Raw genomic sequence first — 115,027 nt, 5'->3', positions numbered from 1 at the left:
GACCAGCGGGAAGCGCACGGCGAGGGCAAAGCTCTCGCGCAGCTCGTCCTCCGGGGCGTCCAGACCCAGCACCACGATACCACGGGTGCGTTTGTCGTTGCGCTCGATCGCATCGCAGCTTGCGGCCCATGCGGCCTCGGAGCGGAAGGGTTCGAGCTTCCACCAATCGGGGTAGATGCCCGCATCGTACACGCGCTGGATGACATCTGGCGTGGTTTTATCGTCAAAGGGGCCGACCTTGGAGGGGATCACCTCCAGCAGGAATTCAAGCCCGTTGCGGCGGCAGGACTGGAACACGCGGGTGATGGTGGCGATCTGGTCGGCCCACATCGCGTCATCATCGTCGGGATGCGGGAAGCACAGGCATTTGACCACATGTTCGCCGGGCCATTCCTTCAGCCCGCCCGCATCCTCGCCCACCTGAGGTTCCAGCCGCAAGGGGCGAGAGCCGGGCCATTCCACCGGGCGGCCGATCCACAGACCCTGACCCGCTGCGGCATAGAGCGCGCGCGCGCCAAGGCGGCCATCGCAGAGGATGCCGTGACCGGGGCGGCCAGCGGCCTGCATGAGCGCCGCCCTGAGGCAAAGCTCCTTGAACGCGCCGATGCGCTCGGGCGTGGCGCCGTCCATCTCTTCCATCTGCATGCGGTGATCAAAGGCAAAGACCCTCAGATCGTCCCAGTCACGCTTGCGGGTGGTGGACCAGTGTATCTGCTCCAGCGCGGTGTCGTTGCGCAGGGCTTTCTCCACCACGCCGCGCTGGAGGAAGAATTGCAGCTCTTCCCAGCTGGGATAGGCCGGGGTGCAGCCATGACGGCTGACGGCAAAGGCCCCGCAGGCATTGGCGTATTTGAGCGAGGTGGGCCAGTCTTCGCCATCAAGCCAACCCTTCAGAAGACCGGACATGAAGCCATCGCCCGCGCCGAGCACATTAAAGACCTCGATGGGAAAACCAGGGCCGCTTTGGCCGTCGTCCAACCTGTCCGGGATCGCGCCGGTGAAGGCCACCGCGCCATCGGCGCCGCGTTTACATACCAGCGTCGCGCCCGAAACCGCGCGCACGGCGCGCAGTGCCGCGACGGTGTCGGTGGTGCCGCCTGCGATGTGGAATTCCTCTTCGGTGCCGACGATCAGGTCAAACAGATGCAGGGTGGATTGCAGTTTTTCCGTCACCGCTGCTGAGGCAATAAAGCGGTTTTCGCCGTCGCCATGGCCGGATAGCCCCCAGAGGTTGGGGCGGAAATCAATGTCCAGCGCGGTCTGCGCGCCGTGTTTGCGCGCGAAGTCCAGCGCTTTCAACACTGCCGCCTCGGTCTGCGGGTTCGACAGATGGGTGCCGGTGGCGACCACGGCGCGGGCACGGGCAATGAAGCCTTCGTCCACGTCCTGTGCGCTTAGCGCCATATCGGCGCAGTTTTCGCGGTAGAAGATCAGCGGGAACTGGTCCTCATCGCGAATGCCCAGCAGCACCAGCGCGGTCAACCGCTCCGGGTCGGTGAGGACGCCGGTGACGTCGACGCCCTCCTTCTCCAGTTCCTCGCGCAGGAAACGGCCCATATGCTCGTCGCCAACCTTGGTCAGCAGCGCCGAACGCAAGCCCAGACGCGCGGTGCCCGTCGCCATATTGGTGGGGGAGCCACCGACGTATTTCTCGAAACTGCGCATGTCCTCCAGACGGCCACCGACCTGCGCGCCGTAAAGGTCAACGGACGCGCGCCCGATGGTGATGAGGTCCAGATCTTTGGTCATTACACAGTGCCCCCGAGCGAGCCTTCGAGCTGGGCCATTTCCTGACCACCCGCCATCAGATCCTGCAGCTCCTCCGGTGTGATCTGGCCGCGCTGTGCGGTGCCCAGCGTCTTGCCGCGATTGAGCACGGTGAACCGGTCGCCCACGGCCAGCGCATGGCGCACGTTGTGACTGATGAACACCACGCCGACGCCTTGTTTGCGCACCCGGTCAATGGTCGCCAGCACATTCGAGGTCTGCCGCACGCCAAGCGCCGAGGTGGGTTCGTCCAGGATCAGCACCCGCGCGCCGAAATAGACCGCGCGCGCAATCGCCACCGTCTGGCGTTCGCCGCCCGAGAGCGTGCCGACCGCCTGATCGGGGCCGCGCAGGTTGATGCCCATCTTGCGCATCTCCTCCACGGTGGTCTGGTTCATCATCTCGATGTCCATGCGGCGGAAGGGTTTGGAACCTTTGAGCGGCTCTCGTCCCATGAAGAAATTGCGCGTCACACTCATCAGCGGGATCATCGCAAGATCCTGAAACACCGTGGCAATCCCGGCTTCCATCGCATCGCGGGGGCTGTCGAAATTCATCGGTTGCCCGTCGATGGTGATCGCGCCCTTGGTGGGTTTGTGCACGCCCGACATGGTCTTGATAAAGGTGGATTTACCCGCGCCATTGTCGCCAAGCAGACAGTGGCATTCGCCCGGTTTCACATCAAAGCTGACACCGGCAAGCGCGATGATATTGCCGAAGTGCTTCTCGATGTTCTGCATTTCGATGATCGGCTTGGCCGCATCCTGCGGGCTGCCGTGGTGGAAACTCGTGTCTTCGGTCATCTGCTGGGTCATCTCAGCGTTCCCCCGTCACGCGCTTGCGGATGTAGTTGTTGAACAGAACCGCGATCAGCAGCATGCCGCCGAGGAAGATCTGGAACCAGTCCTGATCGAAGTCCGTATAAGTGAGGCCGATGGTGACCATGCCAAAGATGATCGCGCCAAAGAATGCGCCGATGGCGGAGCCGTAGCCGCCGGTCAGCAGGCAGCCGCCGATCACTGCGGCGATGATGGCCTCGAACTCTTTCATGAAACCGCGGCGGGCGTCGGTTGAGCCTGCATCCATTACGGTGATGATCGCAACCAGCGCGCCGCAGAGCGCCGTCACCATAAAGAGCGAGATCTTCACCTTGCGCACCGGCACACCGGAGTTGGAGGCCGCGTTGCGATCGCCGCCAGAGGCAAAGATCCAGTTGCCCTGCGGGGTGCGCAGCAGCACATAGGTCGCCACCAGCGCCAGCGCGATGAACCAGAGGATTTCAACCGGGATGCCGGGCACTTTGGGGGTGCCGTTCTTGAAGGTGTCGATCAGGCCGATCTGGGCAAGCCAGGCAAAGATCGGGCCGAATGCATCGCCAGAGAACATGGGCGCAAGCCAGTCGCCCTCAACTGCATCGCGCACGCCACGCAGCTGGGTGGAGCCGCCAGAGGCCAGTTTCAGCCCCACCAGCGACGCGCCGCGCAGGATGAACAGGAAGGCCAGTGTGACGATAAAGGACGGCAGTCCGGTTTTTAGAACGATCACGCCATTCACCGCGCCAAGCCCAGCCGCCACCGCCAATGTCAGCGGGATCGCGAGGATCAGGGGCAGGCCAAGGGTCACGACGCAGGCGCCAAAGATCAGACCCGCAAAGGCCACCATGGAGCCGATGGAGAGGTCAAATTCACCGCCAATCATCAGCATCGCCGCGCCGATGGCGAGGATGCCGAGCTGCGCCGCGGGGGTCATGAAGTTCATGATGCCCGAGAGCGTGAACATGGTGCTGTCGGCAGTGATCAAAAAGAATGTGGTGACAAGAATGACACCGGCGATGGCCCCAAGCTCCGGGCGCTTCATCAGCCGCGCGCCAAAGCCTTCTTGTTTCAGGCGTTCGTCGGTGACGGTTTGGGCCGTGTCGGCCATGGCGTGATCCTCCCTTGGGGACAAAGAAGGGCCGTGGCGCGGCGTTTGCACCACGGCCCCAAATGCGATTTAGCTTTTTAAGTGCGTGGCTTAGCGGATGCCTTCAGCACTCAGCTCGACCACCTGGGCAGCTTTGTCCTGAGTGATCAGGTTGGGGCCGGAGGGCACGTTGCCGCCGGGGATCAGGCCGAATTTTGCGTTCAGCGCCAGGAAGGACACCGGCAGGTAGCCTTGCAGGAATTGCTGCTGGTCGATGGCAAAGGCGGCCTCCCCCTCGGCAACGCTTTCAAGGAAGCTGGCCGACAGGTCGAAGGTGGCGACGTTGACTTCGCCGGTGCGGCCAACGGCAGCGACAGCGCGGATCGCCGGCTCACCCACCAGTGAGGCGCCAAGGCCCATCACGGTGTCGATGTCGGGGTTGGATTCCAGCGCCGCCTTGACCTTGGCTTCGACTTCGGCCGGGTCGTTCTGGGTCGGGATCACCTCGACAGAGCCGCCGAACCCGTCAGAAAAGCCCTGACAGCGCAGGTCGAGCGCCACGTTGCCGACTTCCTGGTTGACGCAGATGCCGGTCGTGCCGCCCATGGAGGCGAGCTTTTCACCGGCGGCCTTGCCTGCGGTGTATTCGTCCTGACCTACGTGCAGCAGCGCGCCGAGATCCTTGGAGACGTCAGAGCCGGAGTTCATCGAGATCACCGGGATGCCAGCCTCGACCGCGCGGCGGATCGAGGGCGACAGCGCGTCGGCATCGGGGATGGAAACCACCAGCCCGTCGGGTTCCTGATTGACGGCGGCGTCGATCAGCTGGCTCATCTGCACCATGTCAAAGGTCTCGGGCGAGCGGAAATCGACATTGGCACCGGAGTCCGCTGCGGCCTTTTCCACGCCGTTCTTCACCACGGACCAGAACGGATCATTGGCCTGACCGTGGGCGACGACGATGATGTCCTGCGCCATGGCGGGGGCTGCGACGGCCATCCCGGCGACAACAGCTGCGGTTTTCAAGATTTTTTTCAATTTGTCCTCCCTTAGACAAAGCCCGGTTTCCCGGATTGCAGGCCCCTCGATGCGCGGTTGCGCCGGAGGGGCTTCGGTGCGACCGGCCTCCCACCGGTCAACGCAAAACGATGTCGAATCGCGTTTATGGAACATTTATTCCGTTTTGAGGCAGACCTGTCAAGTTTCGTGTCGCTGCGATCCGACCAGAACCGCAAGCGTCGTGGTCAGCGAGATGGAGGCATTGAGCGCCCGGAACCCCGCCACCTCGTGTTCGTGCACGATGAGCACCTCGCGGGCGAATTCGAACAGCGGGCATTTCTCGGAGTCGCTCAGCCCGTAGACCGGTACGCCACGCTCGGCGGCCTCTCTGGCCTGTTGGATCACATCCTCGGAGAAGGGCGCAAAGGTCACCGCAAACAGCGCATCATCGGGCGTCATCAGAGGGGTATTGTCGAGCTGACCAACATCGGAATGCAACAAGGCAGGCACATCCATCTTGCCCAGCAGATAGGACATATTGCTGACCACGGCAAAGGCGCGCCGCATGCCCAGAAGATGCAAAATTCGCCCCTTGGCCAACCCACCCGCAACACTGTTAAGCCCCTCATTGGCAACGGAATTGCCGAGAGACAGCAATGACTTATGCCCCGCCTCAGCAAATTCGCCCAACAGCTGCCCACTGCCCTGCGCCACGTCGGGGCGCACCTGAGCGAGACGCTGTTCATAGTCGGGACGAAAGGACGTGTACTGCACCCGAAACAGCCCCTGCATCTCGGAATAGCCGCTAAAGCCGATGGCCTGGCAGAACCGGATATAGGCAGAGGGCGCGACGCCCGATGCCTCCGCCATGTCAGAGACGGTGGAGACCGCCACAAGATGCAGATGTCGACGGGTGAACGACGCGCATTGCTTCAACCGTTTCGGCAGCTCATCCATCATCCGGTCCAGCCGCTCGATGGTTTCGCTGATATTGGCGGGCGGCGTGGCGACAGCTTCGTTCTCGCGCATTCAATGTCCTCTCTCTTGACAGGGTCACTGTAATCGCTCATCACCGAAATTGGAATGAAAATTCCATAAGGGAGGTTTTTGTGACTCTAGGTCTTGGTTTGATCGGAACCGGCTTCATGGGCAAGGCGCATGCGCTGGCCTATGGCTCTGCCGCGGCGGTATTTGGGGATCTGGCGCCGGTGCGTCTGGCGCAATTGTGCGACACGCCTGCGCAGAAGGCGCGCGACCTGGCGGCTCAGTTCGGGTTTGCCGCCGCCACCGATGATTGGCGCGCCCTGATCGCCAGTCCGGAGGTCGATATTGTCTCCATCACCACACCCAATGCGCTGCATAAGGAGATGGCGCTGGCGGCGATTGCAGCCGGAAAACATGTGCATTGCGAAAAGCCACTGGCGCTGACGCTGGAGGATGCACAGGAGATGGAAGCCGCGGCGCGCGCCGCTGGGGTGCGCACAAAGGTGGGGTATAACTACATCCACAATCCCGCCGTCACCCATGCCCGCGCATTGATCGCCGAAGGGGTGATCGGAAAGCCCGTGCATTTCCGCGGCTGGGTGGACGAGGATTATCAGGCCGACCCGGACCTGCCGTGGACCTGGCGCGCCACCCGCGCGGATGCGGGGCTTGGTACGCTGGGCGATCTGGGCTGTCATCTTGTGTCCATGTCGCATGTGCTGATGGGCGAGATCGAGAGCCTGATTGCCGATACACAGATCATCCATGAAACCCGCCCCCTGCCCGATGGAAGCGGCCGCGCGGCGGTGGAGAACGAGGACACCGCCTCGGCCATCATCCGCTATCGCAACGGGGCGCAGGGCACGCTGTGCACCTCGCGTTCGGCCTGGGGACGCAAGAACAAGCTCGACTGGGAGGTACATGGCACCAAGGGTATGATTACCTTCAGTCAAGAGCGGCTGAATGAACTGAATCTCTACGTCAACGAAGGCCCGCGCGCGCAGCAAGGGTTCCGCACCATTCTGACGGGGCCGGAGCATGCACCCTATGGGGCGTTCTGCCCGGCACCGGGGCATCAGCTGGGCTTTGGCGATTTGAAAACCATCGAGGTCGCGGGGTTCCTGCGTGCCATTGCGGCGGGCGAGGAGAGCTTTCCCAATTTCACCGACGCGCTGGAGTTTGAGCGCGTCATTCACGCTATCGACACTTCGGCTCGTGAGGGCCGCCGCGTCACCCTGTGACGCCAGCACAAAAGGAATACGCCTATGAAAGTCGCATTGTTTGGCGCGGGCCGCATCGGCAAGGTCCATGCCGCCTCGATCAAGATGGATCCGCGCTCAGAACTGGTTGCGGTCACTGACGTCATGACCGAGGCCGCCGAGGCGCTTGCACAGGAGCATGGCATTGCGGTGCGCACACCGGAAGAGATCTTTGCCGATACAAGCATTGACGCGATCCTGATTGCCTCCTCGACCAACACGCATTCCGACCTGATCGAGGCGGGCGTGAAGGCGGGCAAAGCGATCTTTTGCGAAAAGCCCATTGATCTGTCGCTGGAGCGCGCGCTTCAGGTCCGCCAGATTGCCGCCAGCCACGACAAGCCGATGATGATGGGCTTCAACCGCCGCTTTGACCCGAACTTTGCCGCCGTCAAGGCGGCGCTGGACGCGGGCGAGGTCGGCAAGGGCGAGATGCTGGCGGTGACCTCCTATGACCCCGCGCCGCCGCCGGTGAGCTATATCAAGGTCTCTGGCGGCCTGTACCGGGACATGATGATCCATGATTTCGACATGTGTTCATTCCTGTTTGGGATGCCGGTGAGCGTGATGGCGCATGGGTCGTGCCTTGTCGATCCGGAGATCGGCGCGGCAGGCGATGTCGACACCGCCGTTGTGGTGCTGACCTATGCGGACGGGCGCATCGCCACCATCCGCAACTCGCGCCGCGCGCCCTATGGCTATGACCAGCGGGTGGAGGTCCTGGGCTCCGAGGGCACGCTGGCGGCCGAGAATGAGGTTGAAAACACCGTGGTGAAATCGACCACCGCCGGGGTGCAGTCGGCCAAGCCCGTCTATTTCTTTCTTGAACGCTACATGCGCGCCTATGCGATCGAGTGGTCGGCCTTTGTCGATGCGGTGGTTGCGGGCGCGCCGGTGCCCGCATCGATACAGGACGGCGTCAATGCGCTGGCTCTGGCTGAAGCTGCGAACCGTTCGCTGGCCGAGGGGCGTCCGGTGGCGATCACCTCGGATCTGATCGGGGGCTGATCCATGGCGTTTACTCTTGCCGCCTGCGCCGAGATGCTCTGGCAGGACAAACCGATCGATTGGCGCTGCGCGCAGCTGCACGAGATGGGGTTTCAGGTTGGGCTGTGGAACTGGCCTGACCATGATCTGAACAAGCTCGAGGCCTCTGGCGCGGTGTTCTCGATCATGAATGGCTACCTTGAGGGGCGGCTGTCGGATGATGCGGGCGCGGATATGCTGCTGGCCTCGGCGCGGGAAACGGCGCTGGTGGGCAAGCGGCTGGGCGTGGCGCGGCTGAACCTGCATGGCACCGGGCTGGGTGAGGGCGGACGGCCAAAGCTGGCCGAAGTGGCCACGCCGCTGAAATGGGTCAAGGCCATCGACACGCTGCACCGGATCTGTGATCTGGCCGAAGAGCTGGACGTGCAGTTCACGCTGGAGAACCTGAACCTGCCGGTGGACCACGCGGGCGTGCCCTTTGCACGGGCCGAAGAGACGCTGGCCTTGGTCTCGGCGGTGAACCGGCCTCAGTTGCGGCTGAACCTCGACCTTTATCATGCGCAGATTGGCGAGGGGAACCTGATCGAGTTGTGTCAGGCCTGCCTGCCGTGGATCGGAGAGATTCAGGTCGCCGATGTGCCGGGGCGGTGCGAGCCGGGCACGGGTGAGATCAACTACGCCGGGGTTGCGCGCGCCTTGCAGCGCATGGGCTATGACGGTCCGGTGGCAATGGAGGCCTTTGCCGCGGGCGATGAGCTTGCGGCGCTGGATGCGTTTCGCGCGGCCTTTACCGTCGCCGCCTGACCCCATCACATTGCGCCGCCCGCCGTCACCTCGGCGGGCGGCGCTGTGCTATTTATTGCAGCTTGGCCCAGAACAGCTCCAGGTGGCGGCTCATGATCTCGTCAAAGCGGCCGCTCTCGCGCAGTTTGCGCAGCCCCGCGTTGACCCGATAGAGATGCGACGTGCCGCGCCAGTGGGTCTTTGAGATCACCACATGCATGCCGGTTTCCGACAGCTGCTTCTCAAGCGGCTCCACCGTGCCGCGCAGCCCCTCGGCCACCACCGCCTCTGCGCCGACAAAGAGGTTCATCGCCGCCGCATCCACGCGGCCCTCGGCCACCATGCGCATGCAGTCTCCGGGCGTGTCCGGCTGCAACAGGGTGATCTTTTCCTCGCTGAGCCAGCGGCGATCCGCGCGGTCGAGGTCAAAGGTGTAGAACCCTTTGGGCCGGCAGAGCGTCTTGCCCAGCACATCGGCATCACTGGCATAGACCATATCGCCGCCGGTGCGCGCAAACAGCATGATCGGCACCACCACAAGCGGATCGGAGAAGTGGAACCTGGCACAGCGCTCGTTGTCGGGCGTGGCCTCGCAATCCGGCTTCACCCAGGGGAAGCCCATGTCGAATTCCTTGCCGTCCAGCATCGGAAACAGATGCTGGCTCCAGTCGTTCTCCCAGGTCACCGCATAGGGCACCGGCGAGGGCGCCAGTTCCAGCGCGGCATTGACCAGTTCGGTGATCATCCCCTGCCCCGGCAGGCTCTGATCGGTGAAGGGCGCGTAGTTGCCCCCGGTCAGCAGGTTCAGCTCTGCGGTGGGTTTGCGCAGCGGCGTGGCGTCCGCCTCCACCGCATCCGGCGGACAGGGGATATGGAGCGTGCGCCCGGGCACCGTCGACGGCCCCACCAATTCGCCCTGGTTGCGGTAGTAGATCAGCGTCCAGCGGTTGCGATCACCGTAATGCGCCTCGGCGATGGTAAAGAGGTTGTCGCCCGGCTGGACCACATATTCGACATCGCAGATCGCCAGCGCGGCAGAGGGGGCCAGGCCGCACAGCAGCGCCAGCCGCCAAAGCAGCGGTATCAGAATGCGTTGCATCACCATCCCCCGATCAGAACCCGGCCCAGACGCGGGCCAGGTGATCTTCGACGATCTTCTGATAGGAGCCATCCTCGCGGATGCCGCGCAGACCGTCGTTGACGATGGCCAGCAGCTCCTGCGCCTCGGGGTGGGATTTATGCACGACCACATGGTGAGACTGGATCGAGATCGGCTCCGGCACCACCTGGATGCGGTCGGCGATCCCCATTTCCTTCATCTTGTCCCGGCCGGTGAATTCATTCAGCACAACACCGTCGGCGCCGCCTTCGAGCACCAGATCAAAGCAATCTCCGGGCGTTGCCGCCACAACCAGGGTGATCTTCTCCTCGCGCAACCAGTTGCGCCCGTTCTCGTTGAAGATCGAGGTGTCATATCCCTTGGGGCGGCAGATCGACTTGCCGAACAGATCCTCATCGGATGCAAAGCTCACCGGACGGCTGGCATCGGCAAACATCAGCGTCAGGGTCTCAAACAGCGGGTCGGAGAACAGCAGGTTCTTGCAGCGGTAGTTGTCGGGCAGCTCGGTGCAGTTGGGCTTGTACCAGGGAAAGCCCACATCCAGCAGCGCATTGGACAGCAGCGGATCAAAATGCGCCGCCCAGTGATCCACCCAGTGGATGGCAAAGCCACGCTCCGGGTTGGCCTCGGTCATCGCCGCATTGACCAGATCGGTGAGCAGACCGCCGTTGTGCAGTTCCTTGCCGGTGAAGGGTTCGAAATCATCCCCGGTGAGCAGGTTGATCTTGTGGCGCACCGCGGCATTGCCCGCCTCGATCCGGATCGGCTGTGCGGCCACCGGCGTCGCATCCTGCAACGCGCGCCCCCCGGCCAGCCCCAGCGGCAGACCATTGACGCAGGCCAGATCCAGCTTCATCCCGACGCGGATCGCGCTGGGTTTCGGGCCGATGGCGTCGATGTTGCGATTGTGGATGATGCTCCACATGCCGGCGTTCTTGTAGAGCTTGTCGGCGATCACCGAGAGGCTGTCGCCCGGCTGTACGGTGTAGACGCCACCACAGGTTTCGGCTGCGGCCCCATGCCCAAGAACAGAGGCCAGCCCCAGCGCGGCGGCTGCGATCAGTGCTTTCATGTATCCCCCCGAAGGATCATTTGTTTTTGTGTTGAAGGTAGGTGTCGTTCGTCCGCGCGCCCGGTCGGGGCGCGCGCGTTGTCAGGACCGTGCCGTTATCGGCATCTATTTCTGGATCAGCAGGCTGAGGATGGTCGACGTGTCGACGCGCCCGTCGGCCCCGATCAGCCCCTCTGGGACGGTGATCTGCTGGCGTGCATGCGCATCGTTCAGCAATTGGTCGATATAGGCCTCTGATTGCCCCTGCGCATGGGCGGTCATCACCATCTGATAGAGGGCCGAAACAGAGGCGGTTTCCGCGGCCGTCGCCGGGGCAGCCGGCGCGGTGGCGGGGCTGGCTGCACCACTGCGCAGCGCGGCCAATGTGCCTTGGGTCATCTTGGCGATCAGGTCCTCACCGGCGGCGGTGCTGCCTGCGGCGGCCAGGGCGGAAGATGCCCCTGGGTCCGCAGCACTTTGCGCCCCGCCGTGCCCTGCCGCGGCCGCAGGCCGGGGCTGGCCGTCGGGCGCGTCCGTGGCAGCCGCCACATCGGCATGCGCCTGATCGTTGCCCGTAAAGAGCGTGAACGAGACCAGTCCCAGCGCCAGCAGGCTTGCCGCGCCCAGCGCCATCAGGAGCGGCATCCTGCTGCGCCCCGTTGCATAGGCCTCCGGATCCGAAAAGACCGGGGCGACGGGCTCGGACGCGGACTGCGGGCCTGCGGGTGCCCCCTGCCCTGCGTTGGCCGGCGATGCTGCTGTGGTGGGGGCCGTGGCGCCGCCGGCTGGCTTGCGCTTGAGTGCAACCTTGACGTTGCCCGACGATGACACCGTTTCAATTCTGGTTTGCGCCGGCTTCAGCGGTGTCGCCGACGTGGACGCCATGGCCTGTGAAGGGGTGAAACCGGTGGCGTGCGCCACGTCAGAGACCTGCTGTTTCCGCTTCAACTGCTGCATGAACACCCCCGATAAAAATATATCGGCGCGCGGAAAGCCACCGATCCAAGACTTGTGAATTGACGTTTACCTTTTGTTAACCATCGACCCGAATCATGTCAACGAATTGTGGATAACCTGAGTCGGCTTCGCCGTTCCCACCGCAAAAACGGGCAACGGCCTGCCCTGAAACCCTGGCTTTTCGGCGCCGCACGGGGCGCCGCCATGTCCCTCAGCTCATCCTGTCGCGCTGCAACATCGGGGTCACGCCAAAGGCGGATCGGTAGACACGTGAAAAATGCCCCGGGCTGTCGAAACCACAGGCCATGGCGACCTCGGTGATCGACGCCTCGCTTTGCAGCAGCAGATGGCGGGCGCGTTCGAGACGCATTTCCATGAAATACTTCTTGGGCGAGGCATTGAGGTATTTGCCGAACAACCGCTCAAGCTGACGCGTGGAAATACCCAGATCGCGGGCAATGACCGTCGGTGAGATCGGCGTTTCGAGGTTGTCGTGCATCACCTGGATGGCCTTGGCCAGATGCTTGTTCCGCATGCCGTTGCGCGATTGCAGCGACACCCGCTGGGCGGCGGTGGCGTTGCGCACGGCGTTATAGACCATCTGATCCGCCACCGCGACGGAGAGGTCATAGCCATGGTCCCGTTCGATCAGGTGCAGCATCAGGTCGGCGGTGGCGGTTCCGCCCGAGGCGGTCACATGTTTTTCATCGGCGACAAAGACGTTGCGGACCAGGTTCACCTCCGGGAAGGTTTCCATGAAACTGTCGTGGTAATCCCAATGGATCGCCGTTTGCATGCCTTCCAGAAACCCTGCCTTTGCAAGGATGTAGGCCCCCGAACACAGGGCGCCGATCAGCGTGCCCCGGGCGCGTTCGCGGCGCAGGGTGGCAATGAGCCGACTGGTGTCCTTGTCCTTCATATGGATGCCGGAGAGCACAAACAGCCGGTCACAATCGGGCACCGTCTCAAAGCTGTGGTGCACCAATGTGTGCGAGTCGTTGGAGGCGCGCGCGGTTTCGCCATCCTCCGAGGCGAAGGACCAGCGATAGAGCGGCTTGCCCGCGATCAGGTTGGCAATGCGCAAGGGATCCACCGCGCAGGACAGCGCCATGTGGGTAAAATCCTCGACGAGGGCAAAAACAAAGTGCTGCGGGGTTGCCATGGTACGACCTCCGGGGCGAGGGATGCCGCGCCCCTCGCAAGGAGCACGGCAAGAGAATTATTGCGCGGCGGCGCGGGCGGCCTCAAGCCAGCTGTCATAGTCGGCCTGATGGGCGGCGATCCACGCCTCCACATGACGGTCGATGTCGTCGGAGCTGTCCTCGCCATCCGCCATCAGCTTGTTCTGGGCGGAGATGTCATTCACGTCGAGCCGGGCCACCTCGAACAGTTTTGCCGCGGCCGGGTTCTCGGCGAGGAAATCATCGGTGGTCAGCACATACATGCTGTCGACCGCAAAGCCGAGGTTCTTGCCGTTGAAGGTGGTTTCCGTCTCAACCCCATCCGGCAGCGAGGTATGCGGCACGTCGAGCCACTCCACATCCTGCCCCGGCACCAGCGCGCCGGAGACCCAATAGGGCGTCCAGGTGTAATAGAGGATCGCATCGCCATTGCCCTTGCGCGCCATGGTGTCGGCGATGATCGCGTTATAAGCGCCCTGATTGTGAGAGACCGTGTCGCGCAGGCCATATTCCGTCAGCTGATGCTCGATGATGCGCTCGCAGCCCCAGCCGGGCACGCAGCCCGCGAGATCCGCCTTGCCGTCACCATCGGCATCGAACCGCGCCGCAACGTCCGGGTCCTGAAGGTCGCCGAGGTTGGTGACGCCCGCATCATAGCTGGCCTTGTCCACCAGATAGCCCTGCAACATGCCCTCGACGAAGGGGCCGACCTTTTCCAGCACGTCGTCACCGCCGGACTCGTTGAAGAATGCCTGATGGAGATTGCCCCAGTGGATCGGGTAGAAATCGCCATCGCCAGTACCGACCGCGAGGTGAGCGGTCTGGATCTCGGTTTCTAGCGGCTCAGCTACCTCATAGCCGAGGTCCTCCAGCGCGCGGAACAGGATGCGGGACTGGAAGTATTCCTCGGCGATCAGGCCGACGACGGGGCGCACGGTGGTGCCGTCGCCGGGCATGTCCTGCGCCAGGGCGGCGGTGCCGAGGAATGTGCTGGCCGCAAGGGCCGCGGTGAGTGTGGATCTGAACATGGTTGTTATCTCCCTGTGTGTTGTTCAGGTTTCGGTTTTCAGATCGCCGGTGGCGGTCTGTTTGGGTTTGGACAGCAGGCGCAGAACCGCGCCGATGGGACCGCCCTGCCACCAGTGACGGTGGCCGCGCTCGCGTCCCGACTGGCCCATGCCCTGGGTGATGCGGTCGAGCACGATGGCCAGGATCACGATGCCGAGGCCACCGACGATGGCCTTGCCCGCATCAAGCCGCCCCATGGCGCGCAACACCTCGTTGCCGAGGCCCTTGACGGCGATCATCGAGGCAATCACCACCATCGACAGCGACAGCATGATGGTCTGGTTCACACCGGCGAGGATGGTGGGGGTGGCAAGTGGCAGTTCGACCTTGAACAGCACTTGCGATGGGCTGGCGCCAAAGGCACGCGCCGCCTCCACCACCGAGGGGTTGACGCCACGAATGCCAAGCGAGGTCAGGCGGATCAGCGGCGGCAGCGAAAAGATGATCGTCACGATGACACCAGACACATTGCCGATCCCGATCAGCATCACCACCGGCACCAGATACACAAAGGCGGGGATGGTCTGCATGGTGTCGAGGATGGGGCGCATCAGCGCTTCGAACCGGTCGTTCTTGCCCGCAAAAATGCCGAGCGGCAGCCCAATGAGAAAGCACAGGATCACCGCCGAGACCACGATCGCCAGCGTCGTCATCGCCAGCTCCCAGGCATTGGGGGCGAGGAACCCGAGGAAGGTGAGGCTGGCCGCCACCAGAATGCCGACACGCGGCCCGGCCGCCTGCCAGGCAATCAGCGCCAGGATCACCAGCATCACCAGCGGCGGCACCGCATTGAGCGCGCTGTCGATGCCCACGATCATCTCGTTGAAAAAGCCCTTGATCGGCTGGATCAGGTCGCGGTTGGCAATCGCCCACTGCTTGATGCCATCGGTCTTGTCGGCGATGCCGAGGTCGACCGAGGAAAACGGATCGAGGATGTTGAAAGTCTGTTCTTCGGCCATGGGTCTACCCTCCCGTTACTGCGCCGCGCGGGCAGCGTCCGCGCCCGGGGTTTCGCCCTTGATGCCGCGCAAGAGCGCGTTCTTGGTGACAATCCCAAGGGGTTTGCCGTCGATCTTCACCACCACCGGATGCTGGGTCGCGATGGACAGGTTGACGAGATCGTCGAGCGGCTGGTCCGGATGCGCCTCTGGCCAGTCCGCCAGGTCCACCGGACCGCGGCGCTGTTCGTAGGCGGCCACCGGCTCCATGATCTTGCCGGCGGAGATCAGTTCCAGCTTGGAAATGCCGGCGACAAAATCGGCCACATAGTCGTCGGCCGGGTTGGTCACGATGTCCTCGGGTGTGCCGACCTGAACCAGCTGGCCGTCCTTCATGATGGCGATGCGGTCACCGATGCGGATTGCCTCGTCGAGGTCATGGGTGATGAAGAGCGTGGTCTTCTTCATGTTTGCCGACAGCGCCATGAACTTGTCCTGCAACTGGCGGCGGATCAGCGGATCAAGGGCAGAGAAAGGTTCGTCCATCAACAGGATGGACGGATCGGCGGCGATGGCGCGCGCCAGGCCCACACGCTGCTGCATGCCGCCCGACAGCTCGTCGGGGTATTTCTGATCCCAACCGTTGAGATCCACCGCATCAATGGCGCGCAGGGCGGTTTCGCGACGGGCGCGAGCATCATGGCCCCGCACCTCCTGGCTGAAGGAGACGTTTTCCAGCACCGTGCGATGCGGCATCAGCGCCATGTTCTGGAACACCATGCCGATTTTTTCGGCCCGCAGGCCCCGCAGATCGCGCGCCGACAGGGCGTTGACGTCCTGCCCTTCGATGAACAATTGCCCCGATGTGGGCTCGATCAGCCGGTTGATATGGCGAATCAAGGTCGATTTGCCGGAGCCCGAAAGCCCCATGATGCAGAAGATCTCGCCCCGGGCGACGGTGAAGCTGGCATCCTGAACGCCCACCACGCAGCCGAATGCATCGCGAACTTCGAGTTTCCCAAGCCCCTGTTCGCGCACAGCTTTCATCGCCTCATCGGCGCGCTTGCCAAAGATCTTCCATAGATTGCGGCAGTCGATCACCGCGCTTTCCCCGCTTGGGACCCTGTCTGTCATCACGTTTCTCCGCGTTCGTTATGGCGCACAACACAGCAGATTTTTTTCTTGTACACAAATTGTATTTTGAATTAGGACAAAGCGTAGGTTCTGATTGAACTCAGACTCGCTTCGATGAATTCTGATGCGATACGAGACCTTCGGATGGAGAAGCCCGGTGAAAGACGCAGCCAAACAGCGCAAATCGACCCTCTATGACAGCCTGAAGCAGCAGGTCCTGACCCTGGAGCTGCGGCCCGGGGCGGATCTGGATGAGAGCGACCTGTCGGAACGCTTCGGCCTGTCGCGCACACCGCTGCGCGAGGTGCTGCGGCAATTGGCGGGCGAAGGCTACGTTGATCTGCGCGAGAACCGGGGCGCCCGCGTGACGGAGATGTCCTATACGACCTTGCGCGATTTCTTTCTGGCGGCACCGATGATCTATGGCGCCATCCTGCGGCTGGCGGCGCAGCATGCAAAACCGGCCCAGATCGCAGATTTGAAGGCCACCCAAGAGGACTTCCGCGCTGCACTGCGCAGCGGTTCAAGCGCAGAGCGGGCGCTGGCCAACAACCGGTTCCACGAGATCACCGGCGACATGGCGGCGAATGTCTACCTGTTGCCGTCGTTCAAGCGGTTGCTGATCGACCACGCCCGTATCGGCATGACCTTCTACCGGCCGCAGACCAATGAAATGGCGGAAAACCTCACCGAGGCCGCCGACCAGCACGACGCCATCATCGCCGCCATCGAGGCGGGCGACGAGGCAACCGCCGCCAAACTGGCCGAGGACCACTGGAACCTGTCGCGCGGCCAGATCGAATTGTTCGTCATGCCAACGGCGCTGGATGTGCCGATGGGGACGTTTAGCCGAAACACATCAGCCTAGAGGACTTCGATGCCCCCCATCTTTCAGTTTCAAGGGATCTATACCCCTGTTGTCACGCCCTATACGGGCGCGGGCGACGTCATGTGGGACGCTTTGGCGGACCAGGTCGAATTCCTCGTCGAACAGGGCGTGCATGGACTGATCAGTGGGGGCTCGACCGGTGAAAACTATGCCCAGACCGTCGAGGAGCGGCTGGAGCTGGCGCGCTTTACCAAGGAACGCCTGAACGGGCGGCTGCCGCTGGTGGTGGGCACCGGTGCGATGATGACACCGGATTCCATTGCGCTGGCCACGGGGGCCAAGGAGATCGGCGCTGACTCGATCCTGCTGGCGAGCCCGCCCTACTCGGTGCCGACCGACCGTGAAAACGCATTGAATGCGCTGGCGATCGACAAGGCGGCGGATCTGCCGATCATGCTCTACAACTACCCCCACCGCACCGGTACCATGATGGGCGAAGAGTTCCTCGACCGCGTGGGCCGCAGCCGCAATTTCTGCGGCATCAAGGAAAGCTCTGGCGACATCAACCGGGTGCACCTCCTGGCGCGCGACTATCCGCATATTCAGCTGGGCTGCGGCATGGACGATCAGGCGCTGGAGTTCTTTGCCTGGGGCGCGCCCTTCTGGGTCTGCGGCGGGTCGAACTTCCTGCCAGCGGAACACGTGGCGCTGTATAATGCCTGCGTGATCGAAGGCAATTACACCAAGGGCCGTCGGATCATGTCGGCGATGATGCCCCTGATGCGAGTGCTGGAACAGGGGGGCAAGTTCATCCAGACGATCAAGCACGGCGTCACCCTCAACGGGATCGAGGCGGGCGCGATGCGGGCGCCTCTGACCGGGCTCAACAAGGACGACAAGCGCGCGCTGGAACAGGTTGTGCGCGTGCTGAAAACCACAATTGCCGACATCGTGGCCGAGGGTTAAGAACATGGATCTGCTGACACAAGACGAATACCGCGCCATTGCCGCGACCCTGAACCTGCCGACCGGTGCTTTCATCGACGGCACCTCGCGCCCGGCGGCCTCGGGCAAGACCTTCACCACCGTGAACCCGGCCACTGGCGCGCCCCTTGCCGAGATCGCCGCCTGCGCGGCGGAGGATGTGAATTTTGCCGTCGAGAAGGCGCGCGAGGCCTTTGAGGATGGCCGCTGGTCGCGTCTGCATCCGTCCGAGCGCAAGGACGTGCTGATCCGGTTCTGCAAGCTCCTGACCCGCAACGCCCGCGAACTGGCGGTGATGGAGAGCCTTGATAGCGGCAAGACCATCTTTGACTGCGAAACGGTGGATGTGCCGGAAACCATCCATTGCCTCAAATGGCACGCCGAGGCGATCGACAAGATCTACGATCAGGTCGCACCCGCCTCGGACGATCATATCGCCATGGTGGTGCGCGAACCTATTGGCGTGGTCGGGCTGGTTCTGCCCTGGAACTTCCCCCTGCTGATGCTGGCGTGGAAAATCGGCCCGGCGCTGGCAGCGGGATGCTCGCTGGTGGTGAAACCGGCCAAGGAAACCACGCTGACCGCCCTGCGCGTTGCGGAACTGGCGCATGAGGCCGGCGTGCCGCGCGGCGTTTTCAACGTGGTCCCCGGCGGCGGCGCCGATGTGGGCGAGGTGATCGGCCGCCATATGGACATCGACATGGTGTCCTTCACCGGCTCCACCGTGACCGGCAAGCGGTTCCTCAGCTATTCCGCAGAGAGCAACGCCAAGGAGGTGGTTCTGGAGATGGGCGGCAAGAACCCCGCCATTGTCATGGACGACGCCGAGAACCTCGACCGGGTGGCGCAGCATCTGGTGCAGGGCGCGTTCTGGAACATGGGCGAGAATTGCTCGGCCTCGTCGCGGCTGATCGTGCATAAATCGGTCAAGGCAGACCTGCTGGACCGCATTGCCCACCACGCCAAGGCCTGGAACGTCGGCGATCCGCTGGACCCCGAAACCCGCATGGGCGCGCTGGTCTCGAAGGCGCATTTCGACAAGGTGTGCAGCTATCTGGAACAGGCCGATGACGTGGTGATCGGCGGCAAATCCCATGATGGCGCTTTTGTCGAGGCGACCGTGGTCAATGTCTCCGGCAATGACGCGGTGCTGGCGCAGGAAGAGATCTTTGGCCCGGTGTTGAGCGTGATCGAGGTTACCGGCTTTGACGAGGCCATCCGCATCGCCAATGACACCGAATACGGGCTCTGCGCGTCGATCTTCACCGCCAATGCCAAACGCGCCATTCGCGGCGCGCGCAGCTTGCGGGCGGGCACTGTGACAGTGAACAGCTTTGGCGAGGGGGACATCTCCACGCCCTTTGGCGGCTACAAGCAGTCGGGGTTTGGCGGGCGGGATAATTCCGTGCATGCACATGACCAATACACCCAGCTGAAAACCATCTGGATCGACCTTGCCGACGACGCGGATGAGGCCGTGTCTTGACGGCCCACGCGGCCAAGCGACTGCCGGTCCATGAGGGGCCGGCAGCCTGGAACAGCATCCTCGGCCCGCAAGCGGCCCCTCAGCCGCTGAGCGAAGACACCACAGCGGACTTCGTCGTGGTGGGCGCGGGGTTTGCAGGGTTTTCCGCCGCGCGACGGCTGATGCAACTACACCCCACTGCCCGTGTGGTGGTGCTGGAGGCAGGGCGGCTGGCCGAAGGGTCGGCCGGGCGCAACTCCGGCTTTATGATCGACCTGCCGCATGACCTCGCGTCGGATGACTACGCAGGCGCTGGCGATGATCGCAGGATGATCGACCTCAACCGGCAGGCCATCGCCTTTGCCGGGGGCGCGGTGGATGAATATCAAATCAACCCGGACTATTTTGACCGCGCGGGCAAGGTGAATGGTGCGGCGAGCCCGGAAGCCGCGCGCCACAACCAGAGCTATGCGGCACATCTTGCGTCGCTCGGCGAGGCCAGCGAGATGCTGGATGCGCAGGCAATGCAGGAGTTGACCGGCTCTGCGCACTACATCAGCGGGCTTTATACGGCGGGCACGGTGATGTTGCAGCCCGCAGGCTATATTCGCGGCTTGGCGGCGGGTTTGCAGCGGGCAGGCGTGCGGGTTTGCGAAAACTCCCCCGTAACCGGATTTGTCCGCACTGGGTCCGACTGGGTGGTCAAGACCAGGGGCGCGCAGGTGACCACGCCGCGTGTGATTCTGACGGTGAATGGCCATCTGGAGAGTTTTGGCTTTGAGAAGGGGCGGCTGATGCAGCTCTTCCTCTATGCGGTGATGACACCGGAGCTGGACGCCGATGCGCTTGCGCGACTGGGGGGAGCATCGCGCTGGGGCATCACGCCGTCGGACCCGATGGGCACCACCATGCGCCGGATCGACAGCGGACAGGGCGGCAACCGCATCGTGACCCGCACCTGCGCCACCCTGTTGCCCAATACGCGTCCCTCTGCGCGAGAGATGGCCCGTGCCGCGCGGGTGATGCAGCGCAAATTCGATCAGCGTTTTCCTCAGCTTGCGGGCATGAAGATGCAGCATGCCTGGGCCGGGCACCTGTGCCTGAGCCTCAATGGAGTGAGTGTGACACGGCAGCTGGAGGAGGGCGTGTTTTCCGGCTGTGTACAGAATGGGCTTGGCACGGCGCGCGGCACCCTCACCGGTATTGCAGCGGCGGAACTGGCGGCGGGTGAGAGCAGCGAAATCTCACGCCACTTCAGCGCCGAGGCCCGCCCCAAACTGCTGCCACCGCAGCCCTTCCAGCAGATCGGCGCCAATGCGGTGCTGCGGTGGAAGGAATGGCGCGCCCGCGCGGAGTGACCCCTTCGTCTTGATACCTCGCCCCGAGCGGTCGCACTGCGGCCGCTCATTTTTTGCTGACAGACGCAAAAAAGCCCGCCCCTTGTGTCAAAGGGCGGGCAAGGTGCTCCGGAGAGAGGAATTAATACGTCTGGTTCAGCTCGTCCGCCGCCGGGATCTCGCGCTCGCGGCGCGCGATATAGGCGAGGAGTTCCTCGTTCTTGGCCTCGTCGAGTTTGGGTTCCTGATATTCCGACAGCAGTTTCTTGGCGCGGGTGAGCGCCCGTTCGGTGATCTCGACACCGCCCTCGGCCTGCCATTGCTCGATCGAGTTGTTGTCGAACATCTCCGGCATGAAGAACGCGGACTGGAAATTCTCCTGCGTGTGCGGGTGGCCGAGGTAGTGACCACCGGGGCCGACATCCGGCACCGCTGCAACCGCCTGATCGAAGTCGTCCCAGCGCGGCCCCGACGCCATGCGGTGCCCCATGGCGCATTGCTCCGCATCGACGATGAATTTCGCCACCGAGCAATGCATCCCCGCCTCGTTCCAGCCGGCAGAGTGCCAGATGTAGTTGGCGCCCGCGTGCAGCACCGCCGAAAGGGTCGTGGCGCTCTCATACCCCGCCTGCGCGTCAAAGGTCTTGGCGCCGCCGAGCGTGTTCGAGGTTCGCCACGGCACCCCGTAGTAGCGTGCCATCTGGCCGATCATGAAGTTCATCAGCGAAATCTCAGGCGTCCCCGCCATCGGCGCGCCGGACTTCATGCTGACGGTCGACAGGTAGTGACCATAGATCGCGGGCGCGCCCTTGCGGATCACCTGCGTATAAGCCAGCGCCGAAAGCGCTTCGGCATTGAGCTGCGCCACCGCCGCCGGGACCGAGGCGGGCGTATTGGCGCCGCCCAGCACGAAGGGCGAGCACAGCACCGGCTGCTTGCGCTTGCAGAAGGCCCGCATGGCGCCCAGCATGGTTTCATCCCACACCAATGGCGAGTTGCCGTTGCAATTGCCGGTGGTGACCGGGTGTTCCTCCAGGAAGTCCTCGCCAAAGAGGATCGCGCACATCTCCATCACGTCTTCGGCGTTCTTCGGGCTGGTGGTCATGCCCATGAACATCTTGTCGGAATGTTTCATCGACGAATAGGTGATGCGCAGGTGGCGTTGGCTGATCGGGTGATCATAGGGTTCCACGATGTGGTGCGCCGAGGAATGCAGGCCGGGCAGCATGTGGCTGAGTTTGTGGAACATCGCCAAATCGTCGAGCGTCGGGTTGCGGCGCACATCGTCGAGGTCGCGCAGGAAGGGCGCGCCGGTCATCGGCACAAAGACCGAGTGCTTGCCGCCAAGACGCAGGTTATTGGCCGGGTTGCGGGCGTGGTAGGTGAACTCCGACGGGATCGAGGCGATCAGCTCGCGCACAAGCCCCCGATCCAGGTAAACCATCTCGCCTTCGACCTTGGCACCGACCCGTTTCCAATCTGCCAGCGCGATGTCGTCGCGAAACTGCACGCCAACGTTTTCGAGGATGTCCATCGACGCCGCGTCGATCTTTTCGACCTGCGCGCCGTCCATCACCTCGCACCACGGAATGGCGCGGGTCAGGCCCGGCAGCATGGTGAAATTGCTGGCGGTGCGCAGGCTGCGGCGGGCGGAACGGCCACCGGAGCGGCTACGGGAGCGGGGCAGGGTTTCGGTCATCGCGGGATCTCCTTTGATGACAGTTTTGCGACTCCGGCCGCCAGGCGCCTGTAGGATTCCGAAACATGCTTGCAGGAAACGACCCCCGCCGACACGGCACCGCATTGCCGATCTCATCGATCAGCCCCCGGCGCCCCCCAACAAAAAAGAGGGGCCCGCCCTCAAAGGCAGGCCCCCGCACACCAGCGTCCCCGAAGGTTAAAGCCTATTCCGCAGCGATCAGGATGCGGCCCGTCAGCCCGCGCATCAGGTGGTCGGCGTACCAGTCGGTGAATTGGATCACGCCGCCCTCGTGGGTCTTTGAATAGGGGCCGGGGCGGTAGGCGGGTGTGTTGATACCCCGCTGATTGTCCTCGACCACCTGCCGGTCCTCGTCATTGGTATGCACCCAGACCTCTGTCAGCCGTCGCAGGTCGTAATCCTGCCCTTCGACCGCATCCTTGTGCACCAGCCATTTGGTTGTCACCTCGGTCTCGGTCGGGCTGATCGGAGTCACCCGGAACACGATGCTGTGGTCCGACAGGTAGTGGTTCCAGGTCGTGGGGTAGTGAAACTGCAGCAGCGACCCGGCGTCCTTGAACGGGAGGGTCGAATTTGGCCGGCTCACCGCGACCTTGCCGTCCATTGTGTAGCTTTCCGCCGTTCCCAGCAGTGCAGTGCGCACAAACCGCCACTCCCCGGCCTCGGAAATCTTGAACGCGGAGGGCGCCCCCACCGCTTCGCAGCGGGCCACGTGCTTGTCCTGCAGGGCCGGATCCTCACCATCGAGGTCGTTGCCGATGGCATTGGGGTCTTCGGGAAAGGTGCGGCACAACGCGGGGTGATTGCCCGCACAGTGATAGCATTCGCGATTGTTCTCCCAGACCAGCTTCCAGTTGCCTTTCTCGATGATCGTGCTTTCAAAGGCGACTTTGGAATTCTCGATGTCATGCGGCGCGAGGTAGCGGTCCATCTCGGCGGCAAAGACGGAAATGTCGGGGGCGTCATCCGCCAGGCAGATATAGATCAACCCCTTGATATTGCGGCAGTGCACCGGCCGCAGCCCGTGTTCGGACGCGTCGAAATCCGCCCCCATGTCCCGCGCCCACAAGAGCGCGCCGTTCAGCTCGTAGGTCCATTGGTGATAGGGGCACACCAGCTTGGGCGCGCTGCCCTTCTTGGCCTTGCACACAACCGAGCCCCGGTGGCGGCAGGCGTTGTGGAAGGCGCGCACTTCGCCATCGGCACCGCGCACGATGATGACATCATAGGCACCGACCTGATGGGTCACGAAATTGCCCGTCTTCGGAATTTCACAGGCGGGAATGGCAAACAGCCACTCGCGGTAGAAAATCTGGCGCAGATCAAGATCCAGCACTCCCGGATCGGTATAGAAGGCCTGTTCCAGGGAGTAGTTTTTCTGGCGGGCTGCCAGTTTGACCAGGATGTCGCTGTCGTGAAGCATGAGCTTCTCTCCTTTGCCGCACCCGCGCAGCGGATTGGCGTGAAGGCGAGGCGCGCGACCGCGGCGGCAGCGGCCTGCCTGCGATCACAGTCCCCCGCCTGCGGTTGACGTTTTCACGGCAAGGCCGGAACGGCGCGCGTAACGCCGCTGTGGCGACGGGACGGGTTCCGGGCTGTCGCCAGCGCCCCGGTCCACCGCCTTGGCACACGCGGCCTTGCTCTGATCGCAATAATCCGCGGCCGGGGTGGCGCGCGGAGAGGATTCCGACGCGGAGGCAACAAAAACAGACCTCTTGCCGATTGCCCTGCGATCAGGCTGGGTCTGGTGGATGCAGCGGCGTTTGCCGGTCTGGCTAGGAGTGCCCTGTTGGCGGCTCCTCTGCGCCCGGTTTTGCAAGCGCCCTTGGCGAATAGGCGCAGCGGTCGGGCTTGATATCCAGCAGCGGCGTGCCGTCCAGACAATCAAGGCCGCGTACAACCACCTCGCAGCCGTCGATCCGTACCAGCTGGACAAGCGCTGTGCCGATCGGATTCGGACGCACCGGAGACCGCAGGGAGAACGTGCCCGTGGTCACCCCGTCCAACCGTGGGGATTGTGTCACCAGATCCCGGCGGCTCTGATCGAGCCAATAGAGCACCTCGATGCGCGCATAGGCCTCCAGCCCCGCCAGCGCAGGCGCCCAGACCGGATCGAGGCAGAGACGGCACTCGGGCCCCTCCACGCTGCCCTGACGCGGGCACTGGCTGCGATCCCGCCACGGCGTGCGAACCCGGCCGATGAATCGCAACTGCGCGTCATCGGGAGGCGTCAGCTGCACCACGATCTCGTTTGGCCGGATATCGGGAGGGGTCATTTTGTCCGCCTTTCGTAAATTATGCAGTCTTTTGCAATCCAAATTGTCCCAAATGTCGCCTCAAAGGCCCCGGATGCCGATGGCAGGCTTGCATATGCGTGAAATCCGCCCCTAGGCTCGACACCGAAAGAAACGCAAAGGCCGGAAATTTTGCAAGGTATCGGAGAAGCGGTCTCGCTGGCGATCCAGCTGGTGATAACAGGAAACGCCGATCTGTTCGAGATCGTCGCCCTGTCCCTGCGCGTCAGCCTCAGCGCCACCTTCTTTGCCTGCCTCATCGGTCTGCCTCTCGGGGCCCTGGTGGCGATCAGCCGCTTTCCCGGGCGTGGCGCCGTGCTGGTGCTGATGAACGCGCTGATGGGGTTGCCGCCGGTGGTGGTCGGGCTCTTGGTTTATCTGCACCTCTCCCGCTCCGGTCCGCTTGGGTTTCTGGGCCTTCTGTACACGCCCAGCGCCATGATCATTGCCCAGACCATCCTGATTGCGCCGATCGTGGCGGCGCTGTCGCGGCAGGTTCTGGAAGATCTGCATGGCGAATACGCCGAGCAGTTCCGCTCGCTGTGCCTGACCCGGGGGCAGACGGTGTCGGCGCTGCTTTGGGATGCGCGGTATTCGCTGCTGACGGTGAGCCTTGCAGGGTTCGGACGCGCGGTGGCCGAGGTTGGTGCGGTGATCATCGTCGGAGGCAACATCGACCACCTGACCCGGGTGATGACCACGGCGATCGCCCTTGAAACCTCCAAAGGCGATCTGGCGCTGGCCCTGGCCCTTGGCCTCGTGCTGCTGGTGATTGCCCTTGGCGTCAACGCCGCCGTGCAAAGCCTGCGCATGAGCGCCCGGAGACACGCCTATGTCTAGTATCGACACCGCCGCCCTGCTCCGCCCCCAGGCGTTGCCCGAAGCGCGCTATGCAAATCTGCTGCCGCTGCGGGTGCGCGGGCTGGAGCTGTCCTGCGGCGGCACCCCCATCCTGACCGGGCTGAATCTGGACCTGTCCCCACATGGATGCACCGCGATCATGGGACCAAACGGAGCCGGTAAAAGCCTGCTTCTGAAGGTGCTGCACGGGCTTCTGACCCCAACGGCGGGAGAGGTCTGCTGGGGCAGCCAGCCGCCCGCCGCGGTCACCGCGCGACAGGCGCTGGTGTTCCAGAAGCCGGTGCTGCTGCGCCGGTCCGTGGCGGCCAATATCGACTTTGTCCTGAAGGCCCGGGGCAAGCCGCGGCAGGCCCGTGATGCGCTTCTGGATCGGGTCGGCCTGCTGCACAAGGCCCGCGCGCCCGCCCGCCGCCTGTCCGGCGGCGAGGCGCAGCGGCTGGCGCTGGCCCGCGCCCTGGCAACCGACCCCGAGGTGCTGTTCCTTGACGAGGCCACGGCCAGCCTCGACCCCAGCTCGGTTCAGGTGATCGAAACAATCGTGCAGGACGCCTGCGCCCGGGGCATCCGGGTGATCTGCGTCACCCATGACAGCGGCCAGGCCCGCCGTATCGCGGATGACGTCGTGTTCCTGCACGGCGGGCGGGTGGCAGAGCACAGCCCGGCGGATCGCTTTTTCTCGGCGCCGCAGTCGCCTGCTGCGCGCGCCTACCTCGATGGACGTCTTGTCCTTTAATACCCCTCGATTGGAGATTTAAACATGAAGCTAAGCCACACATTTGGTGCGAGCCTCGCTGCGCTCACGATTGCCACCAGCGCTCTGGCCTCGGAGCAATCCATTATCGTGCAATCGACCACCTCGACCGCGAATTCGGGGCTCTACGATTATCTGCTGCCGCTGTTTCAGGACAAGACCGGCATCCAGGTCAACGTCGTTGCGGTCGGCACCGGACAGGCGATCCGGAATGCCCAGAACTGTGACGGTGACGTGCTGCTGGTCCACGCCAAACCCGCCGAGGAGAAATTCGTCGAGGCAGGCTTTGGCGTGACGCGTACCGACCTGATGTACAATGACTTTGTCGTCGTGGGGCCGACCGGCGACCCGGCGCAGGTCGCAGGCCTGACCGATGTGCAGGAGGCGCTCGGCAAGATTGCGCAAGCCGGTGCGCTCTTTGCCTCGCGCGGGGATGATTCCGGCACCCACAAGAAAGAGGTGGCGCTCTGGGCAGAGACCGGTGTCGATCCCACCGCGGCCTCGGGCGACTGGTATCGCGAGACCGGATCCGGCATGGGCGCGACCCTCAACGCGGGCATCGGCATGGGCGCCTATGTCATGACCGACCGGGCCACCTGGATCAGCTTTGCCAACAAGCAGGACTATGAAATCAAGGTTCAGGGCGACGAAGATCTGTTCAACCAATACGGCGTGATCCCCGTAGATCCGGGCAAATGCCCCTCGGTCCAGATCGAGGCGGCGCAGACCTTTGCCGATTGGCTGACCTCGCAAGAGGGCCAATCCGCCATCGCGGCCTATAAGGTCGACGATCAGCAACTGTTCTTCCCCAACGCACCGAAGAACTGATAGAGTCTGCGGGGCGCGCCATTCAGGGCCGCCCCATCAGACTGTGACATGACCGACTTCGATTTTCCCGACCACGCCTACCTGACCGTCCCGGAACTGGCGGACCTTCTGCGCCTGAAGGAACGCAAGATCTATGACCTCGCCGCTTCCGGTGAAGTGCCCTGTTCCCGCGCGACCGGCAAATTGCTGTTTCCGGCCGAGGAGATCCGCGCCTGGCTTGATCGGGCCAAATCCGGCGGCACCGCGCCGCCAGCAGAGCGCCCGCAGATCCTGCTGGGCAGCCATGATCCGCTCCTGGATTGGGCGGTGCGCCAGTCCCGCTCCGGCCTTGCCAGCTATTTCGACGGCTCGATGGACGGGCTGGAGCGCTTTGCCGGCGGTGATGGCATCGCCACCGGTCTGCATCTGCGCGACAGCAAGACCGGACAGTGGAACATCCCGGCCGTTCAGCGCAGCGTGGCCAGCCAGAACGCCACCCTCGTGCATTTTGCCAGCCGACAGCGCGGCCTCGTCTACCGGGACGGTGTCGGAGATCTGAGCAGCCTGCGCGACATTCAGAAGCTGCGCCTTGCGCCACGGCAACCCGGCTCCGGGACCGATCAGCTGTTTCGCGACCTGGCAGAACAGGCCGACCTCGACCCGAGCACAATCCCCACGGCGGACATCGCGCGGTCCGAAGACGAAGCGGTGGAGGCCGTGCGCCGGGGAGACGCGGATGTGACCTTTGGCCTCGAAGCGGTGGCGCAGAGCTACGGTCTGCGGTTCGCGCCTATCGTGCAGGAAGAATTTGCCCTTCTGGTGGATCGCAAGGCCTGGTTCGAACCGGCCTTCCAGAGCTTTCTCGCCTTCTGCCGCACAGATGCCTTTGCCCAGCGGGCGGACACCACGAAGGGCTATGACGTCAGCCGGTTTGGCATCGTGCTCTGGAACGCCTGAGACCATCCCGATCCGCAAAACGCCGTCCCTGTTCCCTGCCTGAAGATTGATCGGCAGCCGCTTTTGCGTGGCCCAGCGCACCGCCGTGCGCTCCCGGATACTTGACTCTTTTATAAGGTTTTAATAGCGGCAGTCCTACCGAGCATATCCGCCAGGCACAAAAAATAACAAAACCAGCGGAATCGGGACAATGCACCTGCGGACAACACCTGTATCCATCCTGGCCTTGATGGCGGCCCTGCCCGCCGCGGCTCAGGTGATCGAACTTCAACCCATCCACGTCACCGACGGCGACACCCAGGCCTTTTTCGGCGACAGCGTTGCCACGGAAACCGGCACCGTCGCCAAGACCGGTGACGCGATCATCGAAACGCCGCGCGCGGTTCATATCGTGACGGCACAACAGATCGCGGAACGGGGCGCCACCAACGTGGAGCAGGCGCTTCAGTATGCCTCGGGCATCACCGCCGGGCAGTGGGGGCTGGACAATCGCTCCGACTGGTCGCTGGTGCGGGGCTTTGCGCCCACCACCCTGCATGACGGCCTGAACGCGCGCTACGGCTATTACAATGACACCAAGCCCGAACCCTTCCTGCTGAACAGTGTCGAAGTCCTCAAGGGGCCGGTGTCCGGCCTCTATGGCAGCGGGTCGGTCGGCGGCGTGGTCAATACCACCTCGAAAACCGCCGCGCAGGACAGCGACAACCTCTGGCAGCTCTCTGTCGGTTCCAACCAGCGGGCGCAGATCGCCGGTGACGTCAGCGGCACGCTGAACCCATCCGGCACCCTGCGGTATCGCCTTGTCGGTCTGCTGCGCAATGCGGAGACCCCGGTCGATTTCTCCCAGGATGACTCGTTCGCCTTTGCCCCCTCGATCACCTGGCGCCCGAATGACGACACCGAACTGACCGTCCTGGCCAACTATCAGAAAACCGATGGCAGCCCGCTGATCCAGTTCGCCTCGCTCTATGGCACGCTGGAACCAGCAACCGGCTTTGGCAATGGCACGTTCTTTGATGACAGCCTGTTTGTCGGCGAGCCGGGGTTTGACACCTTCGAGAGCGAACAGCGCGGCATCACCGCCATGTTCCGGCACCGTTTCAACGATGTCTGGAGCATGAATGCAAACGCCCGCTATCTGGAAGGCGAGGCGCTCTATCAGCACGCCTGGTGGGCCTTCGACAATGTCACCACTGGCCGCTACAACCCCGACGGCACCGTCAACCGCACCTTCTATCGCGCCGAAAACGAGATGAAGACCGCGGCACTCGACGCCTATGCCACCGCCCGGTACACGCTGGGGCGCGTGAACATGCGCAGCATCATCGGCGCGAGCTATTCGCGCGGCTACTATGACAGCGATACCGGATACGGTGCCCAGGTCGCGCCCATCGATCCGTTCAACCCAACCTATGCGGGGTATCCCAACATCACCGTCACCGACAGCGACGGCACCGCGATCACGGAATGGGGGGTCTACCTGCAAAACCGGGCCGTCGTGGATGACCGTCTGTTCGTCGACTTCGGGCTGCGCTACGGCCACATCGAGACCGGCGCCAGCACCGGCAGCTTTGGCGCCACATCGGTGGCCGCAGACGACAGCGCCTGGACCGGCAACATCGCCATGCTCTACCGGTTCGACAACGGCATCGCGCCCTATATCAGCTATTCTGAAAGCTTCCGTCAGGACGAGGTCGGCACCGATGTCAACGGCACGCCGTTCGAGCCGACCGAGGGCACCCAGTATGAAATCGGTGTGAAATACCAGCCCGCCGGGAGTGATACCCTCTTTGTCGCGTCGGTGTTCGATCTGACCAAATCCAACATGACCGTCTCCGATCCGGCCAACCCCGGGTTCTCGATCCAAACCGGCGAGGCGACGTCGCGGGGGCTGGAGCTGGAGCTGTTCCACCGGCTTGGCGATGTCAGCTTTGATGCGGCCTATACCTATCTCGATACCGAGAACTCCAGCGGTGCGCAGATCGCGCAGGTGCCGGAGAACGCGGCCTCGCTCTGGGTCAACTACGAACCGACCGCCGGTCAGCTGCAAGGCTGGAAATTCGGCGCGGGCGTGCGCTACACCGGTGCGTCCTGGGGCGGCAGCGATACCTACGAAACCCCGTCCTACACGCTCTATGATGCGGCGGTCACCTATTCCCGCGACAACTGGCAGGTGGCATTGAACGTGCAGAACCTGCTGGACGAGAACTACGTGACCACCTGCCAGTCCGGCGCGTGCTACCTCGGCGAGGGCCGCAACGTCGCGCTGACGCTCACATCAAAGTTCTGATCCGAACCTTCCCCGGACCCTCCGCCAGGGTCCGGGGGCTTGCTTTACCCTCCCAGTACGGAAAGGCGTCTCATGCGCCAGATATTGCTCCTGGTTGCCCTCTGCACCGCCGCCCTGCTGCCGAAACAGGGCGCAGCGCAGAGCTTTCCGGTGGAGATCGACCATATCTACGGCAGCGCCCGGATCGAGGCACGGCCAGAGCGCGTGGTGTCGCTGAGCTTCATCGGGCATGATTTCCTCCTGTCGCTCGGCGTGGTGCCGGTGGCATTGCGCAAATGGTACGGCCCGCACGCCTTCGGCGTCTGGCCCTGGGCGCAAGAGGCGCTTGGCAGCGGCACGCCCGTGGTCATGCAGGGGGAAATCGACATCGAGGCCATCGCCGCCCTGGAGCCCGATCTGATCGTCGGTCAATGGTCCGGCATGACCCGTCGCGAGTATGCGCTGCTGTCGCAGATCGCCCCCACCGTCGCCCCGGCCCCCGGTGCCGGGGATTACAGCATATCCTGGCAGCAGATGCTGCTGCGCCTTGGTGAGGCCACCGGCCATGCGACAACGGCGCAGTCGATCATCGCCCGCCTCGATCAGCGGTTGGCGGACCTGCGCGCGGCCCATCCCGAGTGGCAGGGCGCGACCGGCATCATGGTCTGGGCCGGCACCACCGGCGCCTATACCGGCCATGACATCCGCGGCAAATTCCTCGGCGATCTCGGGTTTGTCATCCCGCCGGCGATCCAGCAGCGCAGCAGCCTCGACCTGGCCTACTTCAAGGTCCCGGACGAGGATCTCTCGCCCATCGACGCCGATGTTCTGATCTGGCTCGACAGCGGCGCATCGGTGGATCGGTTGAACCGCCTGCCGCTGCGCCGCTTCATGCGGGCCAATCTCGAAGGCCGCGAGATCTACTCGGACCTGATGCTTTCGGCGGCGCTGTCGCATTCCAGCCCGCTGAGCATTTCCTATGCGCTCGACCGGCTGGTTCCGCTGCTCGAACAGGCCATGGATGGCGATCCCGCCACCGAAGTCACCTCCTCGCGCACGGCGGGTATCCTGACCGGAGGGCCGGCAGATGACAGCTGAGACCACCCTGCCCCGCCTGTCCGGACGCCCCGCGCACCGGCTGATCTGGCTGGCGGTCGGCCTTGGCGCCCTGGGCCTGACGGCGCTGCTGGCGCTGCGGCTGGGGGTGCGCCCGCTGGGCTGGTCGGATCTGTGGCAGGCCCTCACCGCTTTTGATCCCGATCAGCCGGATCATATCGTGATCTGGCAGCTGCGCATGCCCCGGATGGTGGCCGCGCTGCTGTGCGGAGCCAGCCTTGGCGTTGCGGGCGCATTGATGCAGGCGCTGACCCGCAACCCGCTGGCCGATCCGGGGCTGCTCGGCGTCAATGCAGGGGCTGCGCTCGCCGTGGTGCTGAGCACCTTCGTGCTGCGCATCACCGACCCGGCGCAGTTTGTCTGGGCCGCACTGGCCGGGGCGGCGCTGGCCTCGGTGCTGGTGTTCCTGCTGGGCGGCAATGCACCGTCGCGCACCGGGCGCCTGATCCTTGCGGGGGCGGCCGTCAGCGCCCTGTTCTATGCCCTGACCCGCGGCGTGCTGCTGATCAGCCGCGCGTCACTGGAGGTCTACCGGGTCTGGATTCTGGGTGGGTTCGACAATGCCACCCTCGACATGGTCTCGGCGCTCCTGCCCTTCATCATCGTGGGGCTGCTGCTGGCCTTTGTCGCGGGCTTCAGCCTCAACGCGCTGCAACTGGGCGAGAGCACCGCGCAGGGGCTTGGCGTGCGTGTCGGCCTGTTGCAACTGCTGACCGGGAGCGCGATCGTCGTCCTGTGCGGCGCAACCGTGGCCATGGCCGGGCCGATCGCCTTTGTCGGGTTGATCGTGCCGCATCTGGCCCGTGCAACCGCCCCCGCCGACATGCGCTGGCTGTCGCTCTATAGCGCGGTCTATGGCGCGACACTGATGGGACTTGCGGATCTGATCGCGCGCGCACCGCTGTTCGGCGGCGTGATGCAGGCGGGCGTGATGTCCGCCATTCTCGGCGGTCCGGTGCTGATCTGGCTGGTCCGCAGCAGAGGAGCACGGAAGCTATGAGCTACACGTTTCGACTCCATCGTCTGTCCCTGCAGATCCACCGGCGCAACCTGCTGGTGGGGCTGGGGCTGACGCTGGCGGTTGTCACCTTTGCGCTGGCGGCCCTTCAGATCGGCAGCTTTCCGGTCGCTGCGCAGGATCTGTGGCCCGCCCTCCGGGGCGAGATCGGCGAGATCCCGACCATGATACTGCTCGACCATCGCCTGCCGCGCATCCTGGTTGCGATTGGCGCTGGGGCGGCCTTTGGCCTGTCCGGCGCGATCTTCCAATCGATGTTGCGCAACCCCATGGCCTCGCCCGATGTGATCGGGTTCAACGCGGGCGCCAGCTGCGGCGCGGTGCTGGCGATCCTGGTCTTCGGCACCGTGCGCTTTGTACTGCCCTGGGCGCTGGTCGGCGGCCTGCTGACGGCGGCCCTGGTGCTGATACTGGCCTGGGACGGGCGGCGGGGAACGGGGCTCGATCCCTATCGGCTGATCCTTGTCGGCATCGGCGCCAGCCTGACGCTGGGGGCCACAAGCGATCTGCTGCTGAGCATGACGGACGAACAGCGCGCCGCCGACATGGCGCAATGGCTGACCGGAACCCTGAATGCCCGCAGCCTCGGCAACGCGGCGCTGATCTGGGGCGGTCTGGCGCTGCTGATGCCTGCGCTCGCCTGGCTGCACTTCCCCCTCGCGCGGCTGACCATGGACGATGACATTGCCCAGGGATTTGGTCTGGGGCTGGCGCGCCATCGGCTGCTCCTGACCGCCACCGGCGTTCTGCTGGCCGCGCTGGCCGTCAGTGTTGCCGGTCCGCTGCCCTTTGTCGCCTTTGTCGCCGGTCCGGTGGCCCGTCGCCTGATCGGAACCGGCGCGCCCGCATTGATGGCGGCCGCCCTCGTCGGCGCGCTGGTCACCCTTGGCGCCGACATCGCCGCACGGATGGTGCCAATGGTGCAATTGCCCGCCGGGGTCTTTACCGCCGTGATCGGCGCCCCTGTCCTCATGTGGCTGCTTGTCGCCCAGTTTCGCAAAGGAGCCCTCTAGATCATGACCGCTGACTATCGCCTCGCGGCCCGGGACCTCAGCGTCCGTTTCCAGCGCACCACCGTGCTTGACCGCCTCTCGATCGGGCTGCCCGATGGGGTGGTGACCGCAATCGTCGGCCCCAATGCCTGCGGCAAATCCACCCTGTTGCGCAGCCTCGCGCGGTTGCAGAAAGCCAGCGCAGGACAGGTGATCCTCGACGGGCAGAGCATCGCCGCCCAGAACAGCCGCTCCGTGGCGCGCAGACTGGCGATCCTGTCCCAGTCTCCGGTGGCGCCGGAGGGTCTGACCATACGCGATCTGGTCCTGCGCGGGCGCACGCCGCATCAATCCGCCTGGCGCCAATTCTCCGTCGAGGATGCCGCAGCGGTTTCCGCCGCGCTCACGGCAACCGGGCTGGACGGGCTTGAGGATCGCGTGCTTGACACCTTGTCGGGCGGTCAGCGCCAGCGGGCCTGGATCGCCATGGCGCTGGCCCAGGACACGCAGCTGCTGTTGCTGGACGAGCCGACCACTTTCCTCGACCTGCCGCATCAGATCGAGCTGCTCGAACTGGTGCGCAACCTGAACCGGCAAACCGGGCGCACCGTGGCCATGGTGCTGCACGACATCAATCTCGCGGCGCGGTATTGCGATCACGTGATCGCGCTGCGCAATGGCGCGGTCCACAGCGAGGGCCCGGCGCGCGAGGTCGTCACCGAAGCCATGATGCAGGAGGTGTTCGACCTGCCCTGCACGATCATCGCCGACCCCAATCACGGCACTCCTCACGTCATCCCAACCTGAAAGGGTAGAACATGTCCCTGTTAGACCACTTTGACTTTCACGCCCAGACAGCCTTGCCCGGGCTGCCCTTTGACGCCCTGCACGCCGACATCCGCAACCGCGCCCGAGAGCACGACCTGCCGGTCGTTGTCGATACCGCGGAGGAGATCCAGATCGAAACCGTCTATGGCAACTACAGTTTTCAGCGGCAGGCCACGGAGACGATCGCGGTGATCGGCGCCTCCCGTGCCGACTGGCTCTTCACCCTGAAAGACAGCCTGAGCGATACGATCGCGCAGCTGGTGCCGGATGTTGCCGCCGCCATCCGCTGGTCCGATGCGCAGGAGCAAGCGGGCAAACTGCCGCCGAATTTCCAGTTCATCACCATTCGCGCGGTCACCCGCGTGCCCGGCCATTTCCTGCGTGTGGAGGCGGAGGCCGAAGACCTGTCGCATTTCACCACCGACGCAATACACTTTCGGCTGGCGCTGCCCGATCCCAATCTGGCGCATCCGGAATGGCCCTATCTGTCCGAAAGCGGTCAGACCATCTGGCCAAAGGGCGACGCCAGCCTGCATCGCCCGGTCTATACCGTGCGCGAGATGGACGCCGCCAGCGGGCGTCTGGTGTTCGACATCTTCGAGCACGAGGGCGGCCGTGCCACGGAATGGGCCCGCACTGTGACCCCGGGCACCCGGGTTGGCCTGACCGGCCCCGGCGGCGGCGGCATTCCAGAGGCCAAGGCGCTGCGGATCTATGCGGACGAAACCGGATTTCCCGCCGTGGCGCGGATCCTCGAAACCCTCGATACCGACGCCCGGGGGCAGGTCATTCTGGAGCTGACCGATCCGGTCTCCGGCGACTATCCCTTGCCCGAACACACCGGCCTGACGGTGGAGCGACGCGCGGCCGGGGGCGACGACCTGGGCGATCTGGCCATTGCCGGGCTTGCGGCGGCGCCGGACCACATGGTCTGGCTGGCTGCGGAGAAAACCGCCGCGCAAAAACTGCGCGCCCATTTCAAATCTGCCGGTCTCAATGCCAGGGATCACTATGTCTCGGCCTACTGGTCCCGGCCGGCGCCTGCCGAAGACCATGCTTAACTTGACAAAAACGCTATACTAAATTAGGCGCCAGTCGTGGGGGATGTAGGCCTCCGTTAGCCAATCACGTGCATTCGACATTGCGCCATGTAGCCAAGCCCAACCGCCAGTGACCTGCCCTTATCGGGGCAGAGCACGGGGCGGACCTGAGCCCAAAGCTGCGACACGGAGCCAATATGAAACACATTCTTCTTCTGACGACTTTTTTCCTGCTGCCTGCATTGGCTTCGGCACAATCAACCGCACCGGACGGCGCCGCCCCCGCCACGCCGGTTCCCGAGGTCGCCTCCGATCTCGTCGCGCCAACGGCACCTGCGGCTCCGACAGCGCCCGAAGCGCCGATTGCCGCGCCGTCGAACGGCTCTGAGGCGCCGGACCCGGCGTCCCTCGCGCCCACCCCGGCAGGATCCGCAGAGACCGGGAGCGCGTCGCCCGACATGTCCACGGCAGTGTCCGACCAAGGCGCCGATGCTGCGCCCGCGCCCGTCGCGGCGCCCGCCGCAGCACCGCTGACGCTGCAAGAAAAGGCGCTGTCGGCAGCGGTCGCGGCCCGAACATTCCTGCGCGATGGTGGCCCGTCGATCTGGGCGATTGCCGCCCTCTCCGTCATCACGCTGGCCTTGATCCTGTGGAAGATCTGGCGTCTGGCCCTGATCGGCGCCTGGTCCCGGGGCAAGGCGCGCCAGGCCATCGCCGCCTATCAGGCCGGCGACAGCGATCGGGCCATTGCGATCGTCGAAGGCCGGCGCGGGGTGCGGTCCAAGGTTATTTCGGCGGCCCTGAATGCCCTGAAAACGATGCCCGATGCCCATGCCCGCGAGGAAACCGCGCGCGTCGCCAAACGCGAACTGGCCTCGGCGCGCAGCGGGCTGGGCGCGCTGGAACTGATTTCCACCATCGCGCCGCTTCTGGGTCTGCTGGGCACGGTTCTGGGCATGATCGCGGCGTTCCAGGCCTTGCAGGCGGCGGGCTCCAAGGCCGATCCCTCGATGCTGGCCGGGGGGATCTGGGAAGCGCTGCTGACCACCGCAGCCGGCATGGCGGTGGCGATCCCCGCCTCTGCGGCGCTGACCTGGTTCGAGGCGGTCATCGACCGCATCCGCCGCGATGTGGAAGACGGTGCAACACGTCTGTTCGTCAGCGACAAACCGCAACAGCTGCGTCTGGCGGCGGAATAATCCGCGATGCTGCTGGATCCCCCTCCCCGCGCGCGGCGCAAGCCCAGCCTCACGCCGATGATCGACGTGGTGTTCCTGCTGCTGGTCTTCTTCATGCTGGCGTCCCGGTTTGGCATCGACGCCGCACTGTCGCTGCCGCTGGCGGCGGGCGGCGGGGACTACACCGGCCCGCCGCGCCTGATCGACATCGCGCCAGAGCAGGTCTTTGTGAACGGGCAGCCGGTCCCGCTTGCCGAGCTTGCGGCGGTGCTGGACCCGCTGGTCGAGACGCGCACGGACACGCTGATCCTGCGCGGGCGGGATGGGGCCAGCCTGCAACGGATCGTGACCCTGACCGAGACCCTGCGATCCGCCGGGTTCACCTCGGTCGTGCTGGTGGAGTGAGCGCCGATGGACCTGTCTGACGCCCCCCGCCGCCCGCGCGCGGAATCGATCGTGCCGATGATCAACGTGGTGTTCCTGCTGTTGATCTTCTTTCTGATGACCTCGCGTCTGGCCCAGCCCGACCCGTTTGAGGTCACCCCGCCGGAGGCGGATCTTGACGCGCCGCTGGAGGCGGAAGCCACGCTCTATGTCGACAAGACCGGCACGCTGTCGTTCGACGGCCAGACCGGCGACGCCGCGATGACGCGGCTGGCCGAGGTGTCCGCCAAAGACGCCATCCTGCAACTGCGGGCGGATGCAGAGCTGGAGGCGACGGTGGCCGCCGGGTTGCTCGGCGATCTGTCGGCGGCCGGCTTTGCCCGTGTGGAACTGGTGGTGAGCCCGAAATGAAACGCTGGATCGAAGGCTCTCTGTTTGCGGCGCTGGCCGTCGCCGTCCACGTTGCCCTGTTTGCAAGCGTTCCGGAGCAGGGCAGCCAGGCCGGCGGATCAGGCGGCGAATATGTCGTCTCCATCGCCGGAGCCGCGCCCACCGTGCGCGAGATGGTGGACCGCTGGGAGCAACCGCCGGACGCCCCGCCGGTCGAGCTGGAACCGCTCGATACGCCGGTTGCCGAGACATCCGCACCAACGCTGCCGCAGCTCGACAGCGCGCCCGCGCCACGCGCCGAGGTACGCCTCGCCATGACACCCCCGGAAGAGGCCGCGCAGCCGGAGATCGACACTACACCCGCACCGCCACCGCCGGAACCGGAGCCTGAACCGGAGCCAGAGCCCGAACCTGAGCCGGAACCGGAGCCGGAGCCGGAGCCGGAAGATGTGCCCGATACCGCGCAGCAAGCCCAGACCACCACCGCCGGGCGGGCCGAACAACGCGCCGCCGGATCAGGCGGCAGCGCGCAGGCGGGCACCACCCGCACGGCCCGCACCACGACCAGCACAAAGGGTCAACAGGCGAAGCTGCAACAGGTCTGGGGCGCCAAGATCCGCGCCCGCATCGAGCGGCGCAAACGCTATCCTTCCGGCGCGCGCGGTGATGGGGCTGTTGTGGTCGGGCTGACTGTCAGCCGGGGTGGGCAGTTGCTGAACTATCGCGTTGTGCGCTCGTCCGGCGTCGCGGCCTTCGATCAGGCCGCCTTGCGCGCCATTGCCAGCGCACGGCGGTTCCCCAAGGCCCCGAACGGGCTGCCGGGGGCGCAGTTCCCGTTTGCACTGAAGATCACCTTCAGCCGCTGAGCCTCGTCAACACGCCCCACGGGTCTGGCCGACGCGGCGCGGGCGTGCGCCGCTAGCCCTTGCGCCGCCCCAGCAGCCAGATGAAGAACAGCCCGCCAATCAGCCCGGTCACGACGCCGATCGGAATATCCTCGGGCGCCAGGACCGTGCGTGCCAGAATATCCGCCCAGAGCAGGAAGACGCCGCCAAACAGGGCGCTTGCCGGCAGCACAAGCCGGTAGTCCCCGCCGCAGATCAGCCGCACGATATGCGGCACCATGAGGCCGACAAAGCCGATGATGCCGGAAAACGCCACCATCACCCCGGTGATGAGCGCGCCGATGACAAAGGTCATCAGCCGGAACCGCGCCACGGCGATGCCCAGTGTGGCGGCGGTTTCATCGCCCACCGTCATCGCGTTGAAATCCGCCCGCCGCCACCAGAGCCAGGTGCCGCAGCCCAGCAGGATCAGCAACGGATAGATCAGATGCGACCACTGCGCGATGCCAAGCCCCCCGAGCATCCAGAACACGACGGTGTGAGAGGCCCGCGGATCGCCCAGAAAGATGAGCACATTGGCCCCGGCCATCACGATGAAGGACACCGCCACCCCCGCCAGCACCAGCCGATCCGCCGTCGTCGATTGGGTCAGGCGCGTGACGCCAAGCACCACCGCCGTTGTCGCCAGAGCGCCGGCAAAGGCCAGCAGGGGAACCGTCAACAGGCCAAGGAACAACCCGGTGTGCAGCAAGGCGAGGATCGCGCCGAAGGCCCCGCCAGAGGAAATCCCCAGCAAATGCGGATCTGCCAGCGGATTGCGGGTCACCGATTGCAGGCTGGCCCCGACCAGCGCCAGCCCGGCGCCGACCATGATCGCCAGCAGCGCACGCGGAAAGCGGATATCCCAGACGATCGCGGCCCGCCCCTTGGACCAAACCGGCTCTACAAGGCCGGGCCAGATCTTGTCGACCAGCACCCCCCAGACGGTGCCGGTCGACACCGGCACCGCCCCGAGGCTGATGGCAAAGGACAGCGACACCAGAAGCGCAGCAAGACCGCCAACAAGCAGCATCGGTGCAGTGCGCGTGCGCCGCAGCGGGCCAATATGCGCTTCGCTGTCCTGCATCGGTTATTCGCCCCAGAACCCGGCGGCGAGTTTTTTCACGGCCTTGATATTGCGCGGTCCGGGGGTCGCTTCGACATACTCCAGCACGACGAACCTGTCGTTCTTGACCGCATCCATCTCGGCAAAGGCCGGGTTCTGCATCATGAAGTCCCGTTTCTGCGCGGCGGTGACGTCGCCGTAGTTCACGATCACCACGATCTCCGGGTTGCGGTCCACCACCTCTTCCCAGGTCACGGTGGCCCAGCTCTTTTCGAAATCATCCATGATGTTCTTGCCGCCGGCGGCCTCGATCAGGGCGGTGGGCATGGCATAGCGCCCCGCCGTGAAAGGCGTATCCTCGCCGCTGTCGTAGACAAACACCCGCGGGGGTTCGCCATCCGCTTCCAGCTCCGCGGTAAAGGCGGCGAGATCGGCGCGATAGCCGGCGACCAGGGTCTCGGCCTTGTCCTCCACATCAAAGATCCGGCCGAGGTTCAGCAGGTCATTGTACATGTCATCCATGCTGACCTTGGGCTTGTCGCCGATGTGGATGCAGCTTTCGGTGAGTTCGTAGACCTTGATGCCAAAGGGCGCGAGGGTCTCGGGGGTCACCTCGCCACCGACTTTCATGCCATAGTTCCATCCGGCAAAGAAGAAATCCGCATCGGCGCCGACCAGCACCTCCTTGGAGGGATAGCGGGCAGAGAGCTCCGGCAGCGCTGCAACGCCATCGCGCATTTCCGCGTCCAGGGTTTTCCAGCCCGATACGCCGGTGTAGCCGACCATATGATCGGACAGCCCCAGCGCCAGCATCATTTCGGTCAGGTTGACGTCATTGGAGATCGCGGCTTGCGGGACGCTGTCAAAGGTCACGTCGCGATCACAGCTCTGAACCGTGGTTTCAGCCCAGGCGGAGGTGCCTGCCAGTGCCAGCGCGACGGGAAAGAGGATATTTTTCATGAGGTGTGTTCCTGCGAAATATTGGACAAGTGAAAGGTCAGGTGATCCCGGCCCGCACGGGCCAGGTGGTCGCGGCGGGCCTGCACGCCAAAGGCCTGGGAGACGCGCGTTTCGGACAGCACCACGCCGGGTGTGCCAAAACCCATGACGCGGCCGTCGGACATCAAGAGCATGTCATCACAGACCTCGGCGGCGAGATTGAGATCGTGCAGCGAGGTCACGATGGTCAGATCGAGGTTCCGGATCAGCGCCAGCAGTTCGAGTTGATGGCGCACATCCATGTGGTTTGTCGGTTCATCGAGGATCAGCACCTGCGGTTCCTGCGCCAGGGCGCGGGCCACCATGACCCTCTGCCGTTCGCCCCCGGACAGGGTGGCAAGCGTGCGGTGGGAAAAACCGGTCAGGTCGAGCCTGCGCAGCGCGGAGTCAATGATCGCCGCATCCCGCTGACCCGATGTGGCCAGACCGTCGCGATGGGGCAGACGTCCCAGCGCCACGATGTCCTTCACCGTCAGGCCGAAATCGGTCGGTTGCTCTTGCAGCACCGCCGCCACCCTGCGCGCGGCCTGCCGCGGCGGCATGGCCCACAGGTCGGCCCCATCGACGAGCACCTGTCCGCTGCGCGGCGACTGATAGCGATAGAGGAGCCGCAGCAGGCTGGACTTGCCGGCGCCATTGGCGCCGACCACCCCAAGCACGCGCCCGGCGGGCAGGTGGAAACTGGTTTCATGCAGGATCAGGGGGCCACGGCGTCGCGGCGCCCAGGTCAGGCCACGCGCCTCCAGGGTCGCAGCCATCACCGCCCCCTCCGGGCAAGCGCGGCACGCGGCGCGTCACCGGCTCTGCACATGTCTCGATCACACAGCGCCATCCGCGGCTCCGCTCTTGCGTGCGGGGGATAGGCAGAACACAGGTCGGCGTCGCTCCCGGGTCGGGAGGTCAGACAGCTACCACCGTTCACCGGGACACCCCGCCCAGGTTACACATCGGGTCAGATGGCAGGTCTCCTGACTTGCGGTTCGTCATTCCCCTGCACCTTCCCGGATGGACATCCAGTGGTATCAGGCAGGGTCATTCGCCGCTCACAGTTGCGGGGGCAGTCACGGGTTTGGCGCCTTTTGGCTACACCTCACCGTATTCCCTTTTCATCCCCGCGCATCTGAGGCGACGGAGAACCATCTGGCCCAGACATGGGCCAAACAGAGTGAATATGTCAACTGTTTTGCAACCGGCGACAGGCCCGACAGCACGCGGTCCCGGTCCGGGCCACGGCGCCACGATGCGTTTCTCCGGGAACAATTCGCGCCGCGCGCCGTTGTGTCTGCGAGGCCCGCACAGGGTGGGCACTGTAACACGGCAAAGGAGGCACCCCATGCTTGGTTGGGCCCTGACATTCCTGGTGATCGCACTGATCGCGGCCGTCTTTGGCTTTGGCGGTATCGCCAGCGCCTCGGCCGGGATCGCGCAGATCCTCTTTTTCATCTTCCTGGTGATGTTCGTCGCCGCGTTGATCTTTCGGGCAGTTCGCCGCTGACCCGAAGGCACGCATCGGATCGACCGACACTCCACGCAGAAAGGACATGACATGAGCACCGCATTGAACGTCAAACCGCAAATCGCACCTGTCGAGACCGGCGTCCGGGACACCACCGCCATCGCCGAAGGGCTGAGCGATGTGCTGGCGGATACCTACCGCCTGACGCTGAAAACCCACATCTACCACTGGAACGTCGAGGGACCGCTGTTCTTCTCGCTGCACAATCTGACCGAAGAGCAGTATCAGAACATGTTTGCCGCGGCAGATGAGCTGGCAGAGCGCATCCGCGCCATCGGCCACCTGACCTCCGGCAAGATCACCGGCGTCTTGTCCGACAGCATTGTCGACGACCTCGGCCAGATGCCGAGCGCCGGGGAGATGTGCAAAGATCTTGAAAAGGACCATATGCGTTTGGCCCACCGCCTGCACGCGCTGATCGAGTTGGCCGAACAGCGCAAGGACATGGTGACGGGCGACCTGGCCACCGAACGCGCGGCCTTCCACGAAAAAGCGGCTTGGATGCTGCGTGCTTTGTCTGCCTCGTAGGCACGCATGCATTCCGCAGGGGGCCCTTCACCCAGTCGGGTGTGGGGCCCCTTTAGTTTGCGCATGCGCCGTTTTGGCCGCCGCGCCGCTGCTGCACCGACACACCCGCGCGAACACAAACGGCCCGGACAGTGCCGGGCCGTCGAAATCGCCAAGGTGAGGCTGCCGTGGATCAGCTGGTCAGCGTATCGGTCGAGGCAAAGAACATGGCCTGGCTGATCGCGGAAATGACCTGGTCGGGAACATAGGGTTTGGCGATCATGAACGCCGGTTCATGCCGCTCACCCGTCAGCAGACGCTCGGGGAAGGCCGTGATGAAAATCACCGGCACGTCACCCAGATCTTCGAGCAGGTCCGCAACCGCATCGATGCCGCTGGAGTTATCGGCAAGCTGAATATCCGCCAGGATCAGATCGGGCCGTTGCTCATGCCCCAGTTTCACCGCCGCCTTGTGGGTGCGGGCAATCCCGGTGACCTCGTGACCCATCATCGTACAGATCCCTTCAAGATCCATCGCGATGATCGCCTCATCCTCGATAATCATGATCTTGCCCGAGACGGATTGCTGCATTTCATCATGCGCCAGCTGGATCAGGCGGCCGGCCTCTTCGCTGTCGATGTCCATGATTTCCGCGATTTCGCTGATGGAGAAGGCCTCCACCGTATTCAGAAGCAGCGCTTCGCGGGTGTTCGGGGTCAGCGCCGAAAGATGTTGCAGCGCCCGGGCCCGGGGACCGTCATCCGTGTCCGGCACCGGCTGTCCGGAACTGCTCCAGAGCGTGTGGAAAACCTTGAAAAGTGCCACTTTTCCGCCATGTGCCTGGGCATCAAAGCAGCTTGGATCCGCCAGGATCGCCTCCAGCGTGGAGGCCGCATAGGTATCACCGGATTGCTGCGCCCCGGTGAGCGCTCTGGCGTAACGCCGCAGGTACGGCAGGTGGGGTCCGATCAGGTCCGACAGAGTCAGGGCTTGTCCAGTGGTGGGGGTCGACAATTTTTTTCTCCTGTCACCAATATTTCTCGGAACAAACGCATGCTTTGGGCGTTTGTTCCATGGAAATGAAAATTTTATCGCGCCTGAAGGTATAGGTGTTGCGGGAGAGACGAATGGCAAACAGGCCTCAGAAACAGCCATGGGACACTCTGATCGACGAGAACCTGAAGCGGGTTTTCGACGAGGATGCGAATGCGGAATTGCCGCCGCATCTGATGGAGCTACTTGATCGTCTGGACAAGATCCCCGTCGCGGATGCGTCGGGCACCACCGGCGCGACCTCCCAGTCGCAGGAGGAGGCCGAATAATGGACCGACAGAATGCCAAGGCTGAACTGACCAGCCATATGAAGGTGCTTCGCGCCTTCGCCATGAGCCTTACGCGCAATGATGCGGCAGCAGATGATCTGGTGCAGGATACGGTGCTGAAAGCCTGGAGCAACTTCGACAAGTTCCAGGAAGGCACCAACATGCGGGCCTGGCTCTTTACCATTCTGCGCAACACCTTTTACTCCAACCGCCGCAAGGCCGCCCGCGAGGTCGAGGATTCCACCGGCACCATCACCGAAAGCATCTCGGTCAAACCGGCCCATGATGGCCGGCTGCAACTGGCCGAATTCCGCGTCGCCCTGGCGGAACTGCCGGCCGAGCAGCGCGAGGTGCTGACCCTGATCGGCGTTCTGCAATATTCCTATGAGGAGGCGGCCGAGGTCTGTGGCGTCAAGGTCGGCACGATCAAGAGCCGGCTGAACCGGGGACGCGAAGCCCTGGCCTCCAGCATGCAGATCAATATCGACGATCAGATGGAACTGACGGACGCCGCCACCCATGCCGTGGTCGCCGCAAGTGGTGGAACCGCCGCGTGAACCGAATGAACTTTCCCTCCCTGGCCCTGTTTCGGGGCCAGGGTCAGGACGCCTCCGCTGACGTTTCGGATGACGGGACACATGTCTCGCCGGGCGCATCGCGCCCCTTTGGCTGGACGCGAAGCCTGTCCGTCCGGCTGGCCATACTGCTGTCCGGGGCGCTTGTGCCGCTGGGGCTGATCGCGGTCGATCAGACCGTCCGCCTGCAGGCTGAAGTCCGCGAATCCAACAATCTCAGCCTGCAAGCCCTGACCGCCGAATTCGCCCAGGAAGAGCGCGAGATCATCAAATCCGCCTTTTCAGCGGCAGAGACCCTGGCGCTGAGCGTGCCGGATCTGACCGCGGACCGGGCCCGTTGCAAATCGCTGATGACCCGTTTCATCGACGCCACCGCAGAGCGCTACAGCTTCGCGGGGTTTCTGCCGACGGACGGGGTCATGGAGTGCGCCTCCGCCGATCTGACGATCGACTATTCCGACAATCCCAGGTTCTCCGACTGGATGCTCACCGCAAAGCGTGACGTCCGCGTGAATTCCTTCGGCCCCGTTTCCGGCACTGCCGTTCTCATCATTTCCGAGCCGGTCTTTAATGAACAGGGCAGGTTCATCGGCAACCAGATCATCCACGTCCCCCATGACAAGATCGATCAGGGGTTTCAGGTCAAACTGGGGGATCGCCCCATCGATATCGTGACCATCAGCGTGGATGGCGACATCCTCAGCGCGTCCGGCGCTCGCGAAACCGCACGCGAACGCCTGCCCGCCGGGATTCCGCTCAAGGAGCTGATCAAACTCAACCCACGGCGCATTGAAACCGAAAACGCCGCCGGCGAGACCCGGCTGTTCTCGATCGTTCCGGTGCTGAGCAACGGGTTCTATGTCGTCGGCAGCTGGGACCCGGATGGGCGCCACGCTGCGGCGGACAGCGGCCCGTTCAGGCAGCTTGTGCTGACCCCTGCCCTGTTTCCGATCCTGATGTGGCTGGTCAGTCTGGTGCTGATCTACATCACGCTGGATCGCCAGGTGGTGCGCTACCTGCGCCTGATCACCACCCAGATGCAGCAGTTCGCCCGATCCCGCACCCTGCCCAAAACGCCGCCCCGGTCTTTCATGCCGCATGAAATGGAGGTCATCGAAAACGAGTTCATGCAGGTGGCCGAGAAACTGCTGCATGACGAGGCCGATCTGTTTGATGCGATGCATGACAAGGATGTGCTGCTCAAGGAGCTTCATCATCGGGTGAAGAACAATCTGCAACTGATCTCGTCGATCATTTCCATGCAGATCCGGCGCACGCGAAATGCCACCACCGCTGACGCGCTGCAGACCGTCAACCGGCGGGTGACCAGCATGGCAACCGTGCACCAGACCCTGTACCAGGCGTCAGAACTGGGGCGGGTTCAGGCAAACGACCTGCTGCGGGACGTGATCCGCCCGCTGACAGAGCTCGCGCCCACCACCGCCCCGGTGCCGCATATCGAGATTTCCCTGGAGCCGGTCGTGCTCTATCCCGATCAGGCCGTGCCCCTGGCCTTGCTCACCGTCGAAGCCGCCACCAACGCCCTGAAATACCTTGGCGTCGACAGTGCCGGCAAACGCTGGGTGTCGTTCAAGCTGAACGTGGAGGACGACACCCGGGTGACCCTGACGATCGCCAATTCCACGGCTCAGGACCCCAGCTTCGATGAAGAGGGCACCGGGCTTGGCAGCCAGTTGATCCGCGGCTTTGCCCGCCAGCTGGAATGCAGCCCGACCGTCCAGGAGGAGGCCGACAGCTATGCCATCAGCCTGACCTTCGACGCGATGCAGTTCGAGCCCGATGCCCCGGCGCCTGCCGGGGTGGATGCCGAGGACAGCTGATCCGCCTCCGGCACCGCTCCCCTGCGGGCGGTGCCGGAATTTATGTACGGCCCGGGGATCGCCCTGCCCTGTTGGCCTCGTCGGTCCGGAACCGTGCCGGGCGTCGCGGTCCGGCCCCCCCGCGCTCTCCGCCCCCCCTTGCACCCTTCGAAAAAACACCTCCTGCACCGGAACACCTGTGGCCGTGCGACGTTGTCTCACCGAAGCTCACCCGCGCATGCGAGTGAAACGGAATAGGAGACAACACCATGAAAAATCTTTTGATTTCCACGTCCCTCATCCTGACCATGGGGCTGCCCGTGGCAGCCGCCGAGACCAGTGACATGTTCCGCAGCGAGGCGGGACCGGCCGAGTTCCATGCCTCCTCCTTTGTGGGCAAGCGGATCTATCAAACCGAGAACGACGCCCTCAAGGACGTCATGGATGGCGTCCAGGATGGCTGGAGCGACATCGGCGAGGTCAATGACGTGATCCTGAGCCGGGACGGCAAGGCCGAGGCGGTGCTGGTCGACATTGGCGGTTTTCTCGGCATTGGCGAAAACCAGATCGCCGTCGACATGGACGCGCTGAAATTCGTGCGCGACGGCAATTCCGAGGCGGGCGCTGATGGCTATTTCCTGGTGCTGAACGCACCGACCGAAGCGTTGGAAACCGCGCCGTCCTATAAAATGTCCGGCACCATCAACGCCCATTCTGAACTGTCTGCAGAAGGCGCCATCCAGACCGAAACCGATGCGGACACCGCCTCGGATCAGGTGGTCGATCAGGTCACCGGCCTGTTCGAGGACAGCGGTGACACACCGCCCGCCGTCGCCTCGGACGAGCTGACAGCGGATGAGCTGACCGGCGCCAGTGCCTTTGACGCCAATGACGAGATGATCGGCGAAGTGGCCGACATCGTCATGGACAACTCCGGTGATGTGGATGCGGTGATCGTCGACGTCGGTGGCTTTCTCGGGATCGGCGCCAAGCCGGTCGAGCTGCAGCTTGGCGATGTGAATATCGAGGAACGGGACGGTCATCTGCGCATCTATACCATGATGACGAAGCAGCAGATGGAAGAGATGCCCAGCTATCAGGGCTAACCTCTCCCGCCCGCAGAACAAAAGGCCGGCCCCCTCGGGCCGGCCTTTTTGCTGTCAGGTTTGGTGTCAGGTTTGGTGTCAGGTTTGATGTCGGGGCGGCGATGGCGTCGCGCCGCCCGCATCCACGTGCCTACGTAAGCTGGAATGCCACCCCGCCGAGACCCAGCGCCAGCAGCGTGACCGTCACCAATGCGATCAGACCGTCACCGGTGAGCATGGACACCGCCAAAAGTGCCACAACCGCCCCCAGGATCGAAGACGTAAACGGCAGCAGTTCCAGAAAGGGCATCATCAGGCCGCACAACAGGCAGATCACCTGTATCACCCGCAGGAAGGGAGGTGTCAGCAGGGATTGGAACCGTTTCTTGAACTTGCGGTCCATCCAGGCCGCGACACGGCGCAAACCACGCGTTGCTTTCTGTGTGGCCTTGGCCGACAGCGCCCTGCGCGACAGGAAGTCCGGCAACCAGAGATGCTTGCGCCCCATCAACATCTGACCGGAAATCAGGGCAATGGTGATGCCGCAGGCGGAGGAAAACAGGGGAATGCCGCTGAGGGGTGACACCAGCGCCAGCGACGGCGCAACCAGGACCGCAGCAATCGACTTGACGCCCAACTCGTCCATGAGTTCGGCCACTTCAAGATAATCCTTGCGCCCTTCGAGCAGCGCATCCGTTTTATCCAGCACATCTTCGACGGGGTGGGAGGTCTCTGTCATGGGGTCCATTTTCTCGAATAGGTCTCGTTCCTAATCGAAACGCCGTGCGGCCTGCATTGTTCCCGCCCGGCGTGGCCAAGGAGACAAGGCCCGCCCGGCCCGGAACAGGGAACAGCGAATTTTTCTCGTGAAATCAGGAACATTCGACACTCTCCCGTGTTGTAAGGTCAGATCCCCACCGGGAATGACATGAGTTCGAAAGGAGACCGAGATGACCCATCTGATCCGCACCACCGCCCTTGTCGCCACCATGGCAACTGCCGCCGGTGCCTCCACCATGGTGCAGGACATCGACGTCGATGCCGATGCCAGCGCCCTGAAGAACAGCGGTGCCGTGGCCGTCTGGAGCGAGCTGGAGACCGATCTTGAAACCGCCCTGGCGGCGCAGCTGGTCCATCAGCTTGCGGAAGAGGGTCAAACGGCTGAAGACGCCGCCGAGATCGACATCGAGATCGACACCGTGGCGCTGGCCTCGAGCCTGCAGGCGGAAATGGGCATCGCCGATTCCGTTCTCGAAGGGGACGTCTCTGTTGACCTGCCGGGGAGCCAGTACGACCAGCGCTACACCCTGACCGTGAGTGCCGAGCAGGCGAATGTCTACTACCCCGAGGGCACCGATGTGACCACGCTCAACGTGGGCAGCGAGGTCTTCTACACCGCGATGGTGGATGCCTTTGCCACCCATGTTGCCGAGAAACTGAAATAACGGAGCCTCACCATGCGTATGATCTATCTGTCACTGGTGGCCGTGCTGGGCCTGACCGCCTGCGAGGCCACCGAGGGACTGGGCCGCGATGTGTCCAACCTTGGCAATGAAATCGAACAAGAGGCGCAGGAGGCGCAATAACCTCTCTGTGCACAGCCCCGGCGTCAGTCGCGCCGGGGCTTTTTCAGGTGGGTCTGGCCCTGCTGAGCGCCAGCGGCATCAGCACCGTCAGGATCATCAGCCGCATCACGTGATGCGCCGCGACAAAGGCGGGATCGAGCCCGAGTGTGACGGCAATGGCGGCCATGGCCTCCACCCCGCCGGGCGCAAAGGCCACGATCAGCAGCGCGGGCGACAGGCCCATGATCTGCATGCTGACCCCGATGGCAATCAAGGTGATCACGACATTGACGCCCGTGACCCACAGCCCTGCCAGAAAGTCGAGTTTCAGATCCGCGAGCTTTTGCCCGACAAAACGCGAGCCGATCAGGGTGCCCATCACCAGAAACGCCACAAAGGTCGCCTCTTCCGGTGGGCGTCCGGGGGTGAGCGCAAAGATATGTCCGGCGGCGCTGCAAAAAATACCAGCCAGCAAATAGGCGGCGGGCACGTTCAGGCGATCAAACACCGCACCGACCGCAAGCGTGACCCCCACCAAAAGCGCCAGTTGCCACAGGGCCAGCGGATGCTCCGGCATCAGCGCTACACCCGTCGCCCCAAAGACCGTCGAGACCAACACCGGCACACAGAGCGTGAGAAACAGCACGCGGATGCTTTGTACGATGGCGATGCGAGAGGTCTGCCCATTGCCGCTGAGCGACAGCGCCAGCACATAGCTCAGATGGCCGGGCGCGGCGGCGAGAACCGAATCCCGCGCGCTGAACCGCATCCAGCGCTGAAGCCCGATACGGCAGATCTGCAGCGAGACACAGAGGCTCACCGCGAGGATTGCGATGGTCACCGGCCACGCCAGCGCCGAGGCGAGCATGTCGCGGGTGACGCTGCTGCCAATGTTGATCCCCAAGAGCACAAAGGCCGTGGTCCTGAGCCACACCGGCATCTTGATCGGCACCCCAAAGAGCGCCGCCAGCGACACCGCCGCCGCCGATCCGGTCAGGGGGGCGGAGGGAAATCCGATTGCTTCAAAAATCAAGGTGCCCAATACGGCGACGACAAGCGCACCAATCAGGCCAAATGTATCACGTAGGGTCATACGTCCATCTGTATTTTGGCGGGGTCGGCCCCTTGTTGCGCCCCCCCTGTTGTTGCTGCTCCCAGGCGTGGGAGAGGATGCCCACCGAGCGTGACAGGCAGAATAGCCCGCGCGCCAGCGGCGGGGCAAAGCCCAGCTCGGCATAGATCACGGCTGTTGCACCGTCGATGTTCATCGGCAGGGCCGTGCCCTTTTCAGCCGAGATCTGCGCCTCGATCGCTTGACCGATGTGTTGGAACCGTCCTGAAACCGCGCCCGCCTCTGCCGCCTCGGACACCAGCGCCATCAGGCGCGGCGCGCGCGGGTCAGTCGGTTTGTGGAACCGATGACCAAAACCGGGGATGATCTTGCCATGTTCTGCGCGCCAGTCCGCCAGCGCCGCGGCCAGATCCCCCGCGTGGGCATCGACGTGGTGATAGAGCTCCACCGCTTGCTGCCCGGCCCCGCCATGCACATCGCCCAGCATGTTGACCGCCGTCGCCATCGCATTGTTGAGTGGCAACCCACAGGTGACCGCCATCCGCGCCGCTGCAATCGAGGGCGCCTGTGGGCCGTGATCCACAGCCGAGACCAAGGCGGCCTCAAACAGTCGAGCCTGCGCAGGTGTCGGCCGGTCACCCCGCACCATCAGCCAGATCATCTCGGCAAAGCTGACGTTGCCGATCAGATCCTGCACGGGGGTGCCGCGCAGGTCGATGCGGCCCGGTTCCATGTCGATGATAGACGTGCGCCACCAATCACTCACATCGCTCATATCACGCGTTCCCGTCTCAGGGTTTCGATCTCATCGGCGCTCAGGCCAATGTCCTGCCAGATACTGTCATTATCTGCACCCAAGGCAGGGGGTGCTTGATCCGGAACCGGGCGGTGCGTGCCAAACCTTACCGGCGCGCCTGCCAGCGACAGGGAGGCATCTTCGGTTTCGACCTCGGCAATCAGGCCACGATCCTTGATTTGCGGCTCATTCAGAATTTGCGGCACCGTCAGCACCGGCCCCGAGGGCACGCCAAGCGCGTTGAGTTCGGCCACCCATTCCGCAGCGGGCCGGGTCCGAAGGACGCTTTCCAGCTCTGCCCGCAGCATGTGACGGTTGCGTTTACGGTCCTCTCGGGTGGCATAGTCCGGATGCGCCAGAAGATCGTCGCGTCCGAGATGGCGCGCCATGGATTGCCATTGCTCATCCCGGTTTGCGGCCACATTGATCGGCCCATCCGCGCAGGCAAAGGTGCCCGAGGGCGCGGAGGTGGTGTTCTCATTGCCATGTGCGCCGGGGGTTTGCCCTGCGATCAGATGGTTGGACACCACCCATCCCATGGTGGAAATCACCGCCTCGGTCATGGAGATATCCAGAAACGCGCCGCGCTCCGGGTCGTTGAGCGCTGCCGCGATCGCAAAGGCTGCGGTCATGCCGCCCACGGTATCGGCCAGCGGGTAGCCCACCCGCAACGGCGCGCTATCGCCATCTCCGGTGATCGACATCACGCCGCTGATCCCCTGCACGATCTGGTCATAGGCGGGGTTGTCCTTCCACGCACCGTCCTGTCCAAAGCCGCTGATGGCGCAGTAGATGAGGTTTGGATTTTCCGCCTTCAGCACTTCATATCCAAGGCCAAGACGCGCCATGACGCCGGGACGGAAGTTCTCAACCAATACCTCAGATGTGCGAACAAGGCGCTTGAGAAGCGCCTTGCCCTGGTCGTGTTTCATGTCGAGGGTTACGGATTTCTTCTGCGCGTTCTGCGCCAGAAAACTCACCCCCATCAGGGATTTATTCCGCTCCGGATCGGCCCCCAGTTGCCGGGCCAGATCGCCGGTGCCGGGGCGCTCGACCTTGATGACTTCTGCACCGAGCAGGGCCAGCTGATAACAGCAATACGGCCCCGCAAGCACATTGGTCAGGTCAAGAACCCGAACCCCGGAGAGCGGTTTAATCCCCATCGGCCACCCCGGCCGCACGGGCGCGGGCACGGCGCGCACGGTAGCTCGGCACGATCACCAGCAGAATGGCCAACACCAACAGCCCCAGCGTCATCGGACGGTCAAGGATGAAGGAAATGCCGTCATAGATCTGCATTGAGCGCGCAAAGTTATCCTCCAGCATCCGCCCCAGAATGAAACCGATGAGCAGAGGCGCCAGCGGATAATCCGCAAACCGCAGCACCGTCGCACAGATGCCAAAGCCCACGAGGATCAACAGCTCTGTCGCGTTGTTCTGTCCGATATAGGACCCCATTAGGGTGAAGAACAAAATGAACGGGATCAGATAGTTGCGCGGGATCGACAGGACCTTGGCGATATAGGGGATGAGCGGCAGGTTCAGCACCAGGAGCACAAGGTTGCCGATATACATCGAGATGATGACCGCCCAGAAGATATGCGGGCTATCCACCATCAGCCGCGGCCCCGGCGTCACGTTGAGCGCAATCAACGCCCCCAACAGGATCGCCGTGGTGCCCGACCCCGGAATACCCAGCGTCAGGAGCGGCACAAACGATCCGGTACAGGCCGCGTTATTTGCGGTCTCCGGTGCGGCGAGCCCCTTGATGGCGCCTTTGCCGAACTCTTTCTGCTCTTCCTCAGAGGCGATATTACGCTCCACCGCGTAGCCGAGGAAGGAGGCGATCGTCGCCCCCGCGCCCGGCAACACGCCAATAAAGAAACCCTGGATGGACTGGCGACCGATCACGGGCGCGATCTTGCGCGCCTCCTGGCCGGAGATCCGCAGGCCAGTGATCTTGCCACCGTCCTCGCCCCCCTGGGCGGAGCGTTTCGGGTTCATCACCAGAAAGATCGCCTCGGGCAGGGCAAACATCGCCATCGCCAGCGTGATAAAGCTGAAGCCGGATTGCAGATCCATCAGCCCCATGGTGAAGCGCGGCATGTTGAACAATGCGCCCTCGCCGACCGTGGCCATCATCAGCCCCAGAAGCGTCATCATCAGCGCCTTGGCCACATTGCCGGTGCCGGCAAAGGCCGCGATCGCGGAAAGACCCACGACCATCAGCGCGAAATACTCGGCCGAGTGGAACAGGAGGGCAACCGTCGACAGCATCGGCGCAAAGACCATCAACAGGATCGCGCCGATGGTGCCCCCCATGAAGGACGAGATCGCCGCAATGGTCAGCGCCTTGCCGGCCATGCCGGCGCGCGCCATCGGGTAGCCATCGAAACTGGAGGCCACGGTGCCCGCGACCCCCGGCGCGTTGAGCAGGATCGACGAGGTCGAGCCCCCGAAGATCGCGCCATAATAGACCCCGGCCAGCAGGATGAGCGCCGCCGACGGATCGCCCAGCGTGATCGCAACCGGGATCATGATCGCAATGATGGACATGGGGCCAAGCCCCGGCAGCATCCCGATGAATGTCCCGATCAGACAGCCGCCGATTACCATCAGGATATTTGTAACGGAAAAGGCCGTAGAGAGGCCGATCATCAAACCTTCGAGCATCTGAGCCTCCGATTATCCGAGAAAGAACGGCAAGGGCCGCAAGAAGATGCCCAGCACGCCCTCGACGAGGTACCAGACGATGCCCGTCGCCACGGCCGCAACCGGGATCAGAATCCACAGCTTGCGCTCGCCAAGGATCATCGCGCCGACGATGAGGAACCCGGAGGTGGACAACAGGAACCCCGCCGGACGCAGCAAGAGCGCATAGGCGACCATCAGCCCCAGCAGAAGCGCGGCTTGACCGATGTTGTAGTCGCCAAGGCGGCGGTAATCGATGTCCGGGGTCTTGACCTCGCCACTGGGTTTTTCCAGCCCCAGAACGATGATCGCAGCGGTCAAGATCGACAGTACGGCCAGAACCTTGGGAAAGGTGCTCGGCCAGATCGGGTTTCGCTGCATGAACGGCGGCAGTAGCTGATCCATGGTGAAAAAGGCCGCATAGCCATAGGCCAGAGCGATGCCGAGAATGATCAGCGCGATCCAACGGTCGAGCGCCATGATCTCCTCCTGTTGCTGTTTGGGGATACGGGAAAGGGTCCGGCACCCGCGATTGGTGCCGGACCTGACGTCACTGCTCGAAAATTAGAGGAAGCCCAGCTGCTTCATCAGGTCGCCGATGACCTTTTCCTGACCTTCGAGGAAGGCTTTGAACTCGTCACCGGAATTGTGGATGTTGACCCAGCCGTTACGGGCGCGCACGTCTTCCCACTCGGGGGTGTCATACATCTTGGCCAGCACGTCCTGATAGGCGGCAACCTTGTCTTCCGACAGGCCCGGCGCGCCAAAGAACCCGCGCCAGTTCACGAACGTGGTCTCCAGACCCTGCTCTTTCATGGTGGCGGCACTGTCATAGGCCGGGACGCGCTCGTCCGCGGTCACGCCGAGGATTTTGACTTCGCCCGCTTCGGCCAGTGCGATCGCCTCGGAGAACCCGGTGGAAAGCGCCTTGATCTCACCCGACAGGAGAGCTGCCATCGCCTTGCCGCCTGCGTCATAGGGGATGTATTTCAGCGCGGTCGGATCTTCGCCCGCGGACTGCATCACCATGGCCGCAACGAGGTGATCCATGCCACCCGGAACCGAGCCGCCGCCCACGGCGGTGCCGCGCGGATCTTCACGATAGGCCGCGAGGAATTCTTCCATATTGCCGATCGGGCTGTCCTTGGCCACGACCAGGGCGGCGTAGTCCCCGATGGTGCCTGCAACCAGCGTCAGGTCACGGAAGTTGTGCGGGAACACACCGGTCAGCGAGCGGATCACGATGGGGGTGGAGTTCACCATTAGCGTGTCATCCAGGCTCTCGGCGTTCTCGATCAGATACCCGATGGCCTTGCCACCGCCACCGCCGGACATGTTTTCATAGGATGCGGTGCCCACGAGGCCCGATTTGGTCAGCGCCTCACCGGTGCCGCGCGCGGTTCCGTCCCAGCCACCACCGGCGCCGCCGGGGATCAGGAAGTGAACCTTGTCGAGAACCTGCTCGGCCATAGCCGGGGAGCCGAAGGTCAGGGCGGCTGCAGCAGCAGCCATCAGGGTCCGACGACCCAGCGCAAAAGATGTCATAATGTTCCTCCCATTTGACAAACGCGCAATTGCACGCTCATGAATCGGGATATCCCGGTTCAAGCTGACACAAACCTGACACGAGGCAAAAGTTTCCCCGCCATGCGCTATTTACTCGTTGAAGATAACGACCAGCTTGCCAACGCGGTGGTGGGACGTCTGACCCTGGACGGGCATGTGGTGGATCGCGCCGGCGATCTTGGCACGGCGGAGGATTTCATCGCGACCACCGAATACGACCTGATCCTGCTGGACATCATGCTGCCCGACGGCGACGGGCGGCACTTTCTGCAATCTCATCGCGCCGCGCGCCGCGACACGCCCGTGATTGTCCTCACGGCACGATCCGAAGTGTCTGATCGGGTCGGGGTGCTGGATCTTGGCGCCGACGACTATATCGTCAAACCCTTTGATTTCTCCGAGCTGGAAGCGCGCTGCCGGGCGGTGCTGCGGCGTCAGAGCGGCGGGGCCAGCAATGTGCACCGGCTCGGCGACATCAGCTTTGATCCGCTGGCCTGCACGCTGACCGTCGGCAACCGCGAGATCCACCTGCGCAACCGGGAACTGCGCCTGCTGGAGATCTTCATCTGCGCCCCCGATCAGGTGTTTTCGAAATCAAAGCTTGTGGACCGGCTGTTTTCCTATGACGTCGATGCCTCGGAGAATGCGATCGAGGTCTATGTCGGGCGCCTGCGCAAACATCTGGAAGGCGCGCAGGCACAGATCGTCACCGTGCGCGGTCTCGGCTACCGGCTGAGCCTGACATGAGCACGCCGATCCAGCTGCGCGGCTCCATCCGGCGACGCCTGATCATTCAGCTGCTGACCGGAGCGGCGCTTCTGGCGACGTTGGTGTTTTTCGTGGTGCGGAACTACACCCGTGATCTGGCGGGCCAAAGCCAGGATGAAATCCTCTCCGCCTCGGTCACCGCCATCCTCGACTCCGCCTCCGTGCGCAACGGCGAGCTGACGGTGGATATTCCCTATTTCGCCTTTTCCATGCTCGGCAATATCAGCGATGATCGGGTGTTTTATGCCATCACCCGCAACGGGGAGTTCCTCACCGGCTACCCGGATCTGCCAAAACCTGTGGCAGCCATCGATCTGGCCCCGCGGTTCCAGACCGCGCGCTACGATGGCGAGGAAATCCGCATGGCCACCGCCACCCGGCGTCTGTCGGTCAGCGGCACGCCCGATTTTGTCGAGGTGACCGTCGCGCAGACCCGCTATGGCCTGCGTCAGCAATTGGCGGGGATTTCACGGACCGTGGCCGGGTTTGGCATCGGCTTCTTTGTGATCGCGGCGATCTTTGGCATCCTTGCGGCCCAATCCGCGATCCAGCCGCTGCGGCAATTGGCAGGCTCGGTGTCGCGGCGCGGCCTTTCGGATCTGCGGCCCGTCTCGGCCCCGGTGCCGGCGGAGATGGAATCCCTTGTGGGCGCGCTCAATGGATTTATGAGCCGCCTCAAGACCTCGCTGTCGCGGTCGGAGGATCTGATCGCCGAGGCCGCGCACCGGGTCCGCACGCCGCTCACCACCGTGCGCACGCAGGCGGAAATCACCCTGCGCCGGGTCGACAAGCCCGAGAACCGGCAGGCCGTGCGCGAGATGATCCGCGCCATCGACGAAAGCAGCCGCGCAGCCGGGCAATTGCTGGATCACGCCATGGTGTCCTTTCGCTCCGATCATCTGGAGATGGAAGATGTGGAGCTGACCCGCCTGGCCCGGGATGCGGTGTCGCGCCTGCGCCCGCTGGCGGAACTGCGCGATATCGACCTTGAGATCACCCTGCCCGACGCCGCAATGGTGGTGAAGGGGGATCCGATCCTGATGCAAAGCGCGCTGCTCAATCTGCTCGACAATGCGATCAAGTATTCGCCCGCCGACAGCATCGTCCACGTCAGCGCCCGCCGCAGCGGCACCACCGCCGAGATCACCGTGCGGGACGAGGGCGCAGGTTTTCCAAAGGCCGATATGGGCCACCTCACGCGCAGGTTTGTGCGCGGCGGCAATACGGATGCCGTGGTCGGGTCCGGTCTTGGTCTGACCATCGCACATGAAGTTGCCCGCGCCCATGGCGGGCGGCTCTTCCTCACCAATCACAGCGATACAGGTGGTGCATGCGCAAGCTTGTCGTTTCCCTTGGCCTGATCCTCGGCCTCTTTGCGGCGCCGCTGCCTGCGTTCGAGGTCGAAAACCACATCAGCGTCGGCCCCCCTGACGCGCGCCGGGTCCTGCGTGTCCTGTCTACCGGCGATGCGGAATTCTTCGAGCCGACATTGCGGGATTTCCTGCGCAACCTGCCGGATGTGCGGGTTGAGTATACGGTGGCCAGTTCCGGTGAATTGATGCAGGCGCTCGACCGGGACACGGTCGACATGGATCTGGCGATCTCGATCGCAACCGATCTGCAAACCAAGCTGGTGAACGACGGCAAGGCGCAGCCCTACAGCTCTCTGGCGACGCAGCGGCTGCCGGCCTGGGCCCGCTGGCGCGAACACCTGTTTGCATTTACCCAGGAACCCGCGGCGGTGGTGCTGTCGCGCAAGGCGCTGGATGGCTTGCCTTTGCCGGACAACCGGCAGGATCTGATTGCCTTGATCCGCGACCATCCCGACCGGTTCGAAGGCAAGGTCGGCACCTATGACATCCGCACCTCGGGGCTTGGGTATCTCTATGCCACGCAGGATGCGCGGACCTCGGACACCTACTGGAGGCTGAGCGAGGTGATGGGGTCGGTCGGCGTGCGGCTCTATTGCTGTTCGAGCCAGATGATCGACGATGTGGCCTCCGGCGAATTGACCATGGCCTACAACGTGCTGGGCAGCTATGCGCGCGAGAAGAGCAACACGGATGACGTGCTTGTTCTGCTGCCGCAGGATTACACCGTGGTGGCCCTGCGCACCGCCTTCATTCCGCGCGACAGCAAGGCGCCCGAACTGGCGGGCCTGATGATCGACCACCTGATTTCGCAGGGGTGGCAGGCGGCCCCCGGGGCGTTTTCCGTGCTGGAGGAAGACGCCTGGAGCGACGACACCCACGCCCTGCGTCGTATCCGCATGGGGCCCGGGCTGCTGGTCTATCTCGACGCCTTCAAAAAGGCCGCGTTCCTGCGCGAGTGGAGCAGCGCCGTCTTGCAGTAGCCCGCGTCTCAGCCCGCCTGACCACCGGGAATGCGGCGCGCGCCCGCCGTCAACTCACCTACCGAGCGCGCCAGATTGTGGCGGTCGAGGCCAAAATGACGGTAAAGATCGCCGATGGTGCCCGTTTGGCCAAAGTGTTCAACGCCATGCGACACCACCCGATGCCCCGCAACCGACCCCAACCACGAGAGCGTCGCCGGATGGCCATCAATCGCGGTAATCAGGGTGCAATGGGCCGGCAGTTCGCCCAAGAGACGCTCCACATGCGACAGGGCCTGCGGGTTGCCACGGGCCCGTTCCCGCTGCGCCGCCGTCCAGCCCGCATTGAGGCGATCCGCCGATGTAACCGCCAGCACTGCAACATCGCGGCGATGCTCACCGACCAGACCCGCCGCCGCAATCGCCTCATCCGCGACCGCGCCCTGATAGGCGATCACCACCGAACAATTCGGCCCCGGCTTGCGCAACCAATAAGCCCCATCAATCGCCCCCTGCCGGAAGGCGTCATCTACGCGCTGCCCCGGCTGTTCGAGCGGCTTGGTGGTCAGCCGCAGATAGACCGATCCCCCGGTTTCATCGCGCAGCCAGGTGCGTTCGTCCGGGTCGCCTTCGCCATCGCGCTGCATGTAATCAAAGGCCCATTCCATGATGACCGCGAGTTCATCGGCAAAGGCCGGTTCAAAGCTCGCCAGCCCATCCTGTGCCATGCCCGTAAGAGGCGTGCCGACAGATTGGTGCGCGCCGCCTTCGGGTGCCAGCGTCACCCCGGACGGCGTGCCGACAATCATGAACCGCGCATCCTGATAGCAAGCGTAGTTCAGCGCGTCCAAACCCCGGTGCACGAAGGGATCATAGACCGTGCCAATCGGGATCACTCGCTTGCCCCAGAGGCTATGCGACAGGCCCGCCGCGCCCAGCAACAGGAACAGGTTCATCTCGGCAATGCCAAGTTCGACATGCTGGCCTTGCGGGTCAAAGTTCCACTTGGCGGTCGACGGGATGCGATGCTCGATAAACGCATCCTTCTGTGCCTTGCGGGCAAAGAGCTTGCGCCGATTGACCCATGGCCCAAGCCCCGTGGTGCCGGTCACATCCGGCGAGGTGGTCATGATCCGCGCCGCCAGATCGCTGTCGCCCCGCGCCAGATCGTCGAGGATCTTGCCAAAGGCCATTTGCGTTGAAATCTCGCGGCTTGTGTCCACGGCAACCGCCGGCACCGAAAGCCGCGCGTCCGAGTAGCGCCGCGCCCCCTTTGCAAAAAACGGCACCTGATCGAGGTAGGCCTGAAAGCTCTTGGTGTCAGAAACGGTCGCGAGCGGCTCCCACTCCTGCCCCTCGGCCACGCCCATATGGGTCTGCCACTCTGCCATTTGCGCCTTGGTCATCAGGCCGCCGTGGTTGTCCTTATGGCCCGCAATCGGCGTGCCCCAACCCTTGATCGTATATGCAAGGAAACAGGTCGGGCGGTCATGGTCGATGGCGGCGAATGTGTCGGCCATGGTCTCCACGCAATTGCCGCCGAGGTTCTCCATCAGCGCCGCCAGTTCCGCGTCGCTGCGTTTGTCGATCAGCGCCGAGACCGCCCCCTGATCGCCCAGATCCTCCATCAGCCGTTTGCGCCAATTGGCCCCGCCCATATAGGTCAGCGCGGAGTATTCGACGTTCGGACAGGCATCAATCCAGTCGCGCAGGGCCGCGCCGCCGGGTTCTTCAAATGCGGCCCGTTGCAGCGCGCCGTATTTCACCCGCACCACATCCCAGCCGAAGGCCTCGAATATTTTCTCAACCCGGCCAAACAGCCCCTCGCGCACGATGCCATCAAGGCTCTGGCGGTTGTAGTCGATGATCCACCAGGTGTTGCGCAGGTCGTTCTTCCAGCCTTCCTGCAACACCTCGTAGATATTGCCCTCATCAAGCTCGGCATCGCCCACCAACGCCACCATCCGGCCCGGATCGACATCGCCGCCCCAGTCCTTGGCCGTGATGAAATCCTGCACCATGGACGCAAGCGCGGTGATCCCCACGCCAAGGCCCACAGACCCGGTGGAGAAATCCACATCGTCGATGTCCTTGGTGCGGCTGGGGTAGCTCTGCACGCCGCCATAGCCCCGGAAATTCTCCATCTTCTCGCGGGTTTGATTGCCCATCAGGTATTGCATGGCGTGGAAAATGGGCGAGGCATGCGGTTTTACCGCCACCCGATCCTCGGGTCTGAGGGCCGAGAAATAGAGCGCGGTCATGATCGACACCATCGACGCCGAGGACGCCTGATGGCCGCCGATCTTGATGCCGTCTTCCTTGGCGCGCAGATGGTTGGCGTTGTGGATCATCCAGTGGGACAGCCACAACAGCCGCTGCTCCACCGTTTTCAGGTGCTGGATCTGGTCGGACATCTCGCCCCCTTACTCTGCCGCCTGCCGCATCTCGGGCGACAGCGCCTGATGCAGATCATCCAGAATGTCAGAGACTTCTTCCAGCCCCACTGACAAGCGCACAAGCCCGTCGCTGATGCCATGTTCGGCACGTTCTTCGGGCGTGTAGGTGGAATGGGTCATCGAGGCCGGGTGCTGGATCAGCGTCTCTGCATCGCCCAGCGACACCGCGCGCTGGATCATTTGCAGGCGGTTCATCAGGCTGATGCCAGCCTCCATACCGCCTTCGAGTTCAAAGGCGATCATGCCACCGGGCTGCGCCATCTGCGCCTTGGCGATCTCGTGCTGTTCAAAGCTTTGCAAGCCGGGGAAATAGACCTTGGCGACGCCGGGCTGGGCCTCAAGCCACTCGGCAACGGTCTGCGCCGAGGCACAGTGACGGTCCATCCGAAGCGCCAGCGTCTTCAGCCCGCGCATGATCAGCATCGCGTTAAAGGGCGCCATCACCGCGCCGGTCATGTCCTTCATGCCGACAAGGCGGATTTCGGTCAAAAGCTCGGCGCTGCCCGCAACCAGCCCCGCGACCACATCGCCGTGACCACCAAGGTATTTGGTCGCCGAATGCAGCACCAGATCCGCGCCGAGCTCGATCGGGCGGGTCAGGTAAGGTGTCGCGTAGGTGTTATCCACCACCACCCGCGCACCCACGGAATGGGCAATCTCAGAGGCCAGCTTAATGTCCACCAGCCGCATATTAGGGTTGGCGGGGGTCTCGAAATAGACCACACGGGTCTTGTCACTGATGGCGGCACGCAGGGCGTCCGCATCGGTCATGTCCACATGGGTGATGGTGACCCCCCATTTCGACAACCCGTGACGCATATAGGCAAAGGTGCAGCCATAGAGCGTCTTGTCGACGATGACCTCGTCACCGGGGCTGAGGAGCGTCCACAGGATCGCCGTCACCGCGCCCATACCGCTTGCCAGTGCCAGACCGGCCTCGGCCCCTTCGAGCGTGGCGATGCGCTGTTCCAGCAGGGCGCAGGTCGGGTTCGAGATCCGGCTGTAGATATGGCCCTCACGCTCGCCCGCGAACATTTCGCCCCCGGCTTCGGCGTTCTCGAACACAAAGGTCGAGGTCAGATGCACCGGCGGCGTCAGCGCGCCCTCGTTCTGCATCGGGTCATAGGCGTGGTGGATGGCACGGGTGGCAAAGCCTTTGGCGTCGGACATGTGGGTGGTCTCCTTCCTCATTTGTCCGCCATGATGCGCCCCCGTGCGAGGCGTTAGATTGCAAAAGATACCAACATCACAGATCATGTTGGCAGATTCTGCCAATAGGTAGCAAAATGGACAGCAAAGATCGCCAGATTATTCGCGTGCTTCAGGCCAATGGTCGGATGACCAATCAGGACCTTGCGGACGCGGTGAACCTCTCGCCCTCGCCCTGCCTGCGCCGGGTCAGGAACCTTGAGGCCGCCGGTGTGATCCGGGGGTATAGCGCCGATGTGGATGCGCGGGCCTATGGGCTGCCGATCACGGTGTTTGTGCGCATCAAACTGGAGCGCCACAACGAGGAGGACGTGAAGAATTTTGAGCGCCGCGTCCATATGATCGACGAGGTGCTGGAGTGTCACATCCTGACCGGGGCCACGGATTATCAGCTGCGTGTGGTGGTTGCCGATCTGGACGCCTACGAGGATTTCATCCGCAACCGCATCCACCCCATCGGGGGCATTGCCTCGATTGACACCAGCTTTGTCTACAGCACGGTCAAGAACACCTCGGTCTTTCCACGGCTGGGTTAAGACGGCCCCGGAGTATCCCCGAGGCCGCTGCTCCGTTTGGTGGCTTAGAGACGCGGCATCAGATCCGCGAGCGCTGTGAACCTGTCGTAGTCCTTGTTTTCCGCCGTGCTCCACCCGGCCTCGGCAATAGCGCTGAGGCGAGGGAAGATCATGTGGTTTCGGCGCGCCATCGTGGTCAGATGCTCGCTCCAGACGCAGGCCTGAACCCCCTTCAAACGCCCAATTAGAGCCGCATCTCCATTGTCGGCCTCAAACGCATAGGTCTTGTCGAGCGGGGTGAAGCCCGCCCAGCTGGCCCCCGGCGCATACCACGCATCCGACAGCGCCATATCGAGGTAATAGGCCTGCCCCGGCGTGCTGACCACGTCATAGCCCTCTTGCGCCAGCTCAGCGGTTTTCTCGATGGTGGTCCATGCAAACAGCAGGCTATGCGCGGGGTCCAGACCGCCGCCATGGGCGACCTCCTCCCAGCCGCCAAGCTTGCGACCCAGACCGATGAGGAAGTTCTGAATGTGGCGCAGGAAATAGGCCTGCAGTTCCGGCGTGTCCTTCAGGCCGGTTTCGCGCATCATCGCCTTTGCCTTGGGCGATTGCATCCATGCGCCCTCGGCCACTTCGTCACCGCCCACATGCACGACCTCAAACGGGAAGATCTCGCAGACCTCAGCCAGCACGGTCTCGGCGAAAACATACGATCCCTCGATGGCCGGGTTCAGCGCGTTATTGCCAAAGCCCTGCACCGACCAGTAGCTCTCGGGTTCCTCTGGATCGACGAGGTCTGGCAAGGCCCCCAACACACAGGCGCAGTGCCCCGGAACATCGATCTCCGGCATCACCTCGACACCCAATCGGGCCGCATGTTTCACCACCTGTCGCGCCTCGTCTTGCGTATAATAGCCGCCCTGCCCCGTCATATCGGGGCCAAGCTGCGGCAACACTGGCAGGTCCATCCCGGTATGTGCGGCAGTCTCGGTGAGCTGCGGATAGGCCTTGATCTCCAGCCGCCAGCCTTCGTCATCGGTCAGATGCCAATGAAAGCGGTTCATTTTGTGCCACGCCAGAATGTCCACATAGCGCAGCACCTGATCGAGCGGGTAGAACTGGCGCGAGACATCCAGATGCGCGCCGCGCCAGCCGTGGCGGGGGGCATCCTCGATCTGACCACTGCGGGGAACGCCATAACGCGCAGGCGCCGCATGGGCATTGCTCAGCACCTGCGCCAGCGTAATCAGGCCGTAAAGCAGCCCCTGCCCTGCGCCATGGCAGAGCGTGGCTTTACCCTCCGTCCAGGTGATCCGATAGGTGTCCTCGCCCAGCGTCTGATCCGCCTCAACGGTCAGCTGCGGGACGTCGTCCTTGGCGATCAGCACAAAGGGGGTCGGTGCCAGCGGATGCAGGCGGCGGGTCAGGTCTGCCACCTGTGACACGCTCTGCATGACCGCGACGTCATCGGTCCGAAGTGCCAGATGGACAGGGGCCGTGGCGCACCACTCCGTAATGGCGGTTTGCTGAGGCTCGGGTAAAACACCGCATGTTAGAACCGCATTTTGCGATGCATTTGTATCTGCAACAGCCGCTGAGGCCTGCAAGTCCCCCGCAAAGGCCGGGACAAGAGTTCCGTCGTCCAGCAAGACTCCGGCAGATTTTGGCCCCTCATTGGAATGCAGCGCCGGACGGGTGAGGTTGAACTCGGTGAACCGCCACGTCTCGCCCGGTTGCAGAACAAAGCCCGCGTCAGAGGCATACTCGTGAAAATTCGCCTGCCGCCGTATCAGCCGCGCCCCCGTGCAGCGCGAGGGACGCAGGCAACGCGTCAGGGTGGCGTAGACAAGGCGCGGATTTGCAACCGGAGTGTCGCCGCAATTGGTCAGCGCGAACTCCATCGCGCCCTCTTCGGCGTGCCACAGGCTGTCGAGGTGGAAATGCATTTGAGATGATCCTGTTGGTTGTATGTGTCAGAGGGTGTCAGACAAGGGCGCGCGCAAAGACGCCCTCATCAGAGTCCGGGATCGCCACCGCGCCGCAGACCTGCTGATAAAACTCCACCGGCCCCGCCTGACCGATGATGCCATAGGCGAACCCTTCGTCATGGAGGCGATGCAGTGCAGCGAGCAGGAGCGCCTTGCCAAGCCCCTTGCCCCGGGCCTGCGGGTCGACGCCGGTGGGACCAAAAAAGCCGCGACAGGTGACGTCATAGCAGGCAAACCCCAAGAGGCGCTTGCCTTCGGTCGCGATCAGAACCCGCGCCGGGCGCGCAGCCAGCGCCACCGTGCACTCATCCACCCATTTGGGACTGAAATGCCGACCCACGAACTCCAGCAGGACATGCGATTCAAACGGCAGTGCAGGCCGGATCGTGAGGCCGTCCGCGAGATCAGGCACCGGCGGCAGACGATAGAGCGGCACCAGCATATCAGGCATGGGCGGCCTCCGCGTGTTGCGCGATGAGGTGGCCGGGGCTGACCTCCTGCAAGGCACGGACGGGATGCGCGCTGAGGTCCCGCACCCGGCGTGCCTCGGCGGCAAAGCCCGCATCGCTGCCGGTGAGGCGCAGCTCTGGGTCGGGAACCGCCGCGCGCAGCAGTTTCGTATAGCCATGTTGCGGCGCGCCCACGACCTCTGCGGTGGGGCCTTTCTCGACCACCTGACCGCGAAACATCACCGCCGTGTCTTCGGCCAGATACTCCGCCGTGGCGATGTCGTGGGTGATATACAGGAGCGACAGCCCGTGTTCGTCTTTCAGGCGCTGCATCAGACCAAGGATGGACTTGCGGATCGACACATCCAGCATCGAGGTCGGCTCATCCGCCACGATCAGACGCGCCTTGACCGCCAATGCGCGGGCGAAATTCACCCGCTGGCGCTGCCCGCCCGACAGTTCATGCGGGAACTTTGCGGGGGTCGAGATCGGGTCCAGCTCCACATCCTCAAGGATCATGCGCAGGGCCGTTTCGGGATCAGCCTCTGGCTGGTGCAGTGACAGGGCGCGCAGCAGGTGGTGGCGGATCGTGTGCGCGGGGTTGAGCGCCGAAAACGGGTCCTGAAACACCATCTGCACGGCTTGCCGATAGCGCATCTGATCGGCGCGTGTGGTCAGCTCTGCGATGTCCTGGCCCTCAAACAGGATGCGGCCCGAGGTCGGCGTATGGTGGCCAACAATCATCCGGCCCACGGTGCTTTTGCCAGAGCCGCTCTCTCCCACCAGCGCCAGCGCACGGCCCGGCATCAGATCAAGCGAGACATTGCGCAGCGCATGCACCTCGGTTGCGCGCCCGAAGGCGGGGCGCAAGGTGAAGGTCTTGCTGAGACTATCAAGGCTGAGGATCGGGGTTTCAGACAGCATGACGCGCTCCTTCCGGGCGTTTGGCAAGGATCGGCATCGCCTCCCACAGGCTGCGGGTGTAGTCGTGGCTCGGGTTGGTCACGATCTGCGCGGCCGTGCCGAACTCGACAATCTCGCCCGCGCGCATGATGCCGATGCGGTCCGAGATCTGCGCCATCAGGGCAATGTCGTGGGTGATGAACAGAACCGAAAACCCCAGTTCATCCTTCAGCCGCAGCACCTCTTGCAGGATCTCGCGCTGCACCACCACATCGAGTGCGGTTGTCGGCTCATCCATGATGATGAGTTTGGGCTGCAAGGTGAGCGCAAGCGCAAGCGCCACCCGCTGCCGCATCCCTCCCGACAGCTGATGCGGGTGTGACTGCATGCGATCCGCCGGGATGCCGACCATCTCCAGCATATGGGCGGTGCGATCCTGTGCGTCCGCCTTAGTGATCGGACCGTGCGCGCGCAGCATGTCGTAGAACTGGCGAAAGATCGTCATCACCGGGCTGAGCGAGTTCATCGCACTTTGGAACACCATGGAGACCTCGGACCAGCGCCATGCGCGCAAATCCCTGTCGGAGAACGACAAGACATCGCGCCCCTCAAACAGGATGCGTCCACGGCGCACCAATGCCGGAGGTTTGTGCAGGCGCATCAGGGCATAGGCCACCGTGCTCTTGCCACAACCGGACTCGCCAGCAAGACCAAGGATCTCGTTGGGTTGGATCTCAAACGAAAGGTCCCGAACGGCGGTGAAAGGCTCGCCTGCGGTCAGGTAGTCGACCCGCAAACCGTCGACAGAGAGAAGCGCGCTCATTGGCTGGCCTCCTGCATCCGTTGGCGCAACAGGCGCTTTTCGATCCGGAGTGCCTTGGCGACATTGCCAAGGGTGCGCATGCGCGGGTTTGCGATCTCGTCCACGCCGAAGTTCATCAGCGACAGGCCCACGCCGATCAGGACGATGGCGGCACAGGGGGCCAGCACCTCCCACCATGCGCCCACCATAATCGCCGATGCGGTCTGCGCATTGTAAAGCATGGTGCCCCACGACAGGGCCAAGGGGCTGCCAAGGCCGAGGAATTCCAGCGTCGCCTCGGTGATGATGGTGAAAATGACAGAGCCGATGAAATTGAAGCCGATGATCGACAGAAGGTTCGGCAGCATCTCCACAAGGATCATCCGCCATGTGGGCTCGCCAATCATCGCGGAGGCCTGAATAAAATCGCGGGTTTTCAGCGACATCGCCTGCGCACGGGTGACGCGCGCACCCCAGGCCCAAGAGGTCAGGCCAATAATCAGCGCAATCGCCCAGGGTCCGACCTGACCGAGGAAAGCGGCCAGAACCAGCAGAAGCGGCAGTTGCGGCAGCACCAGCACCACATTGGTGAGGAAGTTCAGCACATCATCCACGATACCGCCGAAATAGGCGGCGGTGATGCCGATGAAGGTGCCGATGGCGGTCACGATCAGCCCTGCAACAATACCCACCATCAAGGAGGTGCGGGTGCCCCAGATCAACTGGCTGAACACATCGCGCCCCATGCGGGTGGTGCCCAGCCAATGCTCCGCCGAGGGGGCCTGATGCGGACGACCTACGCGGGCGATGGGATCAAAAGGGGCAAGCAGAGGCGCGGCCAATGCAATTGCGATATAGGCCAGCACGATAGCAAGCCCGATGGCCGCCTTGCGGTTGCGCAGGAAAGTACGGAGGAGATCTGACATCAGGCCCTCTTCAGTCTGGGGTCAAGGAAGACATAGGCCAGATCCACCGCGAGGTTCGCGAGCAGCATGGCGAGTGTCATGATGAGGAGCTGGCCCTGGATCAGCGGGAAGTCCCGCCCGACGATGCCAAGGTACAAAAGGTTGCCCACACCGGGATAGTTGAACACCACCTCCGTGATCAGCGAGCCGCCAAACAGCGCTCCGAAACTGAGCGCCAGCGCGGTGACGGATGGCAGCAGCGCGTTGCGGGCGGCATAGGCATAGCGCACGCGGGCATCGCTGAGGCCCTTGGCTTCGGCCATGGCGAGGTAGTCCTCTCCCAGCTGCCCAATCATATTGTTGCGCATGGTGATGAGGTAGCCGCCAATCAGCACCACGCTCAGCGTCACCACCGGCAAAAAGCCGTGATAGGCCACGGAAGAGATGAACTCCCAGCTCCACGCCGGGTCCAGCTTGGGATCAAAGGCATAGGAGGTCGGGAAGAAACGGTTGCGCACCGCAAGGAAATACAGCCCGCAAAGCGCCACCACGACAGCGGGCACCGATTGCAGCGCCAACGCGATGGGCGAGGCGATCACATCCGTAAGCTGCCCGCGCCGCCATGCCGCAAGCACACCAAGAAGCGTGCCGATGGAAAAGGAAATCAACAGGGCCGAGCCGGTCAGGAACAAGGTCCACGGCAACGCCTGTGTCAGCACATCGGCAACCGGCATCGGGTAGAACTTGATCGACAGGCCAAAGTCCCAGGTGAAGATCGAGCCGAGATAGGCGAAATACTGTTCGTGCAGCGGCGCGTCGATGAACCCAAAGGTGGCCATCAGCGCCTCGCGCGCTTCGGGTGCGATCATGCCACCGGAGTTCGCCAGCATGATATCCGCCGGGTTGCCGGGCAACAGGCGCGGGATCATGAAGTTGAAGGTCGCGGCCACCAAAAAGGCAACGGCATAAAAGCCGAGCCGCTTCAAAAGAAAACGCATCAGGTCAAACCATCTGTCGGGAGGGGGAGTGTGGCGCCAAAAGCGGGACCACTCATCAGATGAGCGGTCCCGAAGGTCGGGGAGGACTTAGTCGACCGGGCGCAGGTTCAGGAGGTGGATCAGACGGGCCGGATTGGTCTTGTGAACCACCGGGTTGGCCACCGGGTTGTCGGCATTAAAGAAGCCTTCAAAACGCTTGGTGTTGTACTGATACCAACGCGGATTGTTGAACACATAGGCCAGCGGCATGTCTTCACCGACGATTTTTTGCACATCGGCGATGATCGCCATTTGCTTGTCGGTATCGCTGGTCTGGGTGAAGGCATCCAGCAGGCCGCTCAGCTCTTTATTGTAATAGCGCGAGGCGGCAAAGCGCGATTTGGCCTGATTGATCTCATGCAGCGAGTCCAGATACTGGTTGAAGGGGGTCGCACCGACACGAACGGAATTGATCGCCATGTCGTAGTCGCCCTTGATCAGCTTTTCGGTCCAGATCGCAGATTCGGGGGTTGAGACATTGGCCTTGATGCCGGCTGCATTCAGACCTTCAACCGCGATCTGGCTGCTGTTGACCCAGTCGGTCCAGCCATTGGGCACGATAACTTCGATGTCGATCTGCTCACCGCTTGGGGTCTCGACAAAACCGTCGCCATCGACATCCTTGAACCCGGCTTCGGCCAGCTGCGCCTTGGCCCCCTCGATATCGTAGCGGGTGAACGCACCGAATTTGTCTTCCACCTCGGGATTGTTCCACGCGTGATAGGCGCGGCCCAGTCCGGACGGATACTGGTTGATCGTCGGATAGCCGTAGCCTGCGATTTCAACCATCGCCTCGCGGTCAAACGCCATCGACACCGCACGGCGGAAGGCCACATCGTTGATCGCTTCTTTGTCGCCGGCCTCTTTGGCCTCAAAGTTCATGTAGAACGCAACCAGAGAGCCTGCGGGCAGCCAGTAGCTGTGATGCTCCGGGTCCTTGGCAACATAGGTGTTCTCGATATCAGGCAGGAAGGAGCCCATCCAGTCCAGCTCGCCATTGGCGGCGGCTGCCAGCGCCTGATCGTTGTTGGCGATCTGCGGGAAACGCATGCAGTCGACCTTGAGGCTCTCGGCGTCCCAATAATTGTCATTGCGGCACTGGATGTATTCCTGCGGCGTAAAGCGGCGGATTTCCGTCAGCGGGCCAGAACCAACCGGATCAGGGTTGGTAAAGGTGACGGGGTCTGCAACGTCGCTCCAGATGTGTTCCGGCACGATCGGCACGCGCACGATCTGATACATCGCCTGACTGGAAGGGGTGGAGAGGTTGAACTTCACCGTCATCTCGTCGATTTTTTCGACGCCAGAGAGCATCTGCGCCATGCCCACGCTATCGAGCGCAGGATCGCTCAGCGCCAGATCGAAGGATTTGACCACGTCATCGGCGGTGAACGCCTCGCCATCGGACCACTGGACGCCCTCGCGCAGGGTCACGGTGATGGTGCTGAGATCATCGGAATATTCAAATGCGGTCGCCAGACGGTAAATCGGTTTGCCGCCATCCAGCGCGTTGAAAATAATCAGCGGCTCATACATGAAATGCATGACCGAGGGCGCGGCGGTGGTCTGGTTGAACGGGTTGAAGTTCTCCACCCAGGCGGTGACCTGTTCCGGCAACGCACTCAGCACGGTTTCCTCTGCCTGAGCAGCGGTGGTCCAGAGCGCAACCGAGGCCAGCAGCCCGGCGGTAGCAGTGAATTTCATTTTCTATCTCCCTGTGATGACGGGTTTGCCCCGCCTCGTGTTCATCCGCCTGATACCGCCTTGTGACAGGTGGCCCATGATAGAATTCATGGCGGCATTTGGTCTCCTCACCAAACGCCGGGGATGTCCCACAATGAAGTCCGCGCTGCGCCTCCAATGGTACCCGAAAAATCGGAAATTTCGTCAAAACGCCGCGCGCGCCGTTTTCACGTATCGCAATTATACAGCCAGACCAATCTGTTAGAGAGTTCGCTTGCCGATCCACAGGCATCGCGATTTCGCCCGGCGCTCTTGCTTCGGCGGGCCGCAAACCGCAGGATCACGCGCAACAAAACCAGAAAAACCGGAGCCACCGTGCCGCTACAGGGAATTCGCGCGCGCCTGCTGTTTACCTTTCTTCTTGCGTCGGTTCTGCCGCTGACGCTGGGCGGCATGGTGTTCTATCGGCTGGTCAATCAGACCATCGCCACCGAAACCTTTCAGAAGGTGGCCTTTGTGCGTGATGCGAAGGCCAGCGAGATCACGCAGTATATGACCTATGCCCGCAGGCAGGCCGAAAACCTCGCCCAGTCTGCCAATGTGCGCTACTCCGTGGGGGAGTTTTATGGCTTTAGCCATGCGCTGCGGCAGATGGACGGCACCCCCGAGGAAGCTGGCGCCAAGCTGCGCAATATTTTCGATATCGATGGCCCTGCGGCGCCCCCGTCCGGTATCGGCAGCGAAGATCGGCTGCTGCGCGAGGCGCTGGAGTATTCCAATACCCATCGCCGCTTTCACGCGGGGTTTCTCGACTTTTTGAACGAGGCGGAATTCGACAATCTCTATCTCGCGGATCGTCACGGTCAGGTGGTCTATTCGGTGCACAAAGATCGCTACCTCGGGCGCATGCTGGACCCGGGCACTGTTGGTTTGGGGCAAGCCTATAGCCGCGCGGTGAGCCAGCCGGGGTATAATCCGGTGTTTCAGGACTACGCATTGGATGCGGTCACCGGGGATCTCGTGGCCTATCTGGCGGTGCCGGTTCGTCTGCATGGCAGCAACAAAGGCGCGATGATCCTGCGCATGCCGCCCAACAGCCTGCAACGGCTGATGATCGAGAGCGAAACCGCCCTGACGGTGTTGTCGTCGCAAGGGACGGTCATTGCCTCCAGTGGCGGGCCGACGCCCGGTGATATGCCGGATGCGATGTCCGGGGCGGATGGGGTCGCCCTGCTGGAGGCAGGTCTCTCGGGGGACCCGTCCCTGTCGGCCTGGCGGGTGCTGGACCCGCCGTTTCCCGAATGGACGGTCGTCGCCGAGGCCGACCGGGACACGGCCTTTGCCACCAGCCGCCAGTTGCGCAACGCGCTGTTCCTGATCGGGGCGGTGGCTGTCGCGGGGCTTGGGGTGTTGTCCTTTTTGTTTTCCAACGCACTGACCCGCCCGGTGCGGCGCCTTTCAGAGGCCGCCAGCGCGGTCGCCACCGGCAGCCTGAACGAAGCGCTACCGGAATACGACCACCCGGTGGAATATGCCCGCCTTTCGCGCGCCGTGAACCAGATGCGGCGCGCCTTGCGCGATCAGCTCGACATGATCCGCGATAAGAACGCCGAGCTTCAGGAAAACCTGCGCCAGATCGGCGAAAAGAACGCCAAGCTCGAAGAAGCGGACCGGATGAAGGACCGCTTCCTTGCCAATACCTCGCACGAATTGCGCACGCCGCTGAACGGGATCATCGGCATTCTGGAAACGCTGGAAGGCGGCGCCATGGGCGACATGCTGCCCGCACAGACGAGCCAGCTGCGTCTGATTACCTTCAGCGCGCGTCGCCTGTCCCGTCTGGTGGACGACCTTCTGGACATCTACCGTATTCGTGAGGGCCGCATGCGGCTGGATTTGCAGCCCGTGGATGTCGCCCATGCGCTGCGCAACGTGCTGCAATTGTTGCAGCCGACGTTTCAGGTGGATCCGGCCAAATTCCACCTCGACCTGCCCGAAGATCTGCCCGCCGTCACTGCGGACCCGGTGCGGTTTGAGCAGATCCTGTTCAACCTGCTGTCAAATGCGGTGAAATATGGCGGCGGCAGCGAGGTACATATCACCGCAGAGCGGCGTACCTCGGGGCAGATGGCACTTGCAATCCGCGATCATGGCCCCGGGATTGCTGCTGATAGTATGGAGCGGATCTTTCACCCGCTGGAACAGCTGATGCCCGAAGGGTCAGGTCAGGCCACAGGCACCGGTCTGGGGCTTACCATTGCGCGCCATCTGGCGGATCTGATGTCGGGCAGCATCGAGGTCTCAAGCACCCCCGGCGAGGGATCGGAATTCCGGGTGCTCTTGCCGCAATCCGACCTTCCGGCGATTGCGCCGCTTGAGGACGGGCTGCCGACGCAACTTGCCCCGGCCCCGATGATGCAGTCCGAGACAGGCAACACCAGCCCGGCCGCACCGGATGGGTCGCCGATGATCCTCGCCGTGGATGATGAGCCGATCAACCTGCAAGTGCTGCAAAATGTACTGCAACCGCAAGGCTACCGTGTCACCACCGCGCGCAACGGGACAGAAGCGCTGCGCAATGTTGCGCAGGACCGGCCTGATCTGATCGTGCTGGATGTGATGATGGCGGGTCTCAGCGGGCTTGACGTGGCGCGGGATCTGCGCCGCCGCCACGGATTGCATGAACTGCCGATCATTCTGCTCACAGCGCGCGGGCGCACCAGCGATATGCTTGCGGGGTTTGAGGCGGGCGCCAATGATTATGTGGTGAAACCCTTTGTCAAAGACGAGCTGTTGAGCCGCATTCGCACCCTTCTTGAGGCCAGCCGCGCCCGCAGCCGGGCCGAGGAAAACCGTGAACTGAAAGAGGAGATCGAGCGTCGTATCCAGATCGAGGACGCCCTGCGCCTGTCGCAGCGCCGGATGACACAATTGCTCGACACGCTGGAGGACGGGCTGATCTGCATCAACGCCCGCGGTGTGGTCACTTACGTCAATGACGCCGCGCAACAGGTTCTCGACCAGCGCGTGACGGTGAACCGCAGTCGTCTGAAGGAGGTTCTGCCCCCGGAGGTTCTGGCCCCGCTGGAACAAACAGAAGTCGAGGACGAGCCGATCCACATGGAAATCACCCTGCGTGGGACCTCGCATCAGGTCAGCCTGTTTGCCATGCTCCCCGAAGCGGGCGGTGGGCGTGCTGTGCTGTTCACGCAGGCGCAAACCCCGCGCGCGCAATTCGTGCACTCTCTGCGTGATGTGGTCGACACTTCGCTGCCTTCCTTGATTACAGAAGATACCACCGAAGAAGCCAGCGCCGCGCCCGGTGACAGCTACCGCGAAACCATCGTGGCGCTGATGTCGGACTCGCTGGAGATCTGGAGCGCCGCGACCGGCAAGGGCAAGATCGACTTTGCCGAGACCAGTGGCATCTGGCGCGTGAACCTCGACAAGACATCACTGCAGACCCGCACGCTCGACAAATACCTGCTGATCGAGACCCTGCCCGACAACCCGCGCTGGCGGGACGTGCTGAAAACCGTGAGCTTTGTGCTCTCGCTCAAGGAACGCGACACCGTGGACAAGGCCCTCGCCCAGCGCTTTGATGCGATGGAAACCCGGCTGGAGGAGTTCCGCGCCTTGATCGCCCAGCGCGGCTGAGGCTCAGTCGCCCAGGGGCTGCGGCCCCGTGCGACCGTGATAGGCGGTGAGAGAGGCCCGGATGCGGCGCAGGTTTTCGGTTGTGGCCTCGCTGCGCGCCTGCGCCACGGACATTGCCAGCGCATCCACGATCACCAGATGGGCATAGCGCGATGCGGTGGGTTTCAGGATGTCCGGATCTTCGGGCAGATCGGCCTCGATTGCGATGGTCGCTTCCTGCGCCAACCGGCTGCCGGGGCGGGTGATGGCCACGACCGTTGCGCCGTAGCCCCCGGCGATCCCCGCCGCGCTGACGATTTCATCCGCCGCGCCGCTGGTGGAGACCAACAGCAGCACATCGCCCGCGCCCAAGGTCGCCGCGCGCATCTGCAACAGATAGCTGTCGGAAACCGCAACTGCCGGAATTCCAAGCCGGAACATCCGGTTGGCCGCCTCCTGCGCCACCATGGTTGATCCGCCGCCGACCCCGGCGACCACGATCTGCCCGGCCTCCGTCAACGCCTGCACCGCCGCATCAAGCCGTTCGGGCACGATCTGCTGACGCATCACATTCACGGTCGCATAGAGCGCGCCCAACACCTGATCGACCGCGCCCGCGCCCCCCTCGGACACGTCCCGCTGACTGGGCGCGAGGTATTGCAGGCTGACCGCGAGGTTCTGTGCCAGGCGTAATTTGAACTCTCGAAACCCGTCACAGCCCATGCTCCGGCAAAAGCGCACAACCGTGGGCGTGCTGACCCCCACCGCCCCCGCAAGTTCGGCGATGGTCATGCCGGAAATCTCCTCGAGATGTGCCGACACGAAGTCTGCCACCTTCTGCTCACGCGCGGCAAAGGTGCCGTTCAACTGGCGGAGATTGGAGATCAGATCCACTGCGCCCTGTGCGGGGCCGTTGTCAGGTGTCGGCATCTGTCTCTCCGGTCATTTGATCAAGCGATTCTGTACCTAAGATACATTTTCAGGTCAAATCGCCATCGAATTCTTCCTTTATACACCCATATTTGTAGCTAAGTAACAAAAATGACTTGACGGAACCCGCAATACCTCCTGATTGTGTACCTTAATTACAAAACGGGGAGTCGTCATGATCGGGGATTTTGCAGGTCGGCTAAGCCACCAGATCAACCGCGGGACCGAGGTCATCCTTGCCGCACTGATGGTGGCTCTGGTGCTCGACGTCTGGATCGGCGTTGTGGATCGCTACTTCTTTCACTGGCAGCTGCCATGGCCCGAAGTGCTGGCGCGCTACCTGATGATCTGGTCTGCGATGCTGGCGGTCTCTTCGGGGATTGCGCGGCGCGAACATATCGGTCTGACGGCGGTCTTGCTGAACCTGCCCGCGCCGCTGCGCCGCGCGATGCTGATCGCCATCGACCTGATGACATTCGCCCTGTTTTTCTACGTGCTGTGGTTCGGCATCGGTTTTGCCGAAAGCGGCGCCAAGCGGCAGGCGATGATCCTTGGCGCGACGTTGCAGCCCTTCTACGCCGCAATCCCCGCCGCCGCGCTGGCCTGCGTGCAGGTGGTTCTGGTGATGGTCCGCGATGCCGGACGACAGCTTGATCTGCCCGAAACCGATAGCGAAGAAGGAGCAGGCGCATGATCGTCGGCATCTGTTTTGTCGTCCTGCTTGCCGTCGGCATGCCCATCGGCTTTGCCATCGGGCTTGCGGGTGTCATCGGTATCTTCAGCATGGGCGGCGGCACCACGTTCCTCGCCATCGGACCCAGCAAGATCTTCAACGGGCTCAATATCTTTCCGTTTCTTGCAATGCCCTTCTTCATCCTCGCGGGCGAGATCATGAACAGCACCGGCATCACCGGGCGGCTGGTGAAACTGGCGGAGGTGCTGGTGGGCCGCTTTCGCGGTGGCCTTGCCCATACCAATATGCTGGCCTCGGTGTTCTTTGCCGGTCTCACCGGGTCTGCCACCGCCGACGCCGCAGCCTTTGGCCGTACGTTGGTGCCCGCCATGGTCAAACAGGGGTACAAACGCGATTACGCCTGCGCGGTCACGGCTGCGGGGTCAATCATCGGCCCGACCATTCCGCCATCGGGGCTGATGGTGGTCTATGGCTCCTTGATGGGAGTCTCCATCGGTGGGCTGTTTGCAGCAGGGCTGCTGCCGGGATTGGTGATCTGTGCGGTCTGCATGGGCGTGATCGCCATTGGCGGCAAACGCGAGAACCTGCCCAAGGCCGACCGCGGTGCCACATTGGGAGAGGTCTGGAGGACGTTCCTCTCGTCGATCACTGCACTCCTGATGCCGATCATCATTCTTGGCGGCATCCTTGGCGGGATCGTCACCCCGACCGAGGCGGCCTCTATCGCTGTGGCCTATGCGCTGTTCATCGGCTTCTTCGTCTACCGCACACTGACCTTTCCCGACCTGTACGCGATGTTGGTGCGCACCGCGCGCATCACCGGTGTGATCTTCGTCATCATCGCCTTTGCCGGGATCTTGGGCTGGTGGATGAGTTTCGAGCGCATCCCGCAGGCCATTGCGGGCAGCGTGTTGGGCCTGTCGGAGAACCCTTATGCGGTGATCGCCATCATCATCTGCATCCTGCTGGTGGTCGGCATGGTGATGGATATCACCGCGATCCTGATCATCCTCGGCCCGGTGCTTGTGCCGCTCACCGAACAGATCGGACTGGAGCCGATCCATGCAGGCATCATCTTTGTGCTGGCGCTCAACATCTCTTTGATGACGCCGCCGGTGGGGGCCTGCCTGTTCGTGCTGTCCTCGGTCACGGGCGAGAAGCTGGAGCGGATCTCGGTCAAGCTCGCACCCTTCCTGATCGCCGAAGTGATCATCCTCTTCCTATTCGCATTCTGGGAGGACGCGGCCCTGATGCTGCCGCGTGCGCTCGGATTTGCCCCCTGATCGGGGCCACCAAACCAACCATCAAAAAACCAACAGTGAGGAAATCAAAATGAAAACAGTCCTGAAAACTGCTGTCGTTGGCGCGATTGCGGCCCTGACCGCCAGCTCCGCCATGGCCGGTGGCACCATCCGCTTTGGCCATGACAACAAGACAGATCCGTTTGAAAACCCGGCGCACGCCTGCACGGCTGTGTTTCAAAACATCGTCACCGCCGACACCAATGGCAGCGTCACGGTTGAAGTCTTTGGTTCCAACCAGCTTGGCACCGCTGCCGAACATGTCCAGCAGGTGCGTGACGGCGTCATTCAGGCGACACTCACCTCCACCGGCGCACTGGCGAGCTATTACCCGCGTATCGACGTGCTGAACCTGCCATTTGCTTTCGCCAACAACGCATCGACCTACTCGGTCTTTGACGGTGAATTTGGCGAGGCACTGGCGGCAGATATCGAGGCGGAACTGGGTGACGTTGTGGTGCTGGGCTTCCCGGATACGGGCGGGTTCTTTGCCGTCACCAACTCTCAGCGCCAGATCGCCAACCTTGAGGATTTCGACGGTATCCGCATCCGCACCATGACCCTGCCGAGCCACCAGAAAATCGTACAGGCCCTGGGGGCGGAGGCCTATCCGCTCAGCTGGGGGGAGGTCTATTCCGGTCTGCAAACCGGCGTGATCGACGGTCAGATGAACCCGGTGCCGATCATCTCCTTTGCGAATTTCGCCGAGGTGCAAAAGCACATGACACTCACCAACCACCTGTTCTCGCCCTACACCTTCATGGTCAACAAGGCGTTTTACGATGGTCTGACCGAGGCGGAGCAGAACACCCTGCACACCGCCGCCGAAAGCTGCGTCACCGCCAGCCGGGGTCTGTCGCGCATCATCGAGGCCTCGGATCGTGGTCTGGCGGGTCTGATGGACAAGATCGAAGTGACCGCCCTCTCCGCCGAGCAGCGCGCCGCGATGGCCGGTGCCACCCAGCCCGCGTTTGAGGCCCATGTGGCCGAGAACCTCGACGCCAAGGCGGGCGAATTGCTGACGCTCTTCAAATCCGAAGTCGGGAAGGCCAACGACGCCTCTTACCTCGACTAACGGTCCCCGTCCGGGGCGTGAGCGCGCTCGCGCCCCGGAACCTCAATTTCAAGGATTTGCCTCATGCGCGTCTTCTGCGCTTCTCTTGCCACCGAAACCAATACCTTCTCGCCGCTGCGCACGGATTTTTCCGACTTTGCGCAGAGCTTTTACGCCCCTCCGGGCGAACACCCGGACACTCCGACGCTGTGCTCCGCCGTGTTCCCGGCCTTGCGGCGGCGCGCAAAAGAAGAAGGGTTCACCCTGATCGAAGGCACCGCCACATGGGCGGAACCCGGCGGGCTGGTGAGTGCGGCAACCTGGGAACATCTGCGCGATGAGGTACTGAGCCAACTGAAGGCCGCCTTGCCGGTGGACGCGGTGATACTGGGCCTGCATGGCGCGATGATTGCGGATGGCTGTGTCGACTGCGAGGGCGAATTGATCGCCTCCGCCCGCGCGTTGGCGGGACCGGACGCCAAGATCGGCGTGAGCTTTGACCCCCACAGCCATCTGAGTGCCAAACGGGTCGAAAACGCCGACATCATCACCGTGTTCAAGGAGTTCCCACATACGGATTTTGTCGAGGCGGGCGAGGCTTGCGTGGATCTGACCCTGCGGGCCGTGCGCGGTGAGATTGCGCCCGAAATATCAGTCTTTGACGTGCGCATGATGGATGTGCTGCCAACCAGCATTCAGCCGATGCGCGGGTTCGTGGATAAGATCATGGGGCTGGAAGCGCGCGGCGAGATCCTCTCCGGCTCTGTCATTCACGGGTTCATGGCCGGCGACAGCCCCGACCTTGGCGCAAAGATCATCGTGATCACCGATGGCGACGCGAGTAAGGGCGACAGGATCGCGCGAGAACTTGGACTGGAGCTCTTTGGTTTTCGTGGTCGCACCAAACCCGATTTCCTACCCGCAGCCGAGGCCCTGCGGCGCGCCGATACCAGCACCAAGACCCCCGTTGTGGTCGCTGACGTTTGGGACAATCCGGGCGGCGGTGTTGCGGGCGATTCCACGATTTTGCTGCGCGAGGTGCTGACCCAACAGCTGGATGGCGTGGCCTTTGGCACCATTTGGGACCCGATGGCGGTGCGTCTGTGTTTCGCCGCCGGAGAGGGTGCCGCGCTGGATCTGCGCTTTGGCGGCAAGACCTCTGCCCACGCGGGCGCACCGGTGGACGCGCGGGTGACCGTGATGCGGCTTCAACGCGATGCGGTGCAGAGCTTTGGCACCTCGGTGGTGCCGCTTGGCGATTGCGCAGTGATCCGGATCGGGGATCTGGACATTGTGTTGAACACCAACCGCAGCCAGACGTTCTCACCCGATCTCTTCACTAACCTCGGCATTGATCTTGCGCAAAAACGCATCGTGGTGGTGAAATCCACCAACCACTTTCACGGGGCCTTTGCGCCAGTGGCTGGTGAGATCCTCTACGCTGCCGTTGATGGCCCCTATCCAAACGACCCGGCGCGCACCGACTACACCCGTCTGACCCGTGCGATCTGGCCGCGTGTTGAAACGCCGCATGCTGAGGAAACCGCCTGATGACCTTGCCCATCGACACCCCCGCTGTCCTCGTCGATCTGAACATCGCAGAGGCCAATGTCCGCGCCTTTCAGGACTATTGCGACAGCCACGGCCTGCAGCTTCGTCCGCATATCAAAACCCACAAACTGCCGCGTCTGGCAGAATATCAGATTGAACAGGGTGCCATCGGCATCACCTGTCAGAAAATCACCGAAGCCGAAGCCATGATCGCGGGTGGCGATATGCGTGATATTCTGATCACCTATAATATCCTCGGTCAGGACAAGGTCGCACGGCTGCGCGCCCTGTCGGAACAGGTGCGCCTGTCCGTCGTGGCGGATAATGCCGCTGTTGTCGAAGGGCTGAGTGCAGGGTTTGCGGATGCAAAAACCCCGCTCCCGGTGCTGGTCGAGTGTAATACCGGCGCGGACCGTTGCGGTGTGGAAACTCCGGCAGAGGCGTTGGAGCTGGCGTTGGCGATCAATGCCGCCCCCGGTCTGCGCTTTGCGGGGCTGATGACCTACCCGCCGACGGGGGGTGCGACGCAGGTCACCACATGGCTCGCCGAAGCCAAGGATTTGATTGAGGCCACGGACCTGACAGTAGAAGTGATTTCCTCTGGCGGATCACCCGATATGTGGCGCGCCCACCATATGCCACTCGCCACCGAATACCGGATCGGGACCTATATCTACAACGACCGCTCCTTGGTGACGCGTGGCACCTGCGACTGGGACGATTGCGCCCTGACGGTTCTGGCGACGGTGGTTTCCACCCCGTCAAAGACCCGCGCAATCATTGACGCAGGGTCCAAAGTTCTGACCTCGGATTTGCTTGGTCTCGATGGCTTTGGTCACGTTCTGGGGCACCCCGATCTGAAAATTGATCAACTGAGTGAAGAGCATGGCCGGATCACCTCGGATCAGCCAACCGGGCTTCGGGTTGGCGACCAACTCCGGATCGTGCCCAATCATGCCTGCGTGGTGTCGAACATGCTCGACCATGTCACGCTGATGCGCAGCGATGCGATCATCGGCACCGAACCCGTCGCCGCGCGGGGGCAAGTCTGGTGAGCAGTGCTCAGATTCTATGCCTTGGCGAGCCATTGGTGGAGTTCAACCAGACGCCTGACGGTTCCTTTGCGATGGGCTTTGGCGGTGATGTGTCAAACGTCGCCATCGCCGCTGCCCGACAGGGCGCGCGCGCAGGAATGATCACCCGTGTCGGCGATGATCCCTTTGGGGCGGCCCTTGGCGATCTGTGGTCTGACGAGGGCGTCTCGACCGCGCATGTCACCCGCGCCACCGGAGAAGAGACCGGCGTCTATTTCGTGACCCACGATGCGGACGGTCATCACTTCACCTATCGGCGCAAGGGATCAGCCGCCTCACGCCTCGCCCCCGCGGATCTGCCGCGCGCAGCCTTGCAGAACGGCCCGATCTTTTACGCCTCGGGCATCAGCCTTGCTGTGTCCCCCAGCATGCAGGACGCCGTGACCGAGGCCGCAGCACTCACGCGCGCCGCAGGCGGCATGTTTGCCTTTGATCCGAACCTGCGCCTTGCGCTCTGGTCGCTGGACGTGGCCCGCGAGACGACACATCGCTGCATGGCGACCTGTGACATTGCGCTGCCGGGTCTGGATGACGCACGGCAATTGACGGGCCTGAACACGGCTGAGGACATTGCCAGGTTCTATCACGACCTCGGCCCGCGCATCGTGGCCCTGACGCTGGGGGCTGAGGGCGTGCTGATCTCTGTCGACGGCGCGCAACGCAGGCTGTCCGGGCACCGCGTCGCGGCCAAAGACGCCACCGGCGCAGGTGACTGTTTCAACGGCGCTTTCCTCGCGCGCCTTCTGGCAACCGACGATCCATTCGCCGCAGCCGAGCATGCCAATATGGCAGCCGCGCTCTCGACCACCGGATTTGGTGCCGTGACACCGATCCCGCCCCTTTCCCAAACTCGCAACGCCCTTGAACAGGCGGTGCGGGGCTAAACTCCCAAACTATCAGGAGACTCCTCATGACAATTGAACGTATCGGCGCAGAGCGCACTGGCGCAGGCGGGCAGAACCTGCCGTTTTCCCCGGCCACCCGCGCTGGAGATTTTGTCTTTATTTCCGGTCAGGTCGCGATGAATGAACGGGGCGAGATTGAGCCCGGCGGCATCGAGGCACAGACCAAGCGCACCATGGAAAACGTGATCGCCGTACTGGCGCAGGCGGGCTGCACGCTGGACGACGTGGCCAAGGTCAATGTCTGGCTTGATGATCCGCGTGATTTCTGGACCTTCAACCGGGTCTACGCGAGCTATTTCCCCAACGGCGCTCCGGCACGCTCGACGGTGCGCTCGCAGTTGATGGTCGACGCCAAGATCGAAATCGATGTGACGGCGTATAAACCGGTCGCCTGATGCCGGATCGAAGACGCGCGAGGCGCTGCCTCATGCAAAAAAGGGGCGCGAAACGCGCCCCTGAAGTGTGACCTTCATCGTATGGTTCAGACGGTTAGTTGAACAACTGTAGCAGGGCCTGTGGCGCTTCGTTCGCAATGCCGAGCGATTGCACCGCCAGCTCCTGTTGGGTCTGTAGCGCCGACAATCGGGCCGATGCTTCTTCCATGTCGGTATCCGTCATTGTCGAGACCCCGAGGGTCATGGAGTCGACAAGGTCGGTCACGAACTGGGACTGATCGTCGATCCGCGCAGAGGCGGCCCCGAGGGCAGCAGCACCGGAGATGGCAGTCTGGAGATAGACCTCGATCTCTGCCAGAGCGGATTCGGCGGTTGCCGTATCGGTGATCGTGGTCAGGCTGGTGGACAGGTTCAGACTGGATTCGAAGCCCTGCGCCGCGATGGTAATATCCACCGAGGTCACGGTGCCACCGGCGCCGACGCGATCCAGCGAGGCCAGAACACCCATTTCGGTTGCCGTGCCGTCGATCGTGTTGGCCAGCAGGTTGGCGCCGTTGAACTGCGCCGCGGAAATGATCGATTCGATCTGATCCACCTTGGAATCAATGTCGGTCTGGATCTTGTCGTGGTCGACGTTCTCAGCCTGGGCAGAAACGATCAGTTCCTTGATTTCCACAAGCTTTTCAACGATCTGCTCGGCCCCTGCCGAAGCAACCGCAACGGTCGCATCGCCCATGGCCAGACCTTCCTCGATCGCTTCAAAACTCGCGATGTCGGATTCCATGGTCTTGGAAATCGCCCAAACCGCGGCGTTATCCTTGGCGGTGCCGATTTCCTTACCGGTGGAAATCGCGTTCTGTGTGTCGGTGAGGTTCATATTCACAGACTTCAGCGTCTGCAGGGCGACCATTGCACCATTGTTTGTCAAAATGCTGGACATAGCATGAGTTCCTTTGAGCAAGGAGCACTTTGGCCCCGATGTATTTCCTTGCCCCGTTATGGGGTTTCTCTCTCGTCTTTCTGAACGTGCGGGGCGCTTTGGCCACCACAACAAACTCAATAAGATGCAGGCCAACTCTTGCCGTGAGGATGCTAATGAAGAGCTAAAATGTCGGCGTATATATCTAAAATGCGAGTCAAATTGCAAAAGAGCGCCGTGTTCGCGCGGCCCCTTCAGCACCGATCTCCAGCACCATTTGGCCGCTTTGGCGTGGTGAGCGAACAGCCAGCAACCTCCTGTTTGGAATATACTTTTCTCGAATGTGCCGTGACTTCTGAAACCGGTGCATCCGCCATGACTCGGGCACCTGATCCGGGTGTTTCAGCAGCCGTCCATCAGGCGATAGAGGTCGAGAAGAGATAAATTAGACCGAGGATTTAATTTGTTTTTCAAAGAACTAACCGGGTTCTCGCGGTTGGAATAAACTGTTTTTTCACGGGCGCAACCTCACGCTGAACGGCAATTCAACGCTGTTCAAGGCTCCGGGGAAAGCAGCCGTGCATCTCATCAAGACCCTCTCTTTTTTGCTGTGCAGCGTCCTCCTGCTGGCAGCGGCCACCTTTCACGACCTGCGAGTCGGGTTTGAGCGCCCCGCCCGCATCGCCTTTCCCGAGACCAATCCCTATTCCCCGCAAAAAGCAGCGCTTGGCAAAATGCTGTTCTTTGACACCCGCCTGTCGGGCGCGCAGAATCTCAGCTGTGCCACCTGTCACAACCCCTCCTTCGGGTGGGAAACCCCGGCGTCGCGGGCGGTGGGCGCGATGAATCAGGCGCTGGAACGGCACACGCCCACGATCGAGAACCTGGCAGAGTCAGAGCATTTCTTCTGGGACGGGCGGGTCGGCAGCCTTGAACTGCAGGTCGTTGGGCCGATCACCCATCCGCTCAAGATGAATTCAAGCATGCGGCAGGTGGTGCGGCGGCTGGAGGCGATTTCCGGGTATCGCCGCTATTTCGAGATCGCATTTCCCGAAGACGGCCTGACCCAGGACAACATCGTGGCTGCCCTGGCCACCTATCTCCGCACCCTGCGGTCCGGATGGTCGCCCTTCGACGATTGGATCGAAGGGGACGAGGAGGCGATTTCCACCTCCGCCAAACGCGGCTTTGAGGTCTTTACCGGGGTCGGGCGGTGCAGCAGCTGCCACCAGAGCTGGGCCTTCACCGATCACGGGTTTCACACGATCGGACTGGCCAGCGATGACAGTGGCCGTGGCCTCCTGGATCCGGAGATGCAGTATCACTTCAAAACCCCGGGGCTGCGCAATATCGCCCTGCGGGCCCCCTACATGCATGACGGCAGCCTGACCACGCTGCGCGACGTGATCGCGCATTACCGCAGCGGCGGTGTTCCGCATCCGGACCGGCAGAACGACATTGCGCCGCTGGACGGGTTGTCGGACCGCAACGTCAATGACCTGCTCGCCTTCCTTGAAACACTGACGGCGTATGACCCGCATGTCTCGGCACCCTCGCTGCCTGTGGATTGAAGGACCCCCTATGTCGATCAAACGCCGTATTCTGGGACCAATTGTGTTGCTGATCCTCATCGGCATCGTTGCCGCGTCCTGCCTGTCGCTTGCTGCGATCCAGACGCAGAACGCCATCCAGAAATCCGACAGCACAACGCTGAAGACGCTACAAGCCACCGAACGTGCCCAACGCATCCGGGAAGAAATCGAAACGCAGCTGTCCCGCTTTCTTGAGTTCAACACCGTTCCCCCCTCCGCCCGGGTTTCCCGCCGTCATGGGCAGTTCGTAGACGGGTTTCAGGCCGTATGGTCCATTCTGGAGACCAGCGAGGGCTCGCAGCGCCAGAAGGCCATGACCCAACGCGTGGCACAACAGTTTGACGCCTGGAACACCGAAGCCTCGATCGCGCTTGGCCTGATTGCCGATACCCATGTGCCCTCGCACAGTCGCCTCGAACGCCTGGCCCGGAGGCTGGAGCTTGACCTTGTTGCCCTGGAGCAGGAAGTACGGGCCAGCGCGCTCCAGACCAATCGCAGCGAGCGCCGCAAATACGCCCGTCAGGTTGTGATCGTGTTTGCGGCGATGATCGTGGTGTTTCTGATTGCCGGTTCCATGTTTCTCGGGTTCGGCAGCCATCTCGTGTCCTCCCTCACGCGGCTGGCCGCTGCCATGGAGAGCATTCGCAACGGCAACTATGACACCACCGTCCGCGACCTGACCCGCGAGGACGAGGTCGGGCAGATTGCGCGCGGTGTGGCGGCCTTCTCTCATACGCTGCAGGATCTGAGCGCCGCAAAATCACGCATTGAGCATCTGGCGCTGCACGACCAACTGACCAACCTGCCCAATCGCCGGGCTCTGCAGGAATACCTGCAACGTCGTCTGGCGGAGGCGCCGGACAGCACCCGACCGGCAGCGATCCTGCATGTCGATCTGGACCGGTTCAAGCAGATCAACGATCTGATGGGCCACGCCGCCGGCGACGAAATCCTGCGTCATGCCGCCCGGGCGATGCAGCGACAGGTCGGCCCGGAGGATCTGACCGCGCGCGTTGGCGGAGACGAGTTTGTCATTGTTCTGCAAAACCCCGGCGACGAGGGCACCTTGCGGAGCTTTGCCCAATCCGTGATCGAAGCGGTGTCGCAGCCGATCGAGGTCTGGGGTGAGTTCATCAACGTCGGGGCCAGTATCGGCATCGCCTTTGCCGACGACAGCGAAGAAGATCCCGCCCGCATCCTGTCCAATGCCGACATCGCGCTCTATGTCGCCAAGAGCAAGGGCCGCGGGCGGGCGTCTTTCTACAACGATGCCACGCGTGCCAAATTCGAGGGCAACATGGCGCTGCTCAAGGATCTGCGGCGTGGTTTGGAGCAGGGCGAGATCACCGCGTTCTTCCAACCCCAGATCGATGGCCATACGGATGAGGTCATCGGGTTCGAAGCACTGGCGCGCTGGCATCACCCCGAACGTGGCATGCTCGACCCCGGTGTCTTCATCACGCTGGCCTTCGAACATGGCCTCGGGGACCGGTTGACGGAGCGGATCGTGTCAGATGCCATTGCCGCCCTGCAGGACTGGCGGCGCCGCGGCCTGCCCGCGCCTTGTGTCAGCGTCAATTTCTCGGCCAAGCAGCTGCGCGATGGTGGTCTGGTGGAATATCTCGACGATGCGCTTTTTGCGGCGAACCTCCAGCCCAAGGACATTGCCATCGAAGTACTGGAAAGCGTGTTGTTCAGCGACGGTGTGGACCCGGCCCTGAACACCATTTCCCAGCTCCAGGCACGCGGCTATCGGATCGAGCTGGATGACTTTGGCACCGGACATGCCTCGATCTCCAACCTGCGTCGATTCAAGGTCGACGGGGTCAAGGTGGATCGTGACTTTGTATCCGGCGTCGATCAGGACGCCGAACAGGAAATGATCCTGCGCACGATGATCGACCTGTGCCGCAACCTCGGCATCGAATGCCTGGCCGAAGGTGTCGAAACCGAGGTGGAGCAGGACAAGCTGCTGGCGCTGGGGTGCAGCCGCTTTCAGGGCTACGGCATCGCACGCCCGATGCCACAGCAAGCGGTGACCGAATGGCTTGAGGCCCGCGAGGGGCGCCAGACCACCTCCAGGGCGGTCTGACAGAATGGATGGAGGCTGCGTGCTCAGATGTCTTTCATCAGGCGCAGCGCATCGTAGATCGCCGCGTGGGTGTTGCGCGCCGAGACCGCATCGCCGATCCGAAACAGCTGAAACGCACCATCTGGGTTGCGGCTGACCGTCTGTGATTGACCGGCAATGAGCGCCTCATGGTCGACTTCGCCATGGTTCAGGCTCGCGGAACGCAACTCCTGATAGAGGTCATCATTGGGCAAGGTGCCATAGTTCACCACCACCTGATCGTAGGTCTGATCATAGGTGAAATCGCTGTAATCCGTGCCAATCGTGGCAACCAGTTCGTTGCCCTTTTGGGCCACGCCTAACAGGCGGCGAGTCACGGTGAAGGTCACATCCTTATCTTGCAGGGACCGCATATAAGGCACGAGGTTCATCGCCATGATCTCGGGCGCAAAGGTGCGGTCCGGAGTCATCACCTCAACCTCGGCGCCCGCCTCTGCGGCCACCTCTGCCGCCTGCAGGCCGGGGTGGTCGCCGCTTTCGTCATAGATCAACACACGGCCTGCCGGTTTCACATCCCCCGCGATCAGATCCCAGGCCGAGACCACATGCGCCGCCTCTTGCCCGGTCTCGAACAGTTCCAGATTGGGCAGCCCCCCGGTGGCGATAATGACCACATCCGGGGTCTCCGCCAGCACGTCGGCTTCCTCGGCCCAGGTATTAAAGTGAAACTGCACATCCCGTGCCGCGCATTGCGCCATGCGCCAGTCGATGATGGAGATCATCTCGCGGCGGCGCGGAGATTGCGCGGTCAGGCGGATCTGGCCGCCGGGGTCGGGCTGGGCCTCAAAGACCACCACCTTATGCCCGCGCTCGGCTGCGACGCGCGCCGCCTCCAGCCCCGCCGGGCCTGCGCCGACGATCACCACTTTCTTTGAGGTCTCAGCGGCTGTGATCTCATGCGGCATCGTCAATTCACGCCCGGTGGCGGCGTTGTGAATGCACAGCGCATCCCCCGCCTGATAGATCCGGTCCAGACAATAGGTCGCCCCCACGCAGGGGCGAATATCGTCCTCGCGCCCCTCGCGAATTTTGCGCACCACATGCGGGTCGGCCATATGCGCCCGCGTCATGCCCACCATATCCAACAGCCCCGCCTGCACCGCATGGCGCGCGGTGGCGACGTCGGGAATACGCGCGGCGTGAAACACCGGCAGGTCAGTTTCCTCTTTGACGCGGCCTGCAAAATCCAGATGCGGCGCGGATTTCATCCCCTGCACCGGGATCACATCGGTCATCGCCGGATCGGTATGGATGCGCCCTCTGATCACATTGAGGAAATCCACCTGCCCCGTTGCGCTCAGGATGCGGGTGATTTCCAGCCCCTCCTCTGCGGTGATGCCGCCTTTTTGCACCTCATCCGCTGTGAACCGCATACCCACGATGAACGCGTCCCCCACCCGCTTGCGAATGGCCGAGAGCACATCCATCGGGAACCGCAAACGGTTCTCCAAAGTATCCGCCCCATAGGGGCCGCTCAGATCATTGGTCAGCGGCGACCAGAACTGGTCGATCAGATGACCATAGGCCTGCAACTCGATCCCATCCATGCCCCCGGCCTTCATGCGTTCGGCGGCATCGGCGAAATCCGTGATGATACGCTCGATATCCCAGTCCTCGACAAGCTTGGGAAAGGTCCGGTGCGCCGGTTCGCGGTGCCGTGACGAAGACACCGACGGCAGCCAGTCGCCTTTGTTCCACCCCGTGCGCCGCCCCAGATGCGTCAGCTGGATCATTACCGCGCAGCCGTGTTCATGGCAGCCTTCGGTCAGGTCGGTGATCCACGGCACCACCTCGTCCTTGTAGGCGAGGATATTGTTGAACACCGGCGGGCTATCCTTTGAGACCGCCGCAGATCCCGCCGTCATCGCCAGCGCCACCCCGGCCTTTGCACGCTCCGCATGATAGGCGCGGTAGCGCGCCTTGGGCATGCCGTCCTCCGGATAGGCCGGTTCATGACTGGTGGTCATAATGCGGTTGCGAAGGGTCAGATGCTTCAGCTGAAAGGGCTGCAAAAGCGGATCGTGTGACATGGCGCTGCCTCATGGAATCAGGTGACTTGACACAAGTGTAAAGTCAGCCTGCATCGCAATTGACACATGTGTCAATTGTTTTAGAGTGCCCTCATGTCCAAACCCGCCTCCCCTCGCCCGCGCGGCTCGCGCGACCTCTGGCTCGATGCCGCGCTTGATCTCTTGGTCTCAAGCGGGATCGACGCGGTGAAAATCATGCCGCTGGCCCGCGCCGTGGATCAGACGCGCACGGGGTTCTACTGGTATTTCAAGGATCTCGGCGCGCTGCACGACGCCATGGTTGAGACATGGGAGGCCCGCAACACCGGCCAGATACAGGCCCGCTGCGAGGCCCCGGCGCAGACCGTCAACACAGCCCTGTTCAACCTGATGGATTGCTGGCTGGACCCGGCCCTGTTTGATGCCCGCCTCGATCTGGCGATCCGCAACTGGGCGCGCAATGACACCACATTGGCGGCGCGGCTTGATGCGGCGGATAATGCTCGCATCGCCGCCGTGCACGACATGTTCCTGCGCTTTGGCTACAGCAGGGAACAGGCCGATGTCAGAAGCCTCACCACGATTTACACGCAGGTGGGCTATATCTCGATGGAGGTCGAAGAGGACCCTGTCGCGCGGCTGAACCGCGTACCACATTACGTGGAGATGTTCTCGGGCCAGCCCCCGACACAGGCGGAAATCGCAGCGTTCATGGCGCGCCACACGTCGGGCTAGCCAATGGTGCGGCAGCGGGCGACCGCGGCGTCCAGCCCTTTTGCAAGCTCTGCGCCAATGTCTGAGGCCCGCAGCACCTCCAGCCCCGCAGCCGTAGTGCCAGCGTAGTCGATCATCTCCTGCACATGATCGCTGGGGCGGGCCGCGCCTGTCGCCATCATCTGCCCGGCACCGAGGAACAACTGCCGCACCGCCTTGTCGGCGACCTCGGACGGCAGGCCCTTGGCCTCGGCGTAACCCGCCATCACTTCGGCAAAATAGGCGACGAACCCCGGCACCGGCCCGGTCATCGCGGTGAAAACATCCAGATGCGCCTCCTGCGTGATCCGGTCCGTGCTGCCGCAGGCCTCAAACAGCGCCGTGGCAAAGGCGCGATCTGCATCCGACGTGGCCTCTGTCGCAACCCAGGGCGAATAGGCAAGCCGCTCTGCCGCCGCCGGGCTGCTCATGGCGCGAATGATCCGCGTTGCCCCGGTCATCTCGGAAATCCGGTCAATGGTGATCCCCGCCATGACGGAGATCACCAGTTTGTCTCTCAGGTCCAGCGACAGCGTGCCCATCGCCGCAGGCGGCACGCACAACAGCACCACGTCCGAGGCCGCAATCAGGGCTGTCATGTCCGTGGTGATGCTCAGCCCCGGATGACCCGAGAACCCGTCAAGCTTCCCGGACCGCGACGCTACCCAGATCCGCTCCTCGGCGACCATCTGCGCCTGCACAACCGCACGCAGGATCGCACTGCCCAGCATGCCCGTCCCTCCGATGATACCGAATGTCTGGTCTGCCATGGCACTGCGCTCCTGTTGTCTGTTTCAGCCCTCCGCCATGTGACAGGCGACTCGGGTTGTCCCGATCCTGCGCATCTCGGGGCGTTCTTGTCGACAGATGTCACCGGCCAGCGGGCAGCGCGGGTGAAAGGCGCAGCCGGGCGGCGGGTTGATCGGATCGGGGATTTCACCTTCGGGCGGGGCCACCTCGCGGCCGAACCCATCCATACGCGGGGCGGCCTCCAGCAGCATCTGCGTATAGGGGTGTTTGGGGCGCTCGAATAATTCGTCCGGTGCGCCCTCCTCAACCAGACGCCCGAGGTAGAGCACCCCGATCCGGTCCGCCATATGCTGCACCACCGTCAGATCGTGGGTGATCAGCACATAAGTCAGGCCAAAGTTATCCTTGAGGTCGCTCATCAGGTTCAGCACCTGCGACTGCACCGACACATCCAGCGCCGAGGTGGGCTCGTCACAGACGATCAGGCGCGGCTCGGAGGCCAGCGCGCGGGCAATACAGATCCGCTGCCGCTGCCCGCCGGAGAACTCATGCGGGAACTTGCCCGCGTCTTTCACCGACAGACCCACCTGTTCCAGCAGGCGTTCGGCCAGCCCATCGGTCTTGCCACCACGCGCCGCCACGGGTTCAACGATGATGTCACGCACCCGCCAGCGCGGGTTGAGCGAGGCGTAGGGGTCCTGAAAGATCATCTGGATGTCAGAGCGGATCGCATCGACCTTGGCGGCGTCTGTCTCGTTCGCCAGATCAACGCCTTCGATCTCCACATTGCCGTCCGAGGGATTCAAAAGCCCCACCAGCATGCGGCCAATGGTGGATTTGCCGGACCCGGATTCGCCAACCAGCGCATAGGTGGTCTGCGGCTCAACCTCGAAATCCACATCTGACACAGCGGTCAGAAAAGCCTTGGGTTCACGTTCGATCACCCGGTTCAGCCAGGGTTTGGACACGTCAAACACACGGCTCAGGTTCTTGACGGAGACAAGCGCCATCAGGAGGCCTCCTCATGTTGTAGCGGGAACCAGCAGGCAGCGGCAGCACCGTCGACCTTGGGCGCAGGTGCCTGTCGGCATTTGTCGGCCACGTGCGGACAGCGCGGATTGAAAGCACAGCCATCGGGCACCGCATCCAGACGCGGCATCGCGCCGGGGATCTGGTGCAGACGTTTCTGCCCACGCGACGCCAGCGGCGTCGAGGCCATCAAGCCATGGGTATAGGGGTGCTCCGGCGCGGTGATCACATCGCGCACCGGGCCAAGCTCGGCCAGCCGCCCGGCATACATCACCGCCACACGATCAGCGGCCTCGGCAATCACGCCCATATCATGCGTAATCAACATCACCGCCGTGCCCCGCTCACGACAAAGCCGTTTCAGCAACGCGATGATCTGCGCCTGCACCGACACATCAAGCGCGGTTGTCGGCTCGTCCGCGATCACCAAGGACGGCTCTGCACAGAGCGCCAGGGCGATCACCACCCGCTGCCGCATACCGCCGGAAAATTCGTGCGGGTAGCTGTTTACACGTTTGGCAGCACCGGGAATACCGACTTCTTCAAGCGCAGCAACCGCGCGTTTCTCCGCTTCGGATTTGCTGATCGGCAGATGGGTCAGCATGGTCTCAACCAGTTGATCCCCGATCCGCAACAACGGATTGAGCGAGGTCAGCGGGTCCTGAAAGACCATACCGATTTCCTTGCCCCGGAGGCGGCGCAGCGCGTCACCCTTCAGGGTGTCGATGCGTTTGCCATTAAGCCAGATCTCGCCAGAGGAGACATGCGCCGGCGGATTGAGCAGGCCGATGACGGCATTGCCCGCCATCGACTTGCCGGCGCCACTTTCGCCAACGATGCCGAGGATCTCGCCCTTGGCAATGTCATAAGAGACGCCATCGACCGGTTTCAGAATGCCGTGGCGGGTTGGGATTTCCACACAAAGGTTGCGGATGGACAGAACAGGGTCAGCCATTAGCGAAGCCTCGGGTTCAGGGCGTCACGCAGCCAGTCGCCCAGCAGGTTGACGCTGAGCGCCAGTCCCAACAGCGTGATCGCAGGGAAGAGAAGAATCCACCATTCGCCAGAGAACAGGAAGCCCTGCCCAATGCGAATGAGTGTACCAAGAGACGGCTGGGTCGGCGGCGCGCCCACCCCGAGGAACGACAGCGTCGCCTCGGCAATGATCGCCAGCGCCAGCGAGATGGTGGCGATGACCAACACCGGCGACAGCACATTGGGCAGGATATGCCGCAACATGATCGCGCCAGAGCGTCGTCCGATCAGCCGGGCGGCCTCGACGTATTCCTTGTTTTTTTCAACAAGGGTCGCGCCACGCACGACGCGGGCAAACTGCACCCAATCCGACAGGCCAATCGCAAGGATCAGCACCCAGATCGCCATCTGATCGCGGTATTCCACCGGGGTGATGCCCTTGGCGACACCAAAGATCAGCATCGCCACAAGGATCGACGGAAAGGTCAGCTGCACATCGGCGACGCGCATAATCACCGTCTCAACCCAGCCACCGAGGTAACCGGACAACAAGCCCAGCGTGATCCCGAGCACCATGGCGAACAGAACGGCAGCGACGCCAACGAACAGCGAAATTCGCATACCATAAAGGATGGTCGAGAACACATCGCGGCCCTGATCGTCGGTCCCCATAAAGAACGTCTCACCGGTGAAATCATTGGGCGACATCGGCGGCGTGAAGCCGTTCATCAGGTTGAGCGAGGCCGGGTCAAACGGGTTGGTGGGCGCAATCAGCGGCGCAAAGACCGCCGAGAGCACCAGAACCAGAACCACCACGGTGGAGACCACCGCCACGGGCGAGCGTTTGAAGGTATAGAACAGATCGCTTTCCAGCGCGGTGCGCAGGCGCGATTTCTGGGCGGGGGTAGATGTCCCGGACATTAGTGACCTCCCTTGCGATCAACGCGCAGACGCGGATCGATAAAGAAATAGAGGATATCGACGATCAGGTTGATGCCGACGAACATCACCGAAATCAGCATCAGATAGGCTGCCATCACCGGGATATCGACGAACTGGATCGCGTTGATGAACAACAGGCCGACACCGGGCCATTGGAACACCGTCTCGGTGATGATGGCGAATGCGATGATCGCGCCCACTTGCAGGCCGATTACGGTTATCACCGGTACCATGGTGTTCTTCAGCGCGTGACGGAAATGCACGGTGCGATCCCGCAGGCCACGGGCGCGGGCAAAGCGGATATAATCCTGCCGAAGCACCTCAAGCATTTCCGAACGCACCAGCCGCATGATGAGCGTCATCTGATAAAGCCCCAGCGTGATCGACGGCAGGATCAGCGCCTTGAGGCCACTTGCGGTTAAGAACCCCGTGCTCCAGCCGCCAAGGTCGACCACCTCGCCGCGCCCGAAACTCGGCAACCAGCCAAGTTCCACGGAAAACAGATAAATCAGCAGGATACCAATCAGGAAGGTCGGCAAGGACACCCCTATGAGGGAGCCCGACATAATAAGGTTGGCCGTGATCCCGTTTCGCTTGATGGCGGTAAAGACCCCAAGCGCAATGCCGAATATGATTGCCAGAATGCCCGAGACCGCCGCCAGTTCCAGTGTTGCGGGCGCGCGTTCCATCAGGATGTCGATAACGGGGCGCCCCTGCCGGTAGCTAACCCCGAAATTGCCCTGCACGGCGTTTTCGAGAAACCGGTAGTATTGCACCACAAAGGGCTGATCGAGGCCAAGTTGTCCGCGCAGCCGTTCGATGTCCTCGGCGGTGCGCTCCTGGCCCAGCATGTTGTCGATCGGGTCACCGACAAAGCGGAACATGGCAAAGGCCACGAGTCCGACGATAAGAAGAACCAGCGCGGATTGGGCCACGCGCCGGATGATATAAGCGAGCATATCCGTGCTCTCCTGTGGGTGGATGAAGGGGGCCGAGACCCCCGTCTGCCTTGATGAGCGGCGTTAGTTAACGGAGACCCAGCGCAGAATAAAGAAGTTATCCGGCCTTTGGGTCAGGGTGACGTTGCTGCCGGTGCCCCAGACCAGCGGTTGCACATAAAGCGGCACATAGGCGGTCTCGTCCTGCAAGACCTGCGCCACCTCATCGAGCATCCCCTGCCGGGTCGGCTCGTCGATCTCGGACTGGATCCTGGGCAGCAGTTCATCCACGCGTGCGTTGGAATAGCCGCCAAAGTTCCACGAACCGAGCTTCTTTTCCTCATTGGGGGTTGCCGCAAGGAAGCGGATCGGGTGTTCCGCATCAAAGGTGCCCGGCGACCAGCCCAGAAGGTACATGTCATAGTTTCCGGCCCGCAGTTCCGGCCAGTAATTCTGCACCGGCATCGCATCCAGCGTTGCCGTGAGCCCCACCTGCGCCAGCATGGCGGTGGCCGCCTGACAGACCGCCTCATCATTGAGATAACGATTGTTGGGGCATTTCAGACCAAAGGAGAACCCATCCGGATAACCTGCCTCGGCCAGCAGTGCCTTCGCGGCCTCCGGATCATACGCCGGCGCATCCGCGAGTGCCTCGGAATAGCCCCGCATGGCGCTGCTCACCAGTTGGTTCACTGGCTCGGCATTGCCACGCATGATGGTGCGCAGGATCGCGGGCACATTGATGGCATGGGCAACGGCCTTGCGCACGCGCGCATCGGCAAACGGGTTGCCCTCGGTTTCGGCGGAATATTTCAACGCCTCCGCCTGATGCGGAAAGCCCAGCATGATCACACGCGCCTCGATGCCCTGCACGACTTTCACATCCGGGTTGCCTTGCAGGCGCTGAACGTCCTGAATGGGCACCGGGTTGATCATGTCCACATCGCCGGACAACAGCGCCGCAAGCGCTGTGGCCGGGTTCTGGATCGGGGTCATTTCGGCGCGGGTGATGTTGTGTTCGGGCTCACCCCACCACTCCGCAAAAGGCTCCAACACCGTGCGCAGGCCCGGCTCGCGGGTTGTCACACGAAACGCGCCGGTGCCATTGGCATTGAGCGTGGCAAAGTTGCCGCTTTCCTTGTCGGGGCGGGTCGCCGCGTTGGCCGCGGCCCAGCCGCTGTCCATGATCATCCAGTTGGCGATACTGTCGGGAAAGATCGGGTTGGGAGAATGGGTCAGGAAATCAACGGTGTAGTCATCGACCCTGACCACATCCGAGACCGGCGCAAACCAGCTTGCGGTGTCCGATTCCGGGCTGGATGCACGCTCATAAGAGAACAGCACATCCTCTGCATCAAAGGTGCTGCCGTCCTGAAACGTCACCCCCTCGCGCAGGAAAAACCGCCAGCCTTCGCCGTCGCCGATCGGCTCCCAGCCAGTGGCCAGCGCAGGCTCGATGCTCATATCCTTGCCGCGCCGCACGAGGCCTTCATAGACGTTGTTCAAGAACCCCAAAACGGGGGTGGAGTTGACCGCATGCGGGTCCATCGTCTGCGGATCGGTGGTCACCGCCCATGAAAATTCCTTGGCCTGAACGGCAGGCACAAGAGCTGCGGGGAGACAGGCTGCCGCGCAGGCAGCGGTGCGTAAGAGACGGAGCATCGGGAAGTCCTTTCCGGTCAATGCGCGTGTCGCCGGGATGCGTATGCGCCCCGGCGACCTTGGCATGTCATGCAGCACACCGGGCGCGCCGGTCCGCTGCGACAGAGATCAGTTCATCTTGAAGTATTTGACCTTCGGCTGATCTTCGGGATCAACCGCGATGTCGACCTTCTCGGACATGCCCCAGTTCAGCACCTGATGGTGGATCGGGATGTAGAGCTGCTCGTCCTGAACCACCCGCCAGATATCCGCGATGTCCTGATTGCGGGCGTCCAGATCGGTGTTCGAAGCCAGCGATTTGATCTTCGCGTCCAGCTCATCATTGTCGTAGCCGGTGCCGTTCCAGGTGCCGATGTCGCTTTCACGACCATGCACGAGGAAGTTGAAGATATACTCGGAATCATATGTCGGCACGCCCCAACCCAGCATGTAGAAATCGGTCTTGCCATCGGTGATCAGCGGGAAGTGCTGCGCCTTGGGTTTGGCGTCGAGGTTCACGGTGATGCCGATCTGACCGAGCATGCCCACGGCGGCCTGACAGATCGGCTCGTCGTTGACATAGCGGTCATTGGGGCAGTCCAGACGGATCGAGAAACCATCGCCGTACCCCGCCTCAGCCATCAGCGCCTTGGCACCTTCGATGTCGGTCTTGGATTCCGCATCCATCTCTTCGGTCCAGCCGTTGACGAACGGCGGTGCGATCATACCCGCAGGCTGGGACTGGCCGCGCATCACAACCTTCTGGATCGCATCGCGGTTGATCGCCATCGACATCGCCTTGCGCACGCGCACATCCGCAAGCGGGTTCTTGCCGTCCACATTGTCGGCCTCGATGTCATCGGCGCCCATGTTCATGCCAAAGAAGATCACCCGGTTCTGCGGCGCCTGGCGCACCATCAGGCCATCGGCGCCATTGACGCGGTCCAGATCCTGCACCGGCATGTCCTGAAGGAAATCCACCTCGCCCGACAAAAGCGCCGCCACACGGGTCGCGGGGTTCTGGATCGGGGTATAGACGATTTCGGTCACCTCAAGCGGGAACTGGTCCTTGCCCCAGTAGCTCTCGTTGAGGGTCATCACGGTTTTGACGTCCGGCTCGCGGCTTTGCAGCACATAGGGGCCGGTGCCGTTGGCATTGGTGGTGGCATAGGTGATCTCGCCACCCTCGAAGTCCTGCACGTTCACGGTGTCGTTGGCCTCGGTCCAGCCCTTGTCCATGATGAACAGGTTGGTGAGGTTCGACGGCAGGATCGGGTTCGGCCCGTCGGTGACAATCTCGACGGTCAGATCGTCAACCGCGCGCACCTCGGTGATGGAGCCGATGAGCTCCTTCATGTCGGAGTTTTCCTGCTTGGCGCGGGTGAAGGAGAACACCACATCCTCTGCGGTGAAGTCTTCGCCGCCGTGGAATTTCACACCTTCGCGCAGCTTGAACACCCAGACGTTCGGATCGCCCTCTTTGGGGGCCCATTCGGTCGCCAGTGCAGGTTCGAACGCGCCGGTCACATCGCGGATGATGAGTGGTTCATACATCTGGTGGCGGATGGTATGCGTCGGCCCTTCGTTCTGGGCGTGCGGGTCCAGCGTCAGCGCGTCGCCGGAGCGCGCCCAGCGCAGGGTTTCCGCGCTCAACGGCGCGGCCGACGCCAAGAGAAGCGACGTCAGTGTCAGTGCAGTAGTGGTCTTCATGGGACCCCCCTCGTCGTTTTTTATCAATGTCTGTCAGCCGGTCCGACCTGGCGGCTCGCGGCCCATACGGCGCAGTCTTGGCGAACACCCAGGGTTTGACAAGACCGCAACGCTGGATTGGATAAAATATATTTGGTGAATATATTTTCGGCGATGGTCAAGCCATCAGCCTCCCGAAAATGCTGGAAAATCGCGTGGTGATCCCGGGCTCCCGTCCCCGGATCAGGGGCGACAACCGTCGAAGTCTGACAGGCGCAGCGCGGGCCTGCCTATGCTTGCTGTGATGCGTGCCGCGTGGTGGCTTGCGGCACGATTTCCATTGGCGCGGCGCAGACCTGCCAGGCCTGGCCGCGCAAACAAGAATCATTGCCGGGGCAACACCCGTCGCCCCGTGCGCGCCAAATCCCCTGGGTCATTCTGCCGGGCAGGGCTGACCCGCAGCGCCCCAAAGCGCCATATCCTCGACATGCTCTTCCAGCGTGCGGGGCGCGGGTTCGCGGTCTCCACCCGGCGACCACCCCCAGGCCACCGGCCCGTTGAGACTGGCGTCATGTTCCAGATGCTCAACGAGTTCGCGCCAGTCGCGTCCGCCGTTGCGCTCCGGGTCCTTGAGCTGCGCACAGATCTCGGCGCGCGATTTGCCGAACCACTCGAACTCCACCGGGGCCAGTTGCCAGGCAATACCAAAGCGCGGCGCGGCGTGTGGTGCGGTGTCAAAATCATCCGAGGTCACATGGCAGGTCTGACAGGGCAGGAACTCCGCCCCGATCCGGCTCTCACCGGCATTGATGTGCATCCCATGCGGGCGCGCCTCACCGTAGCTTGGCCCGGACCACATCGGGATATTGTCCTCGCCCACGTGGCAGTTGGCGCATCTGGGATGGATCACCACCTCGTAGATGCGTTCAAACGCCGCCTGCCCGTCTGCGCGACTGATGCTGCCCTCTTCCGGCAGGGTCAGCGCACCTTCGGCAAGGGCTGCACCGGCGATAGAAACCGCGGCAAGGATGACAACGCTCTTTTGCATGTCCCGGCCCTCCTCAGACGAAATCGATATGTTTGTTCAGCGGCAATTCGCGGATGCGTTGCCCGGTGGCGGCAAAGATCGCATTGGCCAGCGCCGGGGCGGCAGGCGGCACAGCCGGCTCGCCCACACCCCGGATGCGGCTGCCGTTGCTCAGCGCGCGCACCTCAATCTGCGGGGCCTGATAGAGCCGCATCCCCTCGTAGGCGTGACAGTTGGTCTCTAGCGGGGCGTGATCCTCGTAGGTCAGCGCGCAGTTCATCGCGTGCCCCAGTCCAAAGATCACCCCGCCAAAGACCTGCGCCTCCAGGTTTGTGGGATCAAGCACCTCGCCCACATCCACCGCCACATAGACCTGATCGATGCGAATGCCCGCCTCCGTCTGCGTGACCTCGATGACTTGTGCGCAGGGCACCCCAAAGGACATGCAGAACCCTACGCCACGTCCGCGCCCCTCACCGATCGAGGGACCATCCCAGCCCGACATCTCGCCCACGGCCTCCAGCACCTTGCGCGCAGGCTCATGCAGACACAGGCGGATGCGTTCGGCCAGCGGATCGGCCCCGGCGGCATGGATCAGCTCATCAAGGAAGCAATCGTGGTAAAACCCGTTGCCCGACGCCCCGACCGACCGCCAGGACGACACCGGCACCATGCTTGGCGCGCGATAACCGGTGACACGATAGTCGGGAATAGCAAACGGCTGATCCCACGACCCGGTAGTGATCGTCGCATCGGGGCCCGGCAGACTCATTCCGCTCAGTCGGCCGAACCACTCCGGCGCCATGGCCGACTGGCTGACCGAAAGATCAAAGGCCACCACCTTGCCATCTGCAACCTGACCGCGCCCTGCGGCAACCGAGGCCGGGCGCGGGTAGTCGTGGCTCATGTCCTCTTCGCGGCTCCATGTAAGTTTCAGATGCCGACCCGGCACCGTCAGCGCCAGCTCCACCGCCTGCTCCACATGGGTCATCTCCAGCCGGTGACCAAAGCTGCCGCCCATGGGCAGCACATAGACCTTCACGGCCTCTGGATCGACGCCCGCAATGGTGGCGGCGCGGTCGCGGATGAACAGCGGGATCTGGGTGCCGGTCCAGATTTCCACCTGCCCGTCGAGCACCCGCACCACCGCGTTCATCGGCTCCATCGGCGCATGGGCGAGGTAGGGAATGCGATAGCGCGCGTCGATGACCTCACCCGCCTCTAGTGCGGCGTCCACATCGCCCTCATCGCGCTGGCGGTGGTCGTAGCTGTCGGGATCGCCCAGCGCCTGTTCAAGCGCGGCGAATATCCCGTCCGAGGTGCCGGGATAGTCCGGCGCGCTCCACGCGATCTCTAGCGCCTCTGCCGCCTGAAACGCACGCCAGGTGTTGTTGGCAATCACACCGACACCGTTGCTGACAGGCAGGATTTTCTCCACCCCGCGCATCCCCTCTGCCGCCGAGGCATCAACACGCGCGCCCGCAGTGCCAACGGCAGGGTTGGCACGCACGGTGGCATGCAACATGTCCTGAAATTCCATGTCGATGCCGTAGACCTCAGTGCCGGTGCATTTACGCAGCATATCCAGACGCGGCAGATCCGGCTTGCCCAGATAGCGCCACGCAGAGGCGGGGCGCAGGGTGACATCCGTGACCGGGTCAATCTCTGCCGCCTCTGCCGCCAGATCCGTGTAGGCGATGGACGTGCCATCCGGCAGGATCACCGCGCCATTCTCGGTCCGCAGATCCCCACGCGCCACGCCAACCCGACGGGCCGCCGCCTCTTTCAGGGTTTCGCGCGCCGTCGCCCCCGCCAGACGCATCCGGTCAAACCCATCCGGCACAGTGGACGACCCGCCGGTCATCTGGATCGAGAGCAGCTTGGCCGGGACCGACATGAAGTCACGCAGGGTGTCGGCCACAAATCCTTCCTTGTAGGCTGGGATCGGCACGCCCTCGCCCAGCACCGTGGCGTTGTAATAGGCCTGCCCCGGCATCCCCGGGGTGATCGTCGCGGTGGCAGGGTCGATGTCCAGCTCTTCGGCGATCAGGTAGGCTTGGATGGAGTAAGCCCCCTGCCCTTTGTCCGCACGCGGCGTGATCAGGGTGATGCCATTGGCGTCGATCTTCACAAAGGGCGTGATCGCCGCCTCACCGTCCTTGAGATCATCAAGCAGTGGATTGGGGATCGGCTTTTTCGCCATATAAACGCCAAAGGCCACGCCCCCGGCAATCGCGGCGGACCCAATCAGGAATGTACGGCGGGCAATTTTTCCGACACGGCTCATGGCTCAGGCCTCGCTCAATTTCTGCGCAGCGTCATGGATCGCGGCCCGGATACGGGGATAGGTGCCGCAGCGGCAGAGGTTCCCCGACATCACCGCATCAATCTCTTCATCCGAAGGCGCTGGGTTCAGATCGAGCAAAGCTGCCGCCTGCATGATCTGGCCCGATTGGCAGTAACCGCACTGCGCCACCTGATGCGCCACCCATGCGGCCTGTACCGCATGCAGGCTCTCGGGCGTACCCAGCCCCTCGATGGTCGTGACCTCGCCCTCCAGATCGCCAACCGGCAACTGACACGAACGCACCGCCATCCCGTCCACATGCACCGTGCAGGCCCCGCATTGGGCGATGCCGCAGCCGTATTTCGGCCCCTTGATGTCCAACTCGTCCCGCAGCACCCACAACAGGGGCATCTCGGGCTCGACATCGACCTCATGCTCGGTTCCGTTGACGGTCAGCTTCATGATCTTTCTCCGTGGCAGCCGCTTAGGCCCCACCCTAAGGCAACCGGGGCGCGGAAACAGTGGCACATCGTGCCAATCCTCACGACCTGGCGTCACCCAGAGCAAGTGCCGTGTGATCCGCAATGCTTATCACGACTTCAAAAATTACGAATTCAAACGGCGTTTCAATACGTTGACAGAAATCCCGCGGCGCAGCATCTAAGGTGCGAACGATCCTCGCGCAGACAATCTCGGCGCGCGCACCACCAATGACCCTCCCACTGCTCCGCCCGGCTCCGACGCGGATCGTGCAGCACATACGGTGCTGGCGACCGGCTCGGTGCGGCCAGAGCCTGTCACAAGGCCCCAGCCATGACCCACAATAACGGATCCGAAAAAGCACCTTCCGCAGCCGCCGGTGGCTGGGGCGCACTCAAGAGCGTCGGACGTCAGTTGATGGGCAGCGGTAAGCCCCTGTCCGGTGCGCGCACAATGCTGAAGGCCAACCAACCCGATGGGTTTGACTGCCCCGGCTGTGCGTGGGGCGACCCCGAACATGGCTCCTCCTTCGAGTTTTGCGAAAACGGGGTCAAGGCCGTCGCATGGGAAGCCACCCGTGACCGCGTGACGCCCGCATTCTTTGCCGAACACAGCGTGAGCGAGCTGCGTACATGGTCAGACTACGCGCTGGAAAAGCAGGGCCGCCTGACCCACCCCATGCGCTATGACGCCGACAGCGACCGCTATGTCGAGGTCACATGGGACGACGCTTTTGCCGGGATCGCCGCGCGCCTCAATGCGCTCGATGATCCCAACCGGGCGGAGTTCTACACCTCCGGTCGCGCCAGCAACGAGGCGGCGTTTCTTTATCAGATGTTCGTGCGCCTTTATGGCACCAACAACTTCCCCGATTGCTCCAATATGTGCCACGAGGCCAGCGGCGTCGCCCTCACCGAGGCCATCGGCATCGGCAAGGGCACCGTGCTTTTGGAGGACTTCGAGAAGGCCGACGCGATCTTTGTGGTTGGTCAGAACCCCGGCACCAACCACCCGCGCATGCTGGCCGATCTGCGCGCCGCCACCCAACGCGGCGCACGCGTGGTGGTGTTCAACACCCTCAAGGAAAAGGGCCTGCACCGTTTTGCCGACCCGCAAAACAAGCTGGAAATGATCCGCGGCGGTTCCGAGGCAACCTCGACCGACTATTACCGCCCGCGCCTTGGCGGCGACATGGCGGTGTTTCGCGGCATGGCCAAAGTCGTTCTGGCCGCCGAGGAGGCGGCACAGGCCACTGGCCAGCCCGCAGTGCTGGATCACGCCTTCCTGAACGCGCACACCGAAGCGTTTGAGGCCTATCGCGACACGGTGAACGCCACCTCCTGGGACGAGATCGAAGACCAATCCGGCCTCAGCCGCGACCAGATCACAGAGGCGGCAGAGATCTATCTGGCCTCTGATCGCGTCATCACCACATGGGCGATGGGGATCACGCAGCACCGCCATTCGGTGCCGATGATCCGCGAGATTGCGAATTTCATGTTCCTGCGCGGCAATGTCGGACGTCCGGGCGCGGGTCTGTGCCCGGTGCGCGGCCATTCCAACGTGCAAGGCGACCGCACCGTCGGCATCAATGAAAAAGCCCCGGCAGCCCTTCTGGATGCGATGGAGCGCGAGCTGGGCGTGGCGATGCCGCGTGACCGTGGCCATAACGTCTTGCAGGCGATAGGCGCGATGCTGTCCGGCGACGCGCGCGCCTTTATCGCACTTGGCGGCAATTTCGCCCGCGCCACCCCCGACAGCGCGCTGATTGCACAAGCGATGCAGAACCTTGATCTGACGGTGAATATCGCCACCAAGCTCAACCACGGTCATTTGCTGCCGGGCACGCACAGCTACATCCTGCCCTGTCTGGGCCGCACCGAGATCGACAAGAACGCCGCAGGCGTGCGCCAGATCGTAACAGTCGAGGATTCCATGTCGATGGTGCATGGCTCCGGCGGGATCAACCCGCCCGCCGCCAAGACCCTGAAATCCGAGGTGCAGATCGTTGCTGGCATTGCCCGCGCCACACTTGGCAATACCACCGTGGACTGGGACGCGCTTGCACAAAACAACGACAAGATCCGCGACCTGATCGCCCGCGTGCTGCCGATCTTTGGCGATTTCAACGCGGCGGTGCGCAAACCGCGCGGTTTCCACCTGCGCAATGGCGCATCAGAGCGTGAATGGAATACCCCTGCCGGGCGCGCGACCTTCTCTGCCGATCCGCTGCCAGAGCAGACCGAATGGCAGAACCTGCGTGGTGAAAACCGGCGGTTTGTGCTGCAAACCTTCCGCTCGCACGATCAATACAACACCACCGTCTACGGCATGGATGACCGCTATCGCGGCGTCTACGGCGAACGCAACGTGGTCTTTATGCACCCCGATGACATCGCCGCACTGGATGCTGAGCCCGGTGATGTCATGGATGTGGTGGGCCTGCACGAGGATGACGTGGACCGCATCGCGCCGGGGTTCCGTCTGGTGGCCTATGACATCCCCAAGGGCTGTGTTGCGGGCTACTATCCAGAGCTTAACGTGCTGGTGCCGCATCAGGTCTTTGGCGATAAAAGCTTTACGCCTGCGTCCAAATCCGTGCCCGTCACCTTTCGCCCCAGCGAGACGTCCGCATGATGGCGCTCATTGAGGCACTGGTCGCCGATCACCCGGAGGCGCTCTCTCCTCTCGGGGCCGGTCTGATGACAGCGGCGCATCTGGGGATCGCGCATGACAGCCGCAGTTTTGCGCGCAAGTTCGGCCTTGCCCATGCGCTGGTGCTGCGTGAATGCACGCTTTTAGCCCATGACCACGATCTGCTGATGGTCGAGAGCCGCGGCGATAAATCCCAGCGCCTGTTCTACCAACTCAGCGATACCGGTCTCGCCACGGTGGAGCGGGCCTGTGATGATACTGAAAACAACGCCCACCTGAGCGCGGCAGGCTCAGCCAAGGAGTACGCCTCATGACCGCGCCGCTGCGCCATCCCACGGCCCCTGCGCATTTCACCGCGCATCGCCACGAAGGGCTGATCGTCTCGGCGGATGAGGTCGCGCCCCACAGCCGCGATCTGGCCGAGGAAACGCCAGTTGCCATGGTGTTTGACGGCTCCAGCGCCGCCGTGATGATGGCCAGCCCCTCCGACATTGAGGATTTTGCCTTTGGCTTTGCCCGCACCGAAGGGTTCATCACCGGCTTTGACGATGTGCGCGAGTTTGAACAGGTCGCGCATGACAGTGGCATTGAGGCGCGGTTCTGGCTGCGCGAGGATCGCGGTGCCGCGATTGCCAGCCGCCGCCGTGCCATGGCCGGTCCCATTGGCTGTGGTCTGTGCGGCATCGACAGTCTGGAACAAGCGCTGCGCCATCCGCGTGATGTGTCGGATGTGGCGCTGCGGTTTCGGGCTGCTGCGATTGCCGCCGCGCCCAGTGACCTCGCCCGCCACCAGCCCTTGCACGATCAATGCCGCGCGATACATGCGGCAGGATTTCTCTGCCCGGATCATGGCCTGATTGCAGTGCGCGAGGATGTGGGGCGTCACAATGCGCTCGACAAACTCATCGGCGCGCTGCTGCGACAAGGGCTCGACCCGGCCAGCGGTGCCTTTGTGATGACCTCGCGGATCTCGGTGGATCTGGTGCAAAAGGCGGCAGAAGTGGGGTCGGGCATGATTATCGCCGTCTCCGCACCGACCTCGCATGCGGTGCGGCTGGCAGATCGCGCAGGCATGACCCTTGCCGCGTCAACACGCGGTGGGCGCTTTGCCCTCTATACGCATCCGCACCGGGTCGTCGCATAACCGGGTGATTGCAAAGGGGTGGCACAGGCGCAGACCCATGCGCCCGGCCATGCACTTTGGCAAACCTTTAGCCAATCACGGGTGACGCCGCGCTCAGATCGGATTTGATGCGGATCATATCCGTCAACATCTGCCCCGGCAGCTTCAGATCCACCGGCGCATCAATCAGCGCCGCCGGGATCGAGGTCGCCGCCTCCAGCGCCTCATCCAGGGACACACCGCATTGGCTGGTCAGCACCCTGAGCGCCGTGGTCAGATCCAGATCCGCCCCGGCCAAGGTGCCATCAGACAAGCACAACCGCCCTTCGCTGCGGGTAATCCGGCGCCCTTCCAGACGGAACTCGCTATCCGCCGTGCCCGCAACCGCCATGGCGTCAGACACAAGGAAAATCCGCCCCGGCCCGCGCCGTTTGGCCAGCCAGGCCGCGCGAAGGCTGGCGGGATGCACATGGATGCCATCGGCAATCAATCCCGCCGACAGCTCTGCGGTGTCCAGCACCGCCCCCACCAGACCCGGCGCGCGATTTCCCAACTGGCTCATGGCGTTGAACAAATGGGTCGCACAACCCGCACCCGCCTTGGCATAGGCGACACAGGTGTCAAAGGGCGCATCCGTATGGCCAAGCGAGACCAGAACGCCCGCCTCCACCATCCGCGTCACCTGCTCAGGCGTGACATTCTCCGGTGCAATCGTGACCTTGAGCTTGGGCAGCAGGGCCGCCGCCTCGCAGATCGCGCTCAGGTCGCTCTCCTCCATCGGACGGATCAAGGCTGCATCATGCGCCCCCTTGCGCGCGACCGACAGATGCGGCCCTTCCAGATGCAAGCCGCCAAAGCCACGCACCCCGGCCTCATGGGCATCAATCCCGGCCTTCAGCGTCGCGCGGGTCTTCTCGGCGGTATCCGTGATCAGCGTTGGCAGGATCGTGGTCGCCCCCAGACTGCGATGCGCATCGCAAATTGTCGCAATCGTCTCGACGTTCGGCGCATCGCCCAACATCACACCACCGCCGCCATTCACCTGCAAATCGACATAGCCGGGCGACAGGATATCGCCGCCCAGATCCACCACGTCACCGCGCTCGCCCAACTCCGTCAGCGGCACCATCTTCGCGAGCTGACCTGCGCGAAACTGTGCTGCATAGCCTTGCCGCAGGCGTTTGCCGTCAAAGATCGGCCCGCCCAGAAAGGTAATCAGCCGTTGCATCATACGGTTTCCGTAACCTTGTTGAGGTGGCGCGGTGCATCCGGGTTCACGCCGCGACGCGCAGCCACGGCTTCGACCATGCCGTAAAACGACACGATCGACGAAATCGGATCGGTGATCCAGTGATCGGTGCGCACATGCGGCAGAACGTCTGCGCCTTTGGCCTTATCCGTGGTGGCAAAGACACGCGCGCCCTTATCCGCGAGCGCCTGCACCATATCGCCAACGCTTTCCTCGGCGGCGTCAGCCGCGGCAAAGGCGATCACCGGGAAATTTTCACCCACGATCGACACCGGACCATGCAGCACCTCCGCCGCGGAATAGCTCTCGGCGTGGATCTGGCAGGTTTCCTTGAACTTCAGCGCCGCCTCGTTGGAGATCGCCCAGCTTGGCCCACGCCCCAGCGTATACAGCGACTGACCGTCGATGGCCTCAACCGCCGCGCTCCAATCGCAATCCTTTGCCTTGGCCAAATGTCCGGGCAGTTTGCGGATCGCATCCAACAGCTCTGCGTCCTGTTTGATTTCAGCCAGCAACCAAAGCCCCGCCACCAGCGAGGTGACAAACGTCTTGGTGGCCGCAACACTCAGCTCGGGGCCCGCGTGGATGGGCAGCACCGCCGCCGAGGCCTCCGCCAGTGGCGAGGTCGCATCATTGGTGATCGCAACCGTATAGGCCCCCTTATCGCGGAAGGCGGAAGTCAGTTGCACGATGTCCGGGCTTTTGCCCGACTGCGACACCGAAATACTCAGCGCGCCCGCACAGTTCAGATCAACCCCGTAGATGGATTTCACCGACGGCCCCACCGACGCCATCGGCAGGCCCAAGAGCAACTCGCTGGCGTATTTCAGATAGGTCGAGGCGTGATCCGAGGAGCCGCGCGCCACCGACAACAGATAGCTCGGGGCGAGGTCACGGATTTCAGCGGCGGTGGCCGTCACCGCGCCCGCGCCTTCGCTCAGAAGACGCTCGACCGCGTCGGGGATTTCGTTGATTTCACGGCGCATCTGCGTTTGAGGAGCGTTCATGGTTCAAAACCTTTCACTGGGCAGATCAGTCATTGAGGGAAAGTAGGAGTAAGGCAGGTCGCAACGGCTGAGGCTCAGCCCGACAGTTGCAACTCCGCGACGAAGTCATAGGCGTCACCGCGATAAAGCGAGCGCGTCAGTTCCGCGACCCGGCCATCTTCGAGGAAAGACAGACGTTGAATGCGCAGCCCGGCGGTGCCTTCGGCCACGTTCAGCAGCTTGGCTTCCGTCGATTCCAGATTGATGGCAGAGATTTTCTGGATCGCGCGCACCGGGCGGTGGCCGATCAGACCAAGCGTTGCATAAAGCGAGGTGGTCACCTCCAGCGGGTTCGGCAGAATACTGAGCGGCAAAGCCGCGCGCTCCAGCGCCATGGGCTGACCGCCCGCTTCCCGCAGACGATAGATCCGGGCCACCGAGTCCTCAGCGCCCAGCCCCAACACAGAGACCTCTTCTTCGGTGGGCAGGAAGACGCCACGCTCCAGCCATTTGGAGGTGGTCTCCAACCCGCGTTGCTGCATATCTTCGGTAAAGGACGTCAGATGACGCAGCGATTGTTCAACCCGCGCGGTGCTCTCGCGTACAAAAGACCCAGACCCCTGTCGCTGTTCGATCGCCCCCTGCTGCACCAGCTCATGCATGGCCTTGCGCACGGTGACGCGCGAAAGATCGGTGATTTCGGCAATCTCGCGCTCGGGTGGCAAGGAGCTGTTGGGGGGCAGCACACCGGACTGGATGGCCTCTTCGAGGCGGCGGCGCAGCTGCACATAGCGCGGTCCTGCGCCCTGATCGAACCAGATGTCGGGTTTCAGGAATTCAGTGATGGTCATCCCGCACCTCCCGTGCGAACTCATGCGCCAGCGTAATCGCCCCGTCGAGCGGCGTGCCCCGTGGCGCGATGCAGGCCTCCTGCATGGCCGGTGGCAGATAGGGCAGGAACTGCGGCGCAATCCCGCCGGTCAGGCACAGCGGCAATCCGGCTCTCCACCCCATCTTATGTAGCGTCGTGGCGATCTCATGCGCGGCATCCGTCAGGATCTCTACCGCCAGCGGGTCGCCCTTGGCGGCAAAGGCGGTGACATCCGGGGCCACCCGGCCAAAATCCGCAGGCCGCGCCTTGACCGCAAAGGCGACAATCTCTGCCGAGCCGCCAAACCGCTCCAGAAGCTGCGCCCCCAGTTCCGAGGGCTCGCGCAGGCGATCCACTTCCTCAAGCGTGCAGGCCAGCGCGCGTCGTCCCACCCACTGCGCCGACGCCGGATCGCCAAGCACCGATCCCCAGCCCCCCGCGAATCGGCTTTGCCCTTCGATCTGCGCGGCAAAGAACGACCCGGTGCCACAATGAGCAATGAGGCCATCACTGCCGCCCAATGCGCCGCTCAATGCAGTGGGGCGATCATCGGTCACGCGCACCAGCTGAAAGGGCAGCGCCTCCGAGAACCGCGCGGCGATCTGCGCGCCTGTCACCCCGGCAATTCCGATATAAACCGGGCACATGGCCAGCGCCGCAGCACTCTGGCCCGTCGCCTCAGCCAGTTGATCAAGACCGTCGCGCACCTGCGCCACAGCCCCCGCCATATCGGTGGAAATATTCGCCGAGCCGGTCTCTACCGTGACCACCGAATCCCCATCGGATAGCGCCAGCCGACACCGCGTACCGCCACCATCGAGAGCCAGAACAGAGGTTTTCAATGTGTCCGTCATGAAAATACCAATACGATACCAAGGCGGTCTTTGAAAGATGAAATCAGTACCAAATTTGCGGGTAGGGCCGTAAATATCGGCAAGATCGGGATTTTTACGTGATGAATTCAAACCTTTGAACCCAACTGGAACGCAAAGGTAGACAAAAGGTATCAAATGGGTATTGTTGGTTCAAATCTGGAGGGAATCACGTGTCGACCGCTGCCACGGAACAATTGCACGAAAACGCCAAAGATCTGGACGCCCGCCCATTGGCTGAGGTGGCAGAGATTTTGGCCCATGCGCAACACGATGCGTCTCAATCCCCTCTTGCCGCGACAAAAGCCATTTGCGCCGGAGCTTCGGCCATGGCGCGGGCCATCCGCGCGGGCGGCACATTGCATTACGCCGCCGCCGGATCTTCGGGGCTGATGGCCGCAGCTGACGCCCTTGAACTGGGCGGCACGTTTTCGATCCCCGCGGCGCAACTGCGCATCCATATGGCTGGTGGCATGCCCACCGGGGTCGAGATGCCAGGTGGCACCGAGGACGAAACCGCAGAGCTGGAACGCGCCCTCGCAGAGATCGGCCCGGATGATGTGCTGATTGGCGTCTCTGCCAGCGGCACCACACCTTATACGGTTGCAGGCGCAAAGCTCGCAAAGACGCGCGGCGCCTGCGTCATCGGCATCGCCAACAACGCCGGGTCGGCACTGCTGGACATCGCCGATCACGCGGTCCTGCTGCAAACCCCACCGGAAGTGATCTCCGGCTCCACCCGCATGGGGGCCGGCACCGCTCAGAAGATCGCGCTCAATATGCTGTCGACCCTGATGGCGGTCGATCTTGGCCATGTCCACGACGGCATGATGATCAACCTGCGCGCAGACAATATCAAACTGCGTATCCGCGCCCGCCAGATCGTGACCCGCATCACCGGTGCCACCGACGACACCGCCAATGCCGCCATCGAGGCCGCAGGCGGCAATGTGAAATGCGCCATCCTGATTGCGGCTGGCGCAACAGACCTCGCGGACGCCAACGCGCGTCTGGAGACGACAGGCGGCAAGCTGCGCCCAGCGCTCTCATCGCTCAACACATAAGAAAAACAACAATAAATCCATTCCAATAGGAGGAAGACCCATGAAAAGTAAGTTTATGTTGGCCGCGCTTGCGGGCACCGCTCTGGTTGCCACATCCGCTTTGGCCGAGGATGTCACCCTCACCGTCGAAAGCTGGCGCAACGACGACCTGACCCTGTGGCAGGACAAGATCATCCCCGCGTTTGAAGCGGCCCACCCCGGCATCAAGGTGAAATTCACCCCCAGCGCGCCGACCGAATATAACGCGGTTCTGAACTCCAAACTGGACGCGGGCTCCGCTGGTGATCTGATCACCTGCCGCCCGTTTGACGCCTCTCTTGCGCTCTATGAGGCGGGCCACCTTGCCGCGCTTGATGATATGGACGCGATGAGCAACTTCTCCGATGTTGCGAAATCCGCGTGGCAGACCGACGATGGCTCCGCGAGCTTCTGCGTGCCGATGGCCTCCGTGATCCACGGCTTCATCTACAACAAGGAAGCCTTTGAAGAGCTCGGCCTTGAGGTTCCCGAAACCGAAGACGAATTCTTTGCCGCGCTTGAGAAAATCAAGGAAGACGGCACTTATATCCCGATGGCGATGGGCACCAACGACCAGTGGGAAGCCGCCACCATGGGCTATAACAACATCGGCCCGAACTACTGGAAAGGCGAAGAAGGCCGCAAGGCGCTGATCGACGGCGAGCAGAAGCTGACCGACGAACAGTGGGTTGCGCCTTTCGAAACGCTCGCCAAATGGGCGGACTATCTGGGCGACGGCTACGAGGCGCAGACCTATCCCGACAGCCAGAACCTGTTCACACTGGGCCGCGCGGCGATCTATCCGGCAGGCAGCTGGGAAATCTCCGGTTTCAACACGCAGGCTGATTTCGAGATGGGGGCCTTCAAGGCTCCGGTCAAATCCGCAGGCGACACCTGCTACATCTCCGATCACACCGACATCGGGATCGGCATGAACGCCTCGACCGAGCATCCCGAAGCGGCCAAAGCGTTTCTGACATGGGTGGCCTCGCCCGAGTTTGCCGACATCTTCGGCAACGCGCTGCCGGGCTTCTTCCCGCTGTCCAATGCGCCGGTTGAACTGGACGACCCGCTTGCGAAGGAATTCGTCAGCTGGCGGGACGAGTGCGAAAGCACCATCCGCTCCACCTACCAGATCCTGTCGCGCGGCACGCCGAACCTCGAAAATGAGACTTGGGGTGCATCCGCCGCAGCGATCAAAGGCACCGAGACCCCCGAAGCTCTGGGCGCAAAGCTCCAGTCCGGTCTTGAGACCTGGTACGAACCGCAACAGTAAGTCCCCGAAACGACACGAAAACCACTGTTGTAACACTTCCGGACGCGCCAATCCGCGCGTCCGGGACCTGGACCGGAGGTTCCCATGCAAAAGCCCCGCATCCGCTGGCATATCGCCCTCTTTTTGGCCCCTGCCGTGCTGATCTACACCTCGGTTATGATCTTCCCCCTCTTCAATACGCTGCGCCTCGCCCTCTTTCAGGAGGTCGATCAGGAGCGCGTCTATGTGGGGCTGGAGAATTTCCGCACGCTCTTCTTTGATCCGATCTGGTCGGAGCAATTCTGGAACGCTCTGGGAAATAACTTCTGGTTCTTCCTCGTTCACATGCTGGTGCAGAACCCCATCGGGATCGCACTCGCAGCCCTGCTGAGCCACCCACGCCTGCGCTTTGCGGCACTCTATCGCTCCGCAATCTTCATCCCGACGATCCTGAGCTTTGTGATCGTGGGTTTTGCATGGAAGCTGATCCTGTCGCCAATCTGGGGCATTGCGCCTTCGATGCTGGATGCGGTCGGTCTGAAATCACTCTTTGCGCCATGGCTCGGCAAGGAAGAATACGCCCTCACCACGCTGGCGCTGATCTCCGTGTGGCAATTCGTCGGCATCCCGATGATGCTGATCTATGCCGCACTCCTGTCGATCCCCGAAGAAATGCTTGAGGCGGGCGAGATTGACGGCGTCACCGGCATGGCCGCCTTCTGGAAGATCAAACTGCCGCTGATCCTGCCCTCGATCGGGATCATCTCGATCCTGACCTTTGTGGGAAATTTCAACGCCTTCGACCTGATCTACGCCTCCCAAGGCGCGCTGGCGGGGCCTGATTTCTCCACCGACATCTTAGGCACCTTCATGTATCGGACGTTCTTTGGCTTCCAGCTGCAACTGGGCGATCCACATATGGGGTCCGCGATTGCAGGGGCGATGTTTGCGATCATCCTTGTGGGCGTCTGTCTTTATCTCTTCGGCATCCAGACCCGGATGCGCCGCTACCAGCTCTGACGGGAGGCACTCATGAGTTCCGCACGCTCCAACCCGATCAACACGGCTGCAATGCATGGCGCGCTGATCATCTACACCTTGATTGCGCTGTTTCCGGTCTTTGTGATCCTGATCAACAGCTTCAAGACCCGCAAAAAGATCTTCCGCGAACCGCTGGCCCTGCCGGATGCGGACAGCTTTTCTCTCGTGGGCTATCAAACGGTGATGAAACAGGGAGATTTCTTCCTCTACTTTCAGAACTCCTTCATTGTCACCGTCGGCTCGCTCACGCTGATCCTGCTGTTTGGCGCCATGGCGGCCTTCGCGCTCAGCGAGTATCGCTTTCGCGGCAATATGCTGATGGGGCTCTATCTGGCGCTCGGGATCATGATCCCGATCCGCATCGGCACCGTGGCGATCCTTGAGATGATGGTCTCCACCGGGCTGGTGAACACGCTCTGGGCGCTGATCCTTGTCTACACGGCCCAAGGCCTGCCGCTCGCGGTCTTCATCCTGAATGAATTTATGCGACAGGTGAGCGACGATCTGAAAAACGCCGGGCGCATCGACGGGCTCAGCGAATTCACCATCTTCTTCAAGCTGGTTCTACCCTTGGTGCGGCCTGCGCTGGCCACCGTGGCGGTGTTCAACATGATCCCGATCTGGAACGACCTGTGGTTCCCGCTGATCCTCGCCCCGGCCGAGGAAACCAAGACGCTGACGCTTGGCAGTCAGGTGTTTATCGGCCAGTTCGTGACCGACTGGAACGCGGTTCTGTCGGCGCTGTCGATGGCGATCCTGCCGGTGCTGATCCTCTATGTGATCTTCTCCCGCCAGCTCATTCGCGGCATCACGTCGGGGGCGGTGAAATGATGGTTTCTCTCCTCACCACAGAAGGGCAGCGCCCGGTCGCGGGAGGGCGTGAAGCGCCCGCCCGGGGGGGCGGGTCATGCTGGAAGTATGCCTGCGGCACGGCGCTGACCGGGCCGCAAGCAACCCGGCCTGAAGGCCCAAACCGCAAAGGAGCCACATCATGACCCGTGTTCTGATCGCTGGCCTCGGCAACATGGGCCTCTCCCACGCCCTCGCGCATCACAAACAGGACAGCGCCGAGATTGTCGGCCTCGTCAATCGCTCGGGCCAGGTCGACCACCCCGATCTTCAGGGCTATCCCGTCTTCACCGACTTTCACGCGGCCCTCGAGGACACAAAACCGGATCTGGTGGTCGTCGCCACATACTCTGACAGCCACGCCGACTATGCCGTGGCCGCGATGGAGGCAGGCGCGCATGTGTTTGTCGAAAAACCCCTCGCCACCACGGTGAAGGACGCCCGCCGGGTGGTCGCCACCGCCGAGGCGACAAATCGCAAGCTCGTGGTAGGCTACATCCTGCGCCACCACCCCTCTTGGGTACGGCTCATTGAGGAATCCCGCGCACTTGGCGGACCTTACGTGTTCCGTATGAACCTCAACCAGCAAAGCAAGGGCGCAGAGTGGGACACCCACAAGGCGCTGATGCAGACCACCGCGCCCATCGTCGATTGCGGCGTGCATTACGTGGATGTCTGGTGCCAGATCACCGATGCAAAACCTGTTCAGGTCAACGCCATGGGCCTGCGCCTCTCGGACGAGATCGCGCACGAGATGTATAACTACGGCCAGTTTCAGGTCACGTTTGAGGATGGCTCTGTCGGCTGGTACGAGGCAGGCTGGGGGCCGATGATGTCGGAGACCGCCTTCTTCGTCAAAGATGTGATCTCTCCCAAAGGCTCGGTCTCAATCACCGAGGCCGACAAATCCGGCTCCTCGGATGTGGACGGCCATACCCGCGTCGGCGGGCTGCTGGTGCACCGCCCCGAGGGCGACCAGCTGATCGACCTGCCCGACGAACCCGGCCATCAGGACCTTTGCGACGCGGAGCAGGCCTATATGCTGCGCGCCATCCGTGAGGATCTCGACCTCTCCCGCCACGCACGAGACGCCGTCCAGTCGCTGGCCATCTGCCTCGCGGCGGATGAAAGCGTCCGCACCGGGACCCCTGTCAAACTGAAAGAGGTAACGCCATGACCGCGCTGACCCTGACCAATGTGAACAAATCCTTCGGCAATGTGCATGTCCTCAAGGACATCAACATCGAGGTGAACGAGGGCGAGTTCGTCGTCTTTGTCGGCCCGTCGGGCTGCGGTAAATCCACTCTCCTGCGCACCATCGCGGGACTTGAGGATGTGACCTCTGGCGAGGTCTGCATCGCAGGCAATGTGGTCAACCAGACCCCACCCTCCAAACGCGGCATCGCGATGGTGTTTCAATCCTACGCGCTCTATCCGCACCTCAATGTGCGGGGCAATATGTCCTTGGCGCTGAAACAGGCCAAGGAAAGCAAGGAAACCATCGAGGAACGCGTGGCCGAAGCCAGCCGCATGCTGAGCCTTGGCGATTATCTCGACCGCTTCCCGTCGGAACTCTCGGGCGGGCAACGCCAGCGCGTCGCCATTGGCCGCGCCATCGTGCGCCACCCCAAGCTGTTCTTGTTCGATGAGCCGCTGTCAAACCTCGATGCGGCGCTGCGGATGAACACCCGGCTGGAGATCGCCAATCTCCATGAACAACTGGGCGCAACGATGGTCTACGTCACCCACGACCAGACCGAAGCGATGACGCTTGCGGATAAAATCGTGGTGCTGCGCAATGGCCGTGTCGAACAGATCGGCTCTCCGATGGAGCTGTATAACAACCCGGCCAATCAGTTTGTGGCGGGCTTCCTTGGCTCTCCGGCGATGAACTTCCTGCCCGCAGAGTTGATCGAGCCGGGCAACGGCAACACGCTGGGTGTGCGCCCCGAGGACCTGACGCTGGATGACGCAGGCCCACTCCAGATCACCACCAAACATGTGGAGCATCTGGGCGGCGACACCAACGTCATTGCCGATTGCAACGGCCACCAGATCACCGTGCGCCTGTTCGGCCAGCACGCGATCCGTTCCGGCCAAAGCCTGAATCTGAGTATCTCGGCGGGCAAATCCTACCTCTTTGACAGCACCGGTGCACGGCTGTCCTGACCCGCCCCTCTGCGCGCCGACCCGGGCGCGCAGGGGCCGTGAGCGGCGATGATTTTTTTATTGTCTGACGCGTCAATAAAGCACTACTCCTAGCGCACAGCCACCCGGCGCTCGATTCGGCTTTCGCCCATCGACCCGGCGCACCGACGTGAGGGACAGTGCTTATGACATCGCCTAACATATTGATATTCATGGTTGACCAGTTGAACGGGACGCTGTTTCCGGATGGTCCGGCAGACTGGCTGCATGCGCCGAACATGAAGGCGCTGGCGGAGCGTTCGACCCGGT

General features: G+C 62.9%; 105 protein-coding genes and 1 riboswitch (1 of these 106 cut by a window edge). Of the genes, 53 read left to right on the top strand and 52 right to left on the bottom strand.

All coding sequences use genetic code 11. The features are described from left to right. From MHM97_RS00525 to MHM97_RS00505, 5 genes are all read right to left on the bottom strand, one after another. Positions 1–1,749, bottom strand: the 5' portion of a protein-coding gene (locus tag MHM97_RS00525) for a bifunctional 5-dehydro-2-deoxygluconokinase/5-dehydro-2-deoxyphosphogluconate aldolase (protein WP_239318533.1). 165 nt of this gene lie to the left of the window's left edge; only the first 1,749 of its 1,914 coding nucleotides appear in the window; its start codon is at positions 1,747–1,749; its stop codon lies beyond the left edge, outside the window. Further along, the gene (locus MHM97_RS00520; protein WP_225263604.1) at positions 1,749–2,570 is read right to left on the bottom strand and encodes an ATP-binding cassette domain-containing protein; all 822 of its coding nucleotides are present in this window, start codon (positions 2,568–2,570) and stop codon (positions 1,749–1,751) included. The genes MHM97_RS00525 and MHM97_RS00520 overlap by 1 nt, the downstream gene beginning before the upstream one ends. 13 nt (positions 2,571–2,583) lie before the next feature. After that, on the bottom strand, positions 2,584–3,690 hold the full coding sequence (locus tag MHM97_RS00515) for an ABC transporter permease (RefSeq protein ID WP_005650137.1): 1,107 nt from the start codon (positions 3,688–3,690) through the stop codon (positions 2,584–2,586). Positions 3,691–3,780: 90 nt separating this feature from the next. Next, on the bottom strand, positions 3,781–4,707 hold the full coding sequence (locus MHM97_RS00510; protein ID WP_239318532.1) for a sugar ABC transporter substrate-binding protein: 927 nt from the start codon (positions 4,705–4,707) through the stop codon (positions 3,781–3,783). Between the two features lie 159 nt (positions 4,708–4,866). Then, positions 4,867–5,697 (bottom strand): MurR/RpiR family transcriptional regulator, encoded by an 831-nt coding sequence (locus MHM97_RS00505; RefSeq protein ID WP_239318531.1) that lies wholly within the window; start codon positions 5,695–5,697, stop codon positions 4,867–4,869. An 80-nt stretch (positions 5,698–5,777) separates the two neighbouring features. Between MHM97_RS00505 and MHM97_RS00500 the strand changes: the two genes are divergently transcribed. Genes MHM97_RS00500 through MHM97_RS00490 form a run of 3 tightly spaced genes read left to right on the top strand, consistent with a single transcriptional unit; the run spans position 5,778 to position 8,702 of the window. Beyond that, complete coding sequence (locus MHM97_RS00500) at positions 5,778–6,893, top strand: Gfo/Idh/MocA family protein (protein WP_239318530.1); 1,116 nt, start codon at positions 5,778–5,780, stop codon at positions 6,891–6,893. A gap of 24 nt (positions 6,894–6,917) precedes the next feature. Further along, positions 6,918–7,919: an inositol 2-dehydrogenase gene (iolG, locus tag MHM97_RS00495; RefSeq protein WP_239318528.1), complete on the top strand. Its 1,002-nt coding sequence runs from the start codon at positions 6,918–6,920 to the stop codon at positions 7,917–7,919. A gap of 3 nt (positions 7,920–7,922) precedes the next feature. Beyond that, positions 7,923–8,702, top strand: a complete 780-nt coding sequence (locus tag MHM97_RS00490) for a TIM barrel protein (protein WP_239318527.1) — start codon at positions 7,923–7,925, stop codon at positions 8,700–8,702. Between the two features lie 52 nt (positions 8,703–8,754). Here MHM97_RS00490 and MHM97_RS00485 read toward each other — a convergent pair whose 3' ends face one another. From MHM97_RS00485 to MHM97_RS00455, 7 genes are all read right to left on the bottom strand, one after another. Beyond that, the gene (locus MHM97_RS00485; protein ID WP_239318523.1) at positions 8,755–9,780 is read right to left on the bottom strand and encodes a transporter substrate-binding domain-containing protein; all 1,026 of its coding nucleotides are present in this window, start codon (positions 9,778–9,780) and stop codon (positions 8,755–8,757) included. Positions 9,781–9,793: 13 nt separating this feature from the next. Continuing rightward, the gene (locus MHM97_RS00480) at positions 9,794–10,873 is read right to left on the bottom strand and encodes a transporter substrate-binding domain-containing protein (RefSeq protein ID WP_239318522.1); all 1,080 of its coding nucleotides are present in this window, start codon (positions 10,871–10,873) and stop codon (positions 9,794–9,796) included. 105 nt (positions 10,874–10,978) lie between these two features. Continuing rightward, positions 10,979–11,809, bottom strand: coding sequence for a hypothetical protein (locus MHM97_RS00475; protein ID WP_239318521.1), 831 nt, complete (start codon positions 11,807–11,809; stop codon positions 10,979–10,981). A 211-nt stretch (positions 11,810–12,020) separates the two neighbouring features. Then, positions 12,021–12,971: a GlxA family transcriptional regulator gene (locus MHM97_RS00470; RefSeq protein WP_239318520.1), complete on the bottom strand. Its 951-nt coding sequence runs from the start codon at positions 12,969–12,971 to the stop codon at positions 12,021–12,023. Between the two features lie 57 nt (positions 12,972–13,028). Beyond that, complete coding sequence (gene proX / locus MHM97_RS00465; RefSeq protein ID WP_239318519.1) at positions 13,029–14,018, bottom strand: glycine betaine/L-proline ABC transporter substrate-binding protein ProX; 990 nt, start codon at positions 14,016–14,018, stop codon at positions 13,029–13,031. 24 nt (positions 14,019–14,042) lie between these two features. Next, positions 14,043–15,017 (bottom strand): ABC transporter permease, encoded by a 975-nt coding sequence (locus MHM97_RS00460; RefSeq protein ID WP_239318518.1) that lies wholly within the window; start codon positions 15,015–15,017, stop codon positions 14,043–14,045. 15 nt (positions 15,018–15,032) lie between these two features. Beyond that, positions 15,033–16,130: a quaternary amine ABC transporter ATP-binding protein gene (locus MHM97_RS00455; protein WP_126138339.1), complete on the bottom strand. Its 1,098-nt coding sequence runs from the start codon at positions 16,128–16,130 to the stop codon at positions 15,033–15,035. Positions 16,131–16,287: 157 nt separating this feature from the next. On the opposite strand from MHM97_RS00455, the gene MHM97_RS00450 reads away from it, so the two are divergent. From MHM97_RS00450 to MHM97_RS00435, 4 genes are read left to right on the top strand one after another with little or no spacing between them, the layout of a single operon-like run. Beyond that, positions 16,288–16,998 (top strand): GntR family transcriptional regulator, encoded by a 711-nt coding sequence (locus tag MHM97_RS00450; protein ID WP_239318517.1) that lies wholly within the window; start codon positions 16,288–16,290, stop codon positions 16,996–16,998. A gap of 9 nt (positions 16,999–17,007) precedes the next feature. After that, the gene (locus MHM97_RS00445; protein WP_239318516.1) at positions 17,008–17,925 is read left to right on the top strand and encodes a dihydrodipicolinate synthase family protein; all 918 of its coding nucleotides are present in this window, start codon (positions 17,008–17,010) and stop codon (positions 17,923–17,925) included. 4 nt (positions 17,926–17,929) lie between these two features. Beyond that, positions 17,930–19,429 carry an aldehyde dehydrogenase gene (locus MHM97_RS00440; protein ID WP_239318514.1) on the top strand — a complete coding sequence of 500 codons (1,500 nt, stop codon included), beginning with the start codon at positions 17,930–17,932 and terminating at the stop codon, positions 19,427–19,429. After that, entirely contained in the window at positions 19,426–20,766 is a 1,341-nt protein-coding gene (locus MHM97_RS00435) for an NAD(P)/FAD-dependent oxidoreductase (protein WP_239318512.1), read from the top strand. The genes MHM97_RS00440 and MHM97_RS00435 overlap by 4 nt, the downstream gene beginning before the upstream one ends. Positions 20,767–20,887: 121 nt before the next feature. Here the strand turns inward: MHM97_RS00435 and MHM97_RS00430 are convergent, their stop codons facing one another. From MHM97_RS00430 to tsaA, 3 genes are all read right to left on the bottom strand, one after another. Next, positions 20,888–22,444 carry a trimethylamine methyltransferase family protein gene (locus MHM97_RS00430; RefSeq protein WP_239318502.1) on the bottom strand — a complete coding sequence of 519 codons (1,557 nt, stop codon included), beginning with the start codon at positions 22,442–22,444 and terminating at the stop codon, positions 20,888–20,890. Positions 22,445–22,649: 205 nt separating this feature from the next. Then, positions 22,650–23,888, bottom strand: a complete 1,239-nt coding sequence (locus MHM97_RS00425) for an aromatic ring-hydroxylating oxygenase subunit alpha (RefSeq protein ID WP_239318500.1) — start codon at positions 23,886–23,888, stop codon at positions 22,650–22,652. Positions 23,889–24,240: 352 nt separating this feature from the next. Continuing rightward, positions 24,241–24,741: a tRNA (N6-threonylcarbamoyladenosine(37)-N6)-methyltransferase TrmO gene (gene tsaA, locus MHM97_RS00420; protein ID WP_239318499.1), complete on the bottom strand. Its 501-nt coding sequence runs from the start codon at positions 24,739–24,741 to the stop codon at positions 24,241–24,243. Between the two features lie 150 nt (positions 24,742–24,891). Between tsaA and MHM97_RS00415 the strand changes: the two genes are divergently transcribed. The 14 genes from MHM97_RS00415 to MHM97_RS00350 all read left to right on the top strand — a co-directional run bounded on the left by MHM97_RS00415 (position 24,892) and on the right by MHM97_RS00350 (position 38,216). Continuing rightward, a complete protein-coding gene (locus MHM97_RS00415) occupies positions 24,892–25,599 on the top strand; it encodes an ABC transporter permease (RefSeq protein ID WP_239318498.1) in 708 nt (235 codons plus the stop codon). Continuing rightward, positions 25,592–26,353 carry an ATP-binding cassette domain-containing protein gene (locus MHM97_RS00410; RefSeq protein WP_239318496.1) on the top strand — a complete coding sequence of 254 codons (762 nt, stop codon included), beginning with the start codon at positions 25,592–25,594 and terminating at the stop codon, positions 26,351–26,353. Before MHM97_RS00415 ends, MHM97_RS00410 begins: the two co-directional genes overlap by 8 nt. A gap of 24 nt (positions 26,354–26,377) precedes the next feature. Continuing rightward, positions 26,378–27,199: a substrate-binding domain-containing protein gene (locus MHM97_RS00405; RefSeq protein WP_239318494.1), complete on the top strand. Its 822-nt coding sequence runs from the start codon at positions 26,378–26,380 to the stop codon at positions 27,197–27,199. A 48-nt stretch (positions 27,200–27,247) separates the two neighbouring features. Continuing rightward, entirely contained in the window at positions 27,248–28,135 is an 888-nt protein-coding gene (locus MHM97_RS00400; protein WP_239318493.1) for a helix-turn-helix transcriptional regulator, read from the top strand. 190 nt (positions 28,136–28,325) lie between these two features. Continuing rightward, positions 28,326–30,425: a TonB-dependent siderophore receptor gene (locus tag MHM97_RS00395; protein ID WP_239318492.1), complete on the top strand. Its 2,100-nt coding sequence runs from the start codon at positions 28,326–28,328 to the stop codon at positions 30,423–30,425. A gap of 72 nt (positions 30,426–30,497) precedes the next feature. Continuing rightward, positions 30,498–31,502, top strand: a complete 1,005-nt coding sequence (locus MHM97_RS00390; protein WP_239318491.1) for an ABC transporter substrate-binding protein — start codon at positions 30,498–30,500, stop codon at positions 31,500–31,502. After that, positions 31,492–32,520, top strand: a complete 1,029-nt coding sequence (locus MHM97_RS00385; protein ID WP_239318490.1) for a FecCD family ABC transporter permease — start codon at positions 31,492–31,494, stop codon at positions 32,518–32,520. The genes MHM97_RS00390 and MHM97_RS00385 overlap by 11 nt, the downstream gene beginning before the upstream one ends. Then, positions 32,517–33,551, top strand: a complete 1,035-nt coding sequence (locus tag MHM97_RS00380) for a FecCD family ABC transporter permease (protein ID WP_239318489.1) — start codon at positions 32,517–32,519, stop codon at positions 33,549–33,551. Before MHM97_RS00385 ends, MHM97_RS00380 begins: the two co-directional genes overlap by 4 nt. 3 nt (positions 33,552–33,554) lie before the next feature. Continuing rightward, positions 33,555–34,337, top strand: coding sequence for an ABC transporter ATP-binding protein (locus MHM97_RS00375; RefSeq protein WP_239318488.1), 783 nt, complete (start codon positions 33,555–33,557; stop codon positions 34,335–34,337). A gap of 11 nt (positions 34,338–34,348) precedes the next feature. Beyond that, positions 34,349–35,419 carry a siderophore-interacting protein gene (locus MHM97_RS00370; protein ID WP_239318486.1) on the top strand — a complete coding sequence of 357 codons (1,071 nt, stop codon included), beginning with the start codon at positions 34,349–34,351 and terminating at the stop codon, positions 35,417–35,419. 176 nt (positions 35,420–35,595) lie between these two features. Continuing rightward, positions 35,596–36,597: a MotA/TolQ/ExbB proton channel family protein gene (locus MHM97_RS00365; RefSeq protein WP_239318485.1), complete on the top strand. Its 1,002-nt coding sequence runs from the start codon at positions 35,596–35,598 to the stop codon at positions 36,595–36,597. A gap of 6 nt (positions 36,598–36,603) precedes the next feature. Next, entirely contained in the window at positions 36,604–36,981 is a 378-nt protein-coding gene (locus MHM97_RS00360; protein WP_239318484.1) for an ExbD/TolR family protein, read from the top strand. A gap of 6 nt (positions 36,982–36,987) precedes the next feature. Continuing rightward, a complete protein-coding gene (locus tag MHM97_RS00355) occupies positions 36,988–37,371 on the top strand; it encodes an ExbD/TolR family protein (protein ID WP_239318483.1) in 384 nt (127 codons plus the stop codon). Then, positions 37,368–38,216, top strand: a complete 849-nt coding sequence (locus MHM97_RS00350; RefSeq protein WP_239318482.1) for an energy transducer TonB — start codon at positions 37,368–37,370, stop codon at positions 38,214–38,216. Before MHM97_RS00355 ends, MHM97_RS00350 begins: the two co-directional genes overlap by 4 nt. Before the next feature lie 52 nt (positions 38,217–38,268). Here MHM97_RS00350 and MHM97_RS00345 read toward each other — a convergent pair whose 3' ends face one another. Genes MHM97_RS00345 through MHM97_RS00335 form a run of 3 tightly spaced genes read right to left on the bottom strand, consistent with a single transcriptional unit; the run spans position 38,269 to position 41,060 of the window. Then, positions 38,269–39,267, bottom strand: a complete 999-nt coding sequence (locus MHM97_RS00345) for a FecCD family ABC transporter permease (RefSeq protein ID WP_239319187.1) — start codon at positions 39,265–39,267, stop codon at positions 38,269–38,271. Between the two features lie 57 nt (positions 39,268–39,324). Beyond that, complete coding sequence (locus MHM97_RS00340; protein WP_239318481.1) at positions 39,325–40,260, bottom strand: ABC transporter substrate-binding protein; 936 nt, start codon at positions 40,258–40,260, stop codon at positions 39,325–39,327. Then, on the bottom strand, positions 40,257–41,060 hold the full coding sequence (locus MHM97_RS00335) for an ABC transporter ATP-binding protein (RefSeq protein WP_239318479.1): 804 nt from the start codon (positions 41,058–41,060) through the stop codon (positions 40,257–40,259). Before MHM97_RS00335 ends, MHM97_RS00340 begins: the two co-directional genes overlap by 4 nt. 180 nt (positions 41,061–41,240) lie before the next feature. Beyond that, a riboswitch (cobalamin riboswitch) is annotated at positions 41,241–41,455 on the bottom strand. Between the two features lie 177 nt (positions 41,456–41,632). Between MHM97_RS00335 and MHM97_RS00330 the strand changes: the two genes are divergently transcribed. Next, positions 41,633–41,794, top strand: a complete 162-nt coding sequence (locus MHM97_RS00330; protein ID WP_239318478.1) for a DUF1328 domain-containing protein — start codon at positions 41,633–41,635, stop codon at positions 41,792–41,794. A gap of 51 nt (positions 41,795–41,845) precedes the next feature. Then, positions 41,846–42,343 (top strand): Dps family protein, encoded by a 498-nt coding sequence (locus tag MHM97_RS00325; RefSeq protein WP_239318477.1) that lies wholly within the window; start codon positions 41,846–41,848, stop codon positions 42,341–42,343. Between the two features lie 172 nt (positions 42,344–42,515). On the opposite strand, the gene MHM97_RS00320 is transcribed toward MHM97_RS00325, so the two are convergent. After that, a complete protein-coding gene (locus MHM97_RS00320) occupies positions 42,516–43,337 on the bottom strand; it encodes a response regulator (protein WP_305037462.1) in 822 nt (273 codons plus the stop codon). 113 nt (positions 43,338–43,450) lie between these two features. Here MHM97_RS00320 and MHM97_RS00315 point away from each other — a divergent pair, with 113 nt between their 5' ends. From MHM97_RS00315 to MHM97_RS00300, 4 genes are all read left to right on the top strand, one after another. Further along, positions 43,451–43,645 (top strand): NepR family anti-sigma factor, encoded by a 195-nt coding sequence (locus MHM97_RS00315; protein ID WP_239318476.1) that lies wholly within the window; start codon positions 43,451–43,453, stop codon positions 43,643–43,645. Beyond that, on the top strand, positions 43,645–44,202 hold the full coding sequence (locus MHM97_RS00310; protein ID WP_239318474.1) for an RNA polymerase sigma factor: 558 nt from the start codon (positions 43,645–43,647) through the stop codon (positions 44,200–44,202). The genes MHM97_RS00315 and MHM97_RS00310 overlap by 1 nt, the downstream gene beginning before the upstream one ends. Before the next feature lie 5 nt (positions 44,203–44,207). Continuing rightward, a complete protein-coding gene (locus MHM97_RS00305) occupies positions 44,208–46,061 on the top strand; it encodes a sensor histidine kinase (RefSeq protein WP_239318472.1) in 1,854 nt (617 codons plus the stop codon). 248 nt (positions 46,062–46,309) lie between these two features. Next, entirely contained in the window at positions 46,310–47,146 is an 837-nt protein-coding gene (locus MHM97_RS00300; RefSeq protein WP_239318471.1) for a PRC-barrel domain-containing protein, read from the top strand. 130 nt (positions 47,147–47,276) lie between these two features. Here MHM97_RS00300 and MHM97_RS00295 read toward each other — a convergent pair whose 3' ends face one another. After that, positions 47,277–47,864, bottom strand: a complete 588-nt coding sequence (locus MHM97_RS00295; protein WP_239318470.1) for an exopolysaccharide biosynthesis protein — start codon at positions 47,862–47,864, stop codon at positions 47,277–47,279. Positions 47,865–48,075: 211 nt separating this feature from the next. Between MHM97_RS00295 and MHM97_RS00290 the strand changes: the two genes are divergently transcribed. After that, positions 48,076–48,570 (top strand): hypothetical protein, encoded by a 495-nt coding sequence (locus MHM97_RS00290; RefSeq protein WP_239318469.1) that lies wholly within the window; start codon positions 48,076–48,078, stop codon positions 48,568–48,570. 12 nt (positions 48,571–48,582) lie between these two features. Then, positions 48,583–48,711, top strand: a complete 129-nt coding sequence (locus MHM97_RS00285) for an entericidin (RefSeq protein ID WP_239318468.1) — start codon at positions 48,583–48,585, stop codon at positions 48,709–48,711. 43 nt (positions 48,712–48,754) lie between these two features. Here MHM97_RS00285 and MHM97_RS00280 read toward each other — a convergent pair whose 3' ends face one another. The 6 genes from MHM97_RS00280 to MHM97_RS00255 all read right to left on the bottom strand — a co-directional run bounded on the left by MHM97_RS00280 (position 48,755) and on the right by MHM97_RS00255 (position 54,794). Next, positions 48,755–49,783, bottom strand: a complete 1,029-nt coding sequence (locus MHM97_RS00280; RefSeq protein WP_239318467.1) for an AbrB family transcriptional regulator — start codon at positions 49,781–49,783, stop codon at positions 48,755–48,757. Then, positions 49,770–50,537 carry a citryl-CoA lyase gene (locus tag MHM97_RS00275; protein ID WP_216012370.1) on the bottom strand — a complete coding sequence of 256 codons (768 nt, stop codon included), beginning with the start codon at positions 50,535–50,537 and terminating at the stop codon, positions 49,770–49,772. The genes MHM97_RS00280 and MHM97_RS00275 overlap by 14 nt, the downstream gene beginning before the upstream one ends. Continuing rightward, complete coding sequence (locus MHM97_RS00270) at positions 50,534–51,721, bottom strand: CaiB/BaiF CoA transferase family protein (protein ID WP_239318466.1); 1,188 nt, start codon at positions 51,719–51,721, stop codon at positions 50,534–50,536. Before MHM97_RS00270 ends, MHM97_RS00275 begins: the two co-directional genes overlap by 4 nt. Then, the gene (locus tag MHM97_RS00265) at positions 51,711–53,231 is read right to left on the bottom strand and encodes a tripartite tricarboxylate transporter permease (protein WP_239318465.1); all 1,521 of its coding nucleotides are present in this window, start codon (positions 53,229–53,231) and stop codon (positions 51,711–51,713) included. Before MHM97_RS00265 ends, MHM97_RS00270 begins: the two co-directional genes overlap by 11 nt. Before the next feature lie 12 nt (positions 53,232–53,243). Further along, positions 53,244–53,729, bottom strand: a complete 486-nt coding sequence (locus tag MHM97_RS00260) for a tripartite tricarboxylate transporter TctB family protein (RefSeq protein ID WP_239318463.1) — start codon at positions 53,727–53,729, stop codon at positions 53,244–53,246. Between the two features lie 84 nt (positions 53,730–53,813). Further along, complete coding sequence (locus tag MHM97_RS00255) at positions 53,814–54,794, bottom strand: tripartite tricarboxylate transporter substrate binding protein (protein WP_239318461.1); 981 nt, start codon at positions 54,792–54,794, stop codon at positions 53,814–53,816. Between the two features lie 102 nt (positions 54,795–54,896). Here MHM97_RS00255 and MHM97_RS00250 point away from each other — a divergent pair, with 102 nt between their 5' ends. The 3 genes from MHM97_RS00250 to MHM97_RS00240 are packed head-to-tail and all read left to right on the top strand — an operon-like array spanning position 54,897 to position 57,936. Then, entirely contained in the window at positions 54,897–55,562 is a 666-nt protein-coding gene (locus MHM97_RS00250; RefSeq protein ID WP_239318459.1) for a response regulator transcription factor, read from the top strand. Continuing rightward, positions 55,559–56,944 carry a sensor histidine kinase gene (locus tag MHM97_RS00245; protein WP_239318457.1) on the top strand — a complete coding sequence of 462 codons (1,386 nt, stop codon included), beginning with the start codon at positions 55,559–55,561 and terminating at the stop codon, positions 56,942–56,944. Before MHM97_RS00250 ends, MHM97_RS00245 begins: the two co-directional genes overlap by 4 nt. Continuing rightward, positions 56,914–57,936 (top strand): ABC transporter substrate-binding protein, encoded by a 1,023-nt coding sequence (locus MHM97_RS00240; protein WP_239318454.1) that lies wholly within the window; start codon positions 56,914–56,916, stop codon positions 57,934–57,936. Before MHM97_RS00245 ends, MHM97_RS00240 begins: the two co-directional genes overlap by 31 nt. 8 nt (positions 57,937–57,944) lie before the next feature. Here the strand turns inward: MHM97_RS00240 and MHM97_RS00235 are convergent, their stop codons facing one another. Together MHM97_RS00235 and MHM97_RS00230 are read right to left on the bottom strand one after the other, a co-directional pair. Then, complete coding sequence (locus tag MHM97_RS00235) at positions 57,945–60,329, bottom strand: 1-deoxy-D-xylulose-5-phosphate synthase N-terminal domain-containing protein (protein ID WP_239318452.1); 2,385 nt, start codon at positions 60,327–60,329, stop codon at positions 57,945–57,947. Positions 60,330–60,338: 9 nt separating this feature from the next. Then, on the bottom strand, positions 60,339–61,541 hold the full coding sequence (locus MHM97_RS00230; RefSeq protein ID WP_239318450.1) for a methionine gamma-lyase: 1,203 nt from the start codon (positions 61,539–61,541) through the stop codon (positions 60,339–60,341). 116 nt (positions 61,542–61,657) lie between these two features. On the opposite strand from MHM97_RS00230, the gene MHM97_RS00225 reads away from it, so the two are divergent. Continuing rightward, entirely contained in the window at positions 61,658–62,116 is a 459-nt protein-coding gene (locus tag MHM97_RS00225; RefSeq protein WP_239318448.1) for an Lrp/AsnC family transcriptional regulator, read from the top strand. A gap of 44 nt (positions 62,117–62,160) precedes the next feature. On the opposite strand, the gene MHM97_RS00220 is transcribed toward MHM97_RS00225, so the two are convergent. From MHM97_RS00220 to MHM97_RS00190, 7 genes are all read right to left on the bottom strand, one after another. Continuing rightward, positions 62,161–64,044 (bottom strand): beta-N-acetylhexosaminidase, encoded by a 1,884-nt coding sequence (locus MHM97_RS00220; RefSeq protein WP_239318446.1) that lies wholly within the window; start codon positions 64,042–64,044, stop codon positions 62,161–62,163. A 37-nt stretch (positions 64,045–64,081) separates the two neighbouring features. Next, a complete protein-coding gene (locus tag MHM97_RS00215; protein WP_239318444.1) occupies positions 64,082–64,537 on the bottom strand; it encodes a GNAT family N-acetyltransferase in 456 nt (151 codons plus the stop codon). Continuing rightward, a complete protein-coding gene (locus MHM97_RS00210; RefSeq protein WP_239318442.1) occupies positions 64,530–65,459 on the bottom strand; it encodes an ATP-binding cassette domain-containing protein in 930 nt (309 codons plus the stop codon). The genes MHM97_RS00215 and MHM97_RS00210 overlap by 8 nt, the downstream gene beginning before the upstream one ends. Further along, positions 65,449–66,261, bottom strand: coding sequence for an ABC transporter ATP-binding protein (locus MHM97_RS00205; RefSeq protein ID WP_239318440.1), 813 nt, complete (start codon positions 66,259–66,261; stop codon positions 65,449–65,451). Before MHM97_RS00205 ends, MHM97_RS00210 begins: the two co-directional genes overlap by 11 nt. After that, positions 66,258–67,166: an ABC transporter permease gene (locus tag MHM97_RS00200; protein ID WP_239318438.1), complete on the bottom strand. Its 909-nt coding sequence runs from the start codon at positions 67,164–67,166 to the stop codon at positions 66,258–66,260. Before MHM97_RS00200 ends, MHM97_RS00205 begins: the two co-directional genes overlap by 4 nt. Further along, on the bottom strand, positions 67,166–68,143 hold the full coding sequence (locus MHM97_RS00195; RefSeq protein ID WP_239318436.1) for an ABC transporter permease: 978 nt from the start codon (positions 68,141–68,143) through the stop codon (positions 67,166–67,168). The genes MHM97_RS00200 and MHM97_RS00195 overlap by 1 nt, the downstream gene beginning before the upstream one ends. Positions 68,144–68,230: 87 nt before the next feature. Further along, entirely contained in the window at positions 68,231–69,886 is a 1,656-nt protein-coding gene (locus MHM97_RS00190) for an ABC transporter substrate-binding protein (RefSeq protein ID WP_239318434.1), read from the bottom strand. 354 nt (positions 69,887–70,240) lie between these two features. Between MHM97_RS00190 and MHM97_RS00185 the strand changes: the two genes are divergently transcribed. Continuing rightward, positions 70,241–73,522, top strand: a complete 3,282-nt coding sequence (locus MHM97_RS00185; RefSeq protein ID WP_239318432.1) for a hybrid sensor histidine kinase/response regulator — start codon at positions 70,241–70,243, stop codon at positions 73,520–73,522. Positions 73,523–73,525: 3 nt separating this feature from the next. Here the strand turns inward: MHM97_RS00185 and MHM97_RS00180 are convergent, their stop codons facing one another. After that, positions 73,526–74,431: a MurR/RpiR family transcriptional regulator gene (locus MHM97_RS00180; protein WP_239318426.1), complete on the bottom strand. Its 906-nt coding sequence runs from the start codon at positions 74,429–74,431 to the stop codon at positions 73,526–73,528. Between the two features lie 175 nt (positions 74,432–74,606). Here MHM97_RS00180 and MHM97_RS00175 point away from each other — a divergent pair, with 175 nt between their 5' ends. The 7 genes from MHM97_RS00175 (at position 74,607) to MHM97_RS00145 (ending at position 81,425) form a co-directional block, all read left to right on the top strand. Further along, on the top strand, positions 74,607–75,125 hold the full coding sequence (locus tag MHM97_RS00175; protein ID WP_239318425.1) for a TRAP transporter small permease: 519 nt from the start codon (positions 74,607–74,609) through the stop codon (positions 75,123–75,125). Then, a complete protein-coding gene (locus MHM97_RS00170; protein WP_239318424.1) occupies positions 75,122–76,408 on the top strand; it encodes a TRAP transporter large permease in 1,287 nt (428 codons plus the stop codon). Before MHM97_RS00175 ends, MHM97_RS00170 begins: the two co-directional genes overlap by 4 nt. A gap of 49 nt (positions 76,409–76,457) precedes the next feature. Continuing rightward, a complete protein-coding gene (locus tag MHM97_RS00165) occupies positions 76,458–77,501 on the top strand; it encodes a TRAP transporter substrate-binding protein (protein ID WP_239318423.1) in 1,044 nt (347 codons plus the stop codon). A gap of 63 nt (positions 77,502–77,564) precedes the next feature. After that, positions 77,565–79,031: a M81 family metallopeptidase gene (locus MHM97_RS00160; protein WP_239318422.1), complete on the top strand. Its 1,467-nt coding sequence runs from the start codon at positions 77,565–77,567 to the stop codon at positions 79,029–79,031. Then, complete coding sequence (locus MHM97_RS00155; RefSeq protein WP_239318421.1) at positions 79,031–80,086, top strand: D-TA family PLP-dependent enzyme; 1,056 nt, start codon at positions 79,031–79,033, stop codon at positions 80,084–80,086. Before MHM97_RS00160 ends, MHM97_RS00155 begins: the two co-directional genes overlap by 1 nt. Continuing rightward, positions 80,083–81,009 (top strand): sugar kinase, encoded by a 927-nt coding sequence (locus tag MHM97_RS00150; protein WP_239318419.1) that lies wholly within the window; start codon positions 80,083–80,085, stop codon positions 81,007–81,009. Before MHM97_RS00155 ends, MHM97_RS00150 begins: the two co-directional genes overlap by 4 nt. Positions 81,010–81,035: 26 nt before the next feature. Further along, positions 81,036–81,425 carry a RidA family protein gene (locus MHM97_RS00145; RefSeq protein ID WP_239318417.1) on the top strand — a complete coding sequence of 130 codons (390 nt, stop codon included), beginning with the start codon at positions 81,036–81,038 and terminating at the stop codon, positions 81,423–81,425. Positions 81,426–81,519: 94 nt separating this feature from the next. Here the strand turns inward: MHM97_RS00145 and MHM97_RS00140 are convergent, their stop codons facing one another. Beyond that, positions 81,520–82,365, bottom strand: coding sequence for a flagellin N-terminal helical domain-containing protein (locus MHM97_RS00140; RefSeq protein ID WP_239318415.1), 846 nt, complete (start codon positions 82,363–82,365; stop codon positions 81,520–81,522). 557 nt (positions 82,366–82,922) lie between these two features. Between MHM97_RS00140 and MHM97_RS00135 the strand changes: the two genes are divergently transcribed. Further along, positions 82,923–83,915: a cytochrome-c peroxidase gene (locus MHM97_RS00135; protein ID WP_239318414.1), complete on the top strand. Its 993-nt coding sequence runs from the start codon at positions 82,923–82,925 to the stop codon at positions 83,913–83,915. A gap of 10 nt (positions 83,916–83,925) precedes the next feature. Beyond that, a complete protein-coding gene (locus MHM97_RS00130) occupies positions 83,926–86,028 on the top strand; it encodes a putative bifunctional diguanylate cyclase/phosphodiesterase (protein WP_239318413.1) in 2,103 nt (700 codons plus the stop codon). Between the two features lie 23 nt (positions 86,029–86,051). Here MHM97_RS00130 and MHM97_RS00125 read toward each other — a convergent pair whose 3' ends face one another. Further along, positions 86,052–88,097: an NADH:flavin oxidoreductase gene (locus MHM97_RS00125; RefSeq protein WP_239318412.1), complete on the bottom strand. Its 2,046-nt coding sequence runs from the start codon at positions 88,095–88,097 to the stop codon at positions 86,052–86,054. A gap of 93 nt (positions 88,098–88,190) precedes the next feature. Between MHM97_RS00125 and MHM97_RS00120 the strand changes: the two genes are divergently transcribed. Further along, on the top strand, positions 88,191–88,811 hold the full coding sequence (locus MHM97_RS00120; protein ID WP_239318411.1) for a TetR/AcrR family transcriptional regulator: 621 nt from the start codon (positions 88,191–88,193) through the stop codon (positions 88,809–88,811). Here MHM97_RS00120 and MHM97_RS00115 read toward each other — a convergent pair. The 10 genes from MHM97_RS00115 to MHM97_RS00070 all read right to left on the bottom strand — a co-directional run bounded on the left by MHM97_RS00115 (position 88,808) and on the right by MHM97_RS00070 (position 100,569). Beyond that, the gene (locus tag MHM97_RS00115; RefSeq protein WP_239318410.1) at positions 88,808–89,599 is read right to left on the bottom strand and encodes a pyrroline-5-carboxylate reductase family protein; all 792 of its coding nucleotides are present in this window, start codon (positions 89,597–89,599) and stop codon (positions 88,808–88,810) included. The two genes, MHM97_RS00120 and MHM97_RS00115, sit on opposite strands and share 4 nt — an antisense overlap. A gap of 24 nt (positions 89,600–89,623) precedes the next feature. Next, entirely contained in the window at positions 89,624–90,589 is a 966-nt protein-coding gene (locus tag MHM97_RS00110; RefSeq protein WP_239318406.1) for an ABC transporter ATP-binding protein, read from the bottom strand. Continuing rightward, positions 90,589–91,563 (bottom strand): ABC transporter ATP-binding protein, encoded by a 975-nt coding sequence (locus MHM97_RS00105; RefSeq protein WP_239318405.1) that lies wholly within the window; start codon positions 91,561–91,563, stop codon positions 90,589–90,591. The genes MHM97_RS00110 and MHM97_RS00105 overlap by 1 nt, the downstream gene beginning before the upstream one ends. Further along, positions 91,563–92,504 (bottom strand): ABC transporter permease, encoded by a 942-nt coding sequence (locus MHM97_RS00100; protein WP_216012854.1) that lies wholly within the window; start codon positions 92,502–92,504, stop codon positions 91,563–91,565. Before MHM97_RS00100 ends, MHM97_RS00105 begins: the two co-directional genes overlap by 1 nt. Continuing rightward, entirely contained in the window at positions 92,504–93,484 is a 981-nt protein-coding gene (locus MHM97_RS00095; protein WP_009175819.1) for an ABC transporter permease, read from the bottom strand. The genes MHM97_RS00100 and MHM97_RS00095 overlap by 1 nt, the downstream gene beginning before the upstream one ends. 63 nt (positions 93,485–93,547) lie before the next feature. Beyond that, positions 93,548–95,125 (bottom strand): ABC transporter substrate-binding protein, encoded by a 1,578-nt coding sequence (locus MHM97_RS00090; RefSeq protein ID WP_239318404.1) that lies wholly within the window; start codon positions 95,123–95,125, stop codon positions 93,548–93,550. Between the two features lie 108 nt (positions 95,126–95,233). Next, positions 95,234–96,814, bottom strand: a complete 1,581-nt coding sequence (locus MHM97_RS00085) for an ABC transporter substrate-binding protein (protein WP_239318403.1) — start codon at positions 96,812–96,814, stop codon at positions 95,234–95,236. 412 nt (positions 96,815–97,226) lie between these two features. Then, complete coding sequence (locus MHM97_RS00080; protein WP_239318402.1) at positions 97,227–97,841, bottom strand: hypothetical protein; 615 nt, start codon at positions 97,839–97,841, stop codon at positions 97,227–97,229. Between the two features lie 13 nt (positions 97,842–97,854). Further along, the gene (locus MHM97_RS00075) at positions 97,855–100,107 is read right to left on the bottom strand and encodes a xanthine dehydrogenase family protein molybdopterin-binding subunit (RefSeq protein WP_239318401.1); all 2,253 of its coding nucleotides are present in this window, start codon (positions 100,105–100,107) and stop codon (positions 97,855–97,857) included. Between the two features lie 3 nt (positions 100,108–100,110). Next, the gene (locus tag MHM97_RS00070; RefSeq protein WP_239318400.1) at positions 100,111–100,569 is read right to left on the bottom strand and encodes a (2Fe-2S)-binding protein; all 459 of its coding nucleotides are present in this window, start codon (positions 100,567–100,569) and stop codon (positions 100,111–100,113) included. Between the two features lie 351 nt (positions 100,570–100,920). On the opposite strand from MHM97_RS00070, the gene MHM97_RS00065 reads away from it, so the two are divergent. From MHM97_RS00065 to fdhD, 3 genes are read left to right on the top strand one after another with little or no spacing between them, the layout of a single operon-like run. Then, positions 100,921–103,224 (top strand): FdhF/YdeP family oxidoreductase, encoded by a 2,304-nt coding sequence (locus MHM97_RS00065; protein WP_239318398.1) that lies wholly within the window; start codon positions 100,921–100,923, stop codon positions 103,222–103,224. Continuing rightward, a complete protein-coding gene (locus MHM97_RS00060; protein WP_239318396.1) occupies positions 103,221–103,556 on the top strand; it encodes a hypothetical protein in 336 nt (111 codons plus the stop codon). The genes MHM97_RS00065 and MHM97_RS00060 overlap by 4 nt, the downstream gene beginning before the upstream one ends. Next, the gene (gene fdhD / locus MHM97_RS00055; protein WP_239318394.1) at positions 103,553–104,386 is read left to right on the top strand and encodes a formate dehydrogenase accessory sulfurtransferase FdhD; all 834 of its coding nucleotides are present in this window, start codon (positions 103,553–103,555) and stop codon (positions 104,384–104,386) included. The genes MHM97_RS00060 and fdhD overlap by 4 nt, the downstream gene beginning before the upstream one ends. A gap of 67 nt (positions 104,387–104,453) precedes the next feature. Here the strand turns inward: fdhD and nagA are convergent, their stop codons facing one another. The 4 genes from nagA to MHM97_RS00035 form a co-directional block, all read right to left on the bottom strand. Beyond that, positions 104,454–105,596: an N-acetylglucosamine-6-phosphate deacetylase gene (gene nagA / locus MHM97_RS00050; RefSeq protein WP_239318392.1), complete on the bottom strand. Its 1,143-nt coding sequence runs from the start codon at positions 105,594–105,596 to the stop codon at positions 104,454–104,456. After that, complete coding sequence (locus MHM97_RS00045) at positions 105,593–106,621, bottom strand: SIS domain-containing protein (RefSeq protein ID WP_239318390.1); 1,029 nt, start codon at positions 106,619–106,621, stop codon at positions 105,593–105,595. Before MHM97_RS00045 ends, nagA begins: the two co-directional genes overlap by 4 nt. Positions 106,622–106,695: 74 nt before the next feature. Next, a complete protein-coding gene (locus tag MHM97_RS00040; RefSeq protein ID WP_239318389.1) occupies positions 106,696–107,451 on the bottom strand; it encodes a GntR family transcriptional regulator in 756 nt (251 codons plus the stop codon). Then, on the bottom strand, positions 107,438–108,325 hold the full coding sequence (locus MHM97_RS00035) for a BadF/BadG/BcrA/BcrD ATPase family protein (RefSeq protein WP_239318388.1): 888 nt from the start codon (positions 108,323–108,325) through the stop codon (positions 107,438–107,440). Before MHM97_RS00035 ends, MHM97_RS00040 begins: the two co-directional genes overlap by 14 nt. Positions 108,326–108,516: 191 nt before the next feature. Between MHM97_RS00035 and MHM97_RS00030 the strand changes: the two genes are divergently transcribed. From MHM97_RS00030 to MHM97_RS00005, 6 genes are all read left to right on the top strand, one after another. Next, positions 108,517–109,407 (top strand): N-acetylmuramic acid 6-phosphate etherase, encoded by an 891-nt coding sequence (locus MHM97_RS00030; protein WP_239318384.1) that lies wholly within the window; start codon positions 108,517–108,519, stop codon positions 109,405–109,407. A gap of 40 nt (positions 109,408–109,447) precedes the next feature. Next, entirely contained in the window at positions 109,448–110,701 is a 1,254-nt protein-coding gene (locus tag MHM97_RS00025) for an ABC transporter substrate-binding protein (RefSeq protein WP_239318382.1), read from the top strand. An 84-nt stretch (positions 110,702–110,785) separates the two neighbouring features. After that, positions 110,786–111,700 (top strand): carbohydrate ABC transporter permease, encoded by a 915-nt coding sequence (locus tag MHM97_RS00020; RefSeq protein WP_009176119.1) that lies wholly within the window; start codon positions 110,786–110,788, stop codon positions 111,698–111,700. 12 nt (positions 111,701–111,712) lie between these two features. Then, positions 111,713–112,552 (top strand): carbohydrate ABC transporter permease, encoded by an 840-nt coding sequence (locus MHM97_RS00015; protein ID WP_009175934.1) that lies wholly within the window; start codon positions 111,713–111,715, stop codon positions 112,550–112,552. A gap of 160 nt (positions 112,553–112,712) precedes the next feature. Continuing rightward, on the top strand, positions 112,713–113,747 hold the full coding sequence (locus tag MHM97_RS00010; RefSeq protein ID WP_239318381.1) for a Gfo/Idh/MocA family protein: 1,035 nt from the start codon (positions 112,713–112,715) through the stop codon (positions 113,745–113,747). Beyond that, positions 113,744–114,739, top strand: coding sequence for an ABC transporter ATP-binding protein (locus MHM97_RS00005; RefSeq protein ID WP_239318380.1), 996 nt, complete (start codon positions 113,744–113,746; stop codon positions 114,737–114,739). Before MHM97_RS00010 ends, MHM97_RS00005 begins: the two co-directional genes overlap by 4 nt. Positions 114,740–115,027: the final 288 nt, after the last annotated feature.

The sequence above is a fragment of the Epibacterium sp. Ofav1-8 genome (assembly GCF_022348185.1).
GTDB lineage: Bacteria > Pseudomonadota > Alphaproteobacteria > Rhodobacterales > Rhodobacteraceae > Epibacterium.
This window is presented reverse-complemented; position numbering and strand designations above follow the sequence as displayed.

Coding starts and splice junctions, on each gene's coding strand:
- MHM97_RS00520 (WP_225263604.1), bottom strand. CDS start 2,570: ATGACCGAAGACACGAGTTTCCACCACGGCAGCCCGCAGGATGCGGCC.
- MHM97_RS00515 (WP_005650137.1), bottom strand. CDS start 3,690: ATGGCCGACACGGCCCAAACCGTCACCGACGAACGCCTGAAACAAGAA.
- MHM97_RS00505 (WP_239318531.1), bottom strand. CDS start 5,697: ATGCGCGAGAACGAAGCTGTCGCCACGCCGCCCGCCAATATCAGCGAA.
- iolG (WP_239318528.1), top strand. CDS start 6,918: ATGAAAGTCGCATTGTTTGGCGCGGGCCGCATCGGCAAGGTCCATGCC.
- MHM97_RS00490 (WP_239318527.1), top strand. CDS start 7,923: ATGGCGTTTACTCTTGCCGCCTGCGCCGAGATGCTCTGGCAGGACAAA.
- MHM97_RS00485 (WP_239318523.1), bottom strand. CDS start 9,780: ATGCAACGCATTCTGATACCGCTGCTTTGGCGGCTGGCGCTGCTGTGC.
- MHM97_RS00480 (WP_239318522.1), bottom strand. CDS start 10,873: ATGAAAGCACTGATCGCAGCCGCCGCGCTGGGGCTGGCCTCTGTTCTT.
- MHM97_RS00475 (WP_239318521.1), bottom strand. CDS start 11,809: ATGCAGCAGTTGAAGCGGAAACAGCAGGTCTCTGACGTGGCGCACGCC.
- MHM97_RS00470 (WP_239318520.1), bottom strand. CDS start 12,971: ATGGCAACCCCGCAGCACTTTGTTTTTGCCCTCGTCGAGGATTTTACC.
- proX (WP_239318519.1), bottom strand. CDS start 14,018: ATGTTCAGATCCACACTCACCGCGGCCCTTGCGGCCAGCACATTCCTC.
- MHM97_RS00460 (WP_239318518.1), bottom strand. CDS start 15,017: ATGGCCGAAGAACAGACTTTCAACATCCTCGATCCGTTTTCCTCGGTC.
- MHM97_RS00455 (WP_126138339.1), bottom strand. CDS start 16,130: ATGACAGACAGGGTCCCAAGCGGGGAAAGCGCGGTGATCGACTGCCGC.
- MHM97_RS00445 (WP_239318516.1), top strand. CDS start 17,008: ATGCCCCCCATCTTTCAGTTTCAAGGGATCTATACCCCTGTTGTCACG.
- MHM97_RS00440 (WP_239318514.1), top strand. CDS start 17,930: ATGGATCTGCTGACACAAGACGAATACCGCGCCATTGCCGCGACCCTG.
- MHM97_RS00430 (WP_239318502.1), bottom strand. CDS start 22,444: ATGACCGAAACCCTGCCCCGCTCCCGTAGCCGCTCCGGTGGCCGTTCC.
- MHM97_RS00425 (WP_239318500.1), bottom strand. CDS start 23,888: ATGCTTCACGACAGCGACATCCTGGTCAAACTGGCAGCCCGCCAGAAA.
- tsaA (WP_239318499.1), bottom strand. CDS start 24,741: ATGACCCCTCCCGATATCCGGCCAAACGAGATCGTGGTGCAGCTGACG.
- MHM97_RS00410 (WP_239318496.1), top strand. CDS start 25,592: ATGTCTAGTATCGACACCGCCGCCCTGCTCCGCCCCCAGGCGTTGCCC.
- MHM97_RS00405 (WP_239318494.1), top strand. CDS start 26,378: ATGAAGCTAAGCCACACATTTGGTGCGAGCCTCGCTGCGCTCACGATT.
- MHM97_RS00400 (WP_239318493.1), top strand. CDS start 27,248: ATGACCGACTTCGATTTTCCCGACCACGCCTACCTGACCGTCCCGGAA.
- MHM97_RS00395 (WP_239318492.1), top strand. CDS start 28,326: ATGCACCTGCGGACAACACCTGTATCCATCCTGGCCTTGATGGCGGCC.
- MHM97_RS00390 (WP_239318491.1), top strand. CDS start 30,498: ATGCGCCAGATATTGCTCCTGGTTGCCCTCTGCACCGCCGCCCTGCTG.
- MHM97_RS00385 (WP_239318490.1), top strand. CDS start 31,492: ATGACAGCTGAGACCACCCTGCCCCGCCTGTCCGGACGCCCCGCGCAC.
- MHM97_RS00380 (WP_239318489.1), top strand. CDS start 32,517: ATGAGCTACACGTTTCGACTCCATCGTCTGTCCCTGCAGATCCACCGG.
- MHM97_RS00375 (WP_239318488.1), top strand. CDS start 33,555: ATGACCGCTGACTATCGCCTCGCGGCCCGGGACCTCAGCGTCCGTTTC.
- MHM97_RS00370 (WP_239318486.1), top strand. CDS start 34,349: ATGTCCCTGTTAGACCACTTTGACTTTCACGCCCAGACAGCCTTGCCC.
- MHM97_RS00365 (WP_239318485.1), top strand. CDS start 35,596: ATGAAACACATTCTTCTTCTGACGACTTTTTTCCTGCTGCCTGCATTG.
- MHM97_RS00360 (WP_239318484.1), top strand. CDS start 36,604: ATGCTGCTGGATCCCCCTCCCCGCGCGCGGCGCAAGCCCAGCCTCACG.
- MHM97_RS00355 (WP_239318483.1), top strand. CDS start 36,988: ATGGACCTGTCTGACGCCCCCCGCCGCCCGCGCGCGGAATCGATCGTG.
- MHM97_RS00350 (WP_239318482.1), top strand. CDS start 37,368: ATGAAACGCTGGATCGAAGGCTCTCTGTTTGCGGCGCTGGCCGTCGCC.
- MHM97_RS00345 (WP_239319187.1), bottom strand. CDS start 39,267: ATGCTGCTTGTTGGCGGTCTTGCTGCGCTTCTGGTGTCGCTGTCCTTT.
- MHM97_RS00340 (WP_239318481.1), bottom strand. CDS start 40,260: ATGAAAAATATCCTCTTTCCCGTCGCGCTGGCACTGGCAGGCACCTCC.
- MHM97_RS00330 (WP_239318478.1), top strand. CDS start 41,633: ATGCTTGGTTGGGCCCTGACATTCCTGGTGATCGCACTGATCGCGGCC.
- MHM97_RS00325 (WP_239318477.1), top strand. CDS start 41,846: ATGAGCACCGCATTGAACGTCAAACCGCAAATCGCACCTGTCGAGACC.
- MHM97_RS00315 (WP_239318476.1), top strand. CDS start 43,451: ATGGCAAACAGGCCTCAGAAACAGCCATGGGACACTCTGATCGACGAG.
- MHM97_RS00310 (WP_239318474.1), top strand. CDS start 43,645: ATGGACCGACAGAATGCCAAGGCTGAACTGACCAGCCATATGAAGGTG.
- MHM97_RS00305 (WP_239318472.1), top strand. CDS start 44,208: ATGAACTTTCCCTCCCTGGCCCTGTTTCGGGGCCAGGGTCAGGACGCC.
- MHM97_RS00300 (WP_239318471.1), top strand. CDS start 46,310: ATGAAAAATCTTTTGATTTCCACGTCCCTCATCCTGACCATGGGGCTG.
- MHM97_RS00295 (WP_239318470.1), bottom strand. CDS start 47,864: ATGACAGAGACCTCCCACCCCGTCGAAGATGTGCTGGATAAAACGGAT.
- MHM97_RS00290 (WP_239318469.1), top strand. CDS start 48,076: ATGACCCATCTGATCCGCACCACCGCCCTTGTCGCCACCATGGCAACT.
- MHM97_RS00285 (WP_239318468.1), top strand. CDS start 48,583: ATGCGTATGATCTATCTGTCACTGGTGGCCGTGCTGGGCCTGACCGCC.
- MHM97_RS00280 (WP_239318467.1), bottom strand. CDS start 49,783: ATGACCCTACGTGATACATTTGGCCTGATTGGTGCGCTTGTCGTCGCC.
- MHM97_RS00275 (WP_216012370.1), bottom strand. CDS start 50,537: ATGAGCGATGTGAGTGATTGGTGGCGCACGTCTATCATCGACATGGAA.
- MHM97_RS00270 (WP_239318466.1), bottom strand. CDS start 51,721: ATGGGGATTAAACCGCTCTCCGGGGTTCGGGTTCTTGACCTGACCAAT.
- MHM97_RS00265 (WP_239318465.1), bottom strand. CDS start 53,231: ATGCTCGAAGGTTTGATGATCGGCCTCTCTACGGCCTTTTCCGTTACA.
- MHM97_RS00260 (WP_239318463.1), bottom strand. CDS start 53,729: ATGGCGCTCGACCGTTGGATCGCGCTGATCATTCTCGGCATCGCTCTG.
- MHM97_RS00255 (WP_239318461.1), bottom strand. CDS start 54,794: ATGACATCTTTTGCGCTGGGTCGTCGGACCCTGATGGCTGCTGCTGCA.
- MHM97_RS00250 (WP_239318459.1), top strand. CDS start 54,897: ATGCGCTATTTACTCGTTGAAGATAACGACCAGCTTGCCAACGCGGTG.
- MHM97_RS00245 (WP_239318457.1), top strand. CDS start 55,559: ATGAGCACGCCGATCCAGCTGCGCGGCTCCATCCGGCGACGCCTGATC.
- MHM97_RS00240 (WP_239318454.1), top strand. CDS start 56,914: ATGCGCAAGCTTGTCGTTTCCCTTGGCCTGATCCTCGGCCTCTTTGCG.
- MHM97_RS00235 (WP_239318452.1), bottom strand. CDS start 60,329: ATGTCCGACCAGATCCAGCACCTGAAAACGGTGGAGCAGCGGCTGTTG.
- MHM97_RS00230 (WP_239318450.1), bottom strand. CDS start 61,541: ATGTCCGACGCCAAAGGCTTTGCCACCCGTGCCATCCACCACGCCTAT.
- MHM97_RS00225 (WP_239318448.1), top strand. CDS start 61,658: ATGGACAGCAAAGATCGCCAGATTATTCGCGTGCTTCAGGCCAATGGT.
- MHM97_RS00220 (WP_239318446.1), bottom strand. CDS start 64,044: ATGCATTTCCACCTCGACAGCCTGTGGCACGCCGAAGAGGGCGCGATG.
- MHM97_RS00215 (WP_239318444.1), bottom strand. CDS start 64,537: ATGCCTGATATGCTGGTGCCGCTCTATCGTCTGCCGCCGGTGCCTGAT.
- MHM97_RS00210 (WP_239318442.1), bottom strand. CDS start 65,459: ATGCTGTCTGAAACCCCGATCCTCAGCCTTGATAGTCTCAGCAAGACC.
- MHM97_RS00205 (WP_239318440.1), bottom strand. CDS start 66,261: ATGAGCGCGCTTCTCTCTGTCGACGGTTTGCGGGTCGACTACCTGACC.
- MHM97_RS00200 (WP_239318438.1), bottom strand. CDS start 67,166: ATGTCAGATCTCCTCCGTACTTTCCTGCGCAACCGCAAGGCGGCCATC.
- MHM97_RS00195 (WP_239318436.1), bottom strand. CDS start 68,143: ATGCGTTTTCTTTTGAAGCGGCTCGGCTTTTATGCCGTTGCCTTTTTG.
- MHM97_RS00190 (WP_239318434.1), bottom strand. CDS start 69,886: ATGAAATTCACTGCTACCGCCGGGCTGCTGGCCTCGGTTGCGCTCTGG.
- MHM97_RS00180 (WP_239318426.1), bottom strand. CDS start 74,431: ATGCCGACACCTGACAACGGCCCCGCACAGGGCGCAGTGGATCTGATC.
- MHM97_RS00175 (WP_239318425.1), top strand. CDS start 74,607: ATGATCGGGGATTTTGCAGGTCGGCTAAGCCACCAGATCAACCGCGGG.
- MHM97_RS00170 (WP_239318424.1), top strand. CDS start 75,122: ATGATCGTCGGCATCTGTTTTGTCGTCCTGCTTGCCGTCGGCATGCCC.
- MHM97_RS00165 (WP_239318423.1), top strand. CDS start 76,458: ATGAAAACAGTCCTGAAAACTGCTGTCGTTGGCGCGATTGCGGCCCTG.
- MHM97_RS00160 (WP_239318422.1), top strand. CDS start 77,565: ATGCGCGTCTTCTGCGCTTCTCTTGCCACCGAAACCAATACCTTCTCG.
- MHM97_RS00155 (WP_239318421.1), top strand. CDS start 79,031: ATGACCTTGCCCATCGACACCCCCGCTGTCCTCGTCGATCTGAACATC.
- MHM97_RS00145 (WP_239318417.1), top strand. CDS start 81,036: ATGACAATTGAACGTATCGGCGCAGAGCGCACTGGCGCAGGCGGGCAG.
- MHM97_RS00140 (WP_239318415.1), bottom strand. CDS start 82,365: ATGTCCAGCATTTTGACAAACAATGGTGCAATGGTCGCCCTGCAGACG.
- MHM97_RS00130 (WP_239318413.1), top strand. CDS start 83,926: ATGTCGATCAAACGCCGTATTCTGGGACCAATTGTGTTGCTGATCCTC.
- MHM97_RS00125 (WP_239318412.1), bottom strand. CDS start 88,097: ATGTCACACGATCCGCTTTTGCAGCCCTTTCAGCTGAAGCATCTGACC.
- MHM97_RS00120 (WP_239318411.1), top strand. CDS start 88,191: ATGTCCAAACCCGCCTCCCCTCGCCCGCGCGGCTCGCGCGACCTCTGG.
- MHM97_RS00115 (WP_239318410.1), bottom strand. CDS start 89,599: ATGGCAGACCAGACATTCGGTATCATCGGAGGGACGGGCATGCTGGGC.
- MHM97_RS00110 (WP_239318406.1), bottom strand. CDS start 90,589: ATGGCGCTTGTCTCCGTCAAGAACCTGAGCCGTGTGTTTGACGTGTCC.
- MHM97_RS00105 (WP_239318405.1), bottom strand. CDS start 91,563: ATGGCTGACCCTGTTCTGTCCATCCGCAACCTTTGTGTGGAAATCCCA.
- MHM97_RS00100 (WP_216012854.1), bottom strand. CDS start 92,504: ATGTCCGGGACATCTACCCCCGCCCAGAAATCGCGCCTGCGCACCGCG.
- MHM97_RS00095 (WP_009175819.1), bottom strand. CDS start 93,484: ATGCTCGCTTATATCATCCGGCGCGTGGCCCAATCCGCGCTGGTTCTT.
- MHM97_RS00090 (WP_239318404.1), bottom strand. CDS start 95,125: ATGCTCCGTCTCTTACGCACCGCTGCCTGCGCGGCAGCCTGTCTCCCC.
- MHM97_RS00085 (WP_239318403.1), bottom strand. CDS start 96,814: ATGAAGACCACTACTGCACTGACACTGACGTCGCTTCTCTTGGCGTCG.
- MHM97_RS00080 (WP_239318402.1), bottom strand. CDS start 97,841: ATGCAAAAGAGCGTTGTCATCCTTGCCGCGGTTTCTATCGCCGGTGCA.
- MHM97_RS00075 (WP_239318401.1), bottom strand. CDS start 100,107: ATGAGCCGTGTCGGAAAAATTGCCCGCCGTACATTCCTGATTGGGTCC.
- MHM97_RS00070 (WP_239318400.1), bottom strand. CDS start 100,569: ATGAAGCTGACCGTCAACGGAACCGAGCATGAGGTCGATGTCGAGCCC.
- MHM97_RS00065 (WP_239318398.1), top strand. CDS start 100,921: ATGACCCACAATAACGGATCCGAAAAAGCACCTTCCGCAGCCGCCGGT.
- MHM97_RS00060 (WP_239318396.1), top strand. CDS start 103,221: ATGATGGCGCTCATTGAGGCACTGGTCGCCGATCACCCGGAGGCGCTC.
- fdhD (WP_239318394.1), top strand. CDS start 103,553: ATGACCGCGCCGCTGCGCCATCCCACGGCCCCTGCGCATTTCACCGCG.
- nagA (WP_239318392.1), bottom strand. CDS start 105,596: ATGATGCAACGGCTGATTACCTTTCTGGGCGGGCCGATCTTTGACGGC.
- MHM97_RS00045 (WP_239318390.1), bottom strand. CDS start 106,621: ATGAACGCTCCTCAAACGCAGATGCGCCGTGAAATCAACGAAATCCCC.
- MHM97_RS00040 (WP_239318389.1), bottom strand. CDS start 107,451: ATGACCATCACTGAATTCCTGAAACCCGACATCTGGTTCGATCAGGGC.
- MHM97_RS00035 (WP_239318388.1), bottom strand. CDS start 108,325: ATGACGGACACATTGAAAACCTCTGTTCTGGCTCTCGATGGTGGCGGT.
- MHM97_RS00025 (WP_239318382.1), top strand. CDS start 109,448: ATGAAAAGTAAGTTTATGTTGGCCGCGCTTGCGGGCACCGCTCTGGTT.
- MHM97_RS00020 (WP_009176119.1), top strand. CDS start 110,786: ATGCAAAAGCCCCGCATCCGCTGGCATATCGCCCTCTTTTTGGCCCCT.
- MHM97_RS00015 (WP_009175934.1), top strand. CDS start 111,713: ATGAGTTCCGCACGCTCCAACCCGATCAACACGGCTGCAATGCATGGC.
- MHM97_RS00010 (WP_239318381.1), top strand. CDS start 112,713: ATGACCCGTGTTCTGATCGCTGGCCTCGGCAACATGGGCCTCTCCCAC.
- MHM97_RS00005 (WP_239318380.1), top strand. CDS start 113,744: ATGACCGCGCTGACCCTGACCAATGTGAACAAATCCTTCGGCAATGTG.